98 protein-coding genes, 1 tRNA gene and 1 riboswitch (1 of these 100 running past the window's edge) are annotated in these 114,350 nt (G+C 63.6%); of the genes, 50 read left to right on the top strand and 49 right to left on the bottom strand.

Annotated elements, in window-relative coordinates; translation table 11 throughout:
- The 14 genes from ABD906_RS14810 to lpxB all read left to right on the top strand — a co-directional run.
- Positions 1 to 753, top strand: the 3' portion of a protein-coding gene (locus ABD906_RS14810; RefSeq protein ID WP_345100347.1) for an EipB family protein. The gene continues 90 nt to the left of window position 1, outside the view; the window shows 753 of its 843 coding nt (coding positions 91-843); the start codon falls outside the window, past its left edge; its stop codon occupies positions 751 to 753.
- Between the two features lie 210 nt (positions 754 to 963).
- Complete coding sequence (gene rpsB / locus ABD906_RS14805; protein ID WP_345100345.1) at positions 964 to 1,749, top strand: 30S ribosomal protein S2; 786 nt, start codon at positions 964 to 966, stop codon at positions 1,747 to 1,749.
- Positions 1,750 to 1,862: 113 nt separating this feature from the next.
- Positions 1,863 to 2,786: a translation elongation factor Ts gene (tsf, locus tag ABD906_RS14800; protein ID WP_345100343.1), complete on the top strand. Its 924-nt coding sequence runs from the start codon at positions 1,863 to 1,865 to the stop codon at positions 2,784 to 2,786.
- 191 nt (positions 2,787 to 2,977) lie between these two features.
- Positions 2,978 to 3,724 carry a UMP kinase gene (pyrH, locus tag ABD906_RS14795; RefSeq protein WP_345100341.1) on the top strand — a complete coding sequence of 249 codons (747 nt, stop codon included), beginning with the start codon at positions 2,978 to 2,980 and terminating at the stop codon, positions 3,722 to 3,724.
- Between the two features lie 12 nt (positions 3,725 to 3,736).
- Entirely contained in the window at positions 3,737 to 4,297 is a 561-nt protein-coding gene (gene frr, locus ABD906_RS14790) for a ribosome recycling factor (protein ID WP_345100339.1), read from the top strand.
- A gap of 18 nt (positions 4,298 to 4,315) precedes the next feature.
- Positions 4,316 to 5,053, top strand: a complete 738-nt coding sequence (locus tag ABD906_RS14785) for an isoprenyl transferase (protein ID WP_345100337.1) — start codon at positions 4,316 to 4,318, stop codon at positions 5,051 to 5,053.
- Entirely contained in the window at positions 5,053 to 5,871 is an 819-nt protein-coding gene (locus ABD906_RS14780; protein WP_345100336.1) for a phosphatidate cytidylyltransferase, read from the top strand. Before ABD906_RS14785 ends, ABD906_RS14780 begins: the two co-directional genes overlap by 1 nt.
- Positions 5,872 to 5,983: 112 nt before the next feature.
- Positions 5,984 to 7,129, top strand: a complete 1,146-nt coding sequence (gene rseP, locus ABD906_RS14775) for an RIP metalloprotease RseP (RefSeq protein WP_378188089.1) — start codon at positions 5,984 to 5,986, stop codon at positions 7,127 to 7,129.
- Between the two features lie 279 nt (positions 7,130 to 7,408).
- Positions 7,409 to 9,757 carry an outer membrane protein assembly factor BamA gene (bamA, locus tag ABD906_RS14770; protein WP_345100334.1) on the top strand — a complete coding sequence of 783 codons (2,349 nt, stop codon included), beginning with the start codon at positions 7,409 to 7,411 and terminating at the stop codon, positions 9,755 to 9,757.
- Between the two features lie 50 nt (positions 9,758 to 9,807).
- Positions 9,808 to 10,854: a UDP-3-O-(3-hydroxymyristoyl)glucosamine N-acyltransferase gene (lpxD, locus tag ABD906_RS14765; RefSeq protein WP_345100332.1), complete on the top strand. Its 1,047-nt coding sequence runs from the start codon at positions 9,808 to 9,810 to the stop codon at positions 10,852 to 10,854.
- A gap of 5 nt (positions 10,855 to 10,859) precedes the next feature.
- A complete protein-coding gene (gene fabZ, locus ABD906_RS14760; RefSeq protein WP_345100330.1) occupies positions 10,860 to 11,348 on the top strand; it encodes a 3-hydroxyacyl-ACP dehydratase FabZ in 489 nt (162 codons plus the stop codon).
- A complete protein-coding gene (gene lpxA, locus ABD906_RS14755; RefSeq protein WP_345100328.1) occupies positions 11,345 to 12,175 on the top strand; it encodes an acyl-ACP--UDP-N-acetylglucosamine O-acyltransferase in 831 nt (276 codons plus the stop codon). Before fabZ ends, lpxA begins: the two co-directional genes overlap by 4 nt.
- Positions 12,150 to 13,052, top strand: a complete 903-nt coding sequence (locus ABD906_RS14750; protein ID WP_345100326.1) for an LpxI family protein — start codon at positions 12,150 to 12,152, stop codon at positions 13,050 to 13,052. Before lpxA ends, ABD906_RS14750 begins: the two co-directional genes overlap by 26 nt.
- On the top strand, positions 13,049 to 14,257 hold the full coding sequence (lpxB, locus tag ABD906_RS14745) for a lipid-A-disaccharide synthase (protein ID WP_345100324.1): 1,209 nt from the start codon (positions 13,049 to 13,051) through the stop codon (positions 14,255 to 14,257). The genes ABD906_RS14750 and lpxB overlap by 4 nt, the downstream gene beginning before the upstream one ends.
- A gap of 28 nt (positions 14,258 to 14,285) precedes the next feature.
- Here the strand turns inward: lpxB and ABD906_RS14740 are convergent, their stop codons facing one another.
- Positions 14,286 to 15,104: a DUF72 domain-containing protein gene (locus ABD906_RS14740; protein WP_345100322.1), complete on the bottom strand. Its 819-nt coding sequence runs from the start codon at positions 15,102 to 15,104 to the stop codon at positions 14,286 to 14,288.
- Positions 15,105 to 15,658: 554 nt separating this feature from the next.
- Between ABD906_RS14740 and ABD906_RS14735 the strand changes: the two genes are divergently transcribed.
- Together ABD906_RS14735 and ABD906_RS14730 are read left to right on the top strand one after the other, a co-directional pair.
- Entirely contained in the window at positions 15,659 to 16,012 is a 354-nt protein-coding gene (locus tag ABD906_RS14735; protein WP_345100320.1) for an endonuclease domain-containing protein, read from the top strand.
- Between the two features lie 463 nt (positions 16,013 to 16,475).
- Entirely contained in the window at positions 16,476 to 17,147 is a 672-nt protein-coding gene (locus ABD906_RS14730) for a hypothetical protein (protein WP_345100318.1), read from the top strand.
- A gap of 185 nt (positions 17,148 to 17,332) precedes the next feature.
- Here the strand turns inward: ABD906_RS14730 and uvrA are convergent, their stop codons facing one another.
- A complete protein-coding gene (uvrA, locus tag ABD906_RS14725; RefSeq protein ID WP_345100316.1) occupies positions 17,333 to 20,260 on the bottom strand; it encodes an excinuclease ABC subunit UvrA in 2,928 nt (975 codons plus the stop codon).
- Between the two features lie 917 nt (positions 20,261 to 21,177).
- Between uvrA and ssb the strand changes: the two genes are divergently transcribed.
- Together ssb and ABD906_RS14715 are read left to right on the top strand one after the other, a co-directional pair.
- The gene (gene ssb, locus ABD906_RS14720) at positions 21,178 to 21,666 is read left to right on the top strand and encodes a single-stranded DNA-binding protein (RefSeq protein ID WP_345100314.1); all 489 of its coding nucleotides are present in this window, start codon (positions 21,178 to 21,180) and stop codon (positions 21,664 to 21,666) included.
- Positions 21,667 to 22,449: 783 nt separating this feature from the next.
- Positions 22,450 to 23,304: a hypothetical protein gene (locus ABD906_RS14715; protein WP_345100312.1), complete on the top strand. Its 855-nt coding sequence runs from the start codon at positions 22,450 to 22,452 to the stop codon at positions 23,302 to 23,304.
- A 303-nt stretch (positions 23,305 to 23,607) separates the two neighbouring features.
- Here the strand turns inward: ABD906_RS14715 and pncB are convergent, their stop codons facing one another.
- Positions 23,608 to 24,912, bottom strand: coding sequence for a nicotinate phosphoribosyltransferase (gene pncB / locus ABD906_RS14710; protein ID WP_345100310.1), 1,305 nt, complete (start codon positions 24,910 to 24,912; stop codon positions 23,608 to 23,610).
- A 193-nt stretch (positions 24,913 to 25,105) separates the two neighbouring features.
- Positions 25,106 to 25,546 (bottom strand): VOC family protein, encoded by a 441-nt coding sequence (locus ABD906_RS14705; RefSeq protein ID WP_345100308.1) that lies wholly within the window; start codon positions 25,544 to 25,546, stop codon positions 25,106 to 25,108.
- Between the two features lie 223 nt (positions 25,547 to 25,769).
- Between ABD906_RS14705 and ABD906_RS14700 the strand changes: the two genes are divergently transcribed.
- The 5 genes from ABD906_RS14700 (at position 25,770) to ABD906_RS14680 (ending at position 29,208) form a co-directional block, all read left to right on the top strand.
- On the top strand, positions 25,770 to 26,366 hold the full coding sequence (locus tag ABD906_RS14700; RefSeq protein WP_345100493.1) for a cold-shock protein: 597 nt from the start codon (positions 25,770 to 25,772) through the stop codon (positions 26,364 to 26,366).
- 19 nt (positions 26,367 to 26,385) lie between these two features.
- Positions 26,386 to 26,856: a DUF192 domain-containing protein gene (locus tag ABD906_RS14695; RefSeq protein ID WP_345100306.1), complete on the top strand. Its 471-nt coding sequence runs from the start codon at positions 26,386 to 26,388 to the stop codon at positions 26,854 to 26,856.
- Positions 26,857 to 26,879: 23 nt separating this feature from the next.
- Positions 26,880 to 27,635, top strand: a complete 756-nt coding sequence (locus ABD906_RS14690) for an alpha/beta fold hydrolase (protein WP_345100304.1) — start codon at positions 26,880 to 26,882, stop codon at positions 27,633 to 27,635.
- A gap of 448 nt (positions 27,636 to 28,083) precedes the next feature.
- Positions 28,084 to 28,899, top strand: coding sequence for a serine O-acetyltransferase (gene cysE / locus ABD906_RS14685; protein WP_378188080.1), 816 nt, complete (start codon positions 28,084 to 28,086; stop codon positions 28,897 to 28,899).
- Positions 28,900 to 28,998: 99 nt separating this feature from the next.
- On the top strand, positions 28,999 to 29,208 hold the full coding sequence (locus ABD906_RS14680; protein WP_345100300.1) for a DUF3126 family protein: 210 nt from the start codon (positions 28,999 to 29,001) through the stop codon (positions 29,206 to 29,208).
- Here the strand turns inward: ABD906_RS14680 and ABD906_RS14675 are convergent, their stop codons facing one another.
- On the bottom strand, positions 29,209 to 29,922 hold the full coding sequence (locus tag ABD906_RS14675) for a hypothetical protein (RefSeq protein WP_345100298.1): 714 nt from the start codon (positions 29,920 to 29,922) through the stop codon (positions 29,209 to 29,211).
- Between the two features lie 180 nt (positions 29,923 to 30,102).
- Here ABD906_RS14675 and ABD906_RS14670 point away from each other — a divergent pair, with 180 nt between their 5' ends.
- Positions 30,103 to 30,630, top strand: a complete 528-nt coding sequence (locus tag ABD906_RS14670; protein WP_345100296.1) for a gamma carbonic anhydrase family protein — start codon at positions 30,103 to 30,105, stop codon at positions 30,628 to 30,630.
- Between the two features lie 228 nt (positions 30,631 to 30,858).
- Here ABD906_RS14670 and ABD906_RS14665 read toward each other — a convergent pair whose 3' ends face one another.
- On the bottom strand, positions 30,859 to 31,464 hold the full coding sequence (locus ABD906_RS14665) for a PilZ domain-containing protein (RefSeq protein ID WP_345100295.1): 606 nt from the start codon (positions 31,462 to 31,464) through the stop codon (positions 30,859 to 30,861).
- Positions 31,465 to 32,033: 569 nt separating this feature from the next.
- On the opposite strand from ABD906_RS14665, the gene ABD906_RS14660 reads away from it, so the two are divergent.
- The 6 genes from ABD906_RS14660 to ABD906_RS14635 all read left to right on the top strand — a co-directional run bounded on the left by ABD906_RS14660 (position 32,034) and on the right by ABD906_RS14635 (position 36,488).
- Positions 32,034 to 32,702, top strand: coding sequence for a rhomboid family intramembrane serine protease (locus ABD906_RS14660; RefSeq protein WP_345100293.1), 669 nt, complete (start codon positions 32,034 to 32,036; stop codon positions 32,700 to 32,702).
- A 79-nt stretch (positions 32,703 to 32,781) separates the two neighbouring features.
- Positions 32,782 to 33,213, top strand: coding sequence for a CBS domain-containing protein (locus ABD906_RS14655; protein WP_345100291.1), 432 nt, complete (start codon positions 32,782 to 32,784; stop codon positions 33,211 to 33,213).
- Between the two features lie 255 nt (positions 33,214 to 33,468).
- On the top strand, positions 33,469 to 34,971 hold the full coding sequence (gene gatB / locus ABD906_RS14650; protein WP_345100289.1) for an Asp-tRNA(Asn)/Glu-tRNA(Gln) amidotransferase subunit GatB: 1,503 nt from the start codon (positions 33,469 to 33,471) through the stop codon (positions 34,969 to 34,971).
- A 1-nt stretch (position 34,972) separates the two neighbouring features.
- Positions 34,973 to 35,476: a GNAT family N-acetyltransferase gene (locus tag ABD906_RS14645; protein ID WP_345100287.1), complete on the top strand. Its 504-nt coding sequence runs from the start codon at positions 34,973 to 34,975 to the stop codon at positions 35,474 to 35,476.
- A 129-nt stretch (positions 35,477 to 35,605) separates the two neighbouring features.
- Positions 35,606 to 36,001, top strand: a complete 396-nt coding sequence (locus ABD906_RS14640; protein WP_345100285.1) for an NADH:ubiquinone oxidoreductase subunit NDUFA12 — start codon at positions 35,606 to 35,608, stop codon at positions 35,999 to 36,001.
- Positions 36,002 to 36,068: 67 nt separating this feature from the next.
- The gene (locus ABD906_RS14635) at positions 36,069 to 36,488 is read left to right on the top strand and encodes a DUF2155 domain-containing protein (protein ID WP_378188073.1); all 420 of its coding nucleotides are present in this window, start codon (positions 36,069 to 36,071) and stop codon (positions 36,486 to 36,488) included.
- 147 nt (positions 36,489 to 36,635) lie between these two features.
- Here ABD906_RS14635 and aat read toward each other — a convergent pair whose 3' ends face one another.
- From aat to ABD906_RS14600, 7 genes are all read right to left on the bottom strand, one after another.
- Entirely contained in the window at positions 36,636 to 37,244 is a 609-nt protein-coding gene (gene aat / locus ABD906_RS14630) for a leucyl/phenylalanyl-tRNA--protein transferase (protein WP_345100283.1), read from the bottom strand.
- A gap of 100 nt (positions 37,245 to 37,344) precedes the next feature.
- Positions 37,345 to 38,703: an acetyl-CoA carboxylase biotin carboxylase subunit gene (gene accC / locus ABD906_RS14625; protein WP_345100281.1), complete on the bottom strand. Its 1,359-nt coding sequence runs from the start codon at positions 38,701 to 38,703 to the stop codon at positions 37,345 to 37,347.
- Positions 38,704 to 38,718: 15 nt separating this feature from the next.
- On the bottom strand, positions 38,719 to 39,198 hold the full coding sequence (gene accB / locus ABD906_RS14620; RefSeq protein ID WP_345100279.1) for an acetyl-CoA carboxylase biotin carboxyl carrier protein: 480 nt from the start codon (positions 39,196 to 39,198) through the stop codon (positions 38,719 to 38,721).
- Between the two features lie 38 nt (positions 39,199 to 39,236).
- Entirely contained in the window at positions 39,237 to 39,677 is a 441-nt protein-coding gene (aroQ, locus tag ABD906_RS14615; protein ID WP_345100277.1) for a type II 3-dehydroquinate dehydratase, read from the bottom strand.
- A gap of 110 nt (positions 39,678 to 39,787) precedes the next feature.
- Positions 39,788 to 40,540 (bottom strand): DsbA family protein, encoded by a 753-nt coding sequence (locus ABD906_RS14610; protein WP_345100275.1) that lies wholly within the window; start codon positions 40,538 to 40,540, stop codon positions 39,788 to 39,790.
- Between the two features lie 36 nt (positions 40,541 to 40,576).
- Positions 40,577 to 41,959, bottom strand: a complete 1,383-nt coding sequence (locus tag ABD906_RS14605; protein ID WP_345100273.1) for a M48 family metalloprotease — start codon at positions 41,957 to 41,959, stop codon at positions 40,577 to 40,579.
- A gap of 224 nt (positions 41,960 to 42,183) precedes the next feature.
- A complete protein-coding gene (locus ABD906_RS14600) occupies positions 42,184 to 45,042 on the bottom strand; it encodes an Rne/Rng family ribonuclease (protein WP_345100271.1) in 2,859 nt (952 codons plus the stop codon).
- Between the two features lie 742 nt (positions 45,043 to 45,784).
- Between ABD906_RS14600 and ABD906_RS14595 the strand changes: the two genes are divergently transcribed.
- The 5 genes from ABD906_RS14595 (at position 45,785) to mgtE (ending at position 54,999) form a co-directional block, all read left to right on the top strand.
- On the top strand, positions 45,785 to 46,909 hold the full coding sequence (locus ABD906_RS14595) for an N-acetylmuramoyl-L-alanine amidase (protein WP_345100269.1): 1,125 nt from the start codon (positions 45,785 to 45,787) through the stop codon (positions 46,907 to 46,909).
- A 313-nt stretch (positions 46,910 to 47,222) separates the two neighbouring features.
- Positions 47,223 to 49,676 carry a penicillin-binding protein 1A gene (locus ABD906_RS14590; RefSeq protein ID WP_345100268.1) on the top strand — a complete coding sequence of 818 codons (2,454 nt, stop codon included), beginning with the start codon at positions 47,223 to 47,225 and terminating at the stop codon, positions 49,674 to 49,676.
- 220 nt (positions 49,677 to 49,896) lie between these two features.
- Positions 49,897 to 51,025, top strand: a protein-coding gene (prfB, locus tag ABD906_RS14585; protein WP_345100266.1) for a peptide chain release factor 2 whose coding sequence is annotated in 2 segments (ribosomal slippage) — positions 49,897 to 49,956 and positions 49,958 to 51,025 — 1,128 coding nt in all. Because the reading frame shifts where the segments join, the coding sequence is not laid out codon by codon here.
- 257 nt (positions 51,026 to 51,282) lie between these two features.
- Positions 51,283 to 53,106: a glutamine--fructose-6-phosphate transaminase (isomerizing) gene (gene glmS, locus ABD906_RS14580; protein WP_345100264.1), complete on the top strand. Its 1,824-nt coding sequence runs from the start codon at positions 51,283 to 51,285 to the stop codon at positions 53,104 to 53,106.
- 504 nt (positions 53,107 to 53,610) lie between these two features.
- Positions 53,611 to 54,999 (top strand): magnesium transporter, encoded by a 1,389-nt coding sequence (gene mgtE / locus ABD906_RS14575; RefSeq protein ID WP_345100489.1) that lies wholly within the window; start codon positions 53,611 to 53,613, stop codon positions 54,997 to 54,999.
- A gap of 60 nt (positions 55,000 to 55,059) precedes the next feature.
- On the opposite strand, the gene ABD906_RS14570 is transcribed toward mgtE, so the two are convergent.
- The 4 genes from ABD906_RS14570 to gcvT form a co-directional block, all read right to left on the bottom strand.
- On the bottom strand, positions 55,060 to 56,289 hold the full coding sequence (locus ABD906_RS14570) for an MFS transporter (protein ID WP_345100262.1): 1,230 nt from the start codon (positions 56,287 to 56,289) through the stop codon (positions 55,060 to 55,062).
- 244 nt (positions 56,290 to 56,533) lie between these two features.
- Positions 56,534 to 59,332 carry an aminomethyl-transferring glycine dehydrogenase gene (gene gcvP / locus ABD906_RS14565; RefSeq protein ID WP_345100260.1) on the bottom strand — a complete coding sequence of 933 codons (2,799 nt, stop codon included), beginning with the start codon at positions 59,330 to 59,332 and terminating at the stop codon, positions 56,534 to 56,536.
- Positions 59,333 to 59,402: 70 nt separating this feature from the next.
- Positions 59,403 to 59,768: a glycine cleavage system protein GcvH gene (gcvH, locus tag ABD906_RS14560; protein ID WP_345100258.1), complete on the bottom strand. Its 366-nt coding sequence runs from the start codon at positions 59,766 to 59,768 to the stop codon at positions 59,403 to 59,405.
- A gap of 6 nt (positions 59,769 to 59,774) precedes the next feature.
- Complete coding sequence (gene gcvT / locus ABD906_RS14555; RefSeq protein ID WP_345100256.1) at positions 59,775 to 60,878, bottom strand: glycine cleavage system aminomethyltransferase GcvT; 1,104 nt, start codon at positions 60,876 to 60,878, stop codon at positions 59,775 to 59,777.
- Between the two features lie 150 nt (positions 60,879 to 61,028).
- Positions 61,029 to 61,116: riboswitch (glycine riboswitch) on the bottom strand.
- Between the two features lie 267 nt (positions 61,117 to 61,383).
- On the opposite strand from gcvT, the gene ABD906_RS14550 reads away from it, so the two are divergent.
- Complete coding sequence (locus tag ABD906_RS14550; RefSeq protein ID WP_345100254.1) at positions 61,384 to 61,863, top strand: VOC family protein; 480 nt, start codon at positions 61,384 to 61,386, stop codon at positions 61,861 to 61,863.
- Positions 61,864 to 62,180: 317 nt separating this feature from the next.
- Here the strand turns inward: ABD906_RS14550 and ABD906_RS14545 are convergent, their stop codons facing one another.
- Positions 62,181 to 63,416, bottom strand: a complete 1,236-nt coding sequence (locus ABD906_RS14545) for an MFS transporter (RefSeq protein ID WP_345100252.1) — start codon at positions 63,414 to 63,416, stop codon at positions 62,181 to 62,183.
- A gap of 487 nt (positions 63,417 to 63,903) precedes the next feature.
- Here ABD906_RS14545 and ABD906_RS14540 point away from each other — a divergent pair, with 487 nt between their 5' ends.
- Positions 63,904 to 64,338, top strand: coding sequence for a BA14K family protein (locus tag ABD906_RS14540; protein ID WP_345100250.1), 435 nt, complete (start codon positions 63,904 to 63,906; stop codon positions 64,336 to 64,338).
- Between the two features lie 148 nt (positions 64,339 to 64,486).
- On the opposite strand, the gene ABD906_RS14535 is transcribed toward ABD906_RS14540, so the two are convergent.
- From ABD906_RS14535 to ABD906_RS14460, 16 genes are all read right to left on the bottom strand, one after another.
- Positions 64,487 to 64,987 carry a TIGR00645 family protein gene (locus ABD906_RS14535; RefSeq protein ID WP_345100249.1) on the bottom strand — a complete coding sequence of 167 codons (501 nt, stop codon included), beginning with the start codon at positions 64,985 to 64,987 and terminating at the stop codon, positions 64,487 to 64,489.
- Positions 64,988 to 65,218: 231 nt separating this feature from the next.
- Entirely contained in the window at positions 65,219 to 65,689 is a 471-nt protein-coding gene (locus tag ABD906_RS14530) for a YbaK/EbsC family protein (protein WP_345100247.1), read from the bottom strand.
- 23 nt (positions 65,690 to 65,712) lie between these two features.
- Positions 65,713 to 66,546, bottom strand: a complete 834-nt coding sequence (locus ABD906_RS14525) for an MBL fold metallo-hydrolase (RefSeq protein WP_345100245.1) — start codon at positions 66,544 to 66,546, stop codon at positions 65,713 to 65,715.
- Between the two features lie 2 nt (positions 66,547 to 66,548).
- Positions 66,549 to 67,346, bottom strand: a complete 798-nt coding sequence (locus ABD906_RS14520) for a TatD family hydrolase (protein WP_345100487.1) — start codon at positions 67,344 to 67,346, stop codon at positions 66,549 to 66,551.
- Positions 67,346 to 68,911: a methionine--tRNA ligase gene (gene metG, locus ABD906_RS14515; protein WP_345100243.1), complete on the bottom strand. Its 1,566-nt coding sequence runs from the start codon at positions 68,909 to 68,911 to the stop codon at positions 67,346 to 67,348. Before metG ends, ABD906_RS14520 begins: the two co-directional genes overlap by 1 nt.
- A gap of 78 nt (positions 68,912 to 68,989) precedes the next feature.
- Positions 68,990 to 70,051, bottom strand: a complete 1,062-nt coding sequence (locus ABD906_RS14510) for a DNA polymerase III subunit delta' (RefSeq protein WP_345100241.1) — start codon at positions 70,049 to 70,051, stop codon at positions 68,990 to 68,992.
- Entirely contained in the window at positions 70,044 to 70,754 is a 711-nt protein-coding gene (gene tmk / locus ABD906_RS14505) for a dTMP kinase (RefSeq protein WP_345100239.1), read from the bottom strand. Before tmk ends, ABD906_RS14510 begins: the two co-directional genes overlap by 8 nt.
- Before the next feature lie 452 nt (positions 70,755 to 71,206).
- Entirely contained in the window at positions 71,207 to 72,418 is a 1,212-nt protein-coding gene (locus ABD906_RS14500) for a D-alanyl-D-alanine carboxypeptidase family protein (protein ID WP_378188124.1), read from the bottom strand.
- Between the two features lie 209 nt (positions 72,419 to 72,627).
- Positions 72,628 to 73,833 carry a septal ring lytic transglycosylase RlpA family protein gene (locus ABD906_RS14495; RefSeq protein WP_345100235.1) on the bottom strand — a complete coding sequence of 402 codons (1,206 nt, stop codon included), beginning with the start codon at positions 73,831 to 73,833 and terminating at the stop codon, positions 72,628 to 72,630.
- A gap of 401 nt (positions 73,834 to 74,234) precedes the next feature.
- Complete coding sequence (locus tag ABD906_RS14490; protein WP_345100233.1) at positions 74,235 to 74,747, bottom strand: ImmA/IrrE family metallo-endopeptidase; 513 nt, start codon at positions 74,745 to 74,747, stop codon at positions 74,235 to 74,237.
- Positions 74,744 to 75,133 (bottom strand): hypothetical protein, encoded by a 390-nt coding sequence (locus tag ABD906_RS14485; RefSeq protein ID WP_345100231.1) that lies wholly within the window; start codon positions 75,131 to 75,133, stop codon positions 74,744 to 74,746. The genes ABD906_RS14490 and ABD906_RS14485 overlap by 4 nt, the downstream gene beginning before the upstream one ends.
- 112 nt (positions 75,134 to 75,245) lie before the next feature.
- Positions 75,246 to 75,335: transfer RNA gene (locus tag ABD906_RS14480), tRNA-Ser, on the bottom strand.
- A gap of 624 nt (positions 75,336 to 75,959) precedes the next feature.
- Complete coding sequence (locus ABD906_RS14475; RefSeq protein ID WP_345100229.1) at positions 75,960 to 77,048, bottom strand: type 2 periplasmic-binding domain-containing protein; 1,089 nt, start codon at positions 77,046 to 77,048, stop codon at positions 75,960 to 75,962.
- 19 nt (positions 77,049 to 77,067) lie between these two features.
- Positions 77,068 to 78,399, bottom strand: coding sequence for a TRAP transporter large permease (locus ABD906_RS14470; RefSeq protein WP_345100227.1), 1,332 nt, complete (start codon positions 78,397 to 78,399; stop codon positions 77,068 to 77,070).
- Positions 78,396 to 78,908, bottom strand: coding sequence for a TRAP transporter small permease subunit (locus tag ABD906_RS14465; protein ID WP_345100225.1), 513 nt, complete (start codon positions 78,906 to 78,908; stop codon positions 78,396 to 78,398). The genes ABD906_RS14470 and ABD906_RS14465 overlap by 4 nt, the downstream gene beginning before the upstream one ends.
- A 36-nt stretch (positions 78,909 to 78,944) precedes the next feature.
- The gene (locus tag ABD906_RS14460) at positions 78,945 to 79,709 is read right to left on the bottom strand and encodes a DeoR/GlpR family DNA-binding transcription regulator (protein WP_345100223.1); all 765 of its coding nucleotides are present in this window, start codon (positions 79,707 to 79,709) and stop codon (positions 78,945 to 78,947) included.
- A gap of 158 nt (positions 79,710 to 79,867) precedes the next feature.
- Here ABD906_RS14460 and ABD906_RS14455 point away from each other — a divergent pair, with 158 nt between their 5' ends.
- From ABD906_RS14455 to ABD906_RS14440, 4 genes are all read left to right on the top strand, one after another.
- Positions 79,868 to 81,250, top strand: a complete 1,383-nt coding sequence (locus ABD906_RS14455; RefSeq protein ID WP_345100221.1) for an NAD(P)/FAD-dependent oxidoreductase — start codon at positions 79,868 to 79,870, stop codon at positions 81,248 to 81,250.
- Positions 81,247 to 82,443 carry an FAD-dependent oxidoreductase gene (locus ABD906_RS14450; protein ID WP_345100219.1) on the top strand — a complete coding sequence of 399 codons (1,197 nt, stop codon included), beginning with the start codon at positions 81,247 to 81,249 and terminating at the stop codon, positions 82,441 to 82,443. Before ABD906_RS14455 ends, ABD906_RS14450 begins: the two co-directional genes overlap by 4 nt.
- On the top strand, positions 82,440 to 83,849 hold the full coding sequence (locus tag ABD906_RS14445) for an FGGY family carbohydrate kinase (protein WP_345100217.1): 1,410 nt from the start codon (positions 82,440 to 82,442) through the stop codon (positions 83,847 to 83,849). Before ABD906_RS14450 ends, ABD906_RS14445 begins: the two co-directional genes overlap by 4 nt.
- A gap of 723 nt (positions 83,850 to 84,572) precedes the next feature.
- Complete coding sequence (locus ABD906_RS14440; protein ID WP_345100215.1) at positions 84,573 to 85,520, top strand: ring-cleaving dioxygenase; 948 nt, start codon at positions 84,573 to 84,575, stop codon at positions 85,518 to 85,520.
- A gap of 12 nt (positions 85,521 to 85,532) precedes the next feature.
- Here the strand turns inward: ABD906_RS14440 and ABD906_RS14435 are convergent, their stop codons facing one another.
- Positions 85,533 to 86,516, bottom strand: coding sequence for an LLM class flavin-dependent oxidoreductase (locus ABD906_RS14435; protein WP_345100213.1), 984 nt, complete (start codon positions 86,514 to 86,516; stop codon positions 85,533 to 85,535).
- Between the two features lie 352 nt (positions 86,517 to 86,868).
- On the opposite strand from ABD906_RS14435, the gene ABD906_RS14430 reads away from it, so the two are divergent.
- Positions 86,869 to 87,039, top strand: coding sequence for a hypothetical protein (locus ABD906_RS14430; protein ID WP_345100211.1), 171 nt, complete (start codon positions 86,869 to 86,871; stop codon positions 87,037 to 87,039).
- Between the two features lie 206 nt (positions 87,040 to 87,245).
- Here ABD906_RS14430 and ABD906_RS14425 read toward each other — a convergent pair whose 3' ends face one another.
- A complete protein-coding gene (locus ABD906_RS14425; protein ID WP_345100209.1) occupies positions 87,246 to 87,821 on the bottom strand; it encodes an acyloxyacyl hydrolase in 576 nt (191 codons plus the stop codon).
- Between the two features lie 183 nt (positions 87,822 to 88,004).
- On the opposite strand from ABD906_RS14425, the gene ABD906_RS14420 reads away from it, so the two are divergent.
- The gene (locus tag ABD906_RS14420) at positions 88,005 to 88,262 is read left to right on the top strand and encodes a transcriptional regulator (RefSeq protein ID WP_345100208.1); all 258 of its coding nucleotides are present in this window, start codon (positions 88,005 to 88,007) and stop codon (positions 88,260 to 88,262) included.
- 92 nt (positions 88,263 to 88,354) lie between these two features.
- Here the strand turns inward: ABD906_RS14420 and ABD906_RS14415 are convergent, their stop codons facing one another.
- From ABD906_RS14415 to pcsA, 3 genes are all read right to left on the bottom strand, one after another.
- Positions 88,355 to 89,014 (bottom strand): glutathione S-transferase family protein, encoded by a 660-nt coding sequence (locus tag ABD906_RS14415; protein WP_345100206.1) that lies wholly within the window; start codon positions 89,012 to 89,014, stop codon positions 88,355 to 88,357.
- Between the two features lie 109 nt (positions 89,015 to 89,123).
- Positions 89,124 to 90,098 (bottom strand): quinone oxidoreductase family protein, encoded by a 975-nt coding sequence (locus ABD906_RS14410; RefSeq protein WP_345100204.1) that lies wholly within the window; start codon positions 90,096 to 90,098, stop codon positions 89,124 to 89,126.
- Positions 90,099 to 90,100: 2 nt separating this feature from the next.
- Positions 90,101 to 90,823, bottom strand: a complete 723-nt coding sequence (gene pcsA / locus ABD906_RS14405; protein ID WP_345100202.1) for a phosphatidylcholine synthase — start codon at positions 90,821 to 90,823, stop codon at positions 90,101 to 90,103.
- 269 nt (positions 90,824 to 91,092) lie between these two features.
- On the opposite strand from pcsA, the gene ABD906_RS14400 reads away from it, so the two are divergent.
- The gene (locus tag ABD906_RS14400) at positions 91,093 to 92,307 is read left to right on the top strand and encodes a UbiH/UbiF family hydroxylase (RefSeq protein WP_345100200.1); all 1,215 of its coding nucleotides are present in this window, start codon (positions 91,093 to 91,095) and stop codon (positions 92,305 to 92,307) included.
- A 47-nt stretch (positions 92,308 to 92,354) separates the two neighbouring features.
- Complete coding sequence (hspQ, locus tag ABD906_RS14395; protein WP_345100198.1) at positions 92,355 to 92,687, top strand: heat shock protein HspQ; 333 nt, start codon at positions 92,355 to 92,357, stop codon at positions 92,685 to 92,687.
- Between the two features lie 131 nt (positions 92,688 to 92,818).
- Here the strand turns inward: hspQ and ABD906_RS14390 are convergent, their stop codons facing one another.
- Positions 92,819 to 93,445, bottom strand: coding sequence for an invasion associated locus B family protein (locus ABD906_RS14390; protein WP_345100196.1), 627 nt, complete (start codon positions 93,443 to 93,445; stop codon positions 92,819 to 92,821).
- A 248-nt stretch (positions 93,446 to 93,693) separates the two neighbouring features.
- Between ABD906_RS14390 and ABD906_RS14385 the strand changes: the two genes are divergently transcribed.
- A complete protein-coding gene (locus ABD906_RS14385; RefSeq protein WP_345100194.1) occupies positions 93,694 to 95,499 on the top strand; it encodes an extracellular solute-binding protein in 1,806 nt (601 codons plus the stop codon).
- Positions 95,500 to 95,570: 71 nt separating this feature from the next.
- Positions 95,571 to 96,245, top strand: a complete 675-nt coding sequence (locus ABD906_RS14380; RefSeq protein ID WP_345100192.1) for a DsbA family oxidoreductase — start codon at positions 95,571 to 95,573, stop codon at positions 96,243 to 96,245.
- 189 nt (positions 96,246 to 96,434) lie between these two features.
- On the opposite strand, the gene mfd is transcribed toward ABD906_RS14380, so the two are convergent.
- Entirely contained in the window at positions 96,435 to 99,938 is a 3,504-nt protein-coding gene (mfd, locus tag ABD906_RS14375) for a transcription-repair coupling factor (RefSeq protein ID WP_345100189.1), read from the bottom strand.
- A complete protein-coding gene (locus ABD906_RS14370; RefSeq protein ID WP_345100187.1) occupies positions 99,935 to 100,162 on the bottom strand; it encodes an FAD assembly factor SdhE in 228 nt (75 codons plus the stop codon). The genes mfd and ABD906_RS14370 overlap by 4 nt, the downstream gene beginning before the upstream one ends.
- A 192-nt stretch (positions 100,163 to 100,354) precedes the next feature.
- Between ABD906_RS14370 and recG the strand changes: the two genes are divergently transcribed.
- On the top strand, positions 100,355 to 102,463 hold the full coding sequence (gene recG, locus ABD906_RS14365) for an ATP-dependent DNA helicase RecG (RefSeq protein WP_345100185.1): 2,109 nt from the start codon (positions 100,355 to 100,357) through the stop codon (positions 102,461 to 102,463).
- On the opposite strand, the gene ABD906_RS14360 is transcribed toward recG, so the two are convergent.
- The 3 genes from ABD906_RS14360 to ABD906_RS14350 form a co-directional block, all read right to left on the bottom strand.
- The gene (locus ABD906_RS14360) at positions 102,415 to 102,795 is read right to left on the bottom strand and encodes a hypothetical protein (protein WP_345100183.1); all 381 of its coding nucleotides are present in this window, start codon (positions 102,793 to 102,795) and stop codon (positions 102,415 to 102,417) included. The two genes, recG and ABD906_RS14360, sit on opposite strands and share 49 nt — an antisense overlap.
- A 72-nt stretch (positions 102,796 to 102,867) precedes the next feature.
- Positions 102,868 to 104,163, bottom strand: coding sequence for a polysaccharide pyruvyl transferase family protein (locus tag ABD906_RS14355; protein ID WP_345100181.1), 1,296 nt, complete (start codon positions 104,161 to 104,163; stop codon positions 102,868 to 102,870).
- A 389-nt stretch (positions 104,164 to 104,552) separates the two neighbouring features.
- Positions 104,553 to 105,980, bottom strand: a complete 1,428-nt coding sequence (locus ABD906_RS14350; protein WP_345100179.1) for a DUF4214 domain-containing protein — start codon at positions 105,978 to 105,980, stop codon at positions 104,553 to 104,555.
- Positions 105,981 to 106,232: 252 nt separating this feature from the next.
- Between ABD906_RS14350 and ABD906_RS14345 the strand changes: the two genes are divergently transcribed.
- A complete protein-coding gene (locus tag ABD906_RS14345) occupies positions 106,233 to 107,681 on the top strand; it encodes an oligosaccharide flippase family protein (protein WP_345100177.1) in 1,449 nt (482 codons plus the stop codon).
- Positions 107,682 to 107,844: 163 nt separating this feature from the next.
- On the opposite strand, the gene ABD906_RS14340 is transcribed toward ABD906_RS14345, so the two are convergent.
- From ABD906_RS14340 to ABD906_RS14330, 3 genes are read right to left on the bottom strand one after another with little or no spacing between them, the layout of a single operon-like run.
- Positions 107,845 to 108,840 carry a glycosyltransferase family 2 protein gene (locus ABD906_RS14340; protein WP_345100175.1) on the bottom strand — a complete coding sequence of 332 codons (996 nt, stop codon included), beginning with the start codon at positions 108,838 to 108,840 and terminating at the stop codon, positions 107,845 to 107,847.
- An 11-nt stretch (positions 108,841 to 108,851) separates the two neighbouring features.
- A complete protein-coding gene (locus ABD906_RS14335) occupies positions 108,852 to 110,069 on the bottom strand; it encodes a glycosyltransferase family 4 protein (RefSeq protein ID WP_345100173.1) in 1,218 nt (405 codons plus the stop codon).
- Complete coding sequence (locus tag ABD906_RS14330; protein WP_345100171.1) at positions 110,066 to 111,175, bottom strand: glycosyltransferase; 1,110 nt, start codon at positions 111,173 to 111,175, stop codon at positions 110,066 to 110,068. The genes ABD906_RS14335 and ABD906_RS14330 overlap by 4 nt, the downstream gene beginning before the upstream one ends.
- 384 nt (positions 111,176 to 111,559) lie before the next feature.
- Here ABD906_RS14330 and ABD906_RS14325 point away from each other — a divergent pair, with 384 nt between their 5' ends.
- Positions 111,560 to 112,690: a glycosyltransferase family 4 protein gene (locus ABD906_RS14325; protein ID WP_345100170.1), complete on the top strand. Its 1,131-nt coding sequence runs from the start codon at positions 111,560 to 111,562 to the stop codon at positions 112,688 to 112,690.
- Here the strand turns inward: ABD906_RS14325 and ABD906_RS14320 are convergent.
- Complete coding sequence (locus tag ABD906_RS14320) at positions 112,615 to 113,892, bottom strand: glycosyltransferase (protein ID WP_345100168.1); 1,278 nt, start codon at positions 113,890 to 113,892, stop codon at positions 112,615 to 112,617. The genes ABD906_RS14325 and ABD906_RS14320 overlap by 76 nt on opposite strands.
- Positions 113,893 to 114,350: the final 458 nt, after the last annotated feature.

Raw genomic sequence — 114,350 nt, 5'->3', positions numbered from 1 at the left:
CCTCACAGGGCAGTATACGACCTGAAGCTGGTTTCCGTTAGCGACACTTCCGACATCGAAGCCCTTTCCGGCCGGTGGGTCTTCGATTTCAGCGGCAACGCGTGCGAGGGCTACACGGCCGAGTCCCGCCTGGTCATGCGCTTCGAGACGGCAGACGGGAGCCGGCTGATCGACCGGCGCGTGTCCACCTTCGAGACCGGCGACGGCCGCAGCTTCAAGTTCAAGAGCGAATCCTACGCGGATGACGAGCTCGAGCAGGAAGTGGAAGGTTCTGCGACCCTGGGGGGCGACGGCGTCACTGTCCAGTACACCAAGCCCGAGAAGGCCGAGGTCGAGTTCGAGGCGGCGAAGTTTCCCACCAGCCAGGTCATCGAGATGATGGACAAGGTGCGGGAAGGCAAGCGCTTCTACGAGAGCGCGGTGTTCGACGGTACGGAGATGGTGGACGACGCCGTTCTGGTGTCTGTGGTCGTGGGCAGACCGAAGGAGCTGACGGGCCCTGCGCGCAAGGTTCTGGGCGACCTCGGCAAGGAAAAGTTCCTCCCCGTGACGATGGCCTATTTCGAGCCGGGTTCGGAGCAGGAGGGTGAGCACATCAGCGACTATGACGTCAGTTTCAGGATGCACGAAAACGGGGTCCAGACGGATATCGTCATTCGCTACCCCGATTATTCGATGGCGGCTGATCTGATCGAATTCTCGCCGGGCAAGATCGACACATCCTGCACGAAGGGTCCCAAGAAGGACCGATAGGCGCGTCCCCGCCGTCCGGGCAGGGCGGCTTCCGGCGGCGCTGAAACGGAAGCCATTTGATCGCCGGCACTTGCGTCATCGGCCAATACCCTTTATATGCGCGCGCATCCCACACGCGGATCAAGGTTTTCGGCGTGATGCCGAACGCCCCCGGTGGCGGCGAAGGTCGCCCACGGTCCGCGGAGGTTCAACCGGAAAGGAAAGATACAGATGGCACTGCCCGATTTCACCATGCGTCAGCTGCTGGAAGCTGGCGTTCATTTCGGCCACCAGACTCACCGCTGGAACCCGAAGATGCAGAAGTACATCTTCGGCGTGCGCAACAACATCCACATCATCGACCTCAGCCAGACCGTGCCGCTGCTGCACCAGGCTCTGAAGGCCGTGTCCGACACCGTTGCGCAGGGTGGCCGCGTGCTGTTCGTCGGCACCAAGCGCCAGGCTTCGGACATCGTTGCCGACGCTGCCCGCCGTTCGGCCCAGTACTACGTGAACAGCCGCTGGCTCGGCGGCATGCTCACCAACTGGAAGACGATCTCCAACTCGATCCAGCGCCTGCGCCGCCTCGACGACCTGCTCAACGGCGAAGCCCAGGGCTTCACCAAGAAAGAGCGCCTGAACCTCGAGCGTGAGCGCGAGAAGCTGGACCGCGCCCTCGGCGGTATCCGCGACATGGGCTCGACGCCGGATCTGATGTTCGTCATCGACACCAACAAGGAAGCCATCGCCGTGCAGGAAGCGCGCCGCCTTGGCATCCCGGTCGTGGCGATCGTCGACTCCAACTGCGACCCGGACGTTGTCGACTACCCGATCCCGGGCAACGATGACGCTGCGCGCGCCATCCAGCTGTATTGCGACCTGATCGCCCGCGCCGCCATCGACGGCATTGAGCGCCAGCAGGGTGCTCTGGGCTTCGACATCGGCGCTTCGGAAGAGGCTCCGGTCGAAACCGCGATCGAGGATGTGCCTGCCGCTGACGACGCAGCCAGCGCCTGAGATCCATCCGTAGCGGGAGGCCCTGGCCTCCCAGACTGAAGTTCAGGTCATGGTTCCGGGGCGCGAGACGCACGGAACCATGACTGGTTTGAGAGAAATTGAAAGAGGCGATGATGAGCGTTTCAGCTGCACTGGTCAAAGAACTGCGCGAAATGACGGGCGCCGGCATGATGGACTGCAAGGCCGCGCTCGCGGAGACCGGTGGTGACCTGCAGGCCGCTGCCGACTGGCTGCGCAAGAAGGGTATCGCCAAGGCCGAGAAGAAGGCCGGCCGGACCGCCGCCGACGGTCTGGTGGGCGTGGCCGGCAACGCCACCAGCGCCGTGGTCGTCGAGGTGAACTCCGAGACCGACTTCGTTGCTCGCAATGATGCCTTCCAGGATCTGGTCCGTAACGTGGCGGCCGTTGCCCTGGCGACCGACGGCACCCGTGAGGCCGTTGCTGCCGCAACCTATCCGGGAAGCGAGAAGTCCGTCGAGCAGGCCGTCAAGGACGCCGTTGCCACCATCGGTGAGAACATCACCTTCCGCCGCTCCGCCAAGCTGTCGGTCGGCAAGGGCGCCGTTGCCACCTACATCCACAATGCCGTCAGCGAAGGCCTCGGCAAGATCGGCGTTCTGGTCGCCATCGAGACCGAGGGCAATGCCGACGCCGCCCGCGCCTTCGGCCGCCAGGTGGCGATGCACATCGCTGCCACCAGCCCGGCTGCCCTGACCGACGCCGAGGTTGACCCGGCTCTGGTCGAGCGCGAGAAGAACATCTTCGCCGAGCAGGCCCGTCAGTCCGGCAAGCCGGAGAACATCATCGAAAAGATGGTGGAAGGCCGCCTGCGCAAGTTCTTCGAGGAAGTCGTCCTGCTCAAGCAGAACTTCGTCATCAACCCTGATCTCACCGTCGAGGCTGCCCTCAAGGAAGCCGAGAAGGAGATCGGCGCTCCTGCCAAGATCGTTGCCTTCCAGCGCTTTGCTCTGGGCGAGGGCATCGAGAAGGAGCAGACGGATTTCGCCGCCGAAGTGGCCGCAGCCGTCAAGAGCTAATAGACCGTTTTCTGGTTATTTTTGGAGGGCACTGCGTGACAACGCGGTGCCCTTCGTGTAGGCGACAATAGGAACGGACAGCGGGCATCCCGGCGGACCTGCATGGCCCTTTCGCGTGCCCGTGTCGCCCTTCGACGTGTCCGCGTTCTGGTCGCATTCCAATCGCAATCCGGATGCCTGAAGAGAGGACCATGACCCAGCAACCCCGATACCGCCGCGTCGTACTCAAAGCCTCTGGCGAAGCCCTGATGGGCCAGCAGGGTTTCGGAATCGACGTGAACGTGGTCGACCAGATCGCCCGTGACATCGCATCCGTTCGTGAACTGGGCGTCGAGGTGGGCGTGGTCATCGGCGGCGGCAACATCTTCCGCGGGGTGGCCGTGGCCTCCAAGGGCGGCGACCGCGTGACCGGCGATCACATGGGAATGCTGGCGACGGTCATCAACTCGCTGGCGCTGCGCACCTCGCTGCACAAGCTCGGCGTCGATGCCGTGGTGCTTTCCGCGATCGCCATGCCGGAACTGTGCGAGAGCTTCTCGCAGCGCCAGGCAACGGCCTACATGAACGCGGGCAAGGTCGTCATCTTCGCGGGCGGCACCGGAAACCCGTTCTTCACGACCGACTCCGCGGCGGCGCTGCGCGCTGCCGAAATAGGCGCCGATGCGCTGTTCAAGGGCACGCAGGTGGACGGCATCTATTCGGCCGATCCGCGCAAGGATCCCAATGCCGTCCGCTACGAGCGCCTGACGCACGAGCAGGTGATGCGCGAGAACCTGCAGATCATGGACGCTGCGGCGATTGCGCTTGCGCGTGAAAACAACATCCCGATAATCGTCTTTTCGATTCACGAAGAGGGCGGGTTCAAGGATATTCTTCTGGGCGCAGGACGCTGCACCATCGTTGAGAATGATCCTGCCCCCGGCAAGTCTCAGTTGTAAGGAGAAGTTGGCATGGCCGACGGTGTTGATTTCAAGGATCTGGCCCGACGCATGGAAGGCGCGGTCGCTGCCTTCAAGCAGGATCTGGCGGCGCTGCGCACTGGCCGGGCATCGGCCAATCTGCTGGACCCGGTAACCGTGCAGGCTTACGGCTCCACGATGCCGATCAATCAGGTCGCCACGATCACGGTGCCCGAGCCCCGCATGCTTTCGGTTTCCGTGTGGGACCAGAGCCTGGTTGGGGCGGTCGATCGCGCGATCCGCGAGTCCAACCTGGGCTTCAACCCGATCATGGAGGGCTCGACCCTTCGCATTCCGCTGCCCGAGCTGAACGAGGAACGCCGCAAGGAGCTCGCCAAGCTCGCCAACCAGTACGCGGAGAGCGCCCGCGTCGCCGTGCGCCATGTGCGCCGTGACGGCATGGACGCCATCAAGAAGGCCGAGAAGGAAGGCATCATCACCCAGGACGAGGCCCGCACCCAGTCCGACCGCGTCCAGAAGATGACCGACGACACCATCTCCACCATCGACAAGCTTCTGAGCGAGAAAGAAGCCGAGATCATGCAGGTCTGAGGTGCGGGCAGGCGGTCGGTGAACAGAAGGTCTGCGCCTGTGAAACCCGCACACGTGGCGATCATCATGGACGGTAACGGTCGCTGGGCGACGGCCCGGGGCCTGCCGCGCACGGCCGGCCACAAGGCTGGCATCGACGCACTGCGGCGGACCGTCAACGCCGCGGGCACGATGCAGATCCCCTGGCTGACGCTCTACGCGTTCTCGTCGGAGAACTGGTCCAGGCCGAAATCCGAGGTCACCGACCTGATGGGCCTCCTGCGCATGTTCATCCGCCGCGACCTGGCGGAACTGAACAGGAATGGCGTGCGAATGCGCGTCATCGGCAGCCGGGCAGGGCTCGAACCCGATATCGCCGGCCTGCTCGCGGAAGCCGAAACGGTCACCGCCGGGAACACCGGCATGAACCTCGTCATCGCCTTCAATTACGGGTCCCGGGACGAGATCACGCGCGCGGCGCGCGCCCTTGCGCACCGCGTGAAGAACGGCGAGCTCGACCCGGATGACATCACGGTCAACGCTTTCGGGGCCCATCTCGACACAGCCGGGATTCCCGACCCCGACCTGATCATCCGCACCGGCGGCGAGCAACGGCTGTCGAACTTCCTGCTCTGGCAGGCGGCCTACGCCGAGTTCATCTTTCTGCCCTGCTACTGGCCCGATTTCGGCGAGGAGGAGTTCGCCGAGGCGCTGCGCATCTTCGAGAAGCGGACCCGCCGGTTCGGCGGCATCGAAACCCGGGAAGCGATCGTGTGATGACCGGCACGGACGGCAAGAAGCCGCTCAGCAATCTTCAGTTGCGCGTCATTTCGGGCGTGATCCTCGGTGCGGCGGTCCTGCTGATCACCTGGTACGGCGGGTTCATTTTCCGCCTGTTCGCCACGGCGATGGCCGCAGCCATGTTCTTCGAGTGGATGGCGATGCGCGGCGAGGATCACCGGCTGCACCTCGCGGTCTCGCGCCTCGCGCTTGCCGCGGGCCTCGCGCTGCTCCTGCTCGGTCTGCATCCCATCCACGTCTTCGGCGGGATCGCCATCGCCGCCGCCGTCGGGGCCGTCTCCGGCCTGGCGACGGGCAGGGGGCTCTGGGCCGGCCTCGGCATCCTCTATGCCGCCGTTCCCGCCGCCGCGCTCGTCTATCTGCGTGGGGCGGACGCGGACGGGCGCTGGACCATCTTCTTCCTGTTCGCGGTGGTCTGGGGCACAGATACGCTCGCCTATTTCGTCGGCCGCGCGCTTGGCGGGCCGAAGCTCGCTCCCTCCATCTCGCCCGGCAAGACCTGGAGCGGCGCCGTCGGCGGCACGCTGGGGGCCGTGATCGCCGGGCTGCTCGTGGCCTCGCTCGCCTGGGAGGGCATTCATCCGCTGCAGCTCATCCTCGTGATCGTCCTGCTGTCGGTGGCGTCGCAAGCGGGTGACCTGTTCGAGTCCGCCGTGAAGCGCCGCCACGGCGTGAAGGACTCCGGCAATCTCATTCCCGGCCATGGCGGCGTGATGGATCGCGTCGACGGCCTGGTGGCCGCTGCCGTGCTTCTGTTCGTGCTCTGGATCCCGTTCCTGAACAGTGTCGGCTGAGCCGCGGATTCGGTTTGCAGCCTCATCCAGTCGTGTTAGAGCTCTGTCATCGTACTGCCCATTTCAACGCATCTGTTGAAATGGTGCTCGTTGATTCGCTGGATGATCTGACGTGGCCGATATCGCTGCTGCTATAGTTCCCGGTGTCGGAAACTTTTTCCTGGGCACCCTTGTCCCGTTCGTTTTCGTCCTGCTGGTCGTGGTGTTCGTCCACGAGATGGGGCACTATCTGGCGGGCCGGCTGTGCGGCATCGGCGTGCAGGCCTTCTCCATCGGCTTCGGGCCGGAGATCTGGGGCTACACCGCGAAGAACGGCACCCGCTGGCGTATCGCGGCCATTCCGCTGGGCGGTTACGTGAAGTTCGTCGGCGACGTATCTGCCACAAGCGCTGCGCCGGGTGAGGAGGATCTCGAGGCACTCACAGAGGAGGAACGCCGCATCGCGTTCCATACGCAGCCGCTGTGGAAGCGGGCCGTCACCGTCTTTGCCGGCCCCTTCGCCAATTTCGTGCTCGGCGCGGCCGTCTTCGCCGCCATGTTCGCCATCTATGGCCAGTATGTGTATCAGCCCACGGTCGCCGAGGTCCGGCCAGGCAGCCCGGCGGAGCAGGCCGGCATTCAGCCGGGCGACACGTTCGTGTCCATTGACGGGGTGAAGGTGGAGAGCTTTGCGGATGTCCAGCGGATCGTCACCGGTCGCGCGGGCGATCCGCTGGAGATCGTGCTCGACCGGAACGGCCAGGAGATCCGCACGGTCGCGACGCCGGAAGTATCGGAGCAGCAGACAGCCCTCGGCCAGACGGTGAAAATCGGCCTGATTGGCGTCGTCACCAACGAGGCCGTCGGCAAGCGGGATCGCATCGAGTATTCGCCGGTGCAGGCGGTGGTGGCGGGAATCCAGGAGACCGGATCCATCATCGCCCGAACGGGCCAGTTCATGAAACGCTTCGTGGTGGGCCGCGAGGACCGCTGCCAGCTGGGCGGTCCGGTCAAGATCGCCGACATGGCGGGCCGGGCTGCGGATCTCGGGTTTGAGTGGCTGGTGCAGCTGGTGGCGCTACTGTCCGTGGGCATCGGCATCCTCAATCTGGTGCCGATTCCGCCGCTGGATGGCGGCCACCTCATGCTTTATGCGGCAGAGGCCATCGCGCGCAGGCCGATTCCTCCCCAGGTCACCGAGGCCGTTTACCGTGTCGGGATGTTGATCGTCCTTGCATTCATGGGGTTTGTGTTCTGGAATGACTTGTTCGCTTGCTGAAATTGTGGATGATCACTGTTCAGCAGAACGTCTTTGCCGGTCGAGGGATTTTTTCGTGAGGGGGCACTGAGGACGAGAACGCGGCTGTTCAGGGTGTATTTACCACGCTGGCAAATTACCGTGTCGCGAATGCCACGAGTCCGAAGTTCCTAAATTCAAATTAACCAGAAGCCTTGCGTGTAATGAAAATCTGGCTATTACGGTAACAGCCGGTTGAACGGATTGCCGTAGTCCGGGTTTCCGCGTGGGGACAACGGGGATAGAAGGTTAATAGGCCCAATGAAGGCAGCTTCGAGATTTAAGTCCGCTGTTTCGGCGGTAGCGATCACCACCAGCTTTGTGCTTGCTGGGGCGACCACTGTTCAGATGTCGCTGATCGAAACGGCAGAAGCCGCTACGGTGAGCCGGATCGAGGTGAGGGGGAACCGCCGCATCGATGCCGATTCTATCCGCGGTCAGCTGGGGATCCGTCCGGGACAGAATTTCAGCCAGGCTGACCTCGACGAGGCGGTCCGCCGCCTGGTTGCAACGGGTCTTTTCTCCGACGTTTCCGTTCGCCAGTCGGGCGGTACGCTGGTCGTGACGGTCAGCGAGAACGCGATCGTCAACCAGGTGCTGTTCCAGGGCAACAAGAAGATCAAGGACGCCAATCTGTCCCAGGCCGTGCAGCTCGCCCCGCGCCGCGCGTACTCCCGTGAGGCCATGGATGCCGACGTCGAGGCGATCCGCGAGGCTTACCGCCGCATCGGCCGCGACGATGCCGTCGTGACCGCGCAGGTGCAGCAGCTGACGGATGGCCGCGTCAACGTCATCTACAACATTCAGGAGGGTGACCGCACCAAGATCGCCGACATCCGCTTCGAGGGCAACAATGCCTTCAGCGACCGTCGCCTGCGTGAGGTGATCAGCACCAAGGAGTCGAACCTCCTGTCGTTCCTGACGCGCAATGACGTCTATGACGAGAACCGCATCCGCGCGGACGAGGAGGCTCTGCGCCGCTTCTACTTCAACCAGGGTTATGCGGACTTCCGCGTGCTCGATGCGACCGCGACCCTGCAGGACAACAAGTACACGATCGTCTTCACCGTTGACGAGGGCCAGCGTTACCGGTTCTCCGACGTCAGCATCGAAAGCACCGTTCCGGGCATCGACATCAATTCGCTGCAGTCCGCCCTGAAGACGCGTTCGGGTAATGTCTACCGCGCGAAGGACGTCGAGTCCTCGGTCATCGCGCTGACGGAGAAGCTTGCTGCCAGCGGCTATGCCTTCGCCGAAGTGACGCCGCGCGGCAACCGCGACTTCTCCAACCACACGATCTCGGTCGTCTATTCGATCGACGAAGGCCCGCGCGCCTACATCGAGCGTATCGAGATCCGCGGCAACAACCGTACCCGTGATTATGTCATCCGCCGCGAGTTTGACGTGAGCGAGGGCGATGCCTTCAATCAGGTCATGATCGCGCGCGCCAAGCGCCGCCTCGAGGGTCTCGGCTTCTTCCAGACGGTCAACATCTCGACCGTTCCGGGTTCGCAGCCGGATCAGGTCATCCTGGTCGTTGACGTCGTCGAGCAGTCGACGGGTGAGTTCTCCATCGGCGCCGGCTACACCACCGGCCAGACCTCCAGCAGTGGCGGCGGTTTCTCGCTCGAGGGCTCGATCACCGAGCGTAACTTCCTCGGCCGTGGCCAGTTCATCCGCTTCTCCGCTTCGGGCGGCAAGGATTCGCGAGACTTCCAGCTGTCCTTCACCGAGCCGTACTTCCTCGGCCGCCGGATTGCAGCCGGTTTCGACATCTACCGGAACACGCGCAAGGCCAGCAACTCGAAGAACGAGCATGTGTATGACCGTGAGACGACGGGCGGCACGGTCCGCTTCGGTCTGCCGATCACAGAGGCTCTGACGGCGCAGCTCGCCTATAACTACTCACGGGAGGAGTACAAGGGCGTTGGGAGCATAGATGAAGATACTGCAGTCGGGGAAGCTATTCGGGAGAGCCCCTGGACACGCTCGTCGATCAGCGCTGCGTTCGTCTACAACACGCTCGACAACCCGCGTAATCCGCGCAGCGGCATCTACGCGACGGCCGCGCTCGAGTTCGCCGGTCTTGGCGGCGATGCAAAGTTCGTGAAGGTTACCGGCCGCGGTAACTACTACCACACGCTGTCGGAGGATCTTGACCTCGTCGGCCTCGTGACGGTGGGCGCCGGTCACATCGCTGCGTGGGGTGGCGAGCCGCTACGCATCTTCGACAACTTCAACAGCAACGACCGCATCATCCGCGGTTTCAAGTACAACGGTATCGGCCCCTATGAAGAGGTGGGCAGCAGCCGCGACTACCTCGGCGGCAAGACCTACCTGCATGGCACGGTCGAGGCGCAGTTCCCGATCCCGATCCTGCCCGAGAGCATCGGTCTGCGCGGCGCCGTGTTCGCCGATGCGGCAACGCTCTACGGCAACGACTACGCCGACGCCAAGGGCACGGACCTCAAGTGGCGCGCTTCGGTCGGTGCGAGCCTGATCTGGGCATCGCCGTTCGGTCCGCTGCGCGTCGACTATGCCGAGCCGGTTCTCAAGGAGGATACCGACCGGATCCAGCACTGGAACTTCGGTATCTCCACGCGCTTCTAAGGCTGAAAGATCCCTCCGGGCCTCGCGCCCGGACGGGACGGACAGGCACCATGACGGAACCCAAGTTCTTTGTTCCATCGCGACGTCTCGAACTGGGCGAAATCGCGTCATTGACCGGTGCCAGGTTGCTTGACGAGTCCAAGGCCGGTTTAGTCATCGGCCGGATCGCCGCGGCATCCGAGGGCGGCGAAGACGCCCTCGTTTTCGTTGAGGGGAAGAAGAATGCCTCGCTGCTGTCGTCCGTGCGGGCGGCGGCGGTGATCTGCGACGAGGAATCCGTAAGCGACGTTCCCCCGAATGTTGCCATTCTCGTATGCCGCAGGCCGCAGGCGGCCTTCGCACAGTTGGCCCGGCTCCTGTTTCCGCAGGGAATCCGGCCGCAGCCAGTAACCGGCGAGAGCGGCATTTCCCCGCGCGCTTTCGTCTCTTCCGATGCCTTGATCGAGGAAGGCGTGATCATCGAGGCAGGCGCGGTCATCGGACCCCGCGCTGCGATCGGGCAGGGAACGATCATCGGTCCGAACGCGGTGGTCGCCGAAGGCTGCAGCATCGGGCGCGAGTGCTACATCGGTTCCCAGTGCACCATTCAGTACGCCCTCATCGGTGACCGGGTCATCATCCATCCGGGGGCACAGATCGGACAGGACGGTTTCGGGTTTCTTCCCGGTCCGACGGGGCTCGAGAAGAACCCGCAGATCGGTCGTGTCATCATCCAGAATGACGTGGAAATCGGTGCCAACACAACAGTGGACCGCGGTGCGTTGACCGACACGATCATCGGCGAGGGGACAAAGATCGACAACCTCGTCCAGATCGCTCACAATGTGCGCATCGGCCGCTCCTGCGTCATTGCGGGCAATTGCGGCATTTCCGGTTCGGTGGTTGTGGGCGACATGGTGATGATGGGCGGGCGCGTCGGCATCGCCGATCACATCACCATCGGAGACAGGGCGCAGATCGCGGCGGGCAGCGGCGTGATGAACGACATTCCCGCCGGGGAGAAATGGGCCGGTTCGCCCGCCCAGCCCATCAGACAGGCGTTCCGCGAGATTGCAGCCCTGCGCAGTCTCGTTGAAGGAAAGAGGAAAGGGAAATAGAAACGATGGCAGAGGAAGCGCCGAAGGCGTTGGACAGTCTCGATATTGCCAGGTTGTTGCAGCTTCTCCCGCACCGCTACCCGTTCCTGCTGGTAGATCGGATCATCGAGATCGACGGCGACAACTCTGCGATCGGCATCAAGAATGTCACGATCAACGAGCCGCATTTCCAGGGGCACTTCCCGGACCGTCCGGTCATGCCCGGCGTGCTGATCATCGAGGCCATGGCGCAGACGGCTGGCGCCATCTGCATCCACAACGCCGGCGCGAAAACTCCCAACGTCGTCTATTTCATGACGATCGACGACGCCAAGTTCCGCAAGCCGGTCCTGCCGGGCGACCGCCTGGAGCTGCACGTGAAGAAGCTGAAGCAGCGCGGTGGCATCTGGAAATTCGCCTGCGAAGCAATCGTCGACGGCGCCAAGGTTGCTGAAGCGGTGATCTCGGCGCTGATGACCCCCAAGGATGAAGAGGCAGAAACGGCGGCCGCATGACGTATATCCATCCCAGTGCGATTGTAGAGAAGGGCGCGGAGCTAGGCAGCGGAGTTCGCATCGGACCGTTCTGCTACGTGAAAGGCGATGTGGTCCTCGGCGACGACGTGGAGCTGATCTCCCACGTCACCATACTGGACGGCACGCGCCTCGGCGCCGGCTGCCAGGTCTATCCCAATGCGGTTCTTGGCGGTGCGCCCCAGAATTACAAGCACAAGGGAGGACGGACGACGCTGGAGGTCGGCAGCGGCTGCGTGATCCGCGAAAGCGTGACCATGCACTGCGGCACCGACACCAGCCGCGGCAAGACGACCGTGGGCAACAACTGTCTGTTCATGGCGCAGTCCCACGTCGCGCATGACTGCTCCGTTGGCGACAACGTGACCATGGCGAACAACTCTGCGCTCAGCGGTCACGTTGACATCGCCAACAATGTGATCATCTCCGGCTATGCGGCCGTACACCAATTTGTCCGCGTCGGACATCACGCTTTTCTCGGCGGTTTCGCTGCCGTCGTGGGCGACGTGATTCCCTACGGCATGGCCGTGGGCGACCGCGCGACGCTGCGCGGCCTCAATGTCGTCGGCATGAAGCGTTCGGGCATGTCCCATTCCAAGGTCATGGAGATCCGCAAGGCCTACAAGATGCTCTTCGATCCCGCGCGGACGCTGGCCGAAACCATTCCGGTCGTGCGGGAGGCCTTCGCTGACTCGCCCGAGGTTCTGGATATCGTGAATTTCCTGGCCGTTCGCGAAAAGCGGCAGTTCACCGTGCCACCACGCCGCGGCCACACCGGGACTGATGAGGATGACGGCGGCGAGGAATAGACTCTCGCCGACCGTTCCCCTTGGGCCTGGCTCCCGGGTCGCCATCATTGCCGGAAGCGGCATGCTGCCCCACAGCGTGGCCGAGGCGCTTTGCGCCATGGGCCATCGGCCGCTCGTCGTGGCGATCGAGGGCGAGGCGCAGTTCGAGCGCGCGCCGGAGCGCTATGACCTCTGGAGCATCAAGCTGGAACACGTCGGCACGCTTCTCCTGAAGTTGAAGCGCCAGGGCGTAACACATCTCGTCATGGCCGGCGGCGTGAAGCGCAGGCCGCCCATCCGCAGCCTGCGGATGACGCCAGGGGTGCTGCTCTTCCTGCCGAAGCTTCTCTGGGCCTATGCGCGCGGCGACGACGATCTGCTCAGCACGCTGATCCGGTACGTGGAATCGCACGGCATCCACGTCGTGGGAGCCCATGAGGTCGCGCCCGAACTGCTGGCGCCAAACCAGGTGCTGACGAAGGCGAAGCCGACGGCGGCCGACGAGAAGGATATTTCCGCCGCGCTTGAGGCTGCCCGTGCCATCGGTCGGCTCGACATCGGCCAGGCGGCGATTGCCATCGGCGGCCGCGCGATCGCGCTCGAGGGGATCGAGGGCACCGACGGGCTTCTCGCCCGCACGATCGAACTGCGCTCCCACGGAAGGTTAGCTGGCAAGACGCGCGGCGTTCTGGTGAAATGCGCCAAACCCGGGCAGGAAACCCGCGCCGACCTGCCGGCGATCGGTCCGCAGACGGTGCGAGACGCCCATGCGGCGGGTCTCGCCGGCATCGCCGTGGAAGCCGGGCGCAGTTTCATTCTGGAAACGGGCGAGACGATCCGGCTGGCGGATGAGCTCGGCCTGTTCATTATCGGATACGAAAAGGGGCGCGAGAAATGAATCAGGGCTCCGCGCCGTTGCGCATCGCGATCGTCGCCGGCGAGGAATCCGGTGACCTGCTGGGCGCCGACCTCGTGCGCGCGCTCGCGCGCCAGTCAGGCCGCCCGGTGGAGCTGGTCGGTGTCGGCGGCCGCCATCTGCATCAGCTCGGCCTGCGCTCGCTGTTCGATCCGGCCGAAATCGCCATCATGGGCTTCTCGGCCGTCCTCCAGTCGCTTCCGCGCCTTATGATGCGCATTCGGCAGACCGCGAAAGCGATCGCCGCGGCGAAGCCCGACTGTCTGATCACCATCGACGTGCCGGACTTCAGCCTGCGTGTGGCAAAGCGGGTGAGGGCGGATGCGCCGGATATACCGACGGTGCACTACGTCTGCCCGAGCGTCTGGGCCTGGCGGCCGGGCAGGGCCATCGAGATGCGGCCCTATGTGGACCATATCCTTTGCCTGCTGCCGTTCGAGCCGGACGAGCTCGACCGGCTTGGCGGTCCGGCAGGCACCTTCGTAGGCCACCGGCTGGCGAGTGATCCGGCGATCCGGGACGCAGCACTCTCACAGCTCGGCGGCGGAAACCGGGGCGGGGTGAGGAAGCTGCTGCTGTTGCCCGGCTCGCGGCGCGGAGAGGTGAGCCGGCTGCTGCCTGTCTTCGGCGAGACCGTGCGGGCGCTCAAGTCTGCCGGCCATGCCTTCCAGGTGCAGATCCCGACCGTTCCGCACGTCGCGCAGCTGGTCATGGACGCCACCGAGAGCTGGGCCGTGAAGCCGGAGGTCATCCTCGACGAGGCCCACAAGTGGAAGGCCTTCGGCGAGGCGGATGCGGCACTCGCCTGTTCCGGAACGGTGGCGCTCGAACTCGCGCTGGCGCGCGTGCCGTTCATCTCGGTGTACCGGACCGACTTCATCGCCCGGTTGCTGGGGCCGTTGCTGATCAAGGTCTGGTCGGCCTCGCTGCCGAACCTCATCGCCGGCTGGCCGGTGGTGCCCGAATATTTTAACCAGTATGTGCGGCCGGAGCTGCTTGCCCGGCTGCTGCCGCGCCTGTGGAGCGACACGCCGACCCGGCTTGCCCAGCGGCAGGGCTTCGCCCAGGTGGCCGAGGCGCTGTCGACGTCGACACCATCCGGCGAACTTGCGGCAAAGGTCGTGCTCGATCTGGTCCGGCGCCGTGCGGGTGCCCGTACAAGCCCCGAACCGCTCCGGAAAGCCTGATCGTTCGCGGAAAGGTGGCCGAACAACATCACCCGCCGGCGACGAGCTTCATGAAGGCCCGGGCCGCCTGCGGCGCGCGGACCTTTCCCTCGTGGATGAAATAGACGAAGACGTCCCGCGGGACGCGCTCGACCGGCGCGGCCGGGTCGATGACCGGCAGACCGTCGGGCACGCTGCCCTCGGCCCAGATCTTCGCGCGCTCTGCCCATTGCTCCAGTTCCTCCGGCGGATAGGCTGTGGGGACGGCATCCTCACCGCGCTGCAGCCGGGCATAGACGAAATCGGCGGTGACGTCGGCGATCTCCGGATAGACGTGATGGTGGGCGTAGCAGATGGCCATGCGGTGCTTGCGCGCCAGGCGGATGAAGTCGGGCGTGCAGAAGCTTTCATGCCGCACCTCGAGCACGTGCCGCAGGTCGCGTCCTGCGTGACGTTCGGGCAGCAAGCGCAGGAAGGCCCCGAAATCTTCGGGCTCGAATTTCTTGGTGGGCGCGAACTGCCAGACGATCGGCCCGAGCCGATCGCCGAGTTCAGTGACGCCGGTGGCAAAGAAGCGTTCGATGGACTCGCCCGCTTCGGCCAGCACCTTGCGGTTGGTGACGTACCGGCTGCCCTTGACGGAGAAGACGAAGCCGTCCGGCACCGCCGCCGCCCACTGGGCGAAGGTCTCTGGCTTCTGCCCGCGGTAATAGGTGCCGTTGATCTCGATGGTGGGAAGCTGCCGGCTCGCGTATTCGAGCTGCTTCTTCCTGGGCAGGTCCGCCGGATAGAAGGTGCCCTCCCACGGCTCGAAGGTCCAGCCTCCAATGCCGGCGCGAATGATGCCGCTCTTCGCTGCCGCTGCCATGTTTCCTCCGTTCGGGCCCTCAGGACGGCTTTCACCTTCGCGCTTCCCGCGGTGCAAGTCCAGCCCGCGGGGAGGGCGGCGGCGCAAGATTCCTGACATCCCGGACAGGAGAGGGCAAAGCGCGGAAGCACGGCCGCGTTCGGGAGTGTCCGGAGGCGAAAGCTGAAACCGCGATTGAGTGGATTGCCGTTCCTTGACGCCTCGACGTGTTCCGTTGGATCCCCCCACTTGCGATTTCAGGCACTTGACCTTCGCGTCGCTCGGCCAAGGTGCCGAAATCGCTTTCTCCCCCACAGCGGGGGAGATAGGGGTGCGGTGCGCCGTTGCCTTTGCAAAACACAGAGTCTGCAATTTGGAGCGAGGCTGATGCCGCCGTTATCTCCCCTCTTGCGGGGGAGAACACAACGTCCTGGGCTTGGGCGAAGCCCAAGTCCTTGGACGTTGTAAGAGGGGGGAACTGCACACCTCAACGCCGCAACGACGAAAGCAGCTATTGCTGCGATCAACCGCTAGTTGTATTTTGTCTCCAGATCCCCATCCATGGAGCACCGCCCATGCGCTACCAGCCGCCGGAGAGCCACCGCGCCTATGCGCGCGCGATGCGCAAGGATGCGACCAGGGCGGAAAACCTGCTTTGGCAGGCGCTCCGGCGCAAGCAACTGGAGGGACTTCGCTTCCGCCGGCAGTATCCGCTCGACGGCTACATCCTCGACTTCGTCTGCTTTCGGCCGAAGCTCATTGTCGAGGTGGACGGGGGCCAGCACTCGGAATCCGCGTGGGACAAGCGTCGTGACGCCCACTTCCGCGCCTGTGGTTTCACCATACTGCGGTTCTGGAACGACGACGTGATCCGGAATATCGATGGGGTGTGTCGAGAGATATTGGCGATGGCGGCGGGGAGGATGTGATCGTCTGGATGCTGATTTCCTGGATGCTGTTCCCCCCTCTGGCAAAATCTAACACTTGGCTTCGCCAAGATGTTGATTTTGCTTTCTCCCCCGCAAAGGGGGGAGATAAGGCTGGCATCGGCCTCGCCGCAAATCACAGACATTGGCGAGTTGCGGGAACGACGGTGCAGGGAGCCTATCTCCCCCTCGCGGGGGAGAACACAACGTCCTGGGCTTGGGCGAAGCCCAAGTCCTTGGACGTTGTAAGAGGGGGATGCCGTATCGAGCAAATCCAGCCATTACTTGCCTCTGCAAAGCCGGGCCTTAGAATTGATGGGATGGAGACGCCGTAAATCGCTGGGAGAAAACCACGCTCGAGCGCACTGCTTATCACGCGCATTCAAGACAGAGAGTAAACAACATTTCGAGCAAAGAACTCCTGGTTTCTCAGCCAAGCCTAATACGCTGGAGGGGTATTCAAAGGATGTGGGATACTGTTTTAAAAGTGATTGAATTTGTTCAGAGTAAAGCAGATTTTGTAACAGCGCTTGCAACGGTAGCTCTTGTATACGCCACATGGGTGCTAGCTAGGGAAACAAGAATTTTATCGCGAGCTACTTCCCAACCTCACGTGACCGCAACACTTGAGCCTAACGTTTGGAGCGCGCGTTATGTCGATCTCATAGTTTCTAATTCGGGAAACGGTGTAGCGTATGACATCGAGATAAATCTTGATCCTCCGTTGCCAAAAGGTTCAAGACATCGGAAGAGCTTGGATGCATCACTTACGCAAATAAGTATTCTTCGTCCATCACAGTCACTTCATAGCAATATTTGCGACTTTATTGAAGTTAGTAATAAAAAATATAAAGTAACGGTTAGATGGAAGCGTCATCCAAAATCAAAAAGACGTGAGAGTTTGTCATATGAACTCTCGATGTCTGACTATAGCAATGTTTCATATCTGGTATCACGAAGTCCTCTCACCAAAATTGCCGATGAAGTCCAAAAGTTACGTAAAGATTGGGGGCTTGTAGCACGTGGAATTAAGCGAATCCAAGCGGACATTTATTCCGCGAATGATCGATTGGAAGAAGAGAGGATGAGAGAAGAACTCTTTCAGCAAATTGGCGATGAATGTGACAGAGAAGCGTAGTCGAAGCAAAAAAGATACGGGCGGACGTCACCGACGCCCCGTTGTTCCGCGCTTGGCTGTGTGAGTACTGACCAGGGGGCGACGAGACGAGGCTGGAAGGTGGCGATTAGAATCTGCAGCAATCGCTCCGCCCCGCTGCGCTCGGTGCCTCCATCCCACATTCGGTAGGGGAGAGGAAGGCGCTCTCACTCCGCCGCCTGCTGTTTGCCCTCTTTCCTTCTCCGCTCTAGCAGCTCTTTCAGGAACCTGCCGGTGTAGGAGCGAGGTTCGGCCATGACGCCGTCGATGGTGCCGGCGACGACCAGTTCGCCGCCGCCATCGCCGCCTTCCGGCCCCAAGTCCAGGATCCAGTCGGCCGTCTTGATCACCTCCAGGTTGTGCTCGATGACGATCACCGTGTTGCCCTGGTCGACCAGCTCGTGCAGGACCTCAAGCAGCTTGGCGACGTCGTGGAAGTGGAGGCCCGTGGTGGGCTCGTCCAGAATGTAGAGCGTGCGGCCGGTGGCCTTGCGGGAGAGCTCCTTGGCGAGCTTCACGCGCTGCGCCTCGCCGCCCGAAAGGGTAGTGGCCTGCTGGCCGATCTTGATGTAGCCGAGACCTACGCGCTGGAGCGTCAGGAGCTTGTCACGCACGGCCGGTACCGCAGAGAAGAACTCCACGCCCTCATCGACCGTCATCTCCAGCACGTCGGCGATGGACTTGCCCTTGAACAGCACCTCCAGCGTCTCGCGGTTGTAACGCTTGCCCTTGCAGACGTCACAGGTAACGTAGACGTCGGGCAGGAAGTGCATCTCGATCTTGATGACGCCGTCGCCCTGGCAGGCCTCGCAGCGGCCGCCCTTGACGTTGAAGGAGAAGCGGCCGGGTTGGTAGCCGCGCGCCTTGGCTTCGGGCAGGCCCGCAAACCAGTCGCGGATCGGGGTGAAGGCGCCCGTGTAGGTGGCCGGGTTGGAGCGCGGCGTGCGGCCGATCGGGCTCTGATCGATGTCTATCACCTTGTCGATGAATTCCAGACCCTCGATGCGGTCGTGCTCGGCCGGGTTGTCGCGCGAGCCCATGATGCGGCGGGAGGCCGCCTTGAACAGCGTTTCGATGAGGAAGGTGGACTTGCCGCCGCCGGACACACCGGTCACACAGGTGAAGGTGCCGAGCGGAATGTCGGCCGTGACGTTCTTCAGGTTGTTGCCGCGCGCGCCGACGACGCGGATGCGCCGCTTCTTCGGGATCTCGCGGCGCTGCCTCGGCATCGGGATCTCGAGTTCGCCGGTGAGGTACTTGCCGGTGATCGAGTTCGGGTTGGCCATGATCTCGGTCGGCGTGCCCTGGGCCATCACGCGGCCGCCGTGGATGCCGGCGCCGGGGCCGATGTCGACCACGTGGTCGGCGGTCAGGATCGCGTCCTCGTCGTGCTCCACGACGATGACCGTGTTGCCGAGGTCGCGAAGATGGCGGAGCGTGTTGAGCAGCCGCTCGTTGTCACGCTGGTGCAGGCCGATCGACGGCTCGTCGAGCACGTAGAGCACGCCGGTCAGGCCCGAGCCGATCTGCGAGGCCAGCCGGATGCGCTGGCTTTCGCCGCCGGAGAGCGTGCCGGAGGAGCGCGAAAGGGTCAGATAGTCGAGGCCGACGTCGACCAGGAAGGAAAGGCGTTCGCGGATCTCCTTCAGGATGCGACCGGCAATTTCCTTCTGCTTCTCGGAGAGCTTTTCCGGCAGCGCGTTGAACCAGTCGGAGGCGCGGCGGATCGACATGTCGGTGACTTCGCCGATGTGCAGGCCGTCGATCTTGACCGCAAGCGCCTCGGGCTTCAGCCGGTGGCCGTTGCAGGCGGGGCAGGGGTAGGCCGACATGAAGCGCTCGATTTCCTCGCGCGCCCAGGCCGAATCCGTCTCCTTCCAGCGGCGCTGGAGGTTGTTGATCACACCTTCGAAGGGTTTCGTCGCGCGGTAGCTGCGCACGCCGTCGTCATATTCAAAGGTGATCTGGCGGTCGCGGGTGCCGTAAAGGATGGCATTGCGCGCTTCCTCGGAAAGTTCCTTCCAGCGGTTGCTGACCTTGAAGCCGTAGGCCTTGCCGAGCGCCTCCAGCGTCTGCAGGTAATAGGGCGAGGTGGACTTCGCCCAGGGGGCAATGGCGCCTTCGCGCAACACCGCGTTCTCGTCCGGCACGACGAGGTCGGGGTTTATGGCGCTCTGGCTGCCGAGGCCGTCGCAGGCGGGGCAGGCGCCGGCCGGGTTGTTGAAGGAGAAGAGCCGCGGCTCGATCTCGGGAATGGTGAAGCCGGAGACCGGGCAGGCGAACTTTTCCGAGAAGATCAGGCGCTCGTGCGTCTCGTTTTTGGACTTGTTGGCGGCGCCGCCTTCCGCCGTGTGTTCGGGGGGCAGCGGGCGGTCGGCGAACTCGGCGACGGCGAGCCCGTCGGAAAGCCTCAGGCAGGTCTCGAGCGAGTCGGCCAGGCGCGTGGCGATGTCCGGGCGCACGACGATGCGGTCCACCACCACGTCGATGTCGTGGGCGAACTTCTTGTCAAGCGCCGGCACGTCGGCGATCTCGCAGAAGGTGCCGTCGACCTTCACGCGCTGGAAGCCCTTCTTCTGAAGCTCCGCGAATTCCTTGCGGTATTCGCCCTTCCGACCGCGCACGATGGGCGCCAGGATGTAGAGGCGCGTGCCTTCGGGAAGCGCGAGAATCCGGTCGACCATCTGGCTTACTGTCTGGCTCTCGATCGGCAGGCCTGTGACGGGCGAATAAGGCACGCCCACGCGCGCGAAGAGCAGGCGCAGGTAGTCGTAGATCTCGGTGACGGTGCCCACGGTCGAGCGCGGGTTCTTCGACGTCGTCTTCTGCTCGATGGCGATTGCCGGCGACAGGCCGTCGATTTGGTCGACATCCGGCTTCTGCATCATCTCCAGGAATTGGCGGGCGTAGGCGGAGAGGCTTTCCACGTAGCGCCGTTGGCCCTCGGCGTAGATCGTGTCGAAGGCGAGCGACGACTTGCCGGAGCCAGAGAGCCCCGTCATGACAATCAGCTTCTCGCGCGGCAGGTCAAGGTCGACGTTCTTCAGATTGTGCTCGCGGGCGCCGCGGACAGAAATGAACTTGTGCTCAGGCATTCTTCGGGCCGATCTAGCTTCACTGATGGTTTGTGCATTTTCCTGCAGGGAGCCGCGGCAGGGCGACGTCGGCCTCATGTAGGAAACGGATGCTGGATTGTCGACGCCAGGCGGCACCCGGCGCAGCCTGTTACAGTTGATTATCTTTTGATGTCTTTCGCGTTCAAGTGCAAGCAAAAAAAGAACAAAGATCGAACGAAGACAAATAGCATGTTTAGGGGTTGACGCAGGCCGCCGACAGGCACAGAATTATTCTTACCATTTCCCTCGTCTGACGCGGAGGGATGGTAGCGCAACGAGCACGGAGGGAGGCATGACACCACCCGACCAATCCTCCAGCTCCACCGAAGAGTGGAGCACAGCCGGCCGCTGAACGGTTCCTGGACAAGGAACGGTTTCCCGTCCGGAACTGGGGATCTGGAATGATGGTTTGCCGAGGTTGCGGCGTTTGCAGGCGTTGGCGACCTTGAGGCCGGATAACCAGGTGCCTTTGCGCCGGCTGCATCATCCCACATCGCTGAGCATATATTGAAGGGTGCGTTCACGCAGCCCTTAAAGATCCGGACGCAAATCCGGAAGATTCATCGAGAAATGTCGAAGAGGCCCCGGCTACCAATACATGGCGGCGGGGCCGCTTTCTATTGCAGGATGGTAGATGTCCGGGCAGACGGCCGATTGCCTTTCGCGCAAGCAGGAAGAATGAAATCGGGAAAATTCTGCGCGCAGGAGTTGCGGCCACGCCGTTTGTGCGTATAATGGAACAAAACTGGAACAAAATGAACTGTGGACGGGGTTGCAGTTTTCTCGGTTCGGCGCGCGCAAGTCTGGCGCCGATCAAATAGAATGCGCGCGACGGACAAAGGGCTGCGGATCATGTGCAGCGGTCTTGCGCCAAATCGAATGTATGGAGTTTTGCCATGGCTGGCAGCGTTAACAAGGTGATTCTGATCGGCAATCTCGGGGCGGACCCGGAAGTGCGGCGTCTGCCTTCCGGCGAGCCGGTGGTCAATCTTCGCGTCGCGACTTCGGAAAGCTGGCGGGACCGCAACACGGGCGAGCGCCGCGACCGTACCGAGTGGCACAACGTGGTGATCTTCAACGAGAATCTCGCCAAGGTGGCCGAGCAATATCTGCGCAAAGGTTCGAAGGTCTATCTCGAGGGCCAGCTGCAGACCCGCAAGTGGCAGGACCAGAACGGCAACGACCGCTACACGACCGAGGTGGTGCTCCAGCGGTTCCGCGGGGAGCTGGTGATGCTGGACACGCGCGGCGGGGGCGAGGGCGGCCAGGTCGGCTACGGCGGCGGCAGCTCGAGCCGCGGCTCGGACTTCGGCCAGTCTGATCCGATGGACAGTCCTGCCGGCGGTGGTTACTCGCGCGATCTGGACGACGAAATTCCGTTCTAAGCAGGTCTCGTCTCTCAAGCGCGAAGGAATTCAGCTCAACCTGGCCGCTCGTTGCTTGGCGCCCGGCACTTGTTGCGTGGCGCCAACTCGTATGACAGGACATGCTCGGAGCAGAGCGTGCCGACCGTCGTTCGGTCGCCGTGTCAGGGCAAAAAAAGCGGCCTCTCGATACGCAACCTGACGGCGGGGGCCACTCGCGTTGTGCTGACGAGTAACCTCGGTGCAGGGCGGGCTATCCGTGGCCCCGCTGTTCTTTTCTGTTCGGCCCGGCCTCATGCCGAGCACGCTGTTGCATTGGGCCCCCGAGATGGGTGCTTGGCTGCGGCGGTCAAGGGGTTCGCTCGCAGATGAAACCAAGGGCCTCGCCTGCGGCGGGAGCTGCCCAAGTCGTGCGGACGAGTAACCTTGATGCAAGCGGGGCAGTTGTGGCCCGCTGAACCTCTTCTGTTCGGCCCGGCCTCATGCCGAGCACGCTGTTGCATTGGGCCCCCGAGATGGTGCTTGGCTGCGGTGGTCAAGGGGCTTGCCGGCAGACAGCCGAGGGCCTCGCCCACGGATAATTCAGGGGCTTGTTCCGGTTGAAAGGGCCGGGGAGGGGCCGTCCAGGCCGCGTCGATTGCCGAAAAGTCGGCGCCGTTGCCTTGTTGTCGCCAAAGCAGGGCTGCAACTTTGCCGCCCGTCGCAGGACTTGCCTGCGAACAACATTTTCCTTTGGCGAAACTCGGGGGCCTGATGAGATTGATCCTTGCCTGGAGTGTCTCGGCATTATTGGCGGTATCGGCTGTGGCTCAAGACGCTCCACCAAGCGCCTCGGATCAGGACGCGTCTACCGTCTTCAGGGAAGCGCCCAGGGGAAGCCCGGGCGGGCCGGCGACGCTGGAGCAGATCCTGAGGCAGGGGGAGCAACAGGGTCGGGGCCCGTCGGCTGTGCAGGGCCCCGAGCCTGCCGGCGGCACAACGTCGGCTGATACTTCCGGCGATGCCGCCTCGGGTCAGGACGTGCCTTCCGTCTCCAGCGAAGCGCCCGGGGGAAGGCCGGGCGGACGGGTGACGTTGGAGGAGTTTTTGGAAGAACAGCACGGGCAGGGCGCCGCGCTGCCGCAACACCCGGTAACCGGCGATGGTACGCGGGCCGTTGAAACCTCGGGCGTTCCGGCAGTGGAACAGACACTTTCGGCGGAACCGGCCGGACGGGCGGAGGCGGTGAAGCCCGATGTGGCCAACGACCCGACGCAGTGGTTTCCCGATGCGCCGGAGCCGCCATCGGGAGCGGCCGAAGGCGGAACCGGCCTTCTCCGGGCGATGGTCCAGCAGCTGTCGAGCGCGGCCACGACCGTCTGTGCCGGGCGAGGCGACTGCGCCCGCGTGGCCGGCAACTTCGCCCGTTTCCTCTGGGACAACCGTGATCGGGTCGATGTGCAGACGCGGGCCCTGCGCTGTCTAGGGCAATCGGCCGTCAGGCGCGGCTATGTCCAGTCGCCCGTGGATGCCATCCGCAATGCCTCAAGGGCAGACGTGACCGAACTCTCGGTCGAGGTTTGCGAGTGCATGGTCGGACTCAGCGGCAGTCTCAGCGTCTGCCGTCCCTCGCTCGTGCAGGGAAGGCTCGCGCCGCTGCTGCGGATGTTCGGGCGGTGATGGAGTGGCATTCTTTTTTGCGAATGGTGCCAACGGGCCCGACAGGAGCGGTTGACCGGTCGGGAAATGGTAGTGTGCTGGCAGCTCAGGCTCGGGAGCGGACGGACTGCGGAGCCCGTTCATTCTCGTGCTCACACCAAAAGGGCATTCGCGCCGGGTTCCCGTCGGCAGCACCTTCTGGCGGCACGCCATCTCTTCGGCGCGCCGGCACCATGCGCGAAGTCCTCATGTCTGCTTGGCGAAACGCGAGTGCTGTTCTTCAAATGGAGAACGGCCTGGTGACCGGTTCGTCGCAGATCCGGCTCACACCGAAAGAGTCTTCGCGACGCGGTTCTCGTTGCCGAACACCCGAAGATAACGCTCGATCTCTTCGGGCGTGCCGGTAGCCTTTTCCGGATTGTCCGACAGCTTGACCGCGGGCCGGCCATTGGCGGAGCTCACCTTGCAGACCATGGAGATTGCCTTGAGGCTCTTGATCTCCTGGGGAGCGCAGTCCTCGAAATCGTTGGTGAGGTTCGTGCCCCAGCCGAACGACATGCGCACCCGGCCCTTGAAATGGTTGTAGGTACGTTCGATCGTGTCCACGTCGAGCGCATCGGAGAAGATGAGCAGCTTCTCGCGGGGGTCCTTCCCGTGGTCCTGCCAGAACTTGATGATTCGCTCGCCGCCCTCGATCGGCGGTGCGGAATCCGGACGGAAGCCGGTCCAGTCGGCCACCCAGGCGGGCGCGTGGCGCAGGAAGGCCTCCGTGCCGAACGTGTCGGGCAAGACGATCAGCAGGTTGCCGCCATAGTATCGTTGCCAATCCTCCAGAACCCGGTAAGGCGACTGGAGCAGCTCCTCGTCGCTGTTGGTGAGGGCGGCGAGCACCATCGGCAGCTCGTGCGCGTTGGTGCCGAGCGCCTCCAGGTCCGTGTCCATGGCGAGCAGCACGTTGGACGTGCCGGTGAAGGAATCGCCGATGCCTTCCTTCAGCGCCTCCACGCACCAGCGCTGCCAAAGGAAGGAATGGCGGCGGCGCGTGCCGAAGTCGGAGATGCGCAGGTCGGGATACTTGCGCAGCCGCTCCACCTTCGACCAGACCTTCGCCTTGGCCCGGGCGTAGAGCACGTCAAGCGCGAAGGGGCCGAGGTTGCGCATGGCCGCCCGCGAGCGCAGCTCGTTGATGATGGCCAGCGCCGGAATCTCCCACATGGTGGTTTCCATCCAGGGGCCGTGGAAATGGAGCTCGAACTGGCCGTCCTTCTGGCGCAACTCGTACTCGGGCAGACGGAAATCGGCGAGCCAGGCGAGGAAGTCGGGCTGGAAGATCTGCTTGCGGCCGTAGAAGGTGTTACCGGCCAGCCAGATCATCTCCTTCTTGGTGAAGCGCAGGGTGCGGGCATGGTCCAGCTGCTCCTTGAGCTCGCCGACGTCTATCTCGTCGGCAAGCCGCACGTCCCTGTTGCGGTTCACGAGGGAGAAGGTGACGTTCACATCCGGATACAAGCCGCGGATCATCTGCAGCATCAGCAGCTTGTAGAAATCCGTGTCGAGCAGGCTTCTGACGATCGGATCCAGCTTCCAGGTGTGGTTGTAGACCCTCCTCGCGATGTCCGTCACTGTCATGTCCCAGGCCTTTCTCCCACCCTGTGATGACTGCGCGTTAACGACACCGCCACGACAAAAAAGTCAACGTCATAAGTGTCCCGGAGCCGCGCGCCAAAGTTGATATCCGACTCCCAAATGCGTGATTCCACGTCCGCAAGGCCGGAAGCGCCGACGGCGGCGCGTGCGGTCTGCCGCGCCGCCCCGGCCAGCATTACCAGGTGCCGGTGTTTTCCATCGAAACCCACGGCTCGGCGGGTTCCTTCGGCTGTCCCTTCTGCAAAAGCTCGATGGAGATGCCGTCGGGCGAGCGGACGAAGGCCATGTAGCCGTCGCGCGGCGGGCGGTTGATCGTCACGCCTGCCTTCATGAGGCGGTCGCAGGTCGCGTAGATGTCATCGACCTCGTAGGCCAGATGGCCGAAGTTGCGGCCGCCCGTGTAAACCTCTGGATCCCAATTGTAGGTGAGCTCGACCATCGGGGCCTTTTCCGCCTTCGCCCGCTCCACATCTTCGGGCGCGGCGAGGAAAATAAGCGTGTAACGACCCTTCTCGTTTTCCATGCGGCGCACTTCCACAAGGCCAAGCTTATTGCAGTAGAAGTCGAGCGACTGTTCGATGTCGCTCACGCGGACCATTGTGTGTAGATAACGCATTTTTACTTCCTCTCTTCCTGTGTTGTTTTCATTTTGGTTTTCCGAACACCTTCAGGCCGTCTTTAAATACGTCGAACAGGTGCACTGATATTCAGTTAAGTATTTGAAAATGCTTGCCTTCACTACTGTTGAAAATGCATCTCGGGGGTTGCTAACGGGGGAGCCGAAGGTGCTATCCTTCTACTACAGAATCATTCCCATGGCAGCGAGGGAAGGCAAGCGGATGGAGGACAATTCCTCGAACGTTAGGGGGCTTGCAGTTGGAGTCGACGCTCGGGCAGAGGGCGGCACCGAAGACACCGGTGATCTTGTCGAGATTTCCGGCGCCATCAAATGGTTCGATGTAGCGAAGGGTTTCGGGTTCATCGTTCCGGACGAACCCGGGATCGGTGATGTTCTTCTCCACGTTTCCTGTCTGCGGCGCGACGGGTACCAGACGGCTCTGTCAGGGGCGCGGGTGGTCTGTCTTTCGCGCCGGGGCGAGAAGGGGATGCAGGCCTTCCGTATCCTGGCCATGGACAATTCGACGGCGGTCCACCCGGCAGAGGATCAGGCTCCGCGGACCCACGTGGTGGTGGTTCCGGAAAGCGGACTGGAGCGCGCCCTGGTCAAGTGGTTCAACCGTACCAAGGGATTCGGTTTCCTGACACGGGGAGAGGGCACGGAAGACATCTTCGTCCATATGGAAACCCTGCGCCGTTTCGGCGTGACGGAGCTGCGTCCGGGACAGGTCGTCCTCGTGCGCTATGGACGCGGGGAAAAGGGCCTTATGGCCGCCGAAGTTCATCCGGATATTGGGACCCTGTCGGTTTCACACTGAGTCCCTTCCGGAGCTGAACATGCACAAGAGACTGCTCGCGGCCCTCGCCATTTTGTTGGTACCGTTCCTTGCCGTCGTGGCGCGGGCCCAGGAGCCGATGCTGCTTCCGGTGCATCCGGTTCCTCTGGTCATTGAGACGACCGCCGGCGAGCGTCAGGTTTTCATCGAAGTTGCGGTGCAACCTGCCGAGCATGCCCGGGGACTCATGTTCCGCACGGAGATGCCGGACAACCGCGGCATGCTGTTCGTGTTCGATCAGCCAACGGTTCGCGCGTTCTGGATGAAGAATACGCCGATGCCGCTGGACCTCCTGTTCATCGGCGAGGATGGCAAGGTGCGCTCCATTCAGTCGGGCGAGCCCTATTCCGAGGCCTCCATCGCGCCGCCAGTCACGTCGCTTTACGTTCTGGAGCTCAGGGCCGGTACCTCGGCGCGCCTGGGAATCGAGGTGGGGAACCAGCTTCGCCATCCCCTGATTGCCCGTCAGTAGCTGCCAGCGGAGTAAAATTGAAAATGCAGCGTTTCTCTCACGATGGGTTTGAGCTTGCTTACATGGAGGAGGGCGAGGGGGATCCCATCGTCCTCGTCCATGGCTTTGCCTCCAACCTTGTCGTCAACTGGGTTTCGACGGGCTGGGTAAAGACACTTGTCGAGGCGGGGTATCGCGTCATTGCCCTGGACAACCGCGGTCATGGCCTGTCGTCCGGCAGCCACAACGCGGCCGATTATACGCTTGAAAAGATGTCGGGCGATGTCATCGCGCTGCTCGATCACCTTGCCGTCGACCGGGCGCACATCATGGGGTTCTCGATGGGCGCGAGGATCTGCGCGGTCACGGCGCTGAACCATCCCGAGCGCGTGGGCAGCGTGGTTCTCGGCGGCCTGGGGTCGGGCATGGTCGAGGGGGTGGGGGAATGGGACATCATCGCCGAGGCGCTTCTCGCCGAGGATCCCTCGACGATCACCCATGAGCGCGCGCGGATGTTCCGCACCTTCGCCGACCGGACGCGGAGCGACCGGCGTTCGTTGGCCGCGTGCATTTCACGGAGCCGCCAGCTTCTGACCCCCGAGCAGATGGCCAGCATCAGAAACCCGGTTCTCGTCGCCGTGGGCGACCGGGACGACATCGGCGGGGATCCTCACCGGCTGGCGGCGATGCTGCCGAACGGCGAGGGTTTCACGATCGAGGGCAGGGATCACATGCTGTCGGTGGGTGACAAGTCATTCAAGGCCAAGGTGCTGGAGTTCCTGGCGCGCCATCCGCTCTGACCGACGGCGGGGCAAGGACTCTCAGACTCCGGGTAGCCAGCGGCAGCCGTGGAGGCGACCCTAGTCAGCGGTGATGCGGACGGACGGAGCAGCCTGACCGAGAGCGGAGGGGCCTGCCGAGGCAGTCTGGACCTTCGGTCTGCTTTCAAGCTTCACGGATGATCACCGTCACGTTTGGGCGGTTGCGAACGGCCGACCTCGTCCCATTTCCTGATTGGAGGCGCCGCAGGCTTCCTGCCGTGCGTGTATGGTGCCGGGGGGGCGGCCGGCGCGCGGTCGAACCTGGCCGGGCTCTGGACGGGGATGCTGCTTCCCCAGGCATGAAGCGGCGTGCAGGTCGAGGATCTCGATTGGGCTATTCGGGCGAAAAGGAATAAAAAATTCCAAACTTCCCTGGATCGGCCTAGAATAGTACATACGTGCCGTATCTTGCATGAGGAGAGTTCCGATGACAGCCAGACACGCGCTCCGCGATGCGTCCGATCAGCTGGACCCGATCTGGTCGGCTGTCAGAGATCAGGCCGAGGAGGCGGCGAAGAACGATCCCGTCCTCGCGGCGTTTCTCTATGCTTCGATTCTCAATCACGACACGCTGGAGGAGGCGGTGATTCACCGCATCTCGCAGCGTCTGGACCATCACGACCTGGGTGCGGAGCTGCTGCGGCAGTCGTTTCTCTCGATGTGGGAGGATGAGAGGTCGTGGAGCGAGGTGATCCGCGTCGATATCCAGGCCTATTACGACCGGGATCCGGCTTGCGACCGCCACATCATGCCGGTGCTCTACTTCAAGGGATTTCATGCCTTGCAGACCCATCGCCTGGCGCACTGGCTGTGGCGGAAGGGGCGCCGCGATTTCGCGCTCTACCTGCAGAGCCGGTCTTCGTCCGTCTTCCAGACCGACATCAATCCGGCCGCGCGGATCGGCAAGGGTATCTTCATCGACCATGCGACCGGCCTGGTGGTCGGCGAGACGGCCGTCATCGAGGATGATGTGTCCATCCTGCACAGCGTGACGCTTGGAGGCACCGGCAAGGAAAACGGCGACCGGCATCCGAAGATCCGTCATGGCGTCCTCATTGGCGCCGGCGCGAAGATTCTCGGCAATATCGAGATCGGCCATTGCAGCAAGATCGCTGCGGGTTCGGTCGTCCTGCAGTCCATTCCGCCGAACAAGACCGTGGCCGGTGTGCCGGCTCGCATCGTTGGCGAGGCGGGCTGCGAGGAGCCGTCCCGCTCGATGGACCAGATGTTGCGTGACGCGTAACGTTCCGGGCGTCTTTCGGTTCAAAACAGCTGCCGAGGGTTTACAGCCGCAAGGCGCCCGTGCCAGAAGCGGGCGTCTCACGAAACGTGGAGAAAGCTTTTGAAGCCCGACGAAATCAAGAAACTCCAGGATTATTTCCGGCGCACCTTTCAGAACCCGAACCTGAACGTGCGTGCGCGGCCACAGAAAAAGGATTCCTGCGAACTTTACCTTGGCGAGGAGTTCCTGGGCGTCATCTTCCGTGACGATGAGGATGGCGAATTGTCCTACAATTTCTCGATGGCCATCCTGGAGATGGACCTCGACTGATTACCGTTCCTGGAGCAGCGCGGATGCGCGCTCCAGAACCTTCCTTTCCAGGATTCGCCATTCCGGCAACAGGTGCTCCGGAAATCGGTAGACGAGGGTAAGGCTGTCTCCAAGAGACGTGTGCCGTTCGCACCGGTTGATTTGGACGTGCTCCCGTTCGCCGATCAGGCATCGCGCAAGATAGCGCCCCACCGGCAGCCTCCCTACCGCAAGCAATTCTCCCTCCAGGCCGCTTTCCGGTATGAACGGGCGCAGCTCAAGCCCTGAGGGGAGGGGTTCTCCGGCGACCGTCAGGTGCTCATGGACGCTGTAGAGGGAGTCTTGCATATCTGTCTCGCTTCGCGACCGGATGGTGATCAGGAGAATGTTTCGGAGCTCGTTGAAGGCGGAGCTCTCGGAATGCGTGAAGCCCGACATTTCCGGCCATTTCACATAGAGTTCCAGTTGCTCGACCTTGCCTGACTGCCTCTGGCGACGGTCCCGGATCATGTTCTCCGGTACATGCAGGATCTGCTCCCCGACCACAATTCTGCGAAGCTTGGTGCTTGCGCTATGGGGGCCCGCGATGAGCTGCAGCATGCTCGTACCAACGGTTTCGATGGCCGTCACCAGACCGGCGAGAAGCACGAGATAGAGGACCACGCGTCTCTTTGAAATGGCAGGCTTCGAGCCGATGCGTGCGAGGACGATGCTGGTGAGGTTTCCTTGCTGCATTTCGGGTCGCGCAATTGAGGGGCGCAATTCAGGGGCGCGCGAAAGCCATCAACCGATCGGAAGGCAGCGTGCCCGGCCCATTTGGCGCATTTGTGGATCAAACGGGAGTGAACGGGTGAGCCGTTGCGAAGCCAGCGTAAACTTACCTATGCTCTGCGCAACGAACAGCAGGAGTGAGGAATGCCGGTCTATGAACTCGACGGGGTCTTCCCGGAATTTGCCGACAGGGAGAGCGGCTGGATCGCGCCCGACGCATCCGTTATTGGCAAGGTGAAGTTGGGCCGGGATGTCGGCATCTGGTTTGGAGCCGTTCTGCGCGGGGACAACGAGCCCATCACCATCGGGGACGGAACGAACTTGCAGGAACACGTGATGGTCCACACGGACCCCGGCTTTCCAGTCACCATCGGTGAAAGCTGCACCATCGGCCATCGCGCCATCATCCACGGCTGCAGGATCGGCAACAATTCACTGATCGGCATGGGCGCGATCATTCTGAACGGCGCGATGATCGGGAATAACTGTCTGGTCGGCGCAGGGGCTCTCGTTACCGAGAACAAGTCTTTTCCTGACGGTTCGCTTATCATCGGCTCGCCGGCGCGGGCAGTGCGCGAGCTCGATCCCGAAACTATCGAGGGCATCAAACGGTCTGCCGCGCGCTATGTTCGCAATGCGCAACGCTTCCGTGCGGGCTTGAAACCCGTCTGAGGATGGGTGAAACCCTGCATCGCCGCGTCAGGCCCAAACACGATCAATCTTGTACAGGATCGAGGAGGTCCGCCGTTCCCGCCTCTCTCATGTCTGGGCAAGGGACCGGTGATGACCGCGGACGGCGCAGGATTCCCAAAAACAAATGCGGCCGCCATGCCGGCGACCGCACCAAGGATGGTATGGCAATTCGCACCGCCTTGCGGTGCAACGACGTGAGCCTTTCGCTCAAGCGATGAACTTCGACAGAATGTAGGCCTCGTCCTGCAGCGTGTCGAACTGGACGGCGATGCCCTCGGGCAGATGCCGCGTGACACGCCCCGGGATGGACGCCACGGACACCTCCGTGCCGATGTCCAGCATGACGTCGCAACGAAGCGCGGCGCCGCTCACCGAAATGTCGATGATGTGGCAGGAATAACGGCCGCCGTCCCTGGTGACCAACGTCGCTTCTGAGCGGACCGGAGAAAAGCGCTCATGGCGCCGGCCGTCCGGCAGGTCGAGCTCGTGCCTGTTGGCGAGCCATGTAAGCTGGGCGGTCAACTTGTCGCGCTTCCGCTCCGATGCGCTGACGGTCATGACAAAGCCTTCAGGCAGAAGCGAGAGCACAACGCCCTCGACCCTACCGATAAACTCGAGATAGGCGATGACCTGTTCGCCGGGATTGCCCGGCCGTCCTGCGGACAACACCACATCGCCCGGCGACATGGCTGTCACCAGGCAACGATGCTCACTCCGGTCTTCCAGCATGTAGCGTCCGGGAATGCTAATCGGCACACGCTGAAAGCTTCCGCTGATCGCGCCGGAGAATTGAACTTCTGTGCTCACGATCATGACTGGACCCGTGTGGCATGCGGACCCCACAAGCCCGCATCCTGTTTCAGCTGACTCGCCGCACATATGTCACAAGGCGAGTCGGCCCGCAAACCACTTTTGTGCGATCCGATGATAAAAATCCGACTGTGAAAAAATTGTCACTCAGGCCACCGACTTAACAATTGTTCTAACTTGAAACAGGGCGGCAGTGTCCGTGGCCGAAAGTCTCGCATGTAGTTGTCGAGCGCGGGGATGAGTGTTCAAAAATAATACAAGAGTTATATCGATTACCTCCAGATTTTTAGTGATGATAAAAATCTTTGTTCCAAAATGGACGATTAGGATAATAAAAATATTAAATATAAACAATATGTTACCCCCTTGATCTTCATTCAATTTAATGCAATGTATGTTGCGAATTTGGTGAACAGCTTTGGGGTGGGGGGGGGGACACCTCGGACCGTTCAGGGGAAACCCTGGACGGTTTTATCTTCTTGGGATCTAATATTCGGGCTTCACCGCTCAGGAGCCTCATGCACAGCGATTCGAACGAACATCCGGTTTCACAACGGGCTCCCCGAGAACCCATGTTCAATCTCCCCGCGGTGGTCCTGATTCTGGCGGGGATCTGCGTGGGAATTCACCTGATCCGCGAGTTCCTGCTTGGCCCGTCGGGCGATCTTCTCGTCATACTGCATTTCAGCTTCATCCCGCTCCGGTTCACGGGCGGGGCTCCACTGGACGCCTATGCACTCATCAGCCCCGTGAGCTATTCGCTGCTGCACGGAAACGCGGCGCATCTCATCGTCAACATGATCTGGCTGGCGGCCTTCGGATCACCGCTCGCCAACAGGCTCGGGGCAGGGCGCTTCATCGTGCTCTGGGTCGTCACCAGCATGGTTGCGGTGGCCCTGCACTTCGTGCTCCACCCCTATGATGCGGCGCCGCTGGTCGGCGCGTCCGGTGCCATTTCGGGCATGATGGGGGCTGCCGCCCGTTTTGCTTTCCGCACGGCGCGGCTGAATGGACGGCCGTATTTCATCGGTCCGGTCCTGCCGGTCACGGAGGTGTTCCGCTCGCGCATGACGCTGACTTTCCTGGTGGTATGGTTTGTCGTCAATCTGGCCGTTGGCCTCGGTTTCGCGGCCGCTCCTGATGCGCCGAGAATCGCTTGGGAGGCCCATATCGGCGGTCTTATCGCGGGCTTCTTCCTTGTCAGCCTGCTCGATCCGCACCGGGAACGTTCTCTCCGCTGAAGCCATTGCTTGCAAATTTGTCGCAGGCGGCGCAAGATTCCACGTGCAGGGAGGCCTTCGTTTCGGTGGGAGGAGCACCATGACGGTTAAGGCAATTCTTGACGAAAAGGGCTACGACGTCGTCACGGTCGCGCCGGAGCAAACGCTTGCCGACGCGGCGCGGAAACTTTCCGAGCATGGCATCGGTGCGGTGGTGATTGCCGACGCGGATCGGCGCATTCACGGCATTCTCTCCGAACGCGACATTGTTCGCGCCCTGGCGTCGGAGGGTGTCGAGGCGATGGAAAAGCCTATCTCAGCGTTCATGACCTCCGCGGTGCAGGTCTGCAGCGAGTCCAGCACGGTCAACGAGGTCATGCGGGTCATGACCAACGGGCGGTTCAGGCATCTGCCGGTGGCGCGGGACGGAAGACTCATCGGCATCGTCTCCATTGGCGACGTGGTGAAGCGCCGGCTCGAGGAGGTCGAGCGCGAAGCGGAAGAGATCCGTACCTACATCGCGACGGCGTGAGGGGCGCGCACTCTGCGGGACAAGACAGCCTTTCCGAGTTTCTGAAACCGGCGGCGTTCGCCGCCGCATTCCTCCAGGAGTAGGCATCTGCCGCCGGACGGTCCTCGCACGGTCTCCCCCACAGACGGAAATTTCAGGCAATTTCATTGTCACATATGCGCGCTCCGCGGGCTCGCGCGCTTGCCTGTTGTGCCGGTTTGGTCTAGCGAAGGGGCAAGACCTGTCCTTATTCGGTTTTGGAAATCCTGACAGCCCATGACGATCATTGATACGCGCACGCCCGATCCCAAGCGCCTCATTCCGGGTGCAACCGGAGACTGGGAAGTAATCATTGGCATGGAAATCCATGCGCAGGTAACGTCGAAGTCGAAGCTCTTCTCGGGGGCTTCCACACAGTTCGGCGCGGAACCGAATGCCAATGTGAGCCTCGTGGACGCAGCCATGCCCGGCATGCTGCCGGTCATCAACGAGGAATGCGTCAAGCAGGCCATCCGCACCGGCCTCGGGCTGAAGGCGAAGATCAACAAGCGTTCGGTCTTCGACCGCAAGAACTACTTCTACCCGGACCTGCCGCAGGGCTACCAGATCTCCCAGTACAAGCAGCCGATCGTGGGTGAGGGCGAGGTGATCGTTACCGTCGGCCCGGCCAAGGACGGCTCCTTCGAGGAGATCCGCGTGGGCATCGAACGCCTGCATCTGGAGCAGGATGCCGGCAAGTCCCTGCACGATCAGCATCCGACCATGTCCTACGTGGACCTGAACCGATCGGGCGTGGCGCTGATGGAGATCGTCTCCAAGCCCGACATGCGCTCGTCCGAGGAGGCCAAGGCGTTTCTCACCAAGCTGCGCTCCATCCTGCGCTACCTCGGCACCTGCGACGGCAACATGGACGAGGGCTCGCTGCGCGCCGACGTGAACGTGTCCGTCCGCCGTCCGGGCGAGCCGTTCGGCACACGCTGCGAAATCAAGAACGTCAACTCGATCCGCTTCGTCGGCCAGGCCATCGAGTACGAGGCGCGCCGCCAGATCGCCATTCTCGAGGACGGCGGCGTGGTGGAGCAGGAAACCCGCCTGTTCGACCCGAACAAGGGCGAAACGCGCTCCATGCGCTCCAAGGAAGAGGCGCACGACTACCGCTACTTCCCGGATCCGGACCTGCTGCCGCTGGAGTTTGACGATGCCTATATCGAGGCTCTGAAGGCGGACCTGCCGGAGCTCCCGGACGAGAAGCGCGCCCGCTTCATCAAGGACCTGGGCCTCTCCGAATATGACGCGTCGGTGCTGGTGGCCGAGAAGGCGGTGGCCAACTACTTCGAGCAGGTGGCGCAGGGCCGCGACGGCAAGGCAGCCGCGAACTGGGTGATCAACGATCTCCTCGGCGCGCTCAACAAGAACGGCAAGGACATCGAAGAGTCGCCGGTCAGCCCCGAGCAGCTGGGCGCGATCATCGACCTCATCAAGGAAGGTACCATCTCGGGCAAGATCGCCAAGGACCTGTTCGAGATCGTCTGGAACGAGGGCGGCGACCCGCGCAAGATCGTCGAGGATCGCGGCATGAAACAGGTGACCGACACCGGCGCCATCGAGAAGGCCGTGGACGAGGTCATCGCCGCCAACCCGGACAAGGTTGAGCAGGCCAAGGCCAAGCCAACCCTCGCCGGATGGTTCGTCGGCCAGGTCATGAAGGCCACCGGCGGCAAGGCGAACCCGCAGGCGGTGAACGCGCTCGTCAAGTCCAAGCTCGGAATCGAAGAGTAGCATGTGGGTCCGCACCGCCAGCGAGGCCGACCTTCCGGCGGTGCATGCCCTGCTGGCGGAGACCATGCAGGCGGCCTACGGGAAGATCCTGGGGCCGATCTCCGTCGTCGGTATCGTCAGCTCCATGCATGCGATCGACGTGATGCGTGCATGGCTCAACAGCCCGTTCTCGGAATTCGTGGTCGCCGACGACGGCAACGGCTCCGTGGACGGCATGGCCTTCGCCCGCCAGCTCACGGATGACACGGTGCGGCTCTCACATCTCTACGTGCGCCCGTCCGAGCAGGTGCAGGGCCTGGGCACGGCGCTGCTGGCGGAAGTGGAGTCGGCCTTTCCCGGCGTCCGCTACATGACGCTGGATGTGATCAAGGACCAGTCCGCCGCCGTGCGCTTCTTCGAGCGGAAAGGGTATGTGGTGACCGGCGAGGGATGCGCGTGGAAGGCCGCGAATTGCGAGAAGCCCACCGTTTCCATGCAAAAAACACTGGAAACTTGGGCGTTCTAGCCGTAGACGTGCAGGCGCTTGCTGCCGCGCCGTCGCCAATGTGCTACTTGCCTTCCGGGCTCCGGCGGCATAAGCACTCTGTACAGCGTTCCGTTGGCTCACGGTACGTAAACGGATCTGGATGAGGCCATGAAGAAGTTTCTGACCCAATTCTTTACCTGGTGGAATGGCACGACTCTGAACACCCGCTTCCACATCTGGCGGCATGGCACGCGCGTGGGCGAAGACGAGTTCGGCAATGTCTACTACCAGGGCGGTCCGGACTCCGAAGGCCGTCCGCGCCGCTGGGTTCAGTACAACGGTTACTCCGAGCCGACGACGATTCCCCCGGGCTGGCACGGGTGGATCCACCACAAGGTCGACGTGCCGCCCACGCAGGAGAACTACCAGCCGCGCGAGTGGCAGAAGCCGCACCGTCCCAACATGACGGGCACGCCGGAAGCATATCGTCCGAAGGGCTCGATCCTGAAGGAAGCCGAGCGTCCGCGCGTGACCGGGGATTACGACGCCTGGTCGCCGAACTGATCGGTTCCCGCCACATTCACGGCCTAGAAGGGCTGGATCAGGGTCCAATTCGGGAGCATCCGTCAACGTGACTTGGTCTTTTCGCTGCCTTCCACTTGTGCTTGCCCTGGCAGCCGCTGGTTCAGCCGTGTTCGGCCCTTCTGCCCGGGCCGATCGCATCGCCAGTCCGGTGGCCGAGTTCGCCGGACTCAACAAGATCACGGCCAGGATCTTCAACTTCGACGTCTACATGAACGAGACCGTGCAATTCGGGGCGCTGCAGGTCACGCCCCGCGTATGCTACAAGTCCGGCGAGGGCGAGGAGCCGAAGACGGATTCCTTCGTCGAAGTCGATGAAATCACGCTCGACCGAAAGATCCGGCGCATCTTCTCGGGCTGGATGTTCGCGGAAAGCCCCGGCCTGAACGCCGTCGAGCATCCGGTGTTCGACGTCTGGCTCAAGGACTGCAAGGCCGAATCGAACATTCCGCCGCCCGGAACGAACTGAGACGGACGGAGCGGCCAGCCGTCGACAGGACGAGGCCGCGAGGCTAGAGCTTTCGTCTGACCTGAATACGTCTTCCCTCTGAGTGCGTGGTGAAGCGGACCCTTAGCCCGAAGGGACCGAAATTCCGTTCCCATTTTCCTCCAACGGTCAGAATATCGCCGTGCCTTCCAGAGCCTTTGCCAGCATTCCCTCGTAACGTTTGCGCGGAACGTCGATGGCGCCAAAGCGCTTCAGGTGCTCCGTCGTGAACTGGGTGTCGAGCAGGACGAAACCCTTTTCCCGCAGCCGCTCCACCAGATGAACAAGGCACACCTTTGAGGCATTCGTCTCGCGCGAAAACATGCTTTCGCCGAAGAAGGCGCGGCCAAGGCTCACGCCATAGAGCCCGCCCACGAGCCGGCCGTCACGCCAGGCTTCGACCGTGTGGCAGAAGCCAAGCTCGAACAGCCGGGTGTAGGCTTCGCGGATCGGGGCGTTGATCCAGGTTTCCTCGCGGTCGGGGGTCTTCTCGGCGCAGCCACTGATGACACCCTCGAAATCGTAGTCGTAGCGGACCTCGAACGGATTGCGGCGCATGAACTTCTGCAGGCTGCGCGGAACATGGAACGCATCCAGCGGGATGATGCCGCGCTTTTCAGGCCGCACCCAGAAGACCTCCGGATCGTCCTCCCGTTCGGCCATGGGAAATATGCCGCTTGCGTAGGCGCGCAAGAGAATGTCGGGGTCGATCCTGAAGGCGGGCGGAAATGCCTGCATGCTCCTGTGACCTGTCTGGCAGCCGGCTTTCCGCAGAATGCGGAAAGCCTTCTTTGGTCTCAGCCTCTGCCGGAAGCAGGAGCCCGGAATGCCGGCCAGGCTACTCCTGCGACTGGCCGGACGACTGCGCGAGATATTTCTCGAGCCAGTGAATGTCGTAATTACCCGCGGCAATGTCGTCGTTGCCGACCAGCTCCCGGAACAGCGGCAAGGTCGTATTGATGCCGTCCACGACGAACTCGTCAAGCGCGCGGCGCAGGCGCATCATGCACTCCGTGCGATTGCGTCCATGCACGATCAGCTTGCCGATCAGGCTGTCGTAGTAGGGCGGAATCCGGTAGCCGGAATACACGCCGGAATCGACGCGCACGCCGAGACCGCCGGGCGTATGGAAGTAGGTGATCGTGCCAGGAGAGGGAACGAAGGTATGCGGATCCTCGGCGTTGATGCGGCACTCGATGGCATGGCCGTGGAAGCGCACTTCCGACTGCTTGAGGGACAAGCCTTCGCCGGCGGCGACGCGGATCTGCTCGTGGACCAGGTCGATGCCGGTGATGGCCTCGGTGACCGGATGTTCCACCTGGAGACGGGTGTTCATCTCGATGAAATAGAACTCGCCGTTCTCGTAGAGGAATTCCACCGTACCGGCGCCGGCGTAGCCCAGCTCGGACATGGCGTTAGCCACGATCATGCCGATCTTGTGGCGCTGTTCCTCGGTGATCGCGGGGGACAGGGCCTCCTCCCACACCTTCTGGTGGCGGCGCTGTAGCGAGCAGTCGCGCTCGCCAAGGTGGATGGCATTGCCCTTGCCGTCGCCCATCACCTGAACCTCGATGTGACGCGGTTTTTCGAGATACTTCTCGATGTAGACCGCGTCGTCGCCGAAGGCTGCACCGGCTTCGGAGCGGGCTGTCGAAAGAGCCTCCGCCAGATCAGCCTCGGAGCGGGCAACCTTCATGCCGCGGCCGCCGCCGCCGGCGGACGCCTTGATGAGCACCGGATAGCCGATCTCTGCGGCGATGCGCTTGGCCTCGTCCTCGTCACGGATGGCGCCCTCGGAACCAGGCACCACGGGAATGCCGAGCCGCTTGGCGGTGCGCTTGGCCTCGATCTTGTCGCCCATCAGGCGGATATGGTCGCCCGACGGTCCGATGAAGGTGATGTTATGTGCGGCGAGAATGTCGGCGAAACGCGCGTTCTCCGACAGAAAGCCGTAGCCCGGATGGACTGCATCCGCGCCGGTAATCTCGCAGGCGGCCACGATCTGCTGGATGTTGAGATAGCTTTCGCGCGAGGAGGGCGGGCCGATGCACACGCTCTCATCGGCGAGGCGCACGTGCATGGCGTCGGAATCGGCAGTCGAATGCACGGCGACCGTGCGAATGCCGAGTTCCTTGCAGGCCCGCAGGATGCGCAGTGCGATCTCGCCGCGGTTGGCGATGAGGATCTTCTGAAACATTACGCAGCGTCCCGATTACTCGATTATGACGAGAGGCTCGCCATACTCGACCGGTTGAGCATCTTCCACCAGAATGGCCGTCACGACGCCGGCGCGCGGGGCGGGGATCTGGTTCATGGTCTTCATGGCCTCGATGATGAGCAGAGTCTGGCCCTTCTGCACGGTATCGCCGACCTTGATGAACGGCTCCGCGCCGGGCGCCGGCGCGCGGTAGGCGGTGCCGACCATCGGAGAGGGGACCGCATTCTTCAGGTCCGGACCGGCGCTTTCGGCAGGCTTGGCGGCCGGGGCGGCAGCAGCGGCCGCGGCAGGCGCTGTGACCGGAGCGGCGGCAGCCACGGGAGCGGCGGTGACGGTTGCCTGCACGGGCTGCACCTGACGGGCAACGCGGATCTTGAGATCGCCTTCCTCGACCTCGATCTCGGTCAGTTGGGTCTCGTTGAGGATCGCCGCAAGGTCGCGGATAAGCTGCTGATCAATACCGGATTTCTTCATCACCGTGTCTTTCTTTGTGTCTCGTGGCGCCTCGTCGCTCACAGGCGTGCCGCCAGCGCTTCGATAGCCAGCTCATATCCGAACGAGCCGAAGCCGCAGATCATGCCTACGGCTGCAGGGGCTATCATCGACTTATGACGAAAGGGTTCGCGTGCGTGGATGTTGGAGAGATGCACTTCGACAAGGGGCAGGGGGCTGACACCCTTGATGGCATCATGCAGGGCAATCGAGGTATGGCCGTAGGCGCCAGGGTTGAGGATGATGCCAACGGCCTGCGTCTTCCAGGCCTCGTGGATCCAGTCGACCAGAACGCCTTCGTGGTTCGACTGGCGGAACTGAATCTCCAGCCCAAGCGCCTCAACGCGCGTGCGACAGCGCTGCTCGATGGTTTCCAGCGTGTCGCTTCCATAAATGCCAGGCTCCCGCTGACCAAGCAGGTTCAGGTTGGGGCCGTTCAGAATATAGATCTGCCTTGCCATAGCGACTCCAGGTGCGAAGCGCCCTCTATAATTCGCTTAGCCGCGAACGGGAAGGGCGCAAGAGCATTCCTGCGCTGTCCACAGCAGTGTATTTGCATTTTTATAACGATTTATTGCCGCACGGCGGCAATCTTTTCGCGCAAAAACTCTTCACCCATGGCGCCGGGGACGATCTCGTTGCCGATCACGTAGCCGGGTGTGCCGGAAAGCTGGAGCTGTTCGGCAAGCTGGTAATTGGAACGCAGTTTCTGATCGACCCGTGGATCCTGCATCGCCTTGCGCAGTTCCTTCTCGTCGACGCCGAGGCTCGTGGCGACCTTGATGGCGCTGTCCTCCGTGGCCCGCTCGTTGCTGCCGAGCAGCTTGCGGTGGAATTCGGCGTACTTCTCCGGAGCGATGAGGTTGACGGCAATGGCGACCACGTGGGCCTTGTGCGAGTCCTCCGACAGAATGGGGAATTCCTTGAGGACGAACCGCAGGTTCTTGTCCTTGCTGACCAGGTTGTCCATGTCGGCAAGCGCGCGGCGGCAGAAGCCGCAGTTGTAGTCGAAGAACTCGACCACGGTGACATCGCCTTCCGGGTTGCCGATGACGGCATCGTCGGCGGCATGGAAGAGTTCTTCAGCGTTCAGCGAGATGGCATCGCGCGCCGCCTGCCGCTGCGCCTCCTCCTGCTTGGTCTGGAGCGCCACCTGGACCTGCAGCAGGATCTCCGGATTCCTCAGGAGGTAGTCCTTGACGATGTCTTCGATCTCGGACCGCGTGAAACCGGTCTTGGCATCGTCGGCCAGCGCGGCCGTTGAACCGGAGGCGCCAAAGGCAAGGAGGGCCGACAGGAGGGCCGCATTGACAGTCTTCTTCATCTTGCGTTCCGCATCTTGGACAGGTTCCGATATAGATTAACGTCTTTGTGGCTTAAAATTGATAATGTCCTGCGCACGGATCCAATCCGGCGAGCCTCTCTTCAACTTTGCTTGAGCACGAAGAGCAAAGGATTTTGCATCCTGATAGGCGCCAGCGTGGAAGCGCTCTTCGGCGGTTGCAAGCTCGGCGGCGCCGACATCGCCGAGACGTCCGTAGGCCTGGGCGAGGAACCGGTAGCCGTTGACGTATTCGGGCTCGCGTCCCAGTCCTGCCTTGAGTTCGGTCACCGCCCTGCGGATCTGCTGAGGGTCGCCGGTTGCCAGCAGCGCCTGGCCATGGGCCACCTGGATAAGACCGACGCCAACTGAATTGCCGGCCATTTTCACCGCTTCGGCGAAGGATTTCGCGGCCTCGGCGGGGCGGTTCGCCTTCATGAGGATTTCGCCGCGCATTTCCCGGAAATAGGGGTTGCGGGGCTGGGCGGCGATCAGGCGGTCGATCTTGGCCAGCGCATCACGGGGGTTGCCGCGCAGATAGGTGGAGATCGCATCGGCATACTGTATGGGCAGACCGGAGCGGTCACGGAAAATGCGCGCCGCAGCCGCCGGACCGGCCGTATAGGCGGCAAGCTTCGCGCGCATCAGGTCATGCCTGAGCTGCAGTTGCGGAGGATCCTGCCGGTCGAAGTAGGGGCTCTTGCGCACCAGCTCTTCCAGGTTGGCGATGCGCTCGCGCGGCACCGGGTGGCTGAGCTGATAGGGATCGACGCGCACACCTGCCAGCGCCATGTCGCGGCTCATCCGGTCAAAGGTCTTGAGCATGCCGTGCCCGGACTGTTTCGTCTTGTTCAGATAGTCGATCGCTGCGCGGTCGGCGGTGATTTCCTCGGTGCGCTGGTAGGCTAGCAGGTTGCGCCGGGCAATCTCTGCGCCGCCGAGCGCAAGACCGGGGCCGGCCTGGCCGAGGCCCTCCGCGCCGACGGCTGCGCCCGCTACGCCCGCGCCGATGCCAAGCAGCATGGAGACGACGGCCATCGTCTGGGCGCTTTCCAGCTGCTGACGCAGGCGGTGTTGGTGGCCGCCCGCAAGGTGGGCGACCTCATGCGCCAGCACGCCGATGATCTCGTTGGGGGTCTCCGCCTGAAGCAGCGCTCCGCTGTGCACGAAAATGCGCCGGCCGGCAACGAAGGCGTTGAAGCTGTTGTCGTTGACGAGCACCACCTCGATGCCGGAGCGGCTGAGGCCGGCGGCCTGCAGGATCGGCCGCACGTACTCGGCCACGAGGGCCTCGATCTCCGCGTCACGGACGATATTGACCCGCTGAGCCCTGGCCGGCGTGGCGCCGACGAGGGCGAGCACGGTCAGGAAGGTGACGAGCAGACGGCTGAAGCGCGACCTGGCGAAGCTTTGCAGAGACATGAAGCGATTCCGTGCAATGCGTTCTGGCAACGCGGGCAGATTGGCAATGCGGGCAGATTATTGCAACACGCAGGCAAAGGCGATGCCTGATTTGAAGCGATGCCCGGCATGCACCTCCGGCGCCGGGGAGAGTGTCTTTTCAGTCAGGCGGCGCCGGGAGTCCAAAATGCGGATGGCCGGAACATGTCCGGCCATCCGTGAGCAATCTTCGGTAACTTCGGGGCCTAGAAGAAGCCCTTGCGCTGCCACCAGCCGGTCTTGCGCGGAGTCTGCTCGAGCGGCTCGGACGAGATGATGACCGGTTCGCTCGGGGCCTCGGGAGCGGCCGTGCGGCGGCGGCGTGTGCGCTTGGCCTCAGTGGCTTTGGTCTCCTGAGGCTCCTCCTTGGCTTCCTCCGCTGCAGTGGACGCGGCCGGAGCCTCTTCGGCCGCAGGCTGAGCTTCCTCGACCTTCGAGCCGGTAGCCTCAACCGCAGGGGCGGTTGGTGCGGCGGCCGGAGCAGCCTCGGTATCGCTCACCTGGACGACCTGTTCCACATCAGCGGCAGCCGCCTTGCGGGCACGCGGACGGCGGCGCGTCTTCGCCTTGGGTTGTTCTTCGGCGGATGCAGCCTGTTCCGGCGCGGCCTCCTGCGTCACGGCAGGCGCCTCCTCCGCGACGGGAAGCTCGGCGGCAACGGGTTCAGCCGGCTGATCGGCAGGCTCGATGGCCGCTGCCTCGCTCTCCACGGTATCAGGAGCAGCCTTGGAGGAAACCGTCTCGTCCTCAACTGCAGATTCGGATGAAGCGTCCTGGGTCTCCGCGGCCGCGGTAGCGGCGCGATTGCGGCGGCCGCCGCGCTTGCCGCGCACGCGCTTGCGCTCGGGCTTGGCAGCGGCTTCAGCGTCAGCGGAGACAGGCGCGGCTTCGTCGGTGCTCTCGGCGCCGGTTTCAACGGCAGTTTCAGCAGTCTCGCCGACCTCGGCAGGCTCGGCGGACACGGTCTCAACCTCGGCGGCTTCGGCCGGGGCAGGGATGTCTTCACCGGCAACGGCATCGCCTTCAGCCGAAGACTCACCTTCCGCCTGAATCTCGCCGGCCTGGGCTTCTGCCGCCTGGCCATTGTTGCGGCCGCGACCGCGACGGCGGCGCTTGCGGCGGCGCTTGCGGCCGCTGCCGTTGCCCGTGCCTTCCTCGCCGTTGGTAGCTGCAGGCTGGCTCTGCGTCTCGGCTGTCGTTTCAACCTCGGCGGCGATAGCCTCCTCGGCGTCGACGGTCTCATCGGGGAGCTCTTCCAGATCCTGGATCTGGTTCGGTTGGATGGCCGTGCTGACCGGACGGGCGGAAGCCTCGCCCTTCACGATCGCATAGTGCTGGTGGCCGAGGTTGTTGTCGGTCTCCACGGTGATCGAGACGCCGAAGCGTTCCTCGAGCGCGATCAGGCTCTGCCGCTTCTGGTTAAGCAGGTAGAGGGCCGTCGAGGCCGGCGTGCGGACGATGATGTTGTTGCGATTGTTCTTGAGCAGATAGTCCTCGATGGCGCGCATGACAAGCAGTGCCAGTGACGAATCCGAGCGGATCTGGCCCGTGCCATGGCAGTGCGGGCAGGGCTGCATCGTGCTCTCGAGGACGCTCGCGCGGATGCGCTGGCGGGACATCTCCAGCAGGCCGAAGTGAGAGATGCGGCCCACCTGGATGCGGGCGCGGTCGTTCTTCAGGCACTCCTTGAGACGCTTCTCGACGGCGCGGTTGTTCCGCGGCTCCTCCATGTCGATGAAGTCGATGACGATGAGACCGGCGAGGTCGCGCAGGCGCAGCTGGCGGGCGATCTCCTCGGCCGCTTCGAGGTTGGTCTGGAGCGCCGTATCCTCGATCGAGTGCTCCTTGGTCGAGCGGCCCGAGTTCACGTCGATGGAGACGAGCGCCTCCGTCTGGTTGATGATGATGTAGCCACCGGACTTCAACGTCACCTGCGGCTGCATGATCTCGTCGAGCTGCTGCTCGACGCCGTAACGGGCGAAGAGCGGCTGCGGATCCCGGTAGGGCTGCACGACCTTCGCGTGGCTCGGCATCAGCATGCGCATGAAGTCCTTGGCCTCGCGATAGGCATCCTCGCCAGCGACCAGGATCTGGTCGATCTCCTTGTTGTAGAGGTCGCGCACGGCCCGCTTGATCAGGCTGCCTTCCTCGTAGACCAGCGCGGGCGCAATGGACTTGAGGGTGAGGGTGCGGACGCTCTCCCAAAGACGCATCAGGTAGTCGAAGTCGCGCTTGATCTCCGGCTTGGTGCGGTTCTCGCCCGCCGTGCGCAGGATCACGCCCATGCCTTCCGGCACGTTGAGGCTCTTGACGATCTCCTTCAGGCGCTTGCGGTCCTGCGGATTTGTGATCTTGCGGGAGATGCCGCCGCCGCGCGCCGTGTTCGGCATCAGGACGGAGTAGCGGCCGGCCAGCGACAGGTAGGTCGTCAGAGCGGCACCCTTGTTGCCGCGCTCTTCCTTGACCACCTGGACCAGCATGATCTGGCGGCGCTTGATGACCTCCTGGATCTTGTACTGGCGGCGCAGCGGGGGGCGGGGACGAGAATGCACCTCATCCAGCACATCGCCGGCGCCGACCGTGTCCACCTCGGACACCACCTCGTCGCTGTTGACCTCCTCCGAGACGACGTCGCCATTGGCGCTCGCAGCCACGCTGGAGCCGTTTGCCGACTCGTCTTCCGAGACGGCTGCATCCTTCTTGTTGCTGTTGCGACGGCGCTTGCGTCCCGATGAAGAAGACTTGGAACCGTTTTCCTCGTCATCCTCGCTGCGGTTGGCTTCCATCTCCGCCTTCAGCAGCGCCTGACGGTCAGCGACAGGGATCTGATAGTAGTCCGGATGGATTTCGCTGAAGGCCAGGAACCCGTGCCGGTTGCCGCCATACTCGACGAAGCAGGCCTGAAGTGATGGTTCAACGCGCGTCACACGCGCCAGGTAAATATTTCCTTTGAGTTGCTTCTTGTCCTGAGATTCAAAATCGAATTCCTCGACTCTGTTACCCCGGATGACAACAACTCGGGTCTCCTCCGGATGGGAGGCGTCTATAAGCATCTTGTTGGGCATGAAATTCGTTCCTTCCGGTATAACCCGGCCGCCGGACAGCGGAGCGTCGCCGCACTGTCCTACGAATCAAGGGAATTGGACCGGATGACTGATTTTGTGCCGGCAGGGGCCTGGAGGCAGCAGGAAACAGAGCCACCGCATATCCGATGCGGCCTATCGTAAGGGCTCCTGCTACTCTCTTAGCCATTGCACCGCCTGGCAGTACCGTTGCTACCTGAGACCGGAAGACCGGCCCCGTTTCGATTGCTCCTCGAGAGCCAGCGTGGCACCGCAGTGCCAGCCGTTTTCCTCACACTCAGGCTCAGGCCTTGCAGGGCCCACACCTGGAAGAAATTCCTTGAGCCGTTAATCCGCGACACTTCCAGGTCTTACAGAACGCGCCTACTGGATAAAACGGGCAAGCATCTGCAAAGGCAGGATGTCACGATAACTCACGCTGCTTTTATGATGCAGCTCACTTGATGGCAACCCTATTTCGTTCTCGATCGCAATAGGCGATACCCTGCCATCAAGTGGCCCAATCATGTAGTTACGCGGCATGAGCCGCAGCGCGCGGGTAATAGGGGACATTAGCCGGCATATGGTGAAATCATCGGTCAGTGTTTTTTGTATCGCGTGGCGCCAGGCATGCGCCCTGGTTACCCTTCTGGCTGTGGTTTTCGTCGTGATGTCAGGTCATCCGGCTCGCGCCGAGGGTGACGGTGATTCTCTGTCGCCGGCTCCCGCGGCAGAGCCGTTGCGGATGGAAGACTACCTGATTGCCGGGGACGACACGCGCGTCCGGATCATCCTGCATTTCAGCGAGAGGCCCGATTTCTCCTGGTTCCTCCTGCGCTCGCCGCACCGTCTTGTGGTCGACCTGCCGCGAACCGATTTCGCGTTCGCGGAGGATACCGTCCTGAAACGCGGACTGATCCTGGATGTCCGCTACGGGTCCATGACCGACGAGCAGTCCCGCATCATCTTTGCCGCGAAGGGGCCGTTCGGCGTCGAGGACGTCGCGCTCATCGAAAACGAAGGGAAGGGCGGCTACCGCCTCGTCCTGGACCTGACCTCGGCGTCCGAGGCGGACTTCGACAGGGCGATGCTGGAACGCATGAACGCGGCCCTGTCCGCCACGACCGGGGCGGAAGGCGAGGCGGCCGCCGCCGATGCCGGGACGAAGGACGAGGACAAGCGGTTCACGGTGGCGATCGACCCAGGTCACGGCGGCATCGACGGCGGGGCGCGCGGACATTCGGGGACGCAGGAGAAGGCGATCACGCTGGCCTTCGCCCTGGAGCTGCGCAAGGCTCTGGAGGAGTCCGGGAAATACCGGGTCGTGCTGACGCGCGACCGCGACGTGTTCCTGCGGCTCGACGAACGGGTGCGGATCGCGCGCGAGCAGGGCGCCAACCTGCTTATTTCCATCCACGCCGACGCGATCCGCCTGAAGGATTTTCGCGGCTCCACCGTGTACACGCTGTCCGAAAAGGCCTCAGACGCGGAAGCGGCCGCGACGGCAGCACGCGAGAACCTTTCCGACGAGCTCGCCGGCATCGAGGCAGAAGAGATCCGCAACGATGTGGCCGACATCCTCGCCGACCTCATGCGGCGGGAGACTCATGTGTTCTCGATCCAGTTCGCCCGCACGCTGGTGAACGAGATCTCCGACACCGTTCAGCTGGTGAACAATCCGCTGCGCTCGGCGGGCTTCCGCGTGCTCAGGGCGCACGACGTGCCGTCCGTCCTGCTGGAGCTCGGGTATCTCTCCAATGCGGAAGACGAAAAGCAGCTGCGCGATCCGGAATGGCGCGCCAGGGCAGCGCGCGGCATTGTCAGGGCCGTCGATCTGTTCGCCGAAGCCAGGGCGCGCGCCGGTGGATGATCGTAACGCCCACCGTTGTGACAAAATCACAACGAAGGAGACCTTTTGCCGTCACGATCTCGTCAATTTTTTTTGGGCGCCCCATTTTGCTCACATGTGCGAGAAATGATGGTTATTAGAATCTAATGATGGTTATTAGAATCTACTGTGGAAACGTCACAATCGCGCTATATGGGACTGGGCGAAATGGGGCAATGCGGAGCGGGGGTTTCGGTGGCCGGAACACCACCTGTTAGAGAAACGGTCTGCTTTCGAAGCAAACCATTGTTTCTGAAATATTCCGGGCCGGAGAAGCGGTAACGCTGGAGAGCGCATGATACGCATAATCGGATATTTTTTCAGTATGGGCATCGTGCTGGCGCTTCTGGCAGCGGCAGGTGTCGGCCTTTATGTCGGCCATATCGCGAAGGATCTGCCCGATTATGAGCGGCTCGCCCGTTACGAACCGCCGGTAACCACCAAGGTTCATGCCTCGGACGGCCAGCTGATGGCCGAATTCGCGCGCGAGCGCCGTCTGTATCTCCCCATCCAGGCCATTCCGGACCGCGTCAAGGCGGCCTTCCTGTCGGCCGAGGACAAGAACTTCTACAACCATCCCGGCATCGACGTCACCGGCCTCATCCGCGCCGTCATCACCAATGCGCAGAACCTCGGCAGCGGCCGCCGTCCGGTCGGCGCTTCGACCATCACGCAGCAGGTGGCGAAGAACTTCCTGCTCACCTCAGACCAGACCATAGAGCGCAAGCTCAAGGAGATGATCCTCTCGTTCCGCATCGAGCAGGCTTATTCCAAGGACCGGATCCTCGAGCTGTACCTGAACGAGATATTCCTCGGCATGGGCGCCTATGGCGTCGCTGGTGCCGCGCTCACCTATTTCAACAAGTCGGTGGACGAGCTGACCATCGCGGAAGCCGCCTATCTCGCCGCGCTGCCGAAGGGCCCGTCCAACTATCATCCTTTCCGCCACGAAGCCCGCGCCATCGAGCGCCGCAACTGGGTCATCGACCAGATGCGCCAGAACGGCTTCATCAGCGAGGAAGAGGCGGAGCAGGCGAAGGCCCAGCCGCTCGGCGTCAACCCGCGCGGCCGCGGACCCTATCTCTTCGCTGCCGACTACTTCACGGAGGAAGTCCGCCGAGAACTGATCGCGCGCTATGGCGAGGATGCGCTGTACGAGGGCGGCCTCTCGGTCCGCACCACGCTGAACCCGCAGTTGCAACTCTACGCGCGTTCCGCCCTCCAGAAGGGCCTCATCAAGTATGACACGCTGCGCGGGTTCCGCGGCCCGGTCGCCCGGATTGACATGACCCTCGGCGACTGGGGCGAGGAGCTGAACAAGATTTCGGAACTCAGCGACGTTCCCGAGTGGCGTCTGGCGGTGGTTCTGGAATCCGGCAAGAACGGCGTGACGATCGGTATACGCCCGCAGCGCGACATCGCCGGCCGGTTGCCGTCGGAGCGCGAAAAGGGCACCATTGCCCGCGCCGACATGGAGTGGGCGCTGCGCCACGTGGTCGACGGGAAGACCGTCAAGGCCAGCTCGCCGGCCGAAGTTCTGAAGCCGGGCGACGTCATCTATGTGGAGCGAAAGGCTGAGGGGGGCTCGGAGTGGCGCCTGCGCCAGATCCCGCAGATCGGCGGCGCAATGGTCGCCATGGACCCGCATACCGGCCGCGTGCTCGCGATGGTCGGCGGCTTCTCCTTCGCGCACTCGCAGTTCAACCGCGCCACCCAGGCGATGCGCCAGCCCGGGTCTTCCTTCAAGCCGATCGTCTACGCTGCGGCGCTCGACAATGGCTATACGCCGGCGTCCGTGGTCATGGACGGACCGCTGACCATCCAGATCGGCAATCAGGTCTGGGAGCCGAAGAACTACGGCGGCGGCTTCGGCGGCCCCTCCACGCTGCGCGAGGGTATCGAGCGGTCCCGCAACCTGATGACGGTGCGCCTTGCGCAGGACATGGGCATGGACACGGTGGCCGAGTATGCCGAACGCTTCGGCGTCTACGACCACATGCCGCGCCATCTCGCCATGTCGCTCGGCTCGGGCGAGACGACCGTGATGCGCATGGTCTCCGCCTACGCGGTCATGGCCAACGGAGGTCGCTACATCGAGCCGTCGCTCATCGACCGCATCCAGGACCGCTACGGCCGCACCGTCTACAAGCATGACAACCGCCAGTGCCTTGGTTGCAACGCCGAGACCTGGCAGGATCAGCAGGAACCGGAGCTGATAGACGAGCGCGATCAGGTTCTCGACCCGATGACCGCCTACCAGATCACCTCGATGATGGAAGGCGTGGTCAAGCGCGGCACGGCCTCGACCCTTGCCGACCTCGGCTACCCAATTGCCGGCAAGACCGGCACTACCAACGAGGAAAAGGACGCCTGGTTCATTGGCTACACGCCGAACCTTGTCGTCGGCGTCTTCCTGGGCTTCGACCAGCCCAAGCCGATGGGTAAGGGCGCGACCGGCAGCGGCCTCGCAGTGCCTGTCTTCCGCGACTTCATGGTCGAGGCCCTGAAGGGGGAAAAGCCGGTTGAGTTCCGCGTGCCGGAAGGCATGTCGCTGATCGCCATCGACCGCAAGACAGGCATGCAGGCCCGCGCGGGCCAGCCCGGCACGATCATCGAGGCCTTCAAGCCCGGCACCGGTCCTGCCGATACCTACTGGGTGATCGGCGATTACCAGGTCTCCGAGCGCGCCCGCGAGATCTCGCCCCAGGCGGGCGACGCCATCAGCCGCGGCGCGGGCGGCCTTTTCTGAACGCTCACACGCTTGCCTCCTGATCCGGCTCCACGGGGCCGGGCAGGGGGTTCCTGCGTGGGCAGCCACTGGACGTGTTCCGCGGAAAGCCCCGGCGGGATCGGCCCCAACCGTCCTTTACAGTCGTGACCCCGGTCCTTATGTTCCGCCACGACTCAAACCCACCCTGGTCTGTTCGACGCGCAACGCGGGAACTGAACTCCGGAGAGAAAAGAAGAATATGCGCACCGAAACGGCAAACCTTGTCAGCGAAATCAAGCAGGCCCTGGACCTGCTAAGGGGGTTTCTTTGACTGGGATGAAGCAGTAAAGCGGCTCCAGTATCTCAATTCGCGCGCCGAAAGCAGCGACCTGTGGAACGATCCCCAGGAAGCCCAGAAGCTCATGCGCGAGCGCCAGACGCTCGAGGATAACATCAATGCCATCAATGGCTTCGAACAGGAGCTTAATGACAATGTTGAGCTGATCGAGCTCGGCGAGATGGAAGGCGACGACGCCATCGTCCAGGAGGCCGAGCAGGCGATCCGCGACCTGCGCAGACAGATCGCTGACCGGCAGATCGAGACGCTGCTGTCCGGCGAGGCCGACGGCAACGATACCTATCTCGAAATCCACGCCGGCGCCGGCGGTACCGAAAGCCAGGACTGGGCGTCCATGCTGATGCGCATGTACATCCGCTGGGCCGAACGCCGCGGCATGAAGGTCGAGACGCTCGAACTGCACGAGGGCGAAGAAGCTGGTATCAAGTCGGCAACGCTGTTGATCAAAGGTCACGCCGCCTACGGCTGGCTCAAGACGGAGTCCGGCGTTCATCGCCTGGTGCGCATTTCGCCCTTTGACAGCAACGCGCGCCGGCATACCTCCTTCGCCAGTGTCTGGGTCTATCCGGTCATCGACGACAGTATCGAAATCAACATTCCCGAGTCGGATGTCCGCATCGACACCTACCGCTCGTCGGGCGCAGGCGGCCAGCACGTCAACACGACCGACTCGGCCGTCCGCATCACGCACATTCCGACGGGCATCGCGGTTTCCTGCCAACAGGAGCGCTCGCAACACAAGAACCGCGCCAAGGCCTGGGAGATGCTGCGCGCCCGGCTTTACGAACTCGAGCTCAAGAAGCGAGAGGAAGCGGCCAACGCGACCGAAGCCTCCAAGGGCGAGATCGGCTGGGGCCACCAGATCCGCTCCTACGTGCTGCAGCCGTACCAGCTGGTGAAGGACCTGCGCACGGGTGTGGAAAGCCCAAGCCCGCAAGATGTACTGGACGGCGACCTTGATGAGTTCATGAAGGCGGCGCTGTCACAGCGGGTCACGGGCAACGTGGCCGAGGTTGCGGATCTCGACTGATCCGCAACCATGCAAGCAGGGCGCGATACGGTATCTTTACGACCTTGCGGGAGAGTTCCGTCGGTGCGGTTTCAGGTTTGATGGAGACCGTGTATCCGACCGGGCGAAGCGGTTCCGGGACGTCGGGCACAGGGGTTCCGTTCCAGGCCGCGACAAACAGACAGTTCGAGCGGGTTTCCGTAAAAATCCGAACCGCTCTAGAATATGCTGGCGCGTCCTTGCCTGACGAGGGCAAGTCGAAGAAGGGATGAACAAGCATGTGCGGCATTGTGGGGATACTTGGTAGTGCGCCCGTGGCGCCCTTGATCGTTGATGCCCTGAAGCGGCTGGAATACCGCGGCTATGATTCCGCGGGGGTCGCGACCATCGAGAACGGCCATCTGGACCGCCGGCGCGCGGAAGGCAAGCTCAGGAACCTCGAGCAGTGCCTCCAGAACGCACCGCTGGCCGGCACGATCGGCATCGGCCACACCCGCTGGGCGACCCACGGCGTTCCCAACGAGACCAATGCCCATCCGCATTTTTCCGGCGACGTGGCCGTCGTTCATAATGGCATCATCGAGAACTTCGTCGAGCTGCGTGATGAGCTGGCTGCCGACGGCTACGAGTTCCAGACGCAGACCGATACGGAAGTCGTCGCCCATCTGGTCGCCCGGGAACTCAAGAAGGGCCAGCCGCCCGAACAGGCGGCCTTCGCCGCGCTCAAGCGCCTGAAGGGCGCCTTCGCACTGGCCATCATGTTCGGCCGCGACGACGACCTGATCATAGGCGCCCGCAATGGCCCGCCGCTCGCCGTGGGTTACGGCGAGGGGGAGATGTTCCTCGGCTCCGACGCGATTGCGCTCGCGCCGTTCACCGATGCGATCACCTATCTCGAGGATGGCGACTGGGTGGTGCTGCGCCGCTCCGGCGCTCACATCTACAACATGGAAGGCGAGCCGGTAGAGCGTCCGCGTCAGCAGTCCTCCGCCACGGCCTTCCTGGTCGACAAGGGTAATCACCGCCATTTCATGGAGAAGGAAATCCATGAGCAGCCGGAGGTGATCTCGCACACGCTCGCCAACTACCTCGATTTCGCCACGGGCGGCGTGAAGCTCTTCGAGACGCCGATCGATTTCGCGAAGATCGACCGGCTCTACATATCCGCCTGCGGCACCGCCTATCTGGCGGGTCTCATCGGCAAGTACTGGCTGGAACGCTACGCCCGCCTGCCGGTGGACATCGACATCGCCTCGGAGTTCCGCTACCGCGAGCTGCCGATCGTGCCGAACAGCGCGGCGCTCTTCGTCTCCCAGTCGGGCGAGACGGCGGACACCCTGGCGTCGCTTCGCTACTGCAAGAACGCAGGCATTCCCATCGCCGCCATCGTGAACGTGCGGGATTCCACGATTGCCCGCGAAAGCAACGGCATCTTCCCGACGCTTGCCGGCCCGGAGATCGGCGTGGCCTCCACCAAGGCGTTCACCTGCCAGCTGTCGATCTTCGCCTCGCTGGCCATCCGCGCCGGCCTGGACCGCGGAACGCTCACCCGGGAAGACGCGGCGGCGATGGTCCGTTCGCTCTCCGAGGTTCCGGGGCTCATCCGTGACGCGCTGAAGCTCGAGAGCCGGATCGAGGCGATTGCGCGCAAGCTGTCCGAGGTGCGCCACGTGCTTTACCTCGGCCGCGACACGAACTATCCGCTGGCGCTGGAAGGCGCGCTGAAGCTCAAGGAAATTTCCTACATCCATGCCGAGGGTTATGCCGCCGGCGAGCTGAAACACGGCCCGATCGCGCTCATCGACAAGCACATGCCGGTGATCGTGCTGGCGCCGTCCGACCGCATCTTCGAGAAGACCGTCTCCAACATGCAGGAAGTGGCTGCCCGCGGCGGCCGCATCATCCTGATCACCGACGAGGAGGGCGCAAGCCGCACCTCGCTTGACAACATCGAGACGATCATCATGCCGAAGGTGCCGGAATTTGTGGCTCCGATCGTCTATGCCCTGCCGATCCAGCTGCTGGCCTACCACACGGCCGTGGCAATGGGCACGGACGTGGACCAGCCGCGCAACCTCGCAAAATCGGTCACGGTGGAATAGGCGGCCTGGCGGAAGTCGGCCAGCCTTCCAACGGAAGCCGGGACGAACCGATTGCTCGCGCGGGGAGTGGCGGTCGCCTTTCCCTTCGATTCCGGGCCATGGGGAAGCCGAGCCACCGGAGCACGGTTATCTCCCAACGCGATTACAGTGTTGTTTTGGCAACGATTTTGTGAATCTTGCCGGAATGGTTTTACTTGCCCTTTGATCTTGGTCAGGCGACGCGGTAGAGCAGTTCAGGAAAAGTGGGAACCGGCTTTCCGTCCGGAACTGCTGCCAGACAGGTTCTGGAAGCGGTTCAGGGTTTCAGCAAGATCCGAACTGCGTGGCTACCGCCAGGTGTGATGCTCCCTTGCGGCCACGAAACGCACCGGCGGCGGGGAATTTCAATTGACGTGCGGAAACGGTTCCGCGGCCCGTGTCAGGTAGCCTCAACGGAATGCCTGCAGAGATCCATGTCCAGCGGGGAGAAGGCCATTGACTGAACCGCACGACCAGGCAACGGAAATGGTAGCGGCGGGACAGGTCTCCACCGGGATCTACAATGAGGAGGGGGCTGTCTCCTCCTCCTTCCTTGCGCATGTGGCGAACGCGATCGCCGCCGGGGACACCGAGACGCTTCTTCGCGATGTCGGTCACCTGCACCAGTCCGAAATCGGCGACCTTATCGAGGCCCTGGATCCCGAGCAGCGCCGCGAGCTGGTCAACCTCATGGGCGAGACCTTCGATTTCACGGCGCTGACCGAGGTCGACGACTCGATCCGCCGCGAAATCATCGAGGCGCTTCCCAACGCGCAGATCGCCAAGGCCCTCCAGCTACTCGACTCCGACGACGCGGTCTACATTCTCGAAGACCTGGCCCCCGAGGTCCAGGACGAGATCCTCGCCCTGCTGCCGTTCACCGAGCGCGTGCGGCTTCGCCGCTCGCTGAACTATCCGGAAGAGACGGCGGGCCGCCGCATGCAGACGGAGTTCGTGGCCGTTCCGCCGTTCTGGACGGTCGGCCAGACCATCGACTACATGCGGGAGTCCCGCGACCTGCCGGACAGCTTCTCGCAGATCTTCGTCGTCGATCCGACCTTCCGGCTGGTGGGCGCCGTCGATCTCGACCGCATCCTGCGCACCCAACGCGCGGTCAAGATCGAGGAGATCATGCGCGAGTCACCCCATGCCATCCCGGCCACCATGGACCAGGAAGAGGCCGCGCAGATCTTCGAGCAGTACGACCTGCTATCCGCAGCCGTGGTGGATGAAAACCACAGACTGGTCGGCGTGCTCACCATTGACGACGTGGTGGATGTCATCACCCAGGAGGCCGAGGAAGACCTCATGCGCCTTGGCGGCGTCGGCGACGAGGAGCTTTCGGACTCGGTGCTGGCGACGAGCCGTTCGCGCGTGCCCTGGTTGATGATCAACCTGGTCACGGCCTTTTTCGCTGCCTCCATCATCAGTCTCTTCGACGACACCATTCAGGCCGTCGTGGCGCTGGCGGTGCTTATGCCGATCGTTGCAGGCATGGGCGGCAACGCGGGATCCCAGACCATGACCGTGACCGTACGCGCGCTCGCGACGGGAAACCTTGGTTTGCACAACGCCGCCCGCGTCATCCGACGCGAGATTGGCGTCGGTCTCCTGAACGGCCTGATCTTCGCGACCCTGATCGGCACCGTGGCGGGCCTGTGGTTCGACAGCGTGACCATCGGCGGAATCATTGCGAGCGCAATGGTCGTCAACATGTTCACAGCCGCACTCGCCGGGATCCTGATCCCGATGCTGCTCGACCGTCTCGGCATCGACCCGGCCGTGGCCTCCGCCGTTTTCCTGACGACCATCACGGATGTGGTCGGCTTCTTCGCCTTCCTGGGTCTCGCAACCTGGTGGTACGGACTTCTCTGAGACGATTGCCAGGCGTACCCGTAACGGTTTCCGGAGCTGCGCGCGGAACGGTCACCCCTCCTACTGCGCGGCCACCACGCGCGGGCTCCGGACATTGCCGGACAGGATCAGCAGCATCAAGGCAATGTTCAGGATGTTCCAGGCGATTCCGTTGAGGAAGGCGGCGGTGTAGGAACCGGTGACGTCATAGATCCAGCCGGACATCCAGCCGCCCAACGCCATGCCGACCACGGTCGCGAGGATCACCAGGCCGACGCGCTGTCCTGCCTCACGAGCGGGCAGGTATTCGCGGATGATCAGCGCGTAGGTGGACACGATGCCGCCCTGTGACAGGCCAAAGATCAGCGAGACGATATAGAGCGACGTCAGGCCGTCGAAGGGCAGGTAGAGAATCAGCGCAGCGCATTGCAGCGTGGAACTCACCAGCAATGTCCGCACACCGCCGATCCGGTCGGACAGGAGGCCAAAGGCGAGGCGGCTGAAGATGCCGCCGAACAGCATCAGTGACAGCATTTCAGCGCCGCGCGCGACACCGAAGCCAAGATCGACGCAATAGGCGACGATGTGCACCTGCGGCATCGCCATCGCCACGCAACAGGCGATGCCCGCCAGGGCGAGGATGAGCTGAAGCGTCCGCGGCGCGAAGCGGGTGGCGAGCCTGGGCTGGTTGACCTCCGCCGTATGCGCGAGCGGGGGCCTGGCCCTCAGCAGCAGCGCGAGCGGGATCATCAGGCACATGCAGACGATGCCGATGGTAAAGAACGCCGTCCGCCATCCGGAGGCCGACATGATCGTCTCGATGATCGTGGGCCAGACCGCACCGGCGATGTAGTTGCCGGTGGCGGCCGTGGCCATGGCGATGCCGCGCCGGCGCACGAACCAGTGCGATATGTCCGCGATGATGGGACCGAAGCCCGATGCCGCGCCGAGTCCCACCGCCACCTGCAGAAGCGCAAAGGTGGTGTAGGACATGGCGTAGGACGACAGGAGGTAGCCACCTCCGAGCAGAAGGCTGCCCATGAGCAACGGAACCGTGGTGCCGAAGCGGTCGACGTAGCGGCCGATGAAGGCGTTGCCCAGCCCGAACCCCACCATGGTCGTGCCGAAGGCGAGCGACACATCGGCCCGCTGGACTCCGAAATCCGCCTGCACCGCCGGCAGCACGACGACCATGGACCACATGCCGACACCGCAGACAGTGCCGAAAATCAGGCAGATGCCGAGACGTATCCAGGCGTGAATGTCATCCGGCCGACGCTGTTCGGCCAGTTCGTGGCTCTTCTGCAGCATGGTTCCTCCCTTGGCCTATGGATAGCCCCGGGCGGAGAGAAAAGCCAGTCGGGCGATCCGGGGGGGCGGGGGAGGTTCCTAGTCGCCTGTTTGGGCGAGCAAACCGGAATCAGCATTGACGGCGCTGCAGGCGTCGTTTCCGTAACGGCGTGGTTCCGACATGTGTACCTGCGGACAATCTCCGCATCGAAAACGGCGGGCACCGGGCCCGCCATCTTCATGTCCGCTCAGCCGGATTACCAGGTCAGCTTGCGTAAGCCTCCACCGGCGAGCAGGCGCAGACGAGGTTGCGGTCGCCTGCCACGTTGTCCACGCGGGAGACGGGGGGCCAGTACTTGCTGGCCCAGTCCATGCTGCCGGAGGGGAAGGCCGCCTCGGCACGGCTATAAGGATGGGTCCACTCGCCGGCTAGCAGCTCCGCCGCCGTGTGCGGGGCGTTGACGAGCGGGTTGTCATCCTTCGGCCATTGGCCGTCGGCGACGCGCTTGGCCTCTTCGGCGATGGCGATCATGGCCTCGCAGAAGCGGTCGAGTTCTTCCTTCGGCTCGGACTCGGTGGGCTCGACCATCAGCGTGCCCGCCACCGGCCAGGACATGGTCGGCGCGTGGAAGCCGAAGTCGACGAGGCGCTTGGCGACGTCCTCGACGGTGATGCCGGCCGTCTCCTTGAGCACGCGCGTGTCGAGGATGCACTCGTGCGCCACGCGGCCGTTGCGGCCCTGATAGAGCACAGGATAGTGGTCCTTGAGCCGCTCGGCGATGTAGTTGGCGTTGAGGATCGCATGCTCCGTCGCCGCCTTCAAGCCCTTGCCGCCCATCATGCGGATGTACATCCAGGTGATCGGCAGGATCGAGGCGCTGCCGAACGGCGCGGAGGCGACCGCCTTGCCGCTGCCCAGCGACACGTGACCTGGCAGGAAGGGCTTAAGGTGCGACTTCACGCCGATCGGGCCGACGCCGGGACCGCCACCGCCATGCGGGATGCAGAAGGTCTTGTGCAGGTTCATGTGGCAGACGTCGGCGCCGATGTCGCCGGGTCGGGCAAGGCCCACCAGCGCATTGAGGTTGGCGCCGTCGAAGTAGATCTGGCCGCCGTGCTCGTGCACCAGCGAGCAGATGTCCTTCAGACCTTCCTCGAACACGCCATGCGTCGACGGATAGGTGATCATCAGGGCTGCCAGGTTGGCGCTGTACTGCTCCACCTTGGCCTTGAGATCATTCTGGTCGATGTCGCCGTGGTCCGTGCAGCGGACGACCACCACCTTCATGCCTGCCATGGCCGCCGAGGCGGGATTGGTACCGTGGGCTGAGGAGGGGATCAGGCAGATGTCGCGGTGCGTCTCGCCCCGCGACTGGTGGTAGCCGCGGATGGCGAGCAGGCCCGCATACTCGCCCTGGCTGCCAGCGTTCGGCTGCAGCGACACGGCATCGAAGCCAGTGATCGTGGCAAGCCAGGACTCCAGGTCGCTCGTAAGCTTCCGGTAGCCTTCCGTGTGCTCGGCAGGCGCGAAGGGATGCAGGTTGGCGACCTTCGGCCAGCTCACGGGCAGCATCTCGGCCGCGGCGTTCAACTTCATTGTGCAGGAGCCGAGCGGGATCATGGCGCGATCGAGCGCGAGATCCTTGTCGGCGAGGCTGCGCAGGAAGCGCATCATCTGCGTTTCCGAGCGGTTGGCGTGGAACACCGGCTGGGTGAGGAAGCCCTTGCCGCGCGGCGTGAACTTCACGTCCACCTGATCCGGTACGGAAACGCCAAGCAGCTCCGCAACCACCTTGAGGTCTTCCTCGGTCGTGGTCTCATCAAAACTGATGCCGACGGTGTGATCGTCCACCTTGCGAAGCAGGTAGCCGCGCTCTTTCGCATTTTCTATCAACGCGTTGGCGTCAGATTTTAGCGTAATGGTTACGGTGTCGAAGATGGCGTCGCCGGCAACTTCGAGGCCGGCGACCTTCACGGCGGCAAGCAGACGCTGCGCCAGCCGGTGGACCCGCTCGGCAATGGCCGTGAGGCCCTCGGGACCGTGCCAGATGGCATAGGCAGCGGCCATATTGGCGAGCAGGGCCTGCGCGGTGCAGATGTTGGAGGTCGCCTTGTCGCGGCGGATGTGCTGCTCGCGGGTTTGAAGCGCAAGACGATAGGCCGGGCGGCCGTGGGCGTCGACCGACTGACCGACGATGCGGCCCGGCATGATGCGCGTCAGACGGTCGGAGACGGCGCAGTAGGCGGCGTGCGGGCCGCCGAAGCCCATCGGCACGCCGTAGCGCTGCATGGAGCCAACAGCCACTTCCGCACCAAGCTCGGCCGGAGACTTCGACAGGAGCAGGGCGAGGGGATCGGCGACGAAGATGACGATCGCGTCGATCGCCTTGGCCGCCGCAATGATCTCGCCGTAGTCACGGAACACGCCATAGGTGTCCGGCCACGAAATCACGACAGCGAAGGTGTCATCGTCGACCGCGCCGGTGTCGACCTCGATGCCGAGAGGATCGGCGCGGGTCTCGATCACGTCGCGCGTCTGCGGATGCAGCTCGCCGGCGATGACAACGCGGTTGCGCTTGGAACGGTGATGGCGCCAGGCGATGCCAACGGCCTCGGCCGCGGCGGTGCCTTCGTCGAGCAGGGAGGCGGAGGCGACCGGCAGGCCGGTAAGTTCCGTCACCAGCGTCTGGAAATGGAACAGCATTTCCAGACGGCCCTGGCTGATCTCCGACTGGTAGGGCGTGTAGGCTGTGTACCAGGCCGGGTTCTCGAACATGTTGCGCTGGATGACCGCCGGGACGTGGGTGCCGTAGTAGCCCTGTCCGATCAGGCTCTTCATCACCACATTGCGGTTCATCTGCGCGGAGAGCTCCGCAAGGGCTTCCGCCTCGCTCACCGGCGCCGGAAGATCGAGCTCGGCTTCAAAACGGATGGATTTCGGTACGGCCTGCGCGATCAGCGTTTCCATCGAGGGGACGCCGAGCGCGGCAAGCATGGCCTTCACGTCCGCATCTCGGGGACCGATATGACGGGCGAGGAAGGATGGTTTGGTGCCGTTGGTCATGTCTGCTTCTCGTGAAAGAGGGGAAAACCGGCCCGGGCAAGGGGAAGGGGAGTCCGCGCCGGCCGAAACCTCAGAGCGTTGCCTTGTAGGCGTCTTCGTCCATCAGCTCGTCGAGCTGGGCTGGATTGCTGAGCTTCATCTTGAACAGCCAGCCGTCACCCATGGGGGCGGAGTTGACCAGCGCCGGATCGCTCGAGAGCGCGGTATTCACCTCGGTGATCTCGCCGTCCACCGGCGAATAGACGTCGGAAGCGGCCTTCACCGACTCCACGACGACAACCGCATCGCCCTTCGTGACCTGGCGGCCAGTCTCCGGGAGCTCCACGAAGACGAGATCGCCGAGCTGCTCCTGGGCGTAATCCGTAATGCCGACGACGGCGACGTCTCCCTCGAGACGGATCCACTCATGGTCAGAGGTGAAGTAGGTCTTGCTCATGCTGCCTTATCCTTTGCGGTAGCGGTGTGGCGTGAAGGGAAGGGGGGCAACCTGCAATTCGAGGCGGTTGCCGCGCACTTCCGTGAAAAGGGTGGTGCCGGGCTCGGCAAGTTCCTTCGCGACATAGCCCATCGCGACCGGGTGGCCGACGGAGGGGCCGAAGCCGCCCGAGGTGACACGGCCGACCGTGTTGCCGACGGCGTCGAGGATCGGAGCGCCGGCGCGCACCGGCTGGCGGCCGACCGGCTTCAGGCCGACGCGCTTCTCCTTGGCTCCTGCCGCGATGATGGCGCGGAGCGCATCGGCGCCGATGAAGTTGCCCGACTCGCGAACCGGCTTCGGAATGGCCCAGAGAATGCCGGCCATCACCGGATCGGTGGTCTCGTCAATGTCCTGGCCGTGCAGGCAGAGGCCGGCTTCGAGCCTGAGGCTGTCGCGCGCGGCCAGGCCAATCCACATGGCCCGCTCGTCGGCGAGGATCTTCGCGACGAAGGCTTCCGCCTCCTCAATCGGCATCGCCACCTCGAAGCCGTCCTCGCCGGTATAGCCCGAGCGCGAGGCGAACCAGCCGGGTCTGGGTTCGGTGGCGGTCATGAAGGTGAGGGTGGAAAGATCGAGCCCTGCGTTCGTCAGCACCGACTCGGCGTCCGGCCCCTGGAGCGCAATCAGCACGCGGGGCAGGGCTTCAATCGTGACGTCGAAATTGCCCGCGTTGGTGCGGAAATGCGCCTCATCCTTCGCGGCATTGCCGGCGTTGGCGACCACCATGAAGCGCGTGGGCGAAAGCTGGGTGATGATGAGGTCGTCGATAATGCCCGCCTTGTCGTTCAGCAGCATGGTGTACTTGCACTTGCCGATGCCGATGGCGGACGCATCGAGCGGGCAGACGAAGGAAAGGAACGTGGCAGCCCCGGCTCCCTCAACCAGAAACAGCTGCATGTGGGAAATGTCGAACAGTCCCGCCTTCTCGCGCGTGTGAAGATGCTCCTTCATCACGCCAGCAGGGTAGGTGATGGGCATGTTCCAGCCGGCGAAACCGCCGAACTTCGCTCCAGCCGCGATGTGAAGAGCTTCGAGTGGCAGGTGCCGACCAGTGTCAACGTTGCTCATTTAGCCTCCAGAGTCACACTCATGGCGTCGAATGACGACATGTCGAGTGCCCCTCTGTCGGAAGCCTGAGAGACTCGCATCGAAGCGAAACGCGTCCGATGCTTACACCTTCGGCGCGGAGACCCGTGTCTCCGACTTTCCAGAGTGTCTAACCTGCCTACGGTTCCTTTGCCTGAGAGATTTCCGGGCGCTTCCCCTTCGGCGGCAGCTCAAGGCTGCTCTCTCCCGCAGACAGGCGGGCCTGATCGGCCCACGACGCGCGTAACTTAGCCAAGTTGGATGGAAATGTCACCATATGGCGGGCACTTGGAACGGTAACTTCGCACAACAAACGTATCCGCTTTATTGTCGACGGGCTTCCGCAGGCGGTGTTCGCGCAGGTTTTCCGCCTCATGATCGCTCCATTTCGGCGTTAACCATAACGGGTGAGGGCGGTGAGGGCACGTTGCACATCTGTCCGGCGAAAGCGGAAGCAGAGTGCCGGACAGCGAACGGAGAAACGCCCATGACGCTCGCAAAGACCACCGTGTGCCTCTGGTACGACAAGGACGCAGAGGAAGCGGCCAACTTTTATGCGGAAGTCTTTCCGGACGGCCGTATGGTCCGGACGTATCGCGCGCCGGGAGATTATCCATCCGGCCAGCAGGGCGACGTGATCATGGTCGAATTCGTGGTCGCCGGCATTCCGTGCATCGGGCTCAATGGCGGCCCAACGGTCCAGCACAACGAGGCGTTTTCGTTTCAGATCTACACCGAGGATCAGGAGGAAACGGACCGCTACTGGAATGCGCTCGTCGCCAACGGCGGCGAAGAACGGGAGTGCGGCTGGTGCCGGGACCGCTGGGGCATCTCGTGGCAGATCATTCCGCGCACGCTGATGGAAGCCATGGCCGCTGGCGGCGGCGAAGCGCAGCGCGCGTTTCAGGCCATGATGCAAATGCGCAAGATCGACGTCGCCGCTATCGACGCAGCACGACGCGGCTGAGCAGGAAGGCTCCGTGCGCTGGAAACAAGGACATCTTTCAGGCTACCGAAGAAACCTTTCAGGCTACCGAAGAACCACGACCTTCGCTCCGGAAGATCCAGCAGGGAAGCCATGTAGCCGTACGCGAAGACAGCGAGAAATCCATCATTCCAAAAATCGCATAATATAGATTATGGAACTGTTGTGTGGATGCAGGTGCGGGCAAATGCGGTTCCGTCCGTCTTAATCCGCTTCAAGAACCTGGTTTGCCGGCCCAAACATGCACGGGAAGCGCGCCGTTTGCCGGATGCGACGAAAGGCAAAACGACGCCGGAGTTTCATTTGACCTCAGCCTTGTAAGCGGCGAACCAGAAGCCCGCGCACAGAATGAGCGACGCTGCGAGGATCGCCGCCAGCACAGCACCGTATCCGCCGCTGGCCTGCCAGATAAGCGCCGCGATCAAAGGCGCCGCGGCCTGCATGATGTTCATCGGCGCCACGAGCGAGCCGTTCACAGAACCGTAGGCTTGCCGCGTGACCATCTCCGGCACGGAAAGCCCCCGGACGATCGTCGCGATCCCGTTGGCTGCGCCGTAGACAGCCGCGATCCCGGCAAGAGCGATCACTTGCGGCGGCGCATAGGCAAATCCGATGACCGTCAGCGGAAAAATTGCCATGATGACCGATCCGACACGGCGCACGGGCGCTCGCGACGCGATGGTGCTGACGATCACCCGGCCGGCAACCTGAGCCGGACCGATGACCGCCAGGACCGTAACCACGCCCGAGGCATCCAGACCGCGCTCGAGCAGCAGCGGATAGAAATGGTAGGTCAGTGACGAGAATGCCGCCGCATAGGAAATCCAGGCGATCATCAGACCCCAGTACGCGGGCTTCTTCATCGCCGAGGCGACGGCCGCGCGCCCCGTGACAGGACCGGCGGGATCGGTGCTAAGAATGCGGGCTGCAATATCCCGGCCCGGGTCGATGGCGAAGAAATAGAGACCGCCGCAGATGAAGATGTTCACGGCCGCCATCCAGAGCAGCGCGCCGCGCCAGCCATGGGCGTCGATGAGCAGCTGGATCACCGGAATGAACACGGTGCTCGCGAAGCCACCCCAGAGCGTGAGGACAGTGATGCCCCTGCGGGCCTCCAGCGGCCCGACCCGACGCGCGATGACGGCGAACGCCGGCTCGTAGAGTGTGGCGGCCTGCATACAGCCCAGAAGCGTGAGAACCGCGTAGAACGCGGCAATGTCCGTCACCTGCGACCAGGCGGCCAGCAGAAGCCCTGCCGTGACAGACGCGCTGGTCATCAGCGCGCGTCCGTGGCCCCTGTCGATCGCCGCTCCCACGGGATAGGCCGCGACGCCCGCCAACAGCATGCCGCAGGTGGCGGCGCCGTAGAGCTCCGTCTTCGTCCAGCCGAGATCGGCCCGCATCGCCTCGGCGATAACCGGAAAGCCGTAAAAGAGCGTACCCCACGAGCAGATCTGCGCCGCGCCGAGCGCGCTGATGAACCGGTGCAGGTTCCCCGCACCCGAAGCCGTTGTCGTATCGCGTTCCGGCAGCATGGGTCCTCCCTCACCGAAGCCGGCGCTGCGGCCGGGGGAGCGCCTCTGCCTTCCGGTCGGTGGCCACGAGCGGTCGCCTGCCGCGGGCCGCCAGCGCGGACGCGTGGGAAATCGTCATGCAATCTGCTCCCTGGTTCGGGCTGGGAGCCCCCTGCCCTTGTCCCTGTCCCGGCGGACCCGGCCCTCCCGCCTGGCCTGACGGCGATTCACCATGGAATTTGATCCGGTTTGTCCCGGGGCCTGCAAGTCAAATCGCTTCGGGGCATTGGCTTTCCGCTTCGGCTATGGGTTGAAATGTCCGCGGTGGAACACGCAACAGCGCACGCGACCGGCCGGGCGGAACTCTGAATCGCCCGCGATGACGGACGCCGGTGACGCGCACACCGATCCCAATCGCAGCGGCCAAGCAAAGTAGCTGGCTAACGGCATTCATTGCGCGTTCATCGGCTTTCCGATAAGCTAACAACTATCAACATGGGGAACCGTCATGAAGAAGGCCCTTTCATCCTTCCTGGTCGCCACGATGCTGGTTGCAGCAGCATCGCCGGCTCTGGCGCAGAGCAAGCACCATCGTCCGCCATTTCCGCCCGGGCCGCCTCCGGCGCACCATCCGCGGCCTCCCTATCCGCCCCCGCCGCCACGTCCGCCGCATCCCCCGCGGCCACCGCATCATCACAAGCACGACGCCGGCCGGGATCTGGCGATCGGAGTGCTGGGCGCAATTGCCGGTGCCGCCATTGCGGGCGCGGTGAACTCCAGCAACAATCCGCCTCCGCCGCCGCCGGGCCAGTATGCGCGCCCGGGCGAGCCGTGGTCTCCCGAGTGGTACCGTTACTGCTCGCAGAAGTACCGGTCGTTCGATCCGCAGACGGGCACGTACGTCACCTATGGCGGAGAGCGCCGCTTCTGCGTGATGCGATAGGCGGGAAGATACCGTCGATTGAGGGGCCGGCCTGTCCGGCCCTTTTCGTTTGCCTGGGTGAGGCTTGCACAGATCCGCCCCTGCCCCAACAAGAAAGCCGTCGGAGCGCTTCCGGCGGCCGTGGCATGGCCTCGATGGCGTTTTCCCGTCAGTGGTGCGTCTTCATGATCTTTTCGAGGAAGCCGAGCAGCAGCGCCGAGACCACGAAGGTCAGGTGCATGAGCGTGACCCACATGAGATGCGTGGAGTCGTATTTCTCGGCATCGAGGAAGATCTGCAGCAGGTGGATCGAGGAGATGGCGACGATGGACGAGGCGACCTTGATCTTGAGGCTGCCGGTATCGAGCTTGCCGAGCCAGGAAATCTCCTCGTTCTCGGCGTCCTCGAAGCGGCCGACGAAGTTCTCGTAGCCGGAAATCATGACCATCACGATCAGGCCGCCGACCAGGGTGGCATCGATCAGACCCAACATCGCGAGAATCATGCTTTCCTCGTTGTACTCGAAAAAGTGGGCGGCCACCTTGCCGAGCTTGAAGAGGAAGGAAACGGCGTAGACGCCCAGCGCGACCGCCAGGCCGATGTAGAACACCACCAGGATCCAGCGCGCGGACAGGATGGTCCGTTCGATCAGCAGTTCCAGAGCTTTCATTGTTGTCCGTGTGCGTGAGGCTTGCGAAAGACCGGCAAAATTTACATGAGTCTCGATCCGGACACAGCGGCGTCTTCGAGCGCGGAACGATTGGTCGCGGGTAAGCTGCCGCGACCTGCAGGTGTCAGCGGCCAGGGCAATTCAGATCTTGAGGAAAACCCTGACCGCTCTCAGCCATGTATTTCTCGGAAGTTCCAGACGGAGACCGGTCCCCACCTTTCCGCGACCGCGCTAGGACGCGATTTCCGCGACAGCGGCGCCGGCGGCCTTGATGAGCGCGTTAGGCTCGGCCTGGAACACGGCGTCGTGCGCGCCGGCGGCGGCCCAGACGAACTCGTACTCGGTCAGGCCCTTGTCCGCATAGCGGCGGACGGTCTCCGGATGGCCGAGCGGCGACACGCCGCCGATGGCAAAGCCCGTCTCCTCACGGATGCGGCGCGGATCGGCACGCGAAAGCGGCTCTCCCACCAGGGTCTGCGCCTTGTGCAGGTCGAGCATCTTCGAGCCGCGCACCATGAACAGATAGAGCCTGCCCGACTGTTCCCCCGCGAAAACCAGCGACTTCACGATCTGATCCACCGCGCAGCCGCACTGCTGGGCGGCTTCCTCCGCGGTCCGGGTGGACTCGCCCATGCGCTTCACCTCGATGGGCAGTCCGGCGGCGTTGGCCGCGGCAATGACACGATTGATGCTCTTCGACACGGGTTCCCCTCCCTGTTGTTCAATCAATTGGATGGAATGCAATCAGATGGAATGGTGGTTTCGATCACCAGGCCGTCGTAGGCCGGTTCGACATGATCCGGCGTCGCATCCTGCACGGCCCGGTAGTCCAGCGGCACGTGCATGTGGGTAAGCACGGCCCGTTCAGGCTTCAGCCGCTCGATCCACTCGAGCGCTTCCTTCAGCGACAGATGGTTCGGGTGCGGTGCGTATTGGAGCGCGCCGATCACCAGCAGTTCAAGACCTTGCAGATGCGGCAGGGACTGCGGGTAGAAATCGTTGATGTCCGAGCAGTAGGCGAACGGCCCGATGCGGAAGCCCAGGCAATGGATGAGCCCGTGCTGATGCGGCAGGGGCAGGAAGGTGAGCGGCCCCCCGTCCCCGTCGATCGTGAACGGCACGTAGTGCTCGATCCGGTGCCCGGTGAGGATCGGTGGATAGTCGCTGCCTGGCGGTGTCTCGAAGCAATAGCCGAAGCCCTCGATAAGACGCGCCATGGTCGCGTCGTCCGCATAGACATCCATGCGCTTGCGCTGCACCTGAACGTAGCCGCGCAGGTCGTCGATGCCGTGGATGTGGTCGGCGTGCGGATGGGTATAGACTGCGGCATCCAGCCGCTTCACGCCGGCGCGGATCATCTGTTCGCGGAAATCGGGGCCGGTGTCGATGACGACGGTGGTCTTTGCCCCATCCGGCCGGATGCGCTCGACGAGTGCGGAGGCGCGAAGGCGCCGGTTGCGCGGATTGGACGGATCGCAGGCGCCCCATTCGCCCGTGATGCGCGGCACGCCCGGCGACGAGCCGCACCCGAGGATGGTGAGCCGCAGTCGGTCGGACATGCTCAGATTTCCCTCGCGAGCTCCCTTGGAACCTTGGTGAACAGGCGGAAGAAGTTCTCTGTCGTGATCCGCGCGATCTCTTCCGCCGTCACACCGATGGTATCGGCCAGCACGGCCGCCGTCTTCGCCACGAAGGCGGGTTCATTGCGCTTGCCGCGGAAGGGAACCGGCGCAAGGTAGGGCGCATCCGTCTCGACCAGAAGGCGATCCGTGGGCACGGTTTTCGCTATATCCCTGATCTCCTGCGAGTTCTTGAAGGTGAGGATACCGGAGAAGGACACATAGCCGCCAAGCTCGACGCCCCTGCGGGCAAGCTCTGGCCCGGAGGAGAAGCAGTGCAGGATGAAGGGGAAGGCCCCCTTCCCCGTTTCCTCATCGAGGATACGGATCACGTCCTCGTCCGCCTGGCGGGCGTGGATGACGAGCGGCAGCCGGGTTTCCCGCGCTGCCTCGATGTGGGCGCGAAAGCCCTGGGCCTGCAGGTCGCGCGGAGCCTTGTCGTAAAAGTAGTCGAGACCCGCCTCGCCGATGCCGACCACCTTCGGATGGCTAGTGGCGATTTTCACCAGCTCGCTCGCCGGAATGCCGGCCTCCTCCTCCGCGTTATGCGGATGGGTGCCGATCGTGCAGAAGACGTTTTCGTAAGCCTCGGCGATCGCGCGGATGCGGTCGAACTGGCGCACGCGGGTCGAGATCGTGACCATCAGCCCGACGCCAGCCTCACGGGCGCGACCGATCACCGCGTCACGCTCCGCCTCGAAGTCCGGAAAGTCCAGATGGCAGTGGCTGTCGACCAGCATCATCCCTCAACCCCCGCCGCCGTGTTCTCGACCTCCACATAGCGCGGGAAGATCGGTTGCGGGCTGGGAAGCGCGGTGCCGGGCACCAGCATGCGGTCGGTCGCGATTTCGGCGAAGCTGCGCTTGTCGGCGGGCACGGCGAGGATGTCGAGCAGCCTGGCCGCCGCGTTCGGGATGAAAGGCTGGCACAGAATGCCGACGCGGCGCAGCACTTCAGCCGTGGTGAAGAGAACCGTGCCCATGCGGGCGGGATCGGTCTTGCGCAGGGCCCAGGGCTCCTGCGCGGCGAAATAGCGGTTGGCCTCAGACACCACATCGAAAACGGCGTTGAGGGCGACGTTGATCGCCTGGCGGTCCATCGCCTCGCGGGCGGTGGCGAGCGCGGCTTCGGCCTGGTCGAGGATCGCCCTGTCGGCGTCGGAGAAGGCACCGTATTCGGGCACCTTGCCCTCGCAGTTCTTTGCGATCATCGACAGCGAACGCTGCGCAAGGTTGCCAAGGTCGTTGGCAAGGTCGGCGTTGATGCGGTTGACGATCGCCTCATGGCTGTAGCTGCCGTCCTGGCCGAACGGTACCTCGCGCAGGAAGAAATAGCGCACCTGATCAAGGCCATAATGCTCGACGAGCTTGAACGGATCGACCACGTTGCCGACGGACTTCGACATCTTCTCGCCGCGGTTGAACAGGAAGCCGTGCGCGTAGACGCGCTTCGGCAGTCCGATGCCCGCCGACATCAGGAAGGCCGGCCAGTAGACGGCGTGGAAGCGGACAATGTCCTTGCCGATGATGTGGACGTCAGCCGGCCAGAAGCGCCAGCGTTCAGCGTTCTCGTCGGGGAAACCGGCGGCGGTGATGTAGTTGGTGAGCGCGTCGACCCACACGTACATGACGTGCTTCTCGTCGCCCGGTACCGGCACGCCCCAATTGAAGGTGGTTCGCGAGATCGACAGGTCCTTGAGGCCGGACTTGACGAAGCTGATCACTTCGTTGCGGCGCTCGGCCGGGCCGATGAAGTCCGGGTTTTTCTCGTAATACTCGAGCAGCTTGTCCTGGTACTTGGAGAGGCGGAAGAAATAGCTTTCCTCCTCGTTCCACTCGACGGGAGAGCCGAGCGGCTCGCGGCGGATGCCGTCCTCGCCCACGGTCGTCTCGCTCTCGTCGAAATAGGCCTCCTGGCGCACCGAGTACCAGCCACTGTAGCGCGAGAGGTAGATGTCGCCGTTGGCGGCCATGCGGCGCCAGATCTCCTGGCAGGCCTTGTAGTGCCGCTCTTCGGTCGTGCGGATGAAGTCGTCGTTGGAGCCGCCAAGCATGGCGATCATCTCGCGGAACACGGCGCTGTTGCGGTCGGCCAGCTCCTTCGGCGTGATCCCTTCCTTGTCCGCCGTCTGCTGCATCTTCAGGCCATGCTCGTCCGTGCCCGACAGGAAGAAGACTTCCTTGCCGTTCAGGCGCTGAAAGCGGGCGAGCGTGTCGCTGGCGATGACCGTGTAAGCGTGGCCGATGTGCGGCTTGCCGTTGGGGTAGAAGATGGGCGTGGTCAGATAGAAGGTATCGCGTGCCATAGATTACGTCCAATACTGCTCTTAGCGCCCAGATAGCGCACTGTGATCAAGATTGCCATGCGTCGCGTGCGGCGCGTTTCAGGCGGCTTTCGCGTCCTGCATGGCCTGATGAAGCTGCCGAAGCACGTTGAGCGCATGCTGCTTGCGGTCGAGGTTGAACGTGTCCGCGTCCCGCATCCGCTGCGCGAGCTCTTCCCACAGCCGGGCAAATTTCTCGGCAAGCAGCACCTGGTTCGCCTCGCCTGCGCGTACCGCCGCACTGGCCGCGAGGTCAAGCACCAACTGATTGAACAGATCGTACTGCACCTGGGAATCCCTTCCGGCGAGCGCATCCGCCAGCCGGTGGCTGGCCACGACGTCCAGGCGCGGAGCGCGCAGGATGTCCTGGATGGCCGAGGCAATCTCCAGACCGCCGAACTGGGTGAGCAGCACCGCCTTGCGGACGCTGCCCTCCGCCTGATCGATAAGGAAGGCGCGGGCCTGCGGATCCTCGGGCGCCGGTGCGCCCAGGAGGCCCAGCACCCGTTCGAGCAGAGCCGGTTCCAGTGGCTTCAGCCGGATCACGTGGCATCGCGAGCGGATTGTTGGCAGCAGGCTTCCCGGGGAATGGGTGACCAGCACGAACAGCGTGCGGGGCGGCGGCTCCTCGAGGTTCTTGAGCAGCGCATTGGCCGCGCTCACGTTCATGTCGTCGGCCGGATCGACGATAACCACGCGCCAGCCGCCATCAGGCGGCGTCATCGAGAGAAAGCGGCCGATCCTTCGGATCTCTTCCACGGTGATGGCAGTGCGGAACTGCTTGTCCTTCTCGACCCAGGGGCGCGACAGGTGCAGCAGTCCCGGATGGGCGCCACGCACGGCAAGCCGGAAGGCCTGGCTTTCCGTGTCAATGCCGGGCATCTCCGGCGCAGCCAGCGGATCGGGATGGCGGAACAGGTAATGCGCCAGATGGAAGGCGAAGGTGGCCTTGCCGATACCACGCGGGCCGGTCACCATCAGCGCATGGTGCATCTTGCCGCTGCGGTATGCGGCGGCGACCAGCCGCAACGCGTCCTCGTGCCCGAAGAGATGCGGGTTCTCCACCGGCTCCGGAATGTCGGTCAGGGAGTCGTACTGTTCCGGCGCAAGACGCTCATACATCGGCATGTCTCTTCTGCTTGCGATGTTTCCGGGGCCCGGGGCCTTTGCCGCCCTCTTCCGCCAGATGCCAGCGCTTCTGCATGGCCTTCTGCACCGCCTCAAGGACGTATGCGGCGACCGCATCCGCGCTGCGGCTCGCGTCGATCACCACGCAGCGTTCCGGTTCGGCTTTGGCGATGTCGAGAAACGCCTTGCGGCGCTTCTGGTGGACGGCGAGCGTGTCCTTCTCGAAGCGGTCGACGCTGCCCTCCCCCCGCCGCGCCGACGCGCGCTGGAGGCCAATCTCCGGATCGATGTCTAGGATGACGGTCAGGTCCGGCATCGTGTCGCCGACGGCGGCCCTCTCCAGCGCGGCCAGGAAGGATTTGCTCAACCCTTTCGTGGTGCCCTGGTAGGCGCGGGTGGAGTCGATGAAACGGTCGCAGAGCACCACGGCCCCCTCTTCCAGCGCCGGACGGATCACCTGCTGGACATGGTCGAGGCGGGCGGCCGCGAACAGCACCGCCTCCATCTCCGGGCCGAATGGCTCGGCAGCGCCCGAAAGCAGCACATGGCGCACGGCTTCCGCGCCGGGCGAGCCGCCCGGCTCACGCGTCACGACGACCCTGTGGCCCTGCTGCTGCAAATGCTCCTGCAGGCGGCGAATCTGGGTCGACTTTCCTGCGCCCTCCCCGCCTTCAAACGTGATGAAAAATCCCCGCAAGCTGACCGTCCGGTGTTTGCTGTCCTGGACCTCTTATAGCACCGCGCGGAGCGAGGTCCACCGAGGTTGAATCGGCTGAAGTCTAAAGCAGTTCACACATTTCCGAAACGCTGGTCGCGGGATGACCTCGGCGGTGAGGCTGGGCGGAGAGCCGGTTTGAACAGGGCCTTTCGGAATTTTACTGGTGACATGGACTTCGTTCGTGGCCGGTCGCTGTTACCCTCACCCCGAGCCCGTCGAAGGGTTAAGGATTCAGGGCACCGAATGTTCTTCGTTTTCCGACGCCTTATCCCTCGACAAGCGCATCCGTCGACACGCTCACGATGGAGATGAGGCGAAGAGCATTCGCGGCGCGGCGGGTTTCGATGAACCCGTCAAACGGTCAAAACCGGCGGCAATACAGTTCGCCGACGCCATAAGTCGCTTTGAATTCATACTGTTAAACAACGAAATTAAGATGGCGTCTTAGCGACAGCCTTCATCTTTGCTTCCACGCGGTCCCAGGAGAGCTGCCGCAGCCAGCCGACCAGCAGCTCGGCCACGGCGCCGAAAGCACGCTGGCTGAGCGTGCCGTACTCCACCGTTTCGGCGGCGTAGAGGTCGGCGCGGCTGCTCAGCGTGTCGCCCACCCAGACCTGCAGCTCGCCGACCACGTCGCCCTCCCGAATGGGGGCCGGCAGCGGACGCTGGTAGACGATCCGGACATGCAGCGCGGACTGATCATCAACCGGTGCAAGCACGGACACTGCATCGCCGACCCGCAGGCCGACCGTCTTCTTCTCGCCGCCATAGACGTCCGCCTCGCCGACCTTCTGGTGGGCGGCGAACATCTGCCGTTTGGTGAACCCATCGAGAGCCCACTGCAGGAGCTTGCGCGCTTCCTCGACACGCTCGGCTTCGGTCTCGAGGCCCGCGATGGTGGCAAACACCCGCCGTTCGCCGTTGCTGGCGGATGCCACGACTGAAAAGCCGTAGCCCTCGGCGAAGCCGGTCATCAGGCCGTCCGCGCCGATGTTGAGGTTGATGAGCGGGTTCTTGTTGCGCTGGAAGATCCTGTTCCACTCGAAGGCCGGCTGGGAGAAAAGCGCATATCGTTCCGGATAGGCCCGCCACAGGTGCATCGCGAGCGCGGTCATGTCCCGCGCGGTGACATGATGGCCTTGCGCCGGCAGGCCGGTCGGGTTCACGAAATGCGTGTTCTTGAGGCCCAATTCCTTCGCGCGTTCGTTCATCGCCTGCGCGAAGGCTTCCTCGGAACCCTTCATGCCTTCGGCGAGCACAATGGCCGCATCATTGGCCATCTGCACCGTCAGGCCCTGCAGCAGATCGGCGACGGAAACGGAGGACTTCACCTTGGCGAACATCGTGGCCGTGCGGGACGGCGCGCCGCCCGTGCGCCAGGCGTGTTCGGAGACCTGGAATTCGGTATCCGGCGAAAGCCGACCCTCTTCCAGCGCATGGAACACGATCTCTGCTGTCATCAGCTTGGCGAAGGAGCCCGGCGGAAACGGTTCGTCCGCCCCGCGGGAAAGCAGCACCAGGCCGCTGTCGGCGTCGACGATGTGGATGCGTTTCGCTGTGGTTTCGACGAGATCAGCCTGCGCGATCGATCCTGTTGCAACGACCAGCAAAGCCGCGATGGCAGTGATGCGGAACAACTGGATGCCTCCCACGCACTTGAGAAATCAAGCCTATGCCGAATCGAGGCAGCTCACAATATAGGGATTGGGTTGGAGCGGATCACTTTCCGGTGGCGGCGACAGCCACAATTGTGTTGCGCATCGTGCACCGACAGGCCTCCGGGACGGATGCGCCCGCGCTGGGCCGCGGTCTGATCCCCGTCCGATGCCTCCCGGCGCCTGACCGCTGCGCCCTACTCCCGAACGATGAAGGCGTCCGTGGCGCCCGCCGCCCAGGCGGCTCGCAGCGCATCGTCAATGTCGATCCCCTCGCCCCTTGCAAGCGTAAGGGCCACCTCCGTGGCACCGGCCGGCTCGACTTCAATGCGGCCGTAGTGCGAGAGCGACTTCACAACAGCCTCCGTCTCGCGAATGGAGGACCAGACACCGAGGTTGACGTACTCCGCCTTCCCTGCGCCAGAGGCAAGGTTGGCGGGGGCCTGTTGCGCCACCGGCGCCTTCTTCTCGGCAAGGATCGGCTCGAACACGCTGAAGGCCGCGCTCACGCGCTGCTCGGCATAGGACAATGCGGCGACCGCGTAGGTTTCGGGACGCATCTGCGGAATGGGCGCGGACGCCGGAAGGGCAATGCCCACGTCCGACGGCTGCTGGAACGCGGAAAACGCCGGATCCGCCTGCGCTGCCACGGGCGCGGAATTGATGACTGCCGAGATCGGATCGGCAACTGCCCGCGCCTGCGCGGCTGGGGTCGGTGTGGGGCCGTTCATGGCGAGCATCACGCCGGTCGGCAGGCCGTCCGACGGATCGGGAGCGCGGCCGCCGGGCCGGTAAGACGCCATCAGGAAGGCGTCATCCTGGCCGTGCAGCGGCGCCGGGCCAACATATTCGACCTTCACCTTGGCCGAACCCTTCTGATGGAAGCCGAGCAGCTCCGCGGCGCGGCGCGACAGGTCGATCAGGCGGTTCTTCTCGAACGGGCCGCGGTCGTTGATGCGGACCACCACCGACGAATTGTTCTCGAGATTTGTGACCCGGGCATAGCTGGGAAGCGGCAGGGTCGGATGCGCCGCCGTCAGGTGAGTCATGTCGTAGATTTCACCATTGGCGGTCAGACGGCCGTGGAACGCATCGCCATACCAGGAGGCGACGCCGACGGCCTTGTAGTTCGGATCTTCCTTGGGGTGAAACCAGTTGCCCTTGATCTTGTAGGGCTTGCCGACCTGGTAGCGGCCGCCGCCGCGTGGCAGTTTCGACTTTGCGTGGGCGACGCGCGGGCTCGCCTTCACACCATATTTCGATTCAGGAAAATATTCCTTGCTGCGGCTGGAATGCTTGCCGCCGCTGTTGCCGGAACAGGCCGCGAGCGATGCGGCGAGGAGTGCGATGCCGATGAGTCTTGCGTGCGACAGGATTGAGCTCTGCCGTATTGCCGTCCCCATTGCCTTCCCTCTCTCGTCAATCGCCTAAACGAAATCTGCCTTGATGGTGCTGCCCCGCAGTTCGGCAGTACGGTCGGCCTTCCCACAAATTGATTAGCACCGTGTAAACCCAATGTGGCCGTAATCTGGCAAAAATGTGGGCGCGCGCCTAGTAACCTTTTTAAACGCGATGCAATCGTTCGGAAAAGTCAGGCTTCAATGTGTCTCCGATCAGTTCGGAAAGACGTTATAGCACAAAGGGATATTCTGTATTCTTGAGATGTTTCCTGATCCTTCGATTTTGTTAACCATGTTGCATCTTTATGGGCGCCGACGCGCGTCACGCCGGCCGCCATCGCATGCTCGTCCGGTCTCGATTTCCCCGTGTCGGGCAACAGGAGACCTACCGAGCCGAACCGTCGTCAGCGAGCATACTTCGGTTCGTAGTCCAGCCCTTCACGAATACAGTATGCGTGCTCGCATACGCCCAAAGCGCGCGCTTTCGCGGCCGGAATGTTATAGTTCGGATTGTTCCGAATCTCTGCCATGAGATGTTCCGGCATCAGAACGCTCACCGCAAATTTGTTCGCCTCCGTTTCCTGAGACGGACCAATTTCTCGGTTGCGATAGACGCCGTCGCAGCTGCTACGGTAAGCCCTGTTGTCCTCAATGCCCTCGCCGATAAGATGACGATGCAGCATGTAATGCCCGAGCTCGTGCGCGATGGTGAACCGCTGGCGGGTTCTCGGATGATTGGCATTCACCACGATCCGGAAGCGATCATCGCCAATGCGTTCGATCATGCCGGATGTTTCAGGGCGGAGATTGGCGTACGAGACCTTCACACCAAGAGCATTGGCAAGGCCCTCAACATCCACGGGCGCATGCGACTTGAACTTGCGGATCAAGGCGAGCTGTTCAGAATACCGCATCATTCTTCATCACCATGCTGTGTCGCTGCCACCCGGTCCGCAATCTCACCGTCCAGTGTCTGGCCCAGTTCGTGGTACGAGCCAATGATAGCAGGCAATTCGGCCAGTAGGTAACGATTAGTCACCCGTTCCGCTATCTCCCGCGCGGTTTCGTCTGCCTGCTGTATTGCTGCCAGCCTGGCGTGATGTTTCACGCGTATGTAGGCAATGACGCCCGAAATACTGATCAGGACGACGACGCAGGAAAGCGCAACGGCGGTCATCGCCATCAGGAACGAGCCATGCTCAATGGCACCGCCAATCGTCCAGTCTATAACCCTCGCCCCATCCAAGTGCGCACCGTGCCCGCCGAGTCCTCGCCAGTCTACCTGCAGCAATGCAATTTTCAATACACCATTATTGCGCTAAGCACTCAGCATAGATTGTGTTTTGCAGGGATCGTAAGCTTTCCGCGCTTTCAGGAAAGCCGTACAGATCGAATGTTCGAGCCATCCGGGAAAATGGCGGAGGGGGTGGGATTCGAACCCACGGTGACATCGCTGCCACGCCGGTTTTCAAGACCGGTGCCTTAAACCGCTCGGCCACCCCTCCAGACGTTTTCTGCTTGTCCCGGATTTCCGATGTTTCGGCGCCCGGGAGCACGCCTGAGAATCCAGGAACAGATGCGTCGGAACTTCGCCTTTAGCGCCGCGCGACGCGCACTGTCAACGGGGAACGCAGTCCGCCGCAAAGTCCCGCCGCTGCGATCCCGGTTACAGCGCCATGCGCGGCAAGCGGGCGGTGAACATCGGGTTGCGGCATCGTTCGCGCAGTCGCGTTTAGTGAAGCAACCTTCTGATGGCTACGTTCGCGATCATCACGGATGGGGTTGCCGATGAAGAAGCAGTGCGCACCCCACCCCCAGCCTGGGCTTCCTTACGCCCTGCGGAGCAATGGAGGCGGTGTCCGCGGGCACGCTCGCAACCGTCCAGGGCATGAGCTCAGATACTGCTTGAAAAGCGTGACAACAACGCTGCCGGAGGCGGAGACCGTTTCAGACTCCGGTCAATCGAATGGCTGCGAGACAACAGCCCTCCCGAAAGGTACCTCGCGCCGGATGGCACCTGCCGTTTGGGCAGGGCCGGACCGTCGCCGCCCTGGGAATATTTCTGCCCCAGAAAAGAAGGAGGGGTTGCCCCCTCCTCCGTCCTCCCCCCCATCGATCGGCGTGACGCCTTAGCGGTACGGGTAGCCCGCCTTCTCCATGTCGGAGGCGTACTTCTTGAAGATCTCCACGACGCGCGCGGCGCGCGGGCTCTCCTGGGCGACCTCGTCCCAGAAGCTCTGGGCATCCTTGACCACCTGCGCCCACTCCTGCGACGGAATTTCGGTGAGCTCCATCTTCTCGCCTTCGACGCGCAGCTTCGCCTCGCCGCCCCAGTACCAGATCAGGCGGTAGTAGTGCGACTGGTCGATCGTGCTGCGGTAGAGCTGCTGCAGGTGCGGCGGCACCTTCTCCCAGCTCTGGGTGTTGACGTAGTAGGAACCGAACCACGCGCCGGTGATCGAGTTGGCGAGCGCGTATTTGCAGATGTCGGCCCAGCCCATGGCGTACATCTCGGTGAAGCCGCACCAGGCCACGCCGTCCAGGTCGCCCGTGCGCAGCGCGACTTCCACGTCATCCCAGGGCACCGTCACCGGGATAAGGCCGTAGCGCGACAGGAAGCGGCCAGCGGTCGGCACGCCGAACACGCGCAGGCCGTTGAGGTCGGCGAGCGAGCGGATCGGCTTGTTGACCGTGAAGATGTGGAGCGGATCCCAGGCACCGGTCGAGAGGTAGGTCACGTTCTCGATGTCGGCATAGGCTTCCTTCCAGATCTCGTCGAGGCCGTAGTACATGAACATGGCGCCGACGTCCGGGCTGAAGCGGCTGGCAAACGGGAAGTAGCCGCCGAAGACGGAGATGTCGACCGGCGCGGCCATCGTGGCCTCGTCCGACTGGATGGCGTCCAGCGTGCCGTTCTGCAGAGCGCGGAACAGCTCCGAGGTCGGCACGAGCTGGTCGGCGTAGTAAAGCTCGATCTCCATCTCGCCATTGGCAGCGGCGTTGAACGCGTCCACCTGGCGCTTGATCACGTGCTCGCCGAGCGACGGTCCGGCGTAGGTTTGCAGGCGCCAGCGGATCGGAGCCTGGGCGCGGACGATCGCCGGGGTGGCAAGCGCGGCCGGAGCCGCAAGGCCGGCGGAGGCCAGGAACTTGCGGCGGGTCGCCAGGATCCTTTCGGACGGCGACATCTTGGAAGTGTCGTCAGTGTTGTTGGTCATGGTAGCCTCCTTTGGAGCATCAGCCTCGGAAATAGCTTGGCAGCCAGGTCGCGATCTGCGGGAAAATCATCAGCAGGACGATGCAGAGCACCATCATCAGCGCGAAGGGAATGATCGACCGGTAGATGTCGATCAGCGTGATTTCCTTGGGCGCCATGCCGCGCATCAGGAACAGGTTGTATCCAAAAGGCGGCGTGACATAGGCGATCTGGCAGGTGATCGTGTAGAGAATGCCGAACCAGGCCATCTGGTGGTCGATGCCGAGATCGAGGCGCTGCACCAGAGGAATGTAGAGCGGCGCGACGATCACCAGCATGGCGGTGTCGTCCAGGAACATGCCCATCACGATGAAGCTCAGCTGCATCAGGATGATCACCGCCCAGGGCGACAGCTCCCAATTGTGAATGAAAATGTTCTCGATGGCGCGGACAGCTCCGATGCCGTCGAACACGGCGGAGAAGGCCAGCGCGCCGAGCACGATCCACATGAACATGGCCGTGACGGACATGGTCTCGTGGGCGGCCTCGACCAGCAGCTTGAAGTTGAGCCGGCGCTTCCAGGCGGCCGCCACCGTCGCGGCCGTGGCACCCACGGCGGAGCTCTCCAGCAGGTTCGTGTAGCCCATCACGAACAGACCGATCATCAGCAGGAAGATGACGACCGGGGCAATGCCCGCCTTCAGCAGAAGAATCTTTTCCCTGAGCGGCATGTTGAGCTCTTCGTCGCTCAGCTTCGGCGCCAGCGACGGATTGAGCTTCACGCGGACGTAGACATAGATGGCGAAGACAGCCGCCATCATCAGGCCCGGAAGCACTCCGGCAAGCCACAGTTCGGAAACCGGCTGGCGCGCGATCACCGAGAACAGCACCATCACCACCGACGGCGGCAGAAGGATGCCGAGGGTCGAGCCGCCCTGCACCACGCCGGTGATCAGCACCTTGTCATAGCCACGCCGCAGCATCTCCGGCAGCGCGATGGCCGAACCAATGGCAAGACCCGCGACCGAAAGGCCGTTGATGGCACTGATGATGACCATGAGGAAGATCGTGCCCATGGCCAGCCCGCCGGGAAGCTTTCCGCACCAGACGTGCATCATCCGGTATAGGTCTTCCGCGATGCCGGACTTGGCCATCATGTGGCCCATGAAGATGAAGAGCGGCAGCGTCAGCAGCGCGTACCAGGAGAACAGCTTGAAGACCGCGTTGAACGGCAGTTCGGCGGCGGAGTTGCCGTAGAGCGCAAGCGCGGAAGCGGCGGCCACGGCGCCGATCATGGCGAAGATGCGCTGGCCCGTGAGCATGAGGACAATCATGCCCGCGAACATCACGAGGGCGATTGCTTCGGGGCTCATCGCGCGTCTCCTTCGCGGATGCGCAGCACGTCACGGAAGAAGATGGCAATGCATTGAAGGATCATGAGCGCGATGCAGACATTCATGAGAACCTTGATGGGAACCAGCGACGGGGCCCACAACGAAGGGAGGCGCTGGTTGGTGATCCAGGAGTAATGCAGCGAGGAAATTCCACCCCACAGCAGGACGCCGAGGTAAAAGATCACGATCCAGATCGTGATGGAGTCGATGATCGCCCGCCCGCGCGGTGAGAGATGCGAATAGATGAGGTCGAGCCGCACATGCCCCTCGTCCTTGAGCGTCTTGGGCCCGGCGAGGAAATAGAACGCGGCTAGCGTGAACTGCGCCGTCTCCAGCGTCCAGTTCTGGACCTTCCCCAACGCCTTGTCCGAGAATACGTCGAAAAGCAGAACGGCGATCATCACGTAGATGAGGCACATGGCGAACCGGCCGATCCATTCAGCCAGACCGTCCATGACGCGTATGTAACCCTGAACCAGCGACTTCATTTTTCCGGCAACTTTTCCCTTCCGCCTGCCTTTCGGCTAGATGAGCTTGACGCGAGCGCGGTCGAGCGCTGCCTGAAAGGCATCGCCCGGTGCCCGGTCACTGATGAGGGTGTCGATCTCCTCCAGCCGACACACGCGGTGCAGAGCCCGCTTTCCGAATTTCGCCGATCCGGCGACGACGATGGTCCGTGAGGCCCGCGCGCACATAGCGCGCGCCACCGCGGCCTCGTCGAAATCGGCATCCATCGCCCCGGCTTCCGCGTCGAGCGCGGCCACGCCGATCACGGCATAGTCGGCCTGGAACTGGGCGATCTGCTCCAGCGCCATGGGCCCGACGGTTTCGCCATTGTCCGGTGCGAAGATGCCTCCCAACAAATAGACGCGCGCCTGCCCCCCACCCAGAACGCGCGCGATGTGCAGGGAATTGGTGATGACCGTAAGTCGCTGCACATCTGCCAACGCCTTGGCGCATGCCAGCGTCGTGGTTCCTGTATCGATGAATACGGTATCTCCGGGAGAAATCAGGCCGCGCAACTTGCGGGCAATCAGCGCCTTTTCGGCCGACTGCTCCGACATGCGCTCCTCGAAACTGCCTTCCGCCTGGAGGCGGAGACGGCGGGCGCCGCCATGGACCTTCTGCAGGGCACCGGTGGCCGCAAGCTGGGCCAGATCGCGGCGAATGGTTTCGGCAGAGACTCTGAAACGCTCGGCCAGTTCCGGAACGGAGACTTCGCCGTCGCGCTCGACGCAAGCCAGAATCTCAGCCTGTCTGTCGCCCGGCTTCACAGCCCGCACTCCCATTTCGTCCCGTTCCCTTTTTCTCTAGCTAGGCCCGGAAAACGTGACCGTGTCAACATGAAAGTAGGCAAAACATGCCTGTTTGCATGAAAATAGCGGGCAAAAATTGACTATTCGGTCATTTTGGAGCATGACTGCGCTCATCAACAGGAGTGACCTGCATGCCGGACCAGCCTCTAACCGGTCGATTCGACGTGGCCGTCATTGGCGCCGGCGTCGTTGGCTGCGCGATCGCACGGCGCTTTGCCCTCGCGGGGGCGCGCGTGGCCGTGATCGAGAAAGCCCCGGACATTCTCGACGGCGCCTCCAAGGGCAATTCCGCCATTCTGCACACGGGTTTCGACGCCCCTCCGGGGTCGTTGGAGCACGCCTGCATCCGCGCGGGATACCAGGAGTATCTGGAAATCCACGAACGGCTGGGCCTACCGGTCAACCGCTGCGGCGCGCTGGTCATCGCCTGGACCGAGGAAGAGGAAGCCGCCCTCCCCGGCCTGATCGAGAAGGCGCACAAGAACGGGATCACGGACATCGAGGTTCTGGACCGGCAGGCGCTGCGCAAGGCCGAACCGGAACTGGGAGAGAATGCGCGCGCTGCCTTCCGCGTGCCCGGTGAATATTTGATCGACCCGTGGTCGGCGCCCTTCGCCTATCTGCTGCAGGCCGTCGAGAACGGCGCGCAGCTCATGCGCGGCGCCGAGGTCACCGGGGCGCGCCGGGAGGATGACTGGATCATCGAGACGACCCGCGGCGAGGTGCGCGCCGGACTGGTGATCAATGCCGCCGGCCTGTTTGGTGATCTCGTGGACGAGAAGTTCATCGGTCGCCGCGACTTCCACATCAAGCCGCGCAAGGGCCAGTTCGTGGTCTATGACAAGCCGGCAGCCGCGCTGGTGAACCACATCCTGCTGCCGGTGCCCACCGCCATCACCAAGGGCGTCGTCGTCTGCCGCACCGCGTTCGGCAACCTTCTGGTGGGCCCAACGGCCGAGGACCAGGACGACCGCCTGCATGCAGAGCTCGTTCCCGAAACGCTCGAAGCGTTGAAGAAGCGTGGCGAGGAGATCGTGCCGGCGCTGAAGCGGCACGACGTGACGGCCATCTATGCGGGCCTGCGCCCCGCCACCGAACTCAAGGAATACTGTATCAAGGCGCACGAGGGCCTCTCGTACATCACCGTGGGCGGCATCCGCTCCACGGGCCTGTCTGCCGCGCTCGGCATTGCCCAGCATGTGGAGAAGCTTGCGGCGCTCGAATTCCCGCCGCCCGCCCACCCGGTGTGGTCGAGCGTGCGCAACATTTCGGAATTCCTCCCGCGCGACTGGCAGAAGCCCGGACACGGCGGGATCGTCTGTCACTGCGAGCTCGTCACCCGGCGGGAGATCATGGACGCGCTGTCGGGACCGCTGCCCGCCCGCTCACTGGCGGGGCTCAAGCGCCGCACGCGCGTCACCATGGGCCGCTGCCAGGCCTTCTTCTGTTCGGCGGAGCTATGCCGCCTGACGCGCGATCATTTCGACCAGCCGATGTCGGAGATTGTTGAATGATCCTGCCCTCCGAGGTTGATGTCCTGGTGATCGGCGCGGGCCCCGCGGGCCTGGCCGCCGCCACGGAACTTGCGCGCGACTTCAACGTGCTGGTCGTGGACCGCGAGAAGGCGGCGGGCGGAATCCCGCGCCACTGCGGCCATTATCCGTTCGGCATGCGCGAGTTTCACCGCGTGATGAAGGGCCCGGACTACGCCCGCGCCCTTGCGGCACGCGCAGAGGCCGCGGGTGTGCGCTTCGCGCTCGGCGTGAACGTTGTGGCACTCCACCCCGGTCCCTCGGTCACGGTGACGAGCGACGAGGGCGTGACAACGATTTCCGCCAGGCGCGTGCTTATAGCCACGGGTGTGCGGGAAAGCTCCCGCGCCCAGCGGCTCATCGGCGGCACCAAGCCGGGCGGCGTGGTCAGCACCGGCGCGCTGCAGGGCATGGTGTATCTCGAGCACGCGCGCCCGTTCCGCCGTCCGGTGATCCTCGGCACGGAACTCGTGTCCTTCTCGGCGATCATGACTTGCGCCCATGCGGGCATCCGTCCAGTGGCGATGGTCGATTCCCGCCGCGCAACGGCGGCGCGCTGGCCTTCATGCCTCTATCCGCGCATCAAGGGCATTCCGCTTTATCTCTCCACGAAGCTCGTCTCGATCGAGGGACGCGAGCGGGTGGAATCCGTGATCATTGACGGCCCGAAGGGCCGCAAGCGGATCGAGACCGACGGCGTGATCGTCAGCGGCCATTTCCGCTCCGAATCCACGCTCATCGTCACGAGCCATCTCGCCCGCGATCCGGGTACGGGCGGCCCGGCCGTGGACAGCGCCGGCCGATGCTCCGATCCTACGTATTATGCGGCCGGCAACATGCTGCATCCGGTGGAGACGGCGGGCTGGTGCTGGTCGGAAGGCCGGCGGGTGGGCCTCGCCATTGCGAGGGATCTGAAGAGCGGGCTGCCTGCGGAGCGGGCGCCGGTCACCGTCGAGAGCGACGCGCTCGCCTGGGTCGTGCCGCAGTTCGTGAGCCCCGAGCAAGCCCTTGACCGGCTGCAGCTCAGGGTCAATCGTCCGGTGAACGGCCGTCTGTCGGTTCGGGTGGATGGCCGCGAGGTGGCATCGCGACGCATATGGACGCGACCCGACCGGCGCATCACCCTGCCCATGCCATCAGTTACAGGTCAGGTCAGCATACATCTGGAGGAATGATGCGAGTCCTCGCCATCGATCAGGGAACGACGTCCACCCGTGCCTTCGTGGTCGATGGCGGCGGCAACCGGGTTGTCCACGCGGTTGAGCACCGGCAGTTCTATCCCGCGCCAGGCCATGTGGAGCACGATCCGGAGGAGCTGATTGCCAATATCGAGGCCTGCATCGCGGCCGCCGGCGAGGTGGATTGCGCCGGCATCGACAACCAGGGCGAAAGCTGCCTTGCCTGGGACGCGGCGACCGGCCGCGCCATCACGCCCGTCATCGTCTGGCAGGACGACCGCACGGCGGACGCCTGCGAAGCGCTCAAGGCAAAGGGCCTGGAGTCGCTGGTGCGCGAGCGCGCGGGCCTGCCGCTCGACCCCTACTTCTCCGCTTCCAAGCTCGGCTGGATCATGGAAAACTGCGCGGAAGCCCGCGAACTGGCCGCCCAGAGCCGCCTGCGGCTCGGCACCACGGACGCCTTCTTCCGCGACCGGCTCACCGGCGTCTTCGCCACAGACCCGACAACGGCCTCGCGCACGTCGCTCATGAATCTCACCACCTGCAGCTGGGACCCGGAACTTTGCGAGATCTTCGGCGTGCCGCTGGAGGCCCTGCCCCCGATCCTGCCCACCTGCGGCGAGCTGGGCACGCTGAAGAATGGCGCGAAGCTCACGGCAAGCATCGTGGACCAGCAGGCAGCCCTGTTCGGCCATGGGGCGCGCCTGCCCGGCCATGCGAAGATCACGTTCGGCACGGGCGCCTTCGCGCTGGCGCTCACCGACCGTCTCGAGGGCGGCTCTCCGCTGCTGCCCACCATCGCCTGGAGCGAGAGCAACGGGGCCACCATGTACGCGCTCGACGGCGGTGTCTATTCCGCATCGTCAGCCGTCAACTGGGCGAAGAAGCTCGGGCTCTGGAGCACCACCGCCGAGCTCGACCATTTCGAGCGCGAGCCGGCGGTCTCGCGCGGCCTGGTCTTCGTGCCGGCGCTTTCGGGCCTAGCCGCGCCGCACTGGGACCGTTCGGCGCGCGGCGCCTGGATGGGCCTCGGCCTCGACACAACGCCCTCCGACATGGTGCAGGCGGTGCTGGAGGGCGTTGCTTTCCGCGTGGCGGAAGTGATTGCCGAGATGGAAAAGTCGGTGGCCATCCTGCCGCCGATCAGCATCGACGGCGGCATGAGCCGCAATCCCTGGTTCTGCCAGTTCGTGGCCGACGTTCTCGGACGGCCGGTGCGCGTCTCCGACGAACCGGAACTGACGGCGCTGGGCTGTGCCCAGCTTGCCGCCCGCGGCGCGGGCCACGACCTGCCCTCCGAACCCGCCGGCCGGATCATCGAGCCGCGACCGATCCCCGCCGACTGGTTCGCCACATTCGCCGCCGCCAGAGACGCGGTCCAGGGTTATAGGCAGAGAGGCTGAGGCGAAAGCCTTCTCTCTCGCCCCTCGCGAAAGCGGCGCGGCGGCCATCATTGTGCATTGCACAAAATGCAAGACTGCGTTGCACAAATGTCTATGGATTCACGCCGGAGGACGAAGTATCTAAGCCGTGTTGACTGTTTCTCCTCCTCCCAAACAGGCAACGACATAAATGCAGTAAATTCCTCCTCCTAAGCTGCATTCAGAAAAAGCCCGCCATCCTCCTCCCTGGCGGGCTTTTTCTTTTCTTTGCCTGAATTTCCCCGGGCCATCGCGAGCCGGGCGTTCGCCTCCTTCGATCGTGCTTTCATGACACGATCAGCATGCGGCCTTTGCAGGTGATGCAGAAATAAGATGTTCGCGGGAAAGCGCTCCAACCTGCGCAGCCCCGTCGCGGGGCCGATCCTGCCTGGCGGTCACCCGCCAGAGTTCGCCGGGCGGCATCGTGTTGGGCTGCTCGCAGAAAAGCCTGCCGCCACGCGGGCCCGCGCGCCGCGGGATAGCGCAGGTCTTCAAGTGTTGCAGCCAACGGGCAAGAAACTCCGTTCGCTTTTCGCGAACAGCGTGTAGAGTAGCAGCACGCTTTACCGTCCGGAGCACGGTTACAATATTGGCCGAACGATTCCGTCGGTGGCGGAAACGGTTTTCGCTCCGGAACCGCGACACGGCAGACAGCTGGAGCAGCGCCGAGCTTCCAGATCAACTGCTCCGAAGGAGGACCAGGCCATGCAGCTCACCGGCATCCACCACCTCACGGCGATCACTGCCAATGCGCCGGCCAACAAGCGCTTCTATACGGAGACGCTGGGGCTCAGGCTCGTCAAGAAGACCGTCAACCAGGACGATGTGAGCGCCTACCACCTGTTCTATGCGGACGGCCTGGCCACGCCCGGCACGGACCTCACCTTCTTTGACTGGCCCATTCCGCCGGAGCGGCGCGGCACCCATTCCATCTGCCGCACGGGTCTGCGGGTCGCCGGCGAACGGGCGCTCGAGTACTGGGCGGAGCGGTTGCGCAAGGCCAGGCTGCCGGTGGGCGACATACACGTGCTCGACGGCCGGGCGAGCCTCGACTTTGAGGATCCGGAGGGACAGCGCTTCCGCCTGGTCGATGACGGAGGCCAGGGCGAATCCCATCCGTGGGAGAAAAGCCCCGTGCCGGCGGAGTTCCAGATCCGCGGTCTGGGCCCGATCACCATTTCGGTGCCCAAGAAGGGGCCGACCGAGCGGGTGCTGACGGAACTCATGAACATGACCGAGGTCCGCGAGTACCCCTCGCCCGATGGCACAGGCACCGTGCATGTCTACCGGATGGGCGACGGCGGACCGGGAGCGGAGCTGCACATGGCCGTCCAGCCTGGCCTGCCCTTCGCGCGGCAAGGCGCGGGTGGCGTGCATCACGTCGCCTTCCGCACGCCGACCCCGGAAACGCTGCATGACTGGACGGAGCGCGTGTCGGGGTTCCGCGTCCCGAGCTCGGGCGAGGTCGAACGGTTCTACTTCCGCTCGCTCTATTTCCGCGAACCCGGCGGCAACCTGTTCGAGATCGCAACCGATGTGCCCGGCTTCACGGCTGACGAACCGCTGGAGTCGCTCGGCGAGCGCCTGGCGCTGCCGCCGTTCCTCGAGCCCCGCCGGTCGGAGATCGAGGCGGGACTGAAGCCGCTGGAGTGAGGAGTCCCCGCCTCAGCCAAACCAGGCCTCGGCGATGAGCTCGAAGGAGCGCAGCCGCTTCCGGTGGTCGAAGACGTCGGAGACGATAATGAGCTCATCCGCGCCGGTTTCCTCCACAAGCGCCTGCATGCCAGCTTTCACCGTCGCGGGAGAGCCCACGATGGAGCGCGCGAGCATCCGCTGGACCTGCGCCTTCTCCACCTCGGTCCAGTAGGTCTCAATGTCGTCGATCGGCGGCTGGCTCAGGCCGCGCGCGCCGCGGAAGATGTTGGTGAACGACATCTGCTGGGTGGTGAACAGACGTCTTGCCTCCTCGTCCGTCTCCGCTGCAACAATGTTCACGCCAACCATCGCGTAGGGACGGTCGAGCTGCCCAGACGGCTTGAAGCGGCTGCGATAGAGCGCAAGCGCAGGCAGCAGGTAGTCCGGCGCGAAATGGGACGCGAAGGAATAGGGCAAACCGAGTTCGGCAGCGAGGACGGCGCCGAAATTGCTGGATCCTAGGATCCAGAGCGGCACATGGGTACCGGCAGCGGGCACCGCCTGGATGCGCTGGCCCTCCTCCGCCTCGCGGAAATAGGCCTGGAGCTCGAGCACGTCCTGCGGGAAACGCTCGGCCGCCTCGGGCGGGCGGCGGATCGCGCGCAGCGTCAGCTGGTCGGTGCCGGGAGCCCTGCCAAGGCCCAGGTCGATGCGGCCGGGGAAGAGATGGGCGAGCGTGCCGAACTGCTCGGCGATGATATAGGGCGAGTGGTTGGGCAGCATGATGCCCCCTGCCCCCACGCGGATCGTCTTCGTTCCTTCGGCGATGTGGGTGATGACGATGGAGGTGGCAGCGCTGGCGATGCCCGGCATGTTGTGGTGCTCGGCCACCCAGATGCGTTTGTAGCCCCAGCGCTCCGCGTGCACGGCCACGTCCCGCGCATTGTCGAGGGCCTCTCTGGCCGTTGAACCTTCACGAATGCGGGCTAGATCGAGGATCGACAATGGAATCATGGCGTGCTCCGTCCAGGCGTTACCCCAGCCAGATATGTACTGAAGTGGAATTAGACAACGGCGGATGGTCGCCGCGCGCCCGGACAGATCCTCGCGCGGGCCGCAGTGAATGGCGCGGAGGCCCGCCATCTTCCTTTGCGACCGGACACCAGACAGACTGTCGTCAAAGAGATCGAGAATTTCGACAATATTTTGCCAGTTTTTATGAGTAATCTGAACGTCTATATTAATTCAGTATTTGAGTGTTCAGATGAGTGCTCTAGTCAAAAGATTTATTTTACCATGCCTTTATTGCGCCGCCTTTGGAACGCTGACGGCATGTTCCACCATCGCCCCCCACCAACGGCTGGAAATGGATCGCGCCCATTGCCGCATGATCGGTTTCCCCGACAGGTCGATCCCCATGGCCGAATGCGTGCAGCGGCGCGAACTTGACCGGAGCGCGGACCGCCGCGCCCGCGAGGAGGCGCTGGACCGGTGGATGTACGACCGACCCTACCGACACTGGCGTTACCATCCCTGACGCTACCATTATCCCCTTCAGCCGCACGAGCGGATCCACCGCTCCTGGTAAAGCTGGCGCGCCCCGGATTGCCCTCGCCCGCGAGGGCAATCGATTGGGCACGCCTACGGTGCGTTGCCGATCTTCGGGCGCTATCGAAGCTGCACGGAAGCGCCGGCCGCCTGCCCTCTCGGTCGCCGGCCAAGACCGGATTTTCCTGAAGCGGTCTAGAAGCGGTAGCCAATCCTCACGCCGGTGGCCTCCGCCCCGTTGTTCGGATCGCACAGGCCCGCGTTAGAGAAATGGTCCAGATAACCCTGGACGGTCCAGTGGTCGGAAATGTCGTAGCCGATGGCCGCGCCCAGATGAAACAGAACACGGCAGCCGAGCGCCTTGTAGGTGGCAGGCGTCTTCAGATCATCGGCGGTGGTAACGGCTCCGCCGAGGCTCGCGCCAACATATAGCCGGTCCGTAAGGCGGAAGTCCCAGTTCAATCCGCCGTAGAAGAAGTGGACCGGATCGTCTGCAATTGCCGCGTCGAAACCAAGGTACGGGCGTGGCGCGCCGATCGCGCTCAGAAATTCGGGCGAAGCGAAGACAAACTCACCATTGATCACAGCACCGTTGAAATCGTCCGTCGAGAACGGGCCGCGGTCATAGGCCATCACTCCAATCCGGACTTCGTTGAAGCCGGAATGAATGCCGGGTCTGAGAAAGTCACCGCCCCACAGCGGCTCGCCGGAAACAGTGGACGCGCCGGACATGAAAAGCGCTGCGCCCAGTATCCACGATTTACCCGTCACGACAGTCTCCCGACTTACGGCAAACGATATGGACGTACTCAATACCCGGTGATTCCTACATCAGCTTACCGTTATTCTTGGAACATGTTAATCATCCAGGCGTTAGAACCGGAGTGCTGGGTCCAGCCGCAAGGTCACCACGCCACTATCGGCATTGGCCGCTCGACAACGAAGGGAGACCGCATGCCTGACCGCGCCCAAGCTCCGCTCGCTCCCGCCTCGCTAACGCGCATGGAACGGAAAGCGCAGAGAACGGAAGAGGCTTACCGCGCGATCGTCGCCAAGGAAAATGCCGCCAGGGAGCGCAAGACGGAACGTCTGAGACAGCTCCGTCTCGCCCGTGAAGCCGCCGAGGCGGCCGAAAGGCAATCCACACAGCAGCCGAAGCGCGGCGTATCCGGGAAGGCTGGCGCTAGAAAAGCCGCCAGCGCGAAAGCATGATTGAGGGAGCACTGTCAGCAGCACGATCCTCGGGGCTGGGATCCGCGTGGCACCAGCTTCCACGCGGCGGCGGGTCGGAGCCTTTTGCGCGTTCACCCGTTTCCGCCGCCTGTCGATGAAGCTTTCGCAAGCATTTCCTGAAGCGAACGGTCCTGCCGGGCGAGTTCCATGTCCTTCTCCTTCACCGCCTGATAGGTCGGCCGCGACGTCACCCGGTCGAGATACGCAGAAAACACGGGCTTGAGCGGCAGCGCCTTCAGCACATTGGCGGTAAAGTCGATGCCCGTACCCCATATGATGTCGGCCAGCGTGAAGCGGTCGCCAGCGATGTAGGGGCGCTGCGTGAGGATGCGCTCCAGGTTGGCGACCATGTCGTCGAAGGTGCCGAAAGGATAGTCGTTGCTCGCATACGTGAGCCCCTGCACTTTCGCGCAGATCACCGGGTCGAACACCGAGTCGTGGTAGACCAGCATCATGAGATAGGTCGCACGGTCCGGGTCGCCTGGCTTCGGCGCAAGGCCCTTTCCGTTGAAGTTCTCTCCCAGATAGAGAGTTATCGCGGCCCGCTCCGTCACCACGGTGCCGTCGTGAACGATGGCCGGAACCTTCTTGCTCGGCTGGATGCGCCGGTATTCCTCGGGAGCGCCCTTGCGGATGTCGACCAGCTCCATCTCATAGGGCACGCCGAGTTCCTCCAGCAGCCAGAGAACCGAGAACGAACGCGACCATGGAGCGTGATAAAACTTGAGCATGTCAAACCTCCAGATTGGCATGCCACCATAGCAGAAGGCTGCTGACACCGGCGTGTCAGCAGCCTGGCAAGGGTTCGGACGCCGCTGCCTTGCGCGGCTGAACCGGTTGTTACGGAATGAGGATCGTCGTGCCCGACGTGCGGCGGCTTTCAAGGTCGTCGTGCGCCTTGGCGGCCTCCTCCAGCTTGTAGCGCTGGTTGATCACAATCCTGACCGCGCCCTTGCGCACCACATCGAAGAGTTCCTCGGCTGCAGTGTCCAGTTCCTTGCGCTCCGCAATGTAGTGGAACAGCACCGGACGGGTGGCGAACAGCGAACCCTTCTGCTGGAGCAGGCTGATGCTGAAGGGAGGAACCATGCCGGACGACTGGCCGAAGCTGACGAACATGCCGAGCGGCCGCAGGCAGTCGAGCGAGGCCGGGAACGTATCCTTGCCAACGGAATCGTAGACCACCTGGCACATCTTGCCGCCGGTGATCTCGCGCACGTGCTCGACGAAATTCTCCTCGCGGTAGTTGATGACATGATCGAAGCCGTGCGCCTTGGCGAGCTCGATCTTCTCGGGTGAGCCGGCAGTCCCGATCACGGTCGCGCCGAGGTGCTTGGCCCACTGGCCGAAGATGAGGCCCACGCCGCCGGCAGCCGCATGGTAGAGGACGATGTCGCCAGGCTTGACCGGATAGGTCCGGCGCAGCAGAAACCAGGCGGTCAGGCCCTTGAGGGTCATGGCCGCGCCCCTTTCGAAGGAAATGTCATCGGGCAGCTTCAGCACCCGGTCGGCCGGCATGACGCGCTGCTCGCTGTAGCCGCCGCCATTGCCTCCGCAGTAGGCCACCCGGTGGCCCGGCTTGAAGTCCTCGACGCCCGGTCCAACCTCCAGCACCACGCCGGCACCCTCGTTGCCGGGGACGAAAGGCAGCGTCACCGGATAGAGGCCCGAGCGCATGTAGGTGTCGATGAAATTCACGCCGATCGCCTTGTGCTCGATCAGCACTTCGCCCGGCCCGGGCCGCGGCTGCTCGATGTCGACCAGTTGCAGCACCTCCGGGCCACCGGTTTCCGTCATCCGGATTGCCTTGACCATGTTCATCTCCCCCTTCGACCAAGTTGCGGCCACATCTGCATGATGCCGCCGATACAAAACAGATAGATGCCGGTGATGGCAACGCCATAGCGAACCCAGGCGTCAGCCTGCAGGTTCTGCAGCAGCGCGATGATTCCGAGGATGCTCCAGACAAGGAACACCGTCAGGTTGATCGTGCGCAGGCGCACGACCCGCACCGGATGGATGAAGTGCATCGGAACAAAGGTCATGACCGCCGCAATGACGACCACCGCGAAGGCCGTGTATTCGCCGACGCCGATCACGAACAGCGAGAAGACCACCATGTTCCAGACGACCGGAAAGCCCTTGAAGAAGTTTTCCTTCGTCTTCATGCCGGTGTCGGCGTAGTAGATCGCGCTGGTGATCACGATAATCGCGGCGGAAAGAAACGACAGTTTCTCGCCCATGAACCCGCTCTGGTAGAGCGCATAGGCCGGAATGAGCACGTAGGTCACGTAGTCGATCACGTTGTCCAGGAGCTCGCCGGACCAGTTGGGCAGGACCTCCTTCACCTCGAGCTTGCGGGCGATCGGACCGTCGATACCATCCACCAGCAGCGCGAGCCCCAGCCACCAGAACATGGCCGTCCAGCGCATGTCGCTCGCCGCAACGAGTGACAGGAATGCCAGGAAGGAACCGGACGCGGTCAGGAGATGAACCGAAAAGGCTTTCGCCTTCGGCGCCGTGACTTTTTTCTCTTTCATGAAGTTACCCGCGCAACGTCGGCAGAAGCTGCCTGGCCAAGAATTCCGTCTCTGGTCGTCATGCCTGCGTCTCCCGGCGCACCGAACCGGATCCCCACTGCTCAACTCATGTTCGCCAATAGCACGTGCTTAACCACGGATCAGCTTTGACTTGCAACCGACTTGCGGTTTCCGGCGGTAATCCACGTCTTCTGCCCTGCGGCGACGCTTTTCTTGCTCCCTTCGTGCGGGCTGCTATATCTGGTTGTGGGGTTAACGTGAGTAGTACTGTGACCGCAACAGAACAGAACAGAATCGTCGTCGTGGGCACTGGCCCGGCCGGTCTTGCAGCAGCCTTGGCACTGGCACAGATCGGAGAACCCGTAACCCTTGTCGGCCCGGATCCACGGCTCGATGACACGCGAACGACGGCGCTGATGCGCCCGGCGATCGAGTTTCTGGACCGACTTGGCGTCGGGGACGCGATTCGCGCCATATCCGCGCCGCTCGTCACCATGCGGATCGCCGACGGCACCAACCGCCTTATCCGCACGCCGACGGTGAACTTCCACGCGAGCGAGATCGGCGAGGAGTTCTTCGGCCTCAACATTCCGAACGCGGGCCTGAACGAGGCGCTCGGCAAGGCCGCAGCCGCGGAACCGCGCATCACCTGGCGACGCCAGTTCGTCAGCCGCTGGTCAACGGACACGGGACGGGTGGAGATCACGCTCGACAACGGCGATGTGGTCACGGCCGACCTTGCCGTCGCAGCGGACGGGCGCAAGTCGAAGGGCCGCGAGGCCGCAGGCATCACGGTACACGTGAAGGATTTCCACCAGAGCGCGCTGGTGCTGAATTTCGCCCACACGCGCCATCACAACTTCACCTCGACGGAGCTGCATACCGAACATGGCCCCTGCACGCAGGTGCCGCTGCCGGGCGGCTTCCGTTCGAGTCTCGTGTGGATGATGCGAAGCTGGGACGCGGAACGGCTCATGGCCGTCGACGACGAGGAGCTGGCCCGCCGCCTCGAAGAGCGGCAGCAATCATTCCTCGGCCGCGTCACCGTCGAGCCCGGCCGGCAGCTCTATCCGCTGGTGTCGATGCTGCCCAACCGCTTTGCAGCCCGTCGCATCATGATCGTCGGCGAGGCTGCGCACATGTTCCCACCCATCACCGCGCAGGGCCTGAACCTGGGCATTCGCGACGTGATGGACGTGGTTGACGTCGTCCGCCGTTTCCCCGATGATCCCGGCTCAGAGGCTGCCATGCGCGCATATGACATGCAGCGCCGTCCGGATATCGTCGCCCGCACGACGGCGGTGAGCCTCATCAACTTCTCGCTGCTGTCGTCGTTCCTGCCGGTGCAGATGGCCCGCGGCGTCACGCTCAACCTCCTCGACGCCGTTCCGTTCCTGCGCGGTATTTTCATGCGCGAGGGCATGTATCCGGGCAGCGGCTTCGCATCTCTCCTGCCCGCCCGCACAAGGAGAATGGCCCCCTGACCGAGCGCATCCATGCGGAACTGCAAGGGAAGTGATGAGGCTGTACGATGAAGAACGTCAAGACAGCTAAGTTTTCGATCGGCGATGTGGTGAAGCACCGCCTGCTGCCGTTCCGTGGCGTGATCTTCGACGTCGATCCGGAGTTCAACAACACCGAGGAATGGTATCAGGCAATTCCGGAAGCGAGGCGGCCGGCCAAGAACCAGCCCTTCTACCACATCCTCGCGGAAAACGACGAGACGGAATACATCGCCTATGTCTCGGAACAGAACCTTCTGCGGGATGATTCCGGCCTGCCGCTGCGCCATCCGCGCATCCTCGACGTGCTGATCGAAACGCCGGACGGGCGCTTCCAGCCGCGACCGCGGTTCCTGAACTGACGGCGCCTGAAGGCCGGCTACTGCCCGCAACGAATGCCAATGCCGGAACGGCGCCGAGCGGCGCTGTTGCAGAACATGAAAAAAGGGCCCGCGAGGGGCCCTTTTCGCATTGGAACCATGAGCTGCCCGGCTTACTGAGCCTGCTTGGCGCGCTCCTGCGCTTCCTTGAGCTTGCGGGCGAACTCTTCGTTGTTCTTGTTGACGAACTCCTCGAGCTTCTGCTGGCGCTCGTTGAGATCGTCCTGGCGCAGCGGCTCGCCGTCATAGGCGGCGGTGAAGCCCTGGAGCGTGATCTTGATCGGATTCGGCTGGTTCTGGAAGTTGACGGAGGTAAGCGTCAGCTCCGAACCACGCTTGAACTGGTTGACGAGGTCGTCCGTCAGCTGCGTCTCGGCAAGGCAGCGGTCCGGCAGGCAGATCGCGTAGTCGATCTTCTGGGCCGCACCGCCGTTGATCTGCATGCCGACGCCGGGCGGAATCAGGCGGCTCGTGGGAACCACGATCTGGATAAGACGGCGATTGACCTTGCCCTTGACCTCGATGAGGTTGACGGCGGTGAGGAGCTGGCCATTGTCCGCGCGCGCCATGTACTGCACGTTGCAGATGTCGACGTCGTCCTGCTTGGTGCACGCTTTGAACCAGCCGTCCGGAATCTGCGCTTGCTGTGCGACAGCCGCACCCGATCCCGCGAAGGCGGAGCCGAGCACGCCGAGAAGCACGAGAGCCGTACGGCGGGCATTCTTTTTCAGGCTCATCATTTCAAATCCTGTCCTACCCCAAATTCAGCCAGCTAGGCCGCGAATGGATGCTCACTGTCCTCCGAATGCGGCGACAGCAAGGCTTAAGCGCCGTTTACAATGCCTCATCCGGCAAATCCAGTGTTCATTTCAGAGACGTGGTGCTCTTTTCCCACATAAGCCATGACTGAATTCACAAAGGGCTTGCACTGCCAGGGGATTGGGCCGAGCCTTCTCACCGAATCGCGTCGAGAGAGTAGAGATCAACGATGCTGCGAGCTGCCCTTCTTTCCCTGCTTGTTTCCGCCGCCGCTGTCGCTGCGCCGGCATCGGCAGAGCCTCGCCATGGCATCGCGATGAACGGCGAGCCAGAACTTCCGGCGGATTTCACACACTTTCCCTATGCCAATCCAGACGCGCCAAAGGGCGGGGAGATCACCTATTGCGTGGTCGGCACCTTCGACAACATGAACCCGTTCATCCTGCGCAGCATGCGCACGACCGCGCGCGGCATGACCGACACGGTGTTCGGCAATCTGGTGTTCGAGCCGCTGATGCGCAGGAACCAGGCGGAGCCCTTCTCGCTCTACGGGCTTCTCGCCGAAAGCATCGACATCGACGATGAACGGACCTATGCGGAGTTCACCCTCAACCCGAACGCCCGCTGGTCGGACGGCAAGCCGGTGACGCCGGAAGACGTCATCTTCACCTACGAGACATTCGCGGCCAAGGGCCGACCGCCCTACTCGTCCCGCATGAACAAGATCGAGAAGATCGAAAAGACGGGCGAGAACAAGGTGAAGTTCACCTTTAACGACGAGGCCGACCGCGAATTTCCGCTGATCGTCGCCATGACCCCGGTCATTCCGGCTCATGCCTTCGATGCCGCGACCTTCGACCAGACGACGCTCAAACCCCTGACGGGCAGCGGGCCCTACGTGGTCGAAAGCGTCGATCCGGGCCGCAAGGTCATCTTCCGCCGCAATCCGGACTACTGGGGTGCCGACGTGCCGTCGATGCACGGCTTCCACAACTACGACCGCATCACGATCGAGTATTTCCTGAACGCCAACTCCCAGTTCGAGGCCTTCAAGAAGGGGCTCTGCTCGGTGCAGCTCGATCTCGATCGGCTGAAGGTCGAGCGGGACTTCGACTTTCCGGCGGCCGAGGACGGCCGGGTGGTGGTCGAAACCTTCGAGGACCGGGTCCCGCCAACGGTCATCGGTTTCTTCTTCAACACGCGCCGGGAGATCTTCGCCGATCCGCGCGTGCGCCGGGCGCTCTCCATGCTCTACGACTTCGCGTGGGTGAACAAGAACGTCTATGGCGGGCAGGCCGCCCGCACCCTGAGCTTCTGGCAGGGCTCGGACATGTCGGCCCTCGGCCGGCCCGCGGACGAGATCGAGAAGCGCCTGCTCGCCCCCTACATGGACCGAATCCTCCCCGAGGTCATGGACGGGACCTACGGCAAGGAGGCGCTGGAGGACGGTTCAGTCAGCCGCGAGACGATGCGCAAGGCGCTCGCTCTTCTGCAGGAGGCAGGCTACCGCCTCAATGGCAAGACGATGCTCGACCCGCAAGGGAAGCCCTTCGCTATCGAAGTGATCATCGCCTCCGGCGAACAGGAGCGCGTCGCCATGGCGCTGCAACGGGTGCTCGAGCGGCTTGGCATCGCGCTTTCCATCCGCGTGCTGGACGACGCGCAGCTACAGCAGCGCAAGCAGACATTCGATTTCGACATGATGATCGCCTCGGTCGGGGGCACCGCTTCCCCCGGCATCGAGCAGATCTACCGCTGGAGTTCGATCTCGGCCAACAGCGAGGGATCCTTCAACTATGCCGGCGCGGCGGATCCGGCGATCGACGCCATGATCGACACCATGCTGCGGGCCCGGGACAAGGAAACCTACGACGCAGCGGTGCGCGCCCTAGACCGACTGCTGATTTCGGGAGCCTACATGATCCCGACGCAGCACAATCCGAAAAAGTGGGTGGCCCACTGGAACTATCTGCAGCACCCGGACGTCCAGCCGCTGACCGGCTATGACCTGTCAGCCTGGTGGCGCAAGCCGTGAAGCGGCCGGAAAACATCCATGACAAGGCCGTCGCCCACGGGTATCGCGGCACGGATCAAAAGGAACCTCACATGACCACACCCATCACCGTCCAGGTCTATTCCGACGTCGTCTGCCCGTGGTGCTTTCTCGGCATGCGCAATCTGCTCGACGCCTGGCCCCGCGTCGGGCACGACGCCATGAAGGTGGAATGGCGACCGTTCATCCTCGACCCGAACATCCCCGCCGGCGGCGTCGACCGCCAGCAGTACATGCTCTCCAAGTTCGGTTCTAAGGAACGGATCGACGCCGCCCATGACCGGCTGCGGGAGATGGGCGCGCAGGTGGGCCTTGCCTTCGATTTCGACGCGATCAAGGTTTCGCCAAACACCCTGGACGCCCACCGCCTGATCCACTGGGCGGGCCGCCACGGGCCAGAGAGGCAGTCGGCGCTCGTCGCGCGCCTGTTCCGCGCCTATTTCCAGGAGGGCAAGGACGTCGGCAACCGCGACGTGCTTGTCCAATGCGCCACCGACGCCGGCATGGACGCGGCACACGCCCGCGAGTTGCTGGAAACGGACGCGCACCGCAAGGACGTGCTGGAGGCCGTTGCCGCAGCACAACGGATGGGCATCACGGGCGTGCCCTGCTTCATTCTGGAGAACCGCTACGTGATCTCGGGCGCGCAGCCCGCCGAGGTCTTGGAGGATGCCATCCGCCAGGTCGCCGCACTCAAGGAACGCGGCAAGCTAGACAAGGATTTTTGAGGGGCTGGTTGACCTTCCCTTCTTCCCGCTGAGCCCCTCCCCTCGTGCTGAGCCTGTCAAAGCACGGGGGAAGAAGACTGGCATCGCTGACAGGCGAGCCGCCAGCCGAGGCATGACGGACCGGCCTCACGGTTCGACAGGCTCACCATAGGGCCGATCGATCCAAACCCGGAAGATGCGTCTGACGCCCTACGCCGCCTTCTTCTCCACGAGACGCACCAGTTGCATCATGATGGTGGCCGCACCGTTGAGGCGCTTTTCGGGCGTCGCCCAGTCGCGGATGAAGACCACGCTCTGGTCGGGGCGGATCTTGGCGAGCGTTCCCTGCTGGCCGATGAAACCGACCAGAGCCGCAGGCTCGGGGAAGGTCTTGTTGCGGAACTGGATGACCACGCCCTTCGGACCCGCATCCAGCTTCTCGACATTGGCCTTGCGGCAGAGCGCCTTGATGAAGACGATCTTGAGCAGGTGCTCGACCTCGGTCGGCAGTGGCCCGAAGCGGTCAATGAGCTCGGCGCCGAAGGCGTCGATCTCCTCGGCCGTCTCCAGTTCGCCCAGGCGACGGTAGAGCGCGAGGCGAAGATGCAGATCGGGCACATAGTGCTCGGGGATCATCACGGCCGTGCCGACGGTGATCTGCGGCGACCAGCCGGTGTCGATCGCCTCGCCCGTTCCGCGCAGCTCGGCCACCGCCTCTTCCAGCATCTGCTGGTAGAGCTCGAAGCCGACTTCCTTGATGTGTCCGGACTGTTCGTCGCCAAGCAGGTTGCCCGCGCCGCGAATGTCGAGGTCGTGGCTCGCAAGCTGGAAGCCCGCGCCAAGCGCCTCGAGCGACTGCAGCACCTTCAGTCTGCGCTCGGCCATCGGCGTCAGCTTGCGGTTGGCCGGCAGCGTGAAGAGCGCATAGGCGCGCACCTTCGAGCGGCCGACGCGGCCGCGGATCTGATAGAGCTGCGACAGGCCGAACATGTCGGCGCGGTGGACGATCACGGTGTTGGCAGTCGGAATGTCGAGGCCCGATTCAATGATCGTCGTCGACAGCAGCACGTCGTACTGGCCGTCATAGAAGGCGTTCATGATGTCGTCGAGCTCGCCACCGGCAAGCTGCCCATGGGCGACGGCCACCTTCAGTTCCGGCACGTGCTCGGCCAGGAACTCGCGCACCTCCGCCAGGTCAGAAATGCGTGGCACCACGTAGAAGCTCAGGCCGCCGCGGTAGCGCTCGCGCAGCAGCATCTCGCGGATCACCAGCGGGTCGAAAGGCGACACGAAGGTGCGCACGGCCATGCGGTCGACCGGAGGCGTGGCGATGAGCGAGAGTTCGCGCACGCCGGTAAGCGCGAGCTGCAGCGTGCGCGGAATGGGCGTGGCCGACAAGGTCAGCACATGCACGTCCGTCTTGAGCTCCTTCAGCCGCTCCTTGTGCTTGACGCCGAAGTGCTGCTCCTCGTCGATGATGAGCAGGCCCAGGTTCTTGAACTTGATGGACGAGCCCAGCAAAGCGTGGGTGCCGACCACGATGTCGACGGTGCCATCGGCAAGCCCCTTCTTGGTCTCGGCAAGTTCCTTAGCGGAGACGAGGCGCGAGGCATGGCGGACAGTGACCGGCAGGCCAGCGAAGCGCGTGCTGAAGGTCCGGAAATGCTGGCGGGCAAGCAGCGTCGTCGGCACCACGACGGCGACCTGATAGCCCTCCATGGCGGCAACGAAGGCCGCGCGAAGCGCCACTTCCGTCTTGCCGAAGCCGACGTCGCCGCAAATCAGCCGGTCCATGGGGCGCCCGGCGCCGAGATCTTCCAGCACCGCGTCGATGGCGTTTTGCTGGTCATCGGTTTCCTCATAGGGGAAGCGGGCAGCGAATTCGCCATAGAGACCGGGTGCCGGCACCATCTTCGGCGCGGGCCGCATGGCACGCTCGGCAGCCGTGCGGATGAGCTGGCCAGCCATCTCAAGCAGGCGCTTCTTGAGCTTGGCCTTGCGGCTCTGCCAGGCCCCGCCGCCCAGCTTGTCGAGCGTGACGTCGGTGCTGTCGGAGCCGTAGCGGGAAAGAAGATCGATGTTCTCGACCGGCAGGAACAGCCGGTCGTCGCCCGCATAATGGATCTCGAGGCATTCGTGCGGCGCACCGGCGGCGGTGATCGTCCTGAGGCCCACGAAACGGCCGATGCCGTGATCGGCATGGACGACAATGTCGCCTGCCGAAAGCGCGCTCACTTCTGCAATGAAATCAGAAGCTTTTCGCTTTTTTTTCGAGCGGCGGACAAGGCGGTCGCCGAGAATGTCCTGCTCGGCGATGACAGACAGGTCGCCAGCGTCGAAACCCGCCTCGAGCGGCAGGATGCCGACACCCGCCTGGCCCTTGGGGAGTTCCTGCAGCGCCTTGAGCGTCTCCACGCGGACAAGATTGCCGAGCTTGTGTTCGGTCAGAACCTGCACGAGACGGTCGGTCGAGCCCTCGCTCCAGCCGGCAATCAGCACCTTGCGGCCCTGCGCGCGCAGTTCTCCGATGTGGCGCACGGCCACCTCAAACACATTAATATCCGGGTTTGCGCGTTCCTCGGCGAAATTGCGGCTCGGCGTGGCGCCCGCATGGAGGACGGATGCCCCTGCTCCATCCGGTGCCGCAAAGGGCGTCAGGCGCAGGAACACATGGCCGTCCAGTCGCTTGGCGACCTCGTCCGGCGCAAGATAGAGGCCGGACGGTTCGACCGGCTTGTAGGGTACCGCGTCGCCGCCCGTGGAATCGGATTGGCGTTTGCGCGCCTCGTAATGGTCGAGAATGAGCTCGTGACGCTCATTGATCGCCTCCTGCGCCAGGTGGTCGAACACGATGGGCGCATCGGGCAGATAGTCGAACAGCGTTTCCAGCCGCTCGTGGAACATCGGCAACCAGTGTTCCATGCCGGCGAAGCGGCGTCCCTCGGTGATGGCCGCATAGAGCGCGTCGTCGCGCGAGGGCGCGCCGAAGGCTTCGATGTACTTGCGGCGGAAGCGGCTGATCGACTCGGGCGTCAGCATCACCTCGCTCATCGCCTGCAGGCGGATTTCCTTGAGCTGGGAGGTGGTGAGCTGCGTATCGACGTCGAAGGCACGGATCGATTCCAGCGTGTCGCCGAAGAAGTCGAGGCGCATGGCCTCCTCCCACCCCGGGGCGAAGAGGTCGAGAATGCCGCCACGCACGGCATACTGGCCGACATCGCGCACGGTGGGGACGCGCTCAAAGCCGGCCATTTCGAGCTGCTGGATCAGCGCCTCCATGTCCACCTGATTGCCCGGCCTGGCGTGGAAGCCCTGGTTGGCAATCTGCTCGGCGGGCGGCATGCGCTGCAGAAGCGCGTTGGCGGAGACGAGGATCACCGCGCGGTGCGGGCTCTTGCGCAGCGCAGCCATGGCGGCAAGAGCGTCGATGCGCCGCGCCGCGGCCTCGGTGCTGGGCGAGACGCGGTCATAGGGAAGGCAGTCCCATGCCGGGACTTCCAGCACCGGCAGCGCCGGATCGATGAAGCGTAGCGTATCGGCGATTAGCGGCAGCCGCTGCCCGTCACGCAGTACGAAAACGAGAGGGCCGTCCGGGGCAAGCTCCGCCGCCAGACGCGCGACGGCGAAGGCTTCGTAACCGTCGGTTACGCCGTCGACCAGCACAGGTCTGGAAAGATCAACTTTCTGGCCGAGGAGCCTGATGGTTCCGTTCATGCGGTCTGCTGTTTCGCTGGCAATTGAGGCGCAGTCACGCTGCCGAATTCACGAATGCGGGCAAACAGCGGCGTGTCGAACTCCGCCGGAACGGCCTCCGCGCCCGTGATCCAGTTCAGGAGCGTGATATCGTTGATCTCCATCAGCTTTTCAAAGGCGTCGAGCTCGGTTTCCGTCATGCTGGCGATGTATTCGTCGGCGAAGCCGCCGAACACCAGGTCCATCTCCCGGATGCCGCGCCGCCATGAGCGGATGAGTATACGGCGTCTGCGCTGGTCGAGTTCTGCGCTGGAGCGCGTTGTTCCTGTCATGGCTACCCCTTTCCCTGGTGGATAGCGCGCATATAGCGCGTGAATTATCGCCTGTCAGCCTCACCCGGGCATTTCCCGAACGTGTCGCGATGGCTAAATTGAAGCATGCGCCCGACCATCCTTGATCCGCTTTTCGCACCCGCGACCAGCCTTGACGGCGTTGGCAGCAAGATCGCCCAGCTGTTCGCCAATGTCGTGCCCGCCGACCTGAACGGCCGGGCCGTGCGCATCAGCGACCTCATTTTCACCCTGCCCCATTCACTGATCGACCGGCGGAATCGCCCGGGAATCGCACTTGCGCCGCATGGCGGGATCGTCACGCTGAAAGTGACGGTTTCGCGACACGAACCGGCTCCGCGCGGCAACAAGCGGGTGCCTTACCGTGTCTATGCCTTCGACGAGACGGGAGAGATCGCGCTAGCCTTCTTCCACGCGCAGTCGGCTTGGCTGGAGCGCCAGCTTCCGGTGGGCGAAGAGGTGCTGATTTCAGGCCGCATGGAATGGTTCAACGGGCGGCCGTCGATGGTCCATCCGGACTACATCGTACCCTCGTCCCACGCGGACGAGCTGCCACCGATCGAGCCCGTCTATCCCCTGACAGCGGGGCTCTCGCCCAAGCTCCTGCGCCGGACGATCCAGCAGGCAGTCGCGCGCATCCCGGATCTGCCGGAATGGCAGGATCCGTCAGTAATGGCGAAACTCTCCTTCCCGTCGTTCCGGAAAGCCTTCGAGATCCTGCACAACCCCGAGGGGCCGGAGGACATTTCGCCGGAGGGGCCCGCCTGGCGCAGGCTCGCCTATGACGAGCTGCTGGCGAGCCAGCTGGCGCTCGCGCTGGTGCGGGCCAAGGCGCGGCGGCTTTCAGGCCGGCCGCTCACCGGCGACGGCAGCATCACGCAGAAGATCCTCGACGCCTTGCCCTACGAGCTCACGCCTTCGCAGCGACGGGCGGTGAAGGAGATACACGACGACCTGGCAAAGCCCGAACGCATGCTGCGCCTGCTGCAGGGCGACGTGGGCGCGGGCAAGACGGTGGTGGCACTGCTCGCCATGGCGCGTGCGGCGGAGGCCGGCGGTCAGGCAGCCCTCATGGCACCGACCGAGCTGCTCGCCCGCCAGCATTACGCATCAATCGCCCCGCTGGCCGAAAAGGCAGGACTGAAGACGGCAATCCTCACCGGCCGCGAGAAGGGCACGGAGCGGCAGGCCGTGCTCGACGGGCTCGCCTCGGGCGAGATCTCGTTCGTAGTCGGCACCCATGCGCTGTTCCAGGAGGCCGTCACCTTCCGCGACCTGGTGCTGACAATCGTGGACGAGCAACACCGGTTCGGCGTTCACCAGCGACTCGCCATCAACGCCAAGGGCGACGCCCCCGACATGCTGGTGATGACGGCGACGCCCATTCCGCGCACACTGGTGCTCTCCGCCTTCGGCGACATGGACGTGTCCCGGCTCACCGGAAAACCCGCCGGGCGCAAGCCCATCCGCACCGTCACCATGCCGGTGGACCGCTTGGGCGAACTGGTCGAACGGCTTCGCAAGGCGGTTGCAGAGGGTCAGAAGGCCTACTGGATCTGCCCCCTGGTGGAGGAGTCGGAGGAGCTGGAACTGACCTCGGCGGAAGACCGGCACCAGTCGCTGGCGAAGGTCTTCGGGTCGCAGGTGGGGCTGGTCCACGGCCGCATGGCAGCGAAGGACAAGGATGCGGCGATGCAGGCCTTCCGGGCCGGCGAGACGCGGATCCTCGTCGGCACGACGGTCGTGGAGGTGGGCGTCGACGTGCCTGATGCCTCGATTATCGTGATCGAGCATGCCGAGCGCTTCGGCCTCGCGCAGCTTCACCAGCTGCGCGGGCGCGTCGGTCGCGGCGACCAGCCGTCCTCCTGCGTCCTGCTCTACAAGCCGCCGCTCGGGGAGACGGCCCAGCGGCGCCTCGCCATCATGCGGGAAACGGAAGACGGCTTCCTGATCGCGGAGGAAGATCTCAAGCTGCGCGGCGAAGGCGACCTGCTCGGCACCCGCCAGTCGGGCACGCCCGGCTTCATGGTGGCGCGGCTCGAGGTACACTACGATCTGCTGGAGACCGCCCGCAACGACGCGCGGCTCGTGCTGCACCGCGACCCCGACCTGCAAACCGAACGGGGGCGGGCGCTGCGGGTCCTGCTCTACCTGTTCGGCAAGGACGAGGCCATCCGGCTGCTCAGGGCCGGATGAGGTGTGAAAACCTTCTCGGTAAAGTCGAGCAGCTCGCGCTCGAGCCCGCTCAGGAAGGCAGCCTCGCGTTCAAGCTGCCCGAGCCGCTGCTCGCTGTCCATGAGCGTTTCGGTCAGGACATGAACGCGATGTTCGAGCGCGCTGTTGTCGGGATCGCTGTCCAGCGCCTCGAGCGCAAAGGCTGCGGAGCAGCGCGCCTTCTCGCAGCGCAGGCGCTGCGTGCTTGCCTCGCGCTCCACCTCGGCGCGCATCTTCCGGATGAGCCGCAACAGCGGAACGAAGCGCGCCTGGTCAAGATCCCACGCGGACGTCCCGATACGGAAGCTGAACATCGTCTTGCCCTCCTGCCCTCCCGCGCAGGATAGGACGTCCTTTCCGCGCCGCTCATATGGCAAATCGGAGGATCAATGCGTGGGGTCCCCCATGCTTTCAGCGGATACGCCGATTGGAGGATGCGACCGTCTGCGCGCCACCCTTTCGGAGAGGATGGAGAGAAGCCTTGCGTCCTGTTCCGCCAGCGCCTCCTGAAACAAGGCGACGCTCGTCCGTATCCGTGCCTGAAAGTAGTGATAATCGCGCCGCAAGCGCTGGAATTTCTCGATCAGGGCATCGGTCGCGAACATTTCCACGGTCTCGCAGTAGTCGCCGAGCCCGGTCCCGAGCATCACCTCGGTGTTCTTCGGCGCATATTCGATCGAGATCGAGGGCCGGCCCATCTTCAGGGCGCAAACGATGCTATGGTAGCGCGTCGCCACCACGATATCGGTCCTGGAGATCTCGCGCATCAGGTCATGAAGGGAGCCGCATGGCCCCACCTGGATGCATTCAGCCGCATTCCTGCCCGTGTAGGCCCGCATCATGCGAAGCATGTCAACCGCGGCTCGCCTGTCGCTTTCCTGTCCGATAAGGATGCGGATGTGGAAGCCGTTCCGCACCAGCCAGGCGGAGAAGAAGGCGACCTTGCTGATGTAAGTCTGGTAGATCGCGTCGGCCTCCTGGCCGCGACCATACCACCCGCGACAGTCCATCACCCCAAGGCCGAGCGTGAAAGGGCTCCCTTCCCGTTTCGGCACTTCGGGAACGGTTAGGCCGAATACCACGTCCGGACAGATCGGGTCGTTGCGCGTGTCGATCCCGTGAACGGAGACATATTCCCTGGAGAAGCCGTCCCGGTACGACCGGTAATGTGCCCTCTTCGCGGCGGACAGCATGAGAAACCGGCTGAGCCTATTGCGGATGGGGCCCGCTCCGACGCTGGCGAAGGCGATGTGGACGCCGGCAAGCCGCGCGGCGAGGCACCACATGAAGAGCCTGAGCGGCATTTGATAGGACTCTTCGCCGAGGTCGTCGAGGATGCCTGTGCCGGGAACGATCATCATGTCCGCGCCGCGCATCGTGCGGAAAGCGTGGGCTGCGTCGGCGACAAGCCCGGGGATCCCAAGGAATATGCGGTCCAGCGTCCGCAGAAGGCCCCGTGCCCGGTTGGAAATACGCATCGGCCTTGCCTCCACCCGGAACGCTTTCCGCACCCTGTCAGGACCGGCGCAGACGCAGACCAGTTCCGCCTGCGGGCGTTCCCGGCGGAGCATGTCCAGCATGGCCTGCAACGAGCCGTCGTTGCCGATATTGCCTATGCCGAACAGGCCAAACAGCACGACGCGCGGCTTGCCGTCCCCATCACTTCTCCCGCTCCAGTTCATTGCCTTCTCCCCCGCTGTCCGCACGAGCAGCCAGTCGCCCTCGCCGGCCCTGTTGCGGCCCGGCTGTCAAAGCCTCACCGCCACCCGACCAGACACGCGACGTCAGGGACGCCGGTCTGCTGCTGGTCGGTCAAACCCAAACCGTCACATTAAATTCTTCGGCCAAACTGTTCAGTATTTTTGAAATTTCCCCGCAGTGTACGCGCAAGAGCCGGTCGCTGTCTTTCAAATGGACGTGCACCGGTTCAGAAGTCGCGTCCCTTCCCGGCGGTCCCGGCCGCCTGGCACCCGCTGGCGACGGAGAGAAGAAGGCCGCACACGGCAGGCTGACATCTGTGGCGGCCTTCTTCGCGGAGCGAAGCCCTGCGGCCCCGATACGGTTGCCGGGGCTATTTCTGTGCGGCAACATCGCGCTCCGGAAAGATCGACGGATGCTTGCCGGCGAACTCGGTGGAGGTGACCATGCCCATGACAACCATGTCCCGGGTGATGTTGCCGGCATTGAGCTCACGGACATAGGCCGAAAGACCGCCCCGGTCCGGCTCGCGCAGCAGCAGGATCCGGTAAAGCAGGCTGACATAGGCCTCATTGGTGAGGGTCTTCGTGGCGAAACGGGCGTTGAACTCGTCGGACGTGCCCAGACCCGAGACCAGGTCGTAGACATTGATCTCGCCGCTCTCAAGCCGTTCGCGCCAGGTCGTGGCGCCCTCCTTGTCGGGCCAACGGCCAAGCACCAGGCAGTAGGAATATTCGATCTGATGATCCACCAACGGACCGTCGCGCTCCCTGCTGAGTTCGCAATGGCGCGTGATCGCCGGTCTGGTGGCGGGCCCGCCAATGATGTTGCGCGCGGCGAAGTAGGCCCTCTTGGGCTGGCCGGTCCGCCAGCTGCCGTCGTCCCCCTGCACAAGCGTGACGAGTCCCATCTCGTCCTCGGGCGGTCCCCAGTAGGGTTCGTCGAACAACTCATAGATATGGGCTGCCTCGACCCGGTATTTCTTACCGAGCTCGCGGATCTTGTTCATCATCCTCGCGAGGTTCCTGGCCTGCTCTTCCTCGCCATTCTGGCTGCCGAGCGGATTGTTGAGCTCCGTCACCCAGATCGGCTTGCCGAATTCCTGCAGGATATCCAGCGCCCATTCGGGATCCTGCCCGTAGACGTGCCAGACGGAAATGTCCCAGCCGATGCCGTCGTCCCGCATGCGATGGAATGCGCCCACATGGCCCCAACCGGCGGTGCCGATGGCCCGCTTGAGCGTGGGGTCGACCGAATGCAGTCCTTCAGACATGCCCTTGAGCGCCGCGCTCACCTTCACCCAGCGCGGACCGTAGTATTCGAGCGGCCCGACGCCTCCGGCGGGGCCCCAGTCACACGGATACTGGGTACCGTCATCCCGCATTTCGCATGGCTGGATGATGGCAAAGTTCTCGAGTTCATTGCCAAGCTCGAAGACCTTGATGTCACCGCCGAAGCGGCGCGCAAGCCCGGCCGCGAAGTCGAAGCCGATCCTGTACAGCTCTTCCGGGCTCTTCTCGGCGAGGTCAAGGTCGCTAGGCGTCAGCACCGGCAGGATCTCGATCCCGTAACCCTTGCCGATCCGGACGAGACGGTCCAGTTCGTCGGCACGACCGATGTCGGGAATGTTGACGCGATAGGACTTCATGCCGAGATTGGCAACGTACCCGATCTGCTCCTCCACGCTGATCCCGGGATAAGCGGTCATCGGGTGACCATTGACGCCCCAAAGGAAGTCCGCCGAGGCGTGGCTGGTCATGCCTGCAAGCAGTGCAAGCGCACATGTGAGACGGGTATCCACGACAGCCCCCTATTGCCCAAAGATTTGCCCTGTGTCCCTGAAGGGTATTGTCCGGCCGCCGCCCCTGTAAGTTGTTCTTTCGCGCGCGTTCAGCGCCTCGCGGTTACGCCTTTCGGTGGCCCCATGCCCAATTTGTCGGGACTGACATCTCCGGAAAATTGTCGGACAGACAGGACTGGGCAGGCGGTGCGTTTGGCATACCGGAACTTTGCCGCACGCGCATTTTGGGGGTAGCTCGTGGAACGGATTCGGATGGCTCTCCTGTTCAGTACCGGAGAGCGCTATTTCTCGCTGGCAATCAATTTCATCTGCATCGCCGCCGTCTCCCGCCTGATGGACCCGGATGAAATCGGTGTCTCCGTGGTCGGCATGGCGATCATGTCGATGGCGCTGTCGGCCCGGGAATTCGTCAGCACCAACTACCTGATCCAGACGCCCAACCTGTCGCGCGAGGCAGTGCAATCCGCCTTCACCATCATGGCCCTGTTCAGCTTGGTCATGGCCGGCCTGCTGCTGGTCTTCGCCCCGCTCATCGCCGGGATCTACGAGGATCCGCGCCTGGTCCCCTATCTGCGCGTCATCGCCGTGGCCTTCCTGCTCGAGGTGTTCGCCGCTCCAACCCTGGCGCTCCTGCGGCGCGACATGGCCTTCGGCCGGATCGCGCTCATCAACATCGTGAGCAACGGGCTGTCGACGCTTCTCGTCATCGTCCTGGCCGTCATGGGCTTCGGTTACATGAGCCTGGCCTGGGGATGGCTGGCCGCAACGACGATGATCGTCGCCTCCTGCCTCATCGCCCGGCCGGAGTTCTGGATTTTCAGGCTGTCGCTCGCCCGCTGGAGAACCATCCTTACGTTCGGCGGCTACAACGGCGCCACGCTGCTGCTGCAGCGGCTGTACGAACAGATGCCCTATCTGGTTCTCGGCCGCCTGCTGTCCATGCATCATGTGGCGATCTACAGTCGCAGCATCATGCTGTGCCAACTGCCGGACAAGATCATCATCGGCGGGGCCGGCGCGGTCGTGCTGCCCGCCTTCGCGGCCGAAGTGCGCAACAGCGGAAACCTGAAGAAACCCTATCTGAAAGCCATCGCGATCATCAGCGCCATCCAGTGGCCGGCACTCTGCCTGCTCGCCATCATGGCCCGCCCGGCGGTCCACCTCGTGCTCGGCGTTCAGTGGGACGAGGTGGTGCCCCTGGTGCGCATCATCGCACTGGCCATGACCTTCTCTTTCGGCTTCGACCTCAACTATCCGATCCTCGTATCGCTGGGCGCGATGCGCGACCTGTTCCTGCGCACCGCGATCATCGTGCCGGTTTCCATCGCGGTCATGTGCGCGGCGGCGCTCGTCGGCCTGGAGGCCGTGGCCTGGAGCCTGTTCCTCATCATTCCGTTCCAGGCGCTGGTGTCCTTTCATTTCATCCGCCGCCATATCCAGATGGAGTGGTCGGAGCTCGGCCGGCCCCTGCGGGAAAGCCTCGTGGTTGCCGTGAGCAGCGCCGGCGCCGCCTTCCTCGTCAGCCGGTGGCTCCCATTCGGCCCGGGGCTGGACTTCTTCCGCCTCGGTCTCTGTGCCGGCAGCGCGCTCGCCGGCTGGCTGTTCGGAATCTGGCTGACCGGCCACCCCCTCGGCGACGAAATCCGCTTCCTCTGGAACCGCTTGCAGGCGGTTCGCGGCAGACAGATCAGCCTTGGATGACGACAGCGGACACGAACGGCTCCGCTTCGTGGAAACGACGGGCCGCGGAGGGAGGCGCGACACGTGCCGCGCCGCGACGGATACCATAGTCCCGGAAAGTTATGACCACTCCTGCAGCGGTTCCGGCCGAAAATCGGGCCGCTCGCCGGATGGTGAGCGCCGGTCAGGGCCGCTGGCGCTGGAGCATCGCTTCCTGCAGGACCTCGCGCACGCGACCGATCGGATTGTTCATCCTGAACAGCCAGTCGAGCGGAGGAAGAAGCCCCGCCCTGCCCCGCCTTTCGCGCGAGAAAGCCATGAGCTCGGCCGCGACCTGCTTCTTGCCGCGGAAGTAATGGGACAGCGCCGACCAGTAGGCATGCTTGCCAAGCTCGCGGCGAACCTGCTGCTCGAGCGCGCGCCGGCCGGGATGGACCCCGCCCTCGTGCTCGAAAAAGCTGAAGAACGCCCTCTCCCGCTCACGGAAGTCGAGCAGCTGGGCGTTGCGGTAACGCTCCGATCTCTGTTGCGCATGGATGCGGCGGATCGCCTGCACATGGGGCGTGACGGCAACGTCCCCGAAGGTCGCAAGCCTGAGCCACATCTCGAGATCGTCCGTATAAGGCAGGGTCTCCCGGTAATGGCCGGCGGCCTTCTGGACGCTGGTCCTGCGGATGACCGTGTTGGCTCCCACGATGTTCACGGGGGTGCGGCACAACTGCTCGATGAACTTCCAGCCGTCAGTGACCTGCCAGCCGTCGCCGGTGTCGTCATCATCCGCGGTTGGCGGCGGCGTCACCACCCCGTCCACCGCATGCGTCTCGATCCCATGGGTGAACGCCACCTTCCGGTTCTGCTCCATGATGCGGAGGGCCCGTCGCAGCGCGCCGGGCGCCAGCATGTCGTCCGCGTCAAGCAGAAGGAAATAATCGGCGCGGGCCCAGTCGATCCCCTCGTTATAGCTCGCGGTGGAGCCCTGGTTCACCGTGTGAAGCGAGACGTGGATCTCCGGCTGCAGTTCGGCGAGCTTTCGCGCGACGTCGGCGCTTCCGTCCGTGGATGCGTTATCGATGATGAGGATGCGCAGATCCGGCACACCCTGCGAAAGCACGCTGATCACGGCTTCCGGCAGAAACCTTCCGTACTGGTAACAGGGAATGACGACATCCACGCTAGCCATTGTGTCAGACCTCAGTTGGGTTTCATCTCCGTCTGCGCTGCTTCGGCATCGACCGTGGCCATGAGGTTGAGGTAGCGCTTGGCGACCCCCTGCCAGGTGTAGATGGCTGCACGTTTCCTGCCGTTCTCGGCCAGTGAGGCGCGCAGCGCCGGATAGCGCACAAGGCGCGCGAGCGCGCGCCGCCACTGGTCCGGATCGTCCGCATCAGCATAGAGCGCACCGTTGCCGCAAATCTCGGGAATGGCGGCCGCCTGGGAAGCGATGACGGGGCACCCGTGCAGCATCGCCTCCACGGCCGGAAGGCCAAATCCCTCGATACCCGAGGGAAACAGAAAGCAGAACGCCTCACGGAACGCCCGGGCCAGTTCAGCGTCGCTGACGCGGCCGAGCAGCCGCACGTTCGCCGGCACATGGCCGAGCACGCCTGCAACGTAGTCTTCACCGACATTGCCGGCTACCGCCAGGTCGAGCCCCAGCTCTTCGAGGGTTCCGGCAAGCGTCAGGGCGAGCTCGAGGTTCTTGTAGGACTGCGGCTGGCCCAGGCAGAGGACGAATGGCCGGCCCTGCTGCGTGGCCGAAGCCGGTTCGGCCTCCGCCCACCGTTCAGCGTGATCGCAGCCGTTGTAGACCACCGAGATCTTGTCCGCCGGCGCAATTCCGTAGGCGGCGATAGTGTCGCGCGAATGGAGGGACACGGTCGCGATCCTGCGGGCACGCCAACCGAGGATGGGCAGCACGACGCGATGCGCCCACCGAAACCCCAGCCCGTAGCTGTCGGGCACGATGAACGTGTGCAGGTCGTGGATGCACACGATCTGTCTTGCCACGGACACCGGGGCGAGATTGCAGAAACTCAGGAGCCCGCCCCTGACTTGAAACGGAAGCTGGCACTGCACCCAGAACTGCGGCAGGCGCGGCCGCGCATATTCCTGAACGACCCGGATCGGGATCGCATCCAGCCCAAAATCGGGGTCCGGCGGCCGCGGCGCGACGATCTCGAGCGACAGTCCTTCGGTAAGGGGATGACGCTGACGGACGAGCGCATCCAGCGCACGCACGGTTTCCCGGGCGTGGCGCGCCACGCCATTGGGTTTCAACGCCAGGAAATCGCCGTTGATGGTCCAGTGACGGCTAGCCCTTCCGTCCCGGACGACCGGCGCGACCACCCGCTCATGATCCGTTGTCCGAAGGTTGAGACCGGCGCTTCTGTGATATGCGGTCGCCCTCATGCGGCAATCTCCTGTTTCCCCGCCAGCAGCGAACGCCAGCGCATCAGGAAACGGTTCAGCGTGAGCATGCCGACCCGCCGCCTGATGAGCTGGAGGCGGTGTTCGCGCTCCTCGTTATCCATCCTCACAAGCTTAACCATGCCCTCGGCGATGGAGGACACGGAAAGGGGATCGACGCCCAGCGCGCCCTCACCCACGGCTTCCGTCTGGGCGCTGTCGGCGCTGACCAGGGGTATCAACCCATGGGCGCCAGCTTCGAGCGCGGTCAGCCCGACCCCTTCCAGAAGACTTGGCAGAACGAATCCGGACGCGTTCCGGTAGAGCCACCGGAGCTCCTCATCGGGCACATAGCCGAGCACCTGTATTCCCGGCGTCGTTTCGGCGAGATTCAGGATCTCCTCGGCCGCATAGCCGCGCGGCCCGCACAACACGTAGGAAAACCCCTCCCGGAAAAGGCCCGAGCGAATGAACGCGGCAACGCAACGATCCAGATTCTTGCGCCTCTCGATGGCCGCAACCGTGAGCAGGAACGGCGGCTCAATTCCGGCCGGCTGGTGATCGGGGCCTGCGCCAGTGGTATTCCGCGCATAAAGGGGAATAACATCCATGAAAGGATAGTCGCTCCCATAAAGGTGCGAGAACTCCCGGCGGGAGGTTTCCGACACGAACACCATGCCGGGCCGCTCGACCTGGATCTTCCGATAGGCCAGCTTGTAGAGCGTGACCGAGTCATGGTCGTAGAGATGAGGATGCGTGATCGGCCCCACATCGTGGCACAGGACAATATCGTCCGGACGAAGTTCGTTACGCAGCACATAAAGGGGATCCAGGTAAACCGTGGGCAGGGCCGTGGCGCGCGAACAGCACCGGGCCACATCCTCAGGGGTGAGCCTGTCCTCCTGCGCTAGCCTGCGCAGTTCCATGAGCATCGCCCAGCCAAGCACCTTGCGGGTGATCCCAACGGGTTCGTGCTTGCGGAAGAAGCGCCAGTAGCGGATGCGCGGGAACAAATCCAGCAAACCCCGGATGAGATCCCTGCAAATGTAGTAAGCACCCGTCCTGTTGATGAGCGCCAATGAGAAATCGGCGACATACGCGTTCGTCATGCCCCCCCCTTTGCAGCACCAGGCGTACCGTCTCTTTGCTTCGTATCACGGTACGAGACGTCACGCCGGTTTGCCTGCCCGATGCAATGTCTCCTGGTATAGCGGGGAAATGCTACTGGCGGTGGCCTGGAGTGCCTAGGAATCTCTTGGGGGTATCGGAGAAGGTTCGCGCCTCATCCTTATGGAGAAGCCGGTACCCCCGAAGTCGCGCGCAAGGCGGCTGCAGCACACCCGATTTATCCCATTGATGCGATCCCCGCCCCCTTCTCCCATCCGCTAGTCTGGCAGCGGGCTGCAGCGGCTCCAGGAAAGCGCAAACGGTTTTCCGTCCGGAGTCGCAAGATTTCAGCATGACAAGGCAGTTCGGGCGCGGGGGACTTTCCAATGGTATCTCAATGGACGATTAACGGGCGGTTCCTGAGCCAGCCGCTCACCGGCGTACAGCGTCATGCGCGCCAGATCCTTACGGAAATGGATGCGCTGCTGGCCGGGAACGCGGACCTGCGCGACCGCTTCGAGGTGGAACTGCTGTTGCCCCCCGACGCAGTGACACCGCCGCCACTCAAGGTCATTGGCGTGCGCCGCGCGGGGCCGTTCACCGGGCACCTGTGGGAGCAGCTGACGCTTCCCTTCCAGGCGCGCGGATGGCTGCTCAGCCTCTGCAACACGGGTCCCGTGCTGCGGTCCCGACAGATTGTCTGCATCCATGATCTAAACACGCGGCTTGCGCCGGAGAGCTACACTGCCGTCTTCCGGCTCGTCTACCGTTTGCTGATCCCGCTTCTGGCAAGGCACGCGGCACAGATCGTCACCGTGTCCCACCATTCCGCGGCACTCATGCAGGAGCACGGCATCGGCGCCGGGCGGACCATTACGGTCATACCGAATGGGCACGAGCATGCGCTTGCCTGGACGCCGCGTCACACGGAGGAGACGATGGCGGCAGCGGGTCCGCGCACAATCGTGCTGCTCGGCAGCACCGCCCCGCACAAGAACATCGGCCTCATCCTGGGCATGGCGGACCGGCTGGCACGGGAAGGTTTCAGGATCGCCGTCGCCGGCGGAGCCGACCCGAAGGTGTTCGCCCGCGATCTTGCGGCGGGTCTGCCCGACAACGTGATCGCCCTCGGACGCATCGGCGACGAGGCGCTCGCGGCGCTCCTGCGCGATTCCCTCTGTCTGGCGTTTCCGTCCCGTGTCGAGGGCTTCGGCCTGCCGCCACTGGAGGCCATGGCGCTCGGCTGTCCGGTCGTATCCTCCAACAGCACCAGTTTGCCGGAAGTGTGCGGTACAGCCGCCCTCTATGCGGACCCGGATGATGCGGACGCATGGATCGCCGCCTTCCGCCGCCTGCGCGACGAACCGGACCTGCGCCAGTCTCTGAGAGAACTTGGAATCGAACGGGCGCGCTCTTTCAGCTGGCGGGGTGCAGCCCGCCGCTATCTGGAACTTATGGCGGCAACCGCATCCGCGCCAGCGCCTTCGGCGGCCGGCGAACCGGTGCAGATCGCCTGAACCCTTCGCACCGCTTCGAGGATTCCCGCGTCGAAACGTTCCTCCGAGAAGCGTTCCGCGTTCCTCCGGCAAGCTTCCGGCCGGATCGCCTCGCCCGTTCTCTCGAAGGCCGTCACGGCGGCGATGATTGCCGCTTCCGTCTGCTCGGAAAACAGGATGCCCGTCGGGTCGCCGATGCGCCCCAGCGGACGGACGATGTCGGTCGCCCCGCCCCTGCCGAAGGCAATCAGCGGCGTGCCGCAGGCCTGCGCCTCGGCGAGCGCGATGCCGAAATCCTCGCAGCCCGCGAAGACCATGGCGCGCGCACCGGCGATAGTGTTCACATAGTCCTCGCGCTCGAGATAGCCGGTGAATGTGATGTTGGGCGCCGCGAGCTCCTTGAGCCGGGAGGACTGCTGTCCGTCGCCTACAACGACAAGCTGCAGGTGCGGCATGGCGCGGAAGGCCTTGATGACGAGATCGGTCCGTTTATAGGGCGCGAGAAAGGATGCGGTGACGTAATAGCCGTCCTTGGCAGCCCGAAAGGGCATTTCGCCAACTGCGACGGGCGGAAACACGATGTCCGCGTCACGCCCGTAGATCTTGCCGATCCGGGCGCGCACATAGCTGGAGTTGGCGAGCATGAGGTCGGGACCGTGCGCCGTGCGCGCGTCCCACATGCGCAGCCGGTGGAGCATCCAGCGCACCAGGAGGCCGCGCGGGCCGAACCCGACGCCGCCCTGCTCGAGGTAGGAGAACTGCTCGTCCCAGGCGTAGCGCACCGGACTGTGGACGTAACTCAGATGCGGCTGGTCCGGCCGCGTCAGCACCCCGCGCGCGAAGGCGGCAGACGAGGAGATGACGAAATCGTAGCGCGTCACGTCGAACTGCTCGATGAGAAACGGACAGGCCGGAAACAGCGCGCGATAGTACCTGCGCACCCCCGGCAGCCGGTTGGCGACCGAAGTCGTGAACCGGACACCGGGGAAGTGCTCGTCCTTGATGGACTGGGGCAGGAAATCGAAAAGCGTGTAGACGTCGGCGCCGGGAAAGAGCCTGCAGAGGCGCGCCAGCACCCGTTCTCCTCCGCGGAAATCCGGACACCAGTCATGCACGATGGCGACGCGCATGGCCCTGGGAAGGCCGGTCCTGACCTGCGCTGCCACCGGAGCGGGCCGAACGTCCCTCTTCAGGCTGGCCGCAGTGCGAACGGCTTGCTGCATCACTCCCCCCTGGATGAGCCGCAACACGCGTGATGGAAAGTGTTGCCTGAGCGTGCAGAGCTTCGTGCATGGCAGCATCCGCCAGCAAGCAGGCCAAAGGGTGGATCGGCCGGTCCGCAGGTGGACATTCAATCCACGAAAGGGGAAGAGAGCCTACCCATTTGGGTGGCATCCACCACCCTACCCGCCACCAATGCGCAAGCTGCACCCTCCTGCCCCGAGCCATAAACTGCAGGAAAATCACCCGGCAGGCGCGGGAGCGCCTGCGCGCGAGTGCACATCGATGACGGGGCATGCCCTTACAAGACGATAACGGGCACATCAGGCGGGGAATTGGCAATGAAGCTGGTTGTGTGAGAACGGCGGTGAGAAACTAGTCCACGGAAGCGGCGGCATGGAGCTGCTGCGGGCGGTGTAAAAGTCGTCCACCCTTTCCCTTTCTGCGACAGCAGGGAGGG

The organism is Chelativorans composti, assembly GCF_039541695.1.
GTDB classification, from domain to species: domain Bacteria; phylum Pseudomonadota; class Alphaproteobacteria; order Rhizobiales; family Rhizobiaceae; genus Chelativorans; species Chelativorans composti.
The sequence above is the reverse complement of the archived record's forward strand: the minus strand, read 5'-3'. Positions and strand labels throughout refer to the sequence as shown.

Excerpts from the sequence above, each read along its gene's own strand:
- rpsB (WP_345100345.1), top strand. The coding sequence starts at position 964 with ATGGCACTGCCCGATTTCACCATGCGTCAGCTGCTGGAAGCTGGCGTT.
- tsf (WP_345100343.1), top strand. The coding sequence starts at position 1,863 with ATGAGCGTTTCAGCTGCACTGGTCAAAGAACTGCGCGAAATGACGGGC.
- pyrH (WP_345100341.1), top strand. The coding sequence starts at position 2,978 with ATGACCCAGCAACCCCGATACCGCCGCGTCGTACTCAAAGCCTCTGGC.
- frr (WP_345100339.1), top strand. The coding sequence starts at position 3,737 with ATGGCCGACGGTGTTGATTTCAAGGATCTGGCCCGACGCATGGAAGGC.
- ABD906_RS14780 (WP_345100336.1), top strand. The coding sequence starts at position 5,053 with ATGACCGGCACGGACGGCAAGAAGCCGCTCAGCAATCTTCAGTTGCGC.
- bamA (WP_345100334.1), top strand. The coding sequence starts at position 7,409 with ATGAAGGCAGCTTCGAGATTTAAGTCCGCTGTTTCGGCGGTAGCGATC.
- lpxD (WP_345100332.1), top strand. The coding sequence starts at position 9,808 with ATGACGGAACCCAAGTTCTTTGTTCCATCGCGACGTCTCGAACTGGGC.
- fabZ (WP_345100330.1), top strand. The coding sequence starts at position 10,860 with ATGGCAGAGGAAGCGCCGAAGGCGTTGGACAGTCTCGATATTGCCAGG.
- lpxA (WP_345100328.1), top strand. The coding sequence starts at position 11,345 with ATGACGTATATCCATCCCAGTGCGATTGTAGAGAAGGGCGCGGAGCTA.
- ABD906_RS14750 (WP_345100326.1), top strand. The coding sequence starts at position 12,150 with ATGAGGATGACGGCGGCGAGGAATAGACTCTCGCCGACCGTTCCCCTT.
- lpxB (WP_345100324.1), top strand. The coding sequence starts at position 13,049 with ATGAATCAGGGCTCCGCGCCGTTGCGCATCGCGATCGTCGCCGGCGAG.
- ABD906_RS14740 (WP_345100322.1), bottom strand. The coding sequence starts at position 15,104 with ATGGCAGCGGCAGCGAAGAGCGGCATCATTCGCGCCGGCATTGGAGGC.
- ABD906_RS14735 (WP_345100320.1), top strand. The coding sequence starts at position 15,659 with ATGCGCTACCAGCCGCCGGAGAGCCACCGCGCCTATGCGCGCGCGATG.
- ABD906_RS14730 (WP_345100318.1), top strand. The coding sequence starts at position 16,476 with ATGTGGGATACTGTTTTAAAAGTGATTGAATTTGTTCAGAGTAAAGCA.
- uvrA (WP_345100316.1), bottom strand. The coding sequence starts at position 20,260 with ATGCCTGAGCACAAGTTCATTTCTGTCCGCGGCGCCCGCGAGCACAAT.
- ssb (WP_345100314.1), top strand. The coding sequence starts at position 21,178 with ATGGCTGGCAGCGTTAACAAGGTGATTCTGATCGGCAATCTCGGGGCG.
- pncB (WP_345100310.1), bottom strand. The coding sequence starts at position 24,912 with ATGACAGTGACGGACATCGCGAGGAGGGTCTACAACCACACCTGGAAG.
- ABD906_RS14705 (WP_345100308.1), bottom strand. The coding sequence starts at position 25,546 with ATGCGTTATCTACACACAATGGTCCGCGTGAGCGACATCGAACAGTCG.
- ABD906_RS14700 (WP_345100493.1), top strand. The coding sequence starts at position 25,770 with ATGGAGGACAATTCCTCGAACGTTAGGGGGCTTGCAGTTGGAGTCGAC.
- ABD906_RS14695 (WP_345100306.1), top strand. The coding sequence starts at position 26,386 with ATGCACAAGAGACTGCTCGCGGCCCTCGCCATTTTGTTGGTACCGTTC.
- ABD906_RS14690 (WP_345100304.1), top strand. The coding sequence starts at position 26,880 with ATGCAGCGTTTCTCTCACGATGGGTTTGAGCTTGCTTACATGGAGGAG.
- cysE (WP_378188080.1), top strand. The coding sequence starts at position 28,084 with ATGACAGCCAGACACGCGCTCCGCGATGCGTCCGATCAGCTGGACCCG.
- ABD906_RS14675 (WP_345100298.1), bottom strand. The coding sequence starts at position 29,922 with ATGCAGCAAGGAAACCTCACCAGCATCGTCCTCGCACGCATCGGCTCG.
- ABD906_RS14670 (WP_345100296.1), top strand. The coding sequence starts at position 30,103 with ATGCCGGTCTATGAACTCGACGGGGTCTTCCCGGAATTTGCCGACAGG.
- ABD906_RS14665 (WP_345100295.1), bottom strand. The coding sequence starts at position 31,464 with ATGATCGTGAGCACAGAAGTTCAATTCTCCGGCGCGATCAGCGGAAGC.
- ABD906_RS14660 (WP_345100293.1), top strand. The coding sequence starts at position 32,034 with ATGTTCAATCTCCCCGCGGTGGTCCTGATTCTGGCGGGGATCTGCGTG.
- ABD906_RS14655 (WP_345100291.1), top strand. The coding sequence starts at position 32,782 with ATGACGGTTAAGGCAATTCTTGACGAAAAGGGCTACGACGTCGTCACG.
- gatB (WP_345100289.1), top strand. The coding sequence starts at position 33,469 with ATGACGATCATTGATACGCGCACGCCCGATCCCAAGCGCCTCATTCCG.
- ABD906_RS14645 (WP_345100287.1), top strand. The coding sequence starts at position 34,973 with ATGTGGGTCCGCACCGCCAGCGAGGCCGACCTTCCGGCGGTGCATGCC.
- ABD906_RS14640 (WP_345100285.1), top strand. The coding sequence starts at position 35,606 with ATGAAGAAGTTTCTGACCCAATTCTTTACCTGGTGGAATGGCACGACT.
- aat (WP_345100283.1), bottom strand. The coding sequence starts at position 37,244 with ATGCAGGCATTTCCGCCCGCCTTCAGGATCGACCCCGACATTCTCTTG.
- accC (WP_345100281.1), bottom strand. The coding sequence starts at position 38,703 with ATGTTTCAGAAGATCCTCATCGCCAACCGCGGCGAGATCGCACTGCGC.
- accB (WP_345100279.1), bottom strand. The coding sequence starts at position 39,198 with ATGAAGAAATCCGGTATTGATCAGCAGCTTATCCGCGACCTTGCGGCG.
- aroQ (WP_345100277.1), bottom strand. The coding sequence starts at position 39,677 with ATGGCAAGGCAGATCTATATTCTGAACGGCCCCAACCTGAACCTGCTT.
- ABD906_RS14610 (WP_345100275.1), bottom strand. The coding sequence starts at position 40,540 with ATGAAGAAGACTGTCAATGCGGCCCTCCTGTCGGCCCTCCTTGCCTTT.
- ABD906_RS14605 (WP_345100273.1), bottom strand. The coding sequence starts at position 41,959 with ATGTCTCTGCAAAGCTTCGCCAGGTCGCGCTTCAGCCGTCTGCTCGTC.
- ABD906_RS14600 (WP_345100271.1), bottom strand. The coding sequence starts at position 45,042 with ATGCCCAACAAGATGCTTATAGACGCCTCCCATCCGGAGGAGACCCGA.
- ABD906_RS14595 (WP_345100269.1), top strand. The coding sequence starts at position 45,785 with ATGGAAGACTACCTGATTGCCGGGGACGACACGCGCGTCCGGATCATC.
- ABD906_RS14590 (WP_345100268.1), top strand. The coding sequence starts at position 47,223 with ATGATACGCATAATCGGATATTTTTTCAGTATGGGCATCGTGCTGGCG.
- glmS (WP_345100264.1), top strand. The coding sequence starts at position 51,283 with ATGTGCGGCATTGTGGGGATACTTGGTAGTGCGCCCGTGGCGCCCTTG.
- mgtE (WP_345100489.1), top strand. The coding sequence starts at position 53,611 with ATGGTAGCGGCGGGACAGGTCTCCACCGGGATCTACAATGAGGAGGGG.
- ABD906_RS14570 (WP_345100262.1), bottom strand. The coding sequence starts at position 56,289 with ATGCTGCAGAAGAGCCACGAACTGGCCGAACAGCGTCGGCCGGATGAC.
- gcvP (WP_345100260.1), bottom strand. The coding sequence starts at position 59,332 with ATGACCAACGGCACCAAACCATCCTTCCTCGCCCGTCATATCGGTCCC.
- gcvH (WP_345100258.1), bottom strand. The coding sequence starts at position 59,768 with ATGAGCAAGACCTACTTCACCTCTGACCATGAGTGGATCCGTCTCGAG.
- gcvT (WP_345100256.1), bottom strand. The coding sequence starts at position 60,878 with ATGAGCAACGTTGACACTGGTCGGCACCTGCCACTCGAAGCTCTTCAC.
- ABD906_RS14550 (WP_345100254.1), top strand. The coding sequence starts at position 61,384 with ATGACGCTCGCAAAGACCACCGTGTGCCTCTGGTACGACAAGGACGCA.
- ABD906_RS14545 (WP_345100252.1), bottom strand. The coding sequence starts at position 63,416 with ATGCTGCCGGAACGCGATACGACAACGGCTTCGGGTGCGGGGAACCTG.
- ABD906_RS14540 (WP_345100250.1), top strand. The coding sequence starts at position 63,904 with ATGAAGAAGGCCCTTTCATCCTTCCTGGTCGCCACGATGCTGGTTGCA.
- ABD906_RS14535 (WP_345100249.1), bottom strand. The coding sequence starts at position 64,987 with ATGAAAGCTCTGGAACTGCTGATCGAACGGACCATCCTGTCCGCGCGC.
- ABD906_RS14525 (WP_345100245.1), bottom strand. The coding sequence starts at position 66,546 with ATGTCCGACCGACTGCGGCTCACCATCCTCGGGTGCGGCTCGTCGCCG.
- ABD906_RS14520 (WP_345100487.1), bottom strand. The coding sequence starts at position 67,346 with ATGCTGGTCGACAGCCACTGCCATCTGGACTTTCCGGACTTCGAGGCG.
- metG (WP_345100243.1), bottom strand. The coding sequence starts at position 68,911 with ATGGCACGCGATACCTTCTATCTGACCACGCCCATCTTCTACCCCAAC.
- ABD906_RS14510 (WP_345100241.1), bottom strand. The coding sequence starts at position 70,051 with ATGTATGAGCGTCTTGCGCCGGAACAGTACGACTCCCTGACCGACATT.
- ABD906_RS14495 (WP_345100235.1), bottom strand. The coding sequence starts at position 73,833 with ATGGGGACGGCAATACGGCAGAGCTCAATCCTGTCGCACGCAAGACTC.
- ABD906_RS14490 (WP_345100233.1), bottom strand. The coding sequence starts at position 74,747 with ATGATGCGGTATTCTGAACAGCTCGCCTTGATCCGCAAGTTCAAGTCG.
- ABD906_RS14475 (WP_345100229.1), bottom strand. The coding sequence starts at position 77,048 with ATGACCAACAACACTGACGACACTTCCAAGATGTCGCCGTCCGAAAGG.
- ABD906_RS14470 (WP_345100227.1), bottom strand. The coding sequence starts at position 78,399 with ATGAGCCCCGAAGCAATCGCCCTCGTGATGTTCGCGGGCATGATTGTC.
- ABD906_RS14465 (WP_345100225.1), bottom strand. The coding sequence starts at position 78,908 with ATGAAGTCGCTGGTTCAGGGTTACATACGCGTCATGGACGGTCTGGCT.
- ABD906_RS14460 (WP_345100223.1), bottom strand. The coding sequence starts at position 79,709 with ATGGGAGTGCGGGCTGTGAAGCCGGGCGACAGACAGGCTGAGATTCTG.
- ABD906_RS14455 (WP_345100221.1), top strand. The coding sequence starts at position 79,868 with ATGCCGGACCAGCCTCTAACCGGTCGATTCGACGTGGCCGTCATTGGC.
- ABD906_RS14450 (WP_345100219.1), top strand. The coding sequence starts at position 81,247 with ATGATCCTGCCCTCCGAGGTTGATGTCCTGGTGATCGGCGCGGGCCCC.
- ABD906_RS14445 (WP_345100217.1), top strand. The coding sequence starts at position 82,440 with ATGATGCGAGTCCTCGCCATCGATCAGGGAACGACGTCCACCCGTGCC.
- ABD906_RS14440 (WP_345100215.1), top strand. The coding sequence starts at position 84,573 with ATGCAGCTCACCGGCATCCACCACCTCACGGCGATCACTGCCAATGCG.
- ABD906_RS14435 (WP_345100213.1), bottom strand. The coding sequence starts at position 86,516 with ATGATTCCATTGTCGATCCTCGATCTAGCCCGCATTCGTGAAGGTTCA.
- ABD906_RS14430 (WP_345100211.1), top strand. The coding sequence starts at position 86,869 with ATGGATCGCGCCCATTGCCGCATGATCGGTTTCCCCGACAGGTCGATC.
- ABD906_RS14420 (WP_345100208.1), top strand. The coding sequence starts at position 88,005 with ATGCCTGACCGCGCCCAAGCTCCGCTCGCTCCCGCCTCGCTAACGCGC.
- ABD906_RS14415 (WP_345100206.1), bottom strand. The coding sequence starts at position 89,014 with ATGCTCAAGTTTTATCACGCTCCATGGTCGCGTTCGTTCTCGGTTCTC.
- ABD906_RS14410 (WP_345100204.1), bottom strand. The coding sequence starts at position 90,098 with ATGGTCAAGGCAATCCGGATGACGGAAACCGGTGGCCCGGAGGTGCTG.
- pcsA (WP_345100202.1), bottom strand. The coding sequence starts at position 90,823 with ATGAAAGAGAAAAAAGTCACGGCGCCGAAGGCGAAAGCCTTTTCGGTT.
- hspQ (WP_345100198.1), top strand. The coding sequence starts at position 92,355 with ATGAAGAACGTCAAGACAGCTAAGTTTTCGATCGGCGATGTGGTGAAG.
- ABD906_RS14390 (WP_345100196.1), bottom strand. The coding sequence starts at position 93,445 with ATGATGAGCCTGAAAAAGAATGCCCGCCGTACGGCTCTCGTGCTTCTC.
- ABD906_RS14385 (WP_345100194.1), top strand. The coding sequence starts at position 93,694 with ATGCTGCGAGCTGCCCTTCTTTCCCTGCTTGTTTCCGCCGCCGCTGTC.
- ABD906_RS14380 (WP_345100192.1), top strand. The coding sequence starts at position 95,571 with ATGACCACACCCATCACCGTCCAGGTCTATTCCGACGTCGTCTGCCCG.
- mfd (WP_345100189.1), bottom strand. The coding sequence starts at position 99,938 with ATGAACGGAACCATCAGGCTCCTCGGCCAGAAAGTTGATCTTTCCAGA.
- ABD906_RS14370 (WP_345100187.1), bottom strand. The coding sequence starts at position 100,162 with ATGGACCTGGTGTTCGGCGGCTTCGCCGACGAATACATCGCCAGCATG.
- recG (WP_345100185.1), top strand. The coding sequence starts at position 100,355 with ATGCGCCCGACCATCCTTGATCCGCTTTTCGCACCCGCGACCAGCCTT.
- ABD906_RS14360 (WP_345100183.1), bottom strand. The coding sequence starts at position 102,795 with ATGTTCAGCTTCCGTATCGGGACGTCCGCGTGGGATCTTGACCAGGCG.
- ABD906_RS14355 (WP_345100181.1), bottom strand. The coding sequence starts at position 104,163 with ATGAACTGGAGCGGGAGAAGTGATGGGGACGGCAAGCCGCGCGTCGTG.
- ABD906_RS14345 (WP_345100177.1), top strand. The coding sequence starts at position 106,233 with ATGGCTCTCCTGTTCAGTACCGGAGAGCGCTATTTCTCGCTGGCAATC.
- ABD906_RS14340 (WP_345100175.1), bottom strand. The coding sequence starts at position 108,840 with ATGGCTAGCGTGGATGTCGTCATTCCCTGTTACCAGTACGGAAGGTTT.
- ABD906_RS14335 (WP_345100173.1), bottom strand. The coding sequence starts at position 110,069 with ATGAGGGCGACCGCATATCACAGAAGCGCCGGTCTCAACCTTCGGACA.
- ABD906_RS14330 (WP_345100171.1), bottom strand. The coding sequence starts at position 111,175 with ATGACGAACGCGTATGTCGCCGATTTCTCATTGGCGCTCATCAACAGG.
- ABD906_RS14325 (WP_345100170.1), top strand. The coding sequence starts at position 111,560 with ATGGTATCTCAATGGACGATTAACGGGCGGTTCCTGAGCCAGCCGCTC.
- ABD906_RS14320 (WP_345100168.1), bottom strand. The coding sequence starts at position 113,892 with ATGCAGCAAGCCGTTCGCACTGCGGCCAGCCTGAAGAGGGACGTTCGG.